General features: G+C 70.0%; 102 protein-coding genes, 1 tRNA gene and 1 pseudogene (2 of these 104 only partly in view). 26 read left to right on the top strand and 78 right to left on the bottom strand.

The annotated features are described in order from the left end of the window. Positions 1 to 1,540 carry the 3' portion of an alpha-1,4-glucan--maltose-1-phosphate maltosyltransferase gene (locus ABEA39_RS01560; RefSeq protein ID WP_425556885.1) on the top strand. Its footprint begins 473 nt before the window's first position, so 1,540 of the gene's 2,013 nt are visible here — the last part of the coding sequence; its start codon lies off the left edge, out of view; it ends in the stop codon at positions 1,538 to 1,540. Continuing rightward, entirely contained in the window at positions 1,537 to 3,720 is a 2,184-nt protein-coding gene (gene glgB / locus ABEA39_RS01555) for a 1,4-alpha-glucan branching protein GlgB (RefSeq protein WP_425556912.1), read from the top strand. The genes ABEA39_RS01560 and glgB overlap by 4 nt, the downstream gene beginning before the upstream one ends. Before the next feature lie 159 nt (positions 3,721 to 3,879). On the opposite strand, the gene ABEA39_RS01550 is transcribed toward glgB, so the two are convergent. Together ABEA39_RS01550 and ABEA39_RS01545 are read right to left on the bottom strand one after the other, a co-directional pair. Further along, positions 3,880 to 4,875, bottom strand: coding sequence for a tetratricopeptide repeat protein (locus ABEA39_RS01550; RefSeq protein WP_345372438.1), 996 nt, complete (start codon positions 4,873 to 4,875; stop codon positions 3,880 to 3,882). Beyond that, positions 4,872 to 6,674, bottom strand: a complete 1,803-nt coding sequence (locus ABEA39_RS01545) for a hypothetical protein (RefSeq protein ID WP_345372436.1) — start codon at positions 6,672 to 6,674, stop codon at positions 4,872 to 4,874. The genes ABEA39_RS01550 and ABEA39_RS01545 overlap by 4 nt, the downstream gene beginning before the upstream one ends. Positions 6,675 to 6,889: 215 nt before the next feature. Here ABEA39_RS01545 and ABEA39_RS01540 point away from each other — a divergent pair, with 215 nt between their 5' ends. Then, positions 6,890 to 8,650, top strand: a complete 1,761-nt coding sequence (locus ABEA39_RS01540; protein ID WP_345372433.1) for a coiled-coil domain-containing protein — start codon at positions 6,890 to 6,892, stop codon at positions 8,648 to 8,650. Beyond that, positions 8,647 to 9,705: an AI-2E family transporter gene (locus ABEA39_RS01535; protein ID WP_345372431.1), complete on the top strand. Its 1,059-nt coding sequence runs from the start codon at positions 8,647 to 8,649 to the stop codon at positions 9,703 to 9,705. Before ABEA39_RS01540 ends, ABEA39_RS01535 begins: the two co-directional genes overlap by 4 nt. Positions 9,706 to 9,787: 82 nt before the next feature. Here ABEA39_RS01535 and ABEA39_RS01530 read toward each other — a convergent pair whose 3' ends face one another. The 10 genes from ABEA39_RS01530 to ABEA39_RS01485 form a co-directional block, all read right to left on the bottom strand. Continuing rightward, positions 9,788 to 10,552, bottom strand: coding sequence for an alpha/beta hydrolase (locus ABEA39_RS01530; protein WP_345372429.1), 765 nt, complete (start codon positions 10,550 to 10,552; stop codon positions 9,788 to 9,790). Further along, on the bottom strand, positions 10,549 to 10,875 hold the full coding sequence (locus ABEA39_RS01525) for a hypothetical protein (protein WP_345372427.1): 327 nt from the start codon (positions 10,873 to 10,875) through the stop codon (positions 10,549 to 10,551). The genes ABEA39_RS01530 and ABEA39_RS01525 overlap by 4 nt, the downstream gene beginning before the upstream one ends. A 35-nt stretch (positions 10,876 to 10,910) precedes the next feature. Then, positions 10,911 to 11,819, bottom strand: a complete 909-nt coding sequence (locus ABEA39_RS01520; protein ID WP_345372425.1) for an aggregation-promoting factor C-terminal-like domain-containing protein — start codon at positions 11,817 to 11,819, stop codon at positions 10,911 to 10,913. 121 nt (positions 11,820 to 11,940) lie between these two features. Beyond that, positions 11,941 to 12,498, bottom strand: coding sequence for a DivIVA domain-containing protein (locus ABEA39_RS01515; protein WP_345372423.1), 558 nt, complete (start codon positions 12,496 to 12,498; stop codon positions 11,941 to 11,943). Positions 12,499 to 12,556: 58 nt separating this feature from the next. Then, positions 12,557 to 13,576, bottom strand: a complete 1,020-nt coding sequence (locus ABEA39_RS01510; RefSeq protein ID WP_345372421.1) for a phosphatidate cytidylyltransferase — start codon at positions 13,574 to 13,576, stop codon at positions 12,557 to 12,559. A gap of 12 nt (positions 13,577 to 13,588) precedes the next feature. After that, entirely contained in the window at positions 13,589 to 14,104 is a 516-nt protein-coding gene (gene frr, locus ABEA39_RS01505) for a ribosome recycling factor (RefSeq protein ID WP_345373898.1), read from the bottom strand. A 113-nt stretch (positions 14,105 to 14,217) separates the two neighbouring features. Beyond that, complete coding sequence (gene pyrH, locus ABEA39_RS01500) at positions 14,218 to 14,937, bottom strand: UMP kinase (RefSeq protein ID WP_345372419.1); 720 nt, start codon at positions 14,935 to 14,937, stop codon at positions 14,218 to 14,220. Positions 14,938 to 15,082: 145 nt separating this feature from the next. Then, the gene (gene tsf / locus ABEA39_RS01495) at positions 15,083 to 15,916 is read right to left on the bottom strand and encodes a translation elongation factor Ts (protein WP_345372416.1); all 834 of its coding nucleotides are present in this window, start codon (positions 15,914 to 15,916) and stop codon (positions 15,083 to 15,085) included. Positions 15,917 to 16,024: 108 nt separating this feature from the next. Then, on the bottom strand, positions 16,025 to 17,014 hold the full coding sequence (gene rpsB, locus ABEA39_RS01490; protein WP_345372413.1) for a 30S ribosomal protein S2: 990 nt from the start codon (positions 17,012 to 17,014) through the stop codon (positions 16,025 to 16,027). A gap of 295 nt (positions 17,015 to 17,309) precedes the next feature. Continuing rightward, a complete protein-coding gene (locus tag ABEA39_RS01485) occupies positions 17,310 to 18,755 on the bottom strand; it encodes a sugar porter family MFS transporter (protein ID WP_345372410.1) in 1,446 nt (481 codons plus the stop codon). A 248-nt stretch (positions 18,756 to 19,003) separates the two neighbouring features. Between ABEA39_RS01485 and ABEA39_RS01480 the strand changes: the two genes are divergently transcribed. Beyond that, positions 19,004 to 19,558, top strand: coding sequence for a peptidoglycan DD-metalloendopeptidase family protein (locus ABEA39_RS01480; protein ID WP_345372408.1), 555 nt, complete (start codon positions 19,004 to 19,006; stop codon positions 19,556 to 19,558). A gap of 58 nt (positions 19,559 to 19,616) precedes the next feature. Here ABEA39_RS01480 and ABEA39_RS01475 read toward each other — a convergent pair whose 3' ends face one another. From ABEA39_RS01475 to ABEA39_RS01430, 10 genes are all read right to left on the bottom strand, one after another. Then, positions 19,617 to 20,534, bottom strand: coding sequence for a tyrosine recombinase XerC (locus tag ABEA39_RS01475; protein WP_425556911.1), 918 nt, complete (start codon positions 20,532 to 20,534; stop codon positions 19,617 to 19,619). A 12-nt stretch (positions 20,535 to 20,546) separates the two neighbouring features. Then, positions 20,547 to 21,470: a metallophosphoesterase gene (locus ABEA39_RS01470; protein ID WP_345372406.1), complete on the bottom strand. Its 924-nt coding sequence runs from the start codon at positions 21,468 to 21,470 to the stop codon at positions 20,547 to 20,549. 20 nt (positions 21,471 to 21,490) lie between these two features. Next, positions 21,491 to 22,735 carry a DNA-processing protein DprA gene (gene dprA / locus ABEA39_RS01465; protein ID WP_345373896.1) on the bottom strand — a complete coding sequence of 415 codons (1,245 nt, stop codon included), beginning with the start codon at positions 22,733 to 22,735 and terminating at the stop codon, positions 21,491 to 21,493. Further along, positions 22,735 to 24,270, bottom strand: a complete 1,536-nt coding sequence (locus ABEA39_RS01460) for a YifB family Mg chelatase-like AAA ATPase (protein ID WP_345372404.1) — start codon at positions 24,268 to 24,270, stop codon at positions 22,735 to 22,737. The genes dprA and ABEA39_RS01460 overlap by 1 nt, the downstream gene beginning before the upstream one ends. Further along, the gene (locus ABEA39_RS01455) at positions 24,267 to 24,722 is read right to left on the bottom strand and encodes a YraN family protein (RefSeq protein ID WP_345372402.1); all 456 of its coding nucleotides are present in this window, start codon (positions 24,720 to 24,722) and stop codon (positions 24,267 to 24,269) included. The genes ABEA39_RS01460 and ABEA39_RS01455 overlap by 4 nt, the downstream gene beginning before the upstream one ends. A gap of 103 nt (positions 24,723 to 24,825) precedes the next feature. Continuing rightward, positions 24,826 to 25,149, bottom strand: coding sequence for a DUF2469 domain-containing protein (locus ABEA39_RS01450; protein WP_345372400.1), 324 nt, complete (start codon positions 25,147 to 25,149; stop codon positions 24,826 to 24,828). 40 nt (positions 25,150 to 25,189) lie between these two features. After that, positions 25,190 to 25,825: a ribonuclease HII gene (locus ABEA39_RS01445; protein ID WP_345373894.1), complete on the bottom strand. Its 636-nt coding sequence runs from the start codon at positions 25,823 to 25,825 to the stop codon at positions 25,190 to 25,192. A gap of 52 nt (positions 25,826 to 25,877) precedes the next feature. Further along, a complete protein-coding gene (gene lepB, locus ABEA39_RS01440; protein ID WP_345372397.1) occupies positions 25,878 to 26,789 on the bottom strand; it encodes a signal peptidase I in 912 nt (303 codons plus the stop codon). A gap of 88 nt (positions 26,790 to 26,877) precedes the next feature. After that, on the bottom strand, positions 26,878 to 27,228 hold the full coding sequence (rplS, locus tag ABEA39_RS01435; protein ID WP_055958791.1) for a 50S ribosomal protein L19: 351 nt from the start codon (positions 27,226 to 27,228) through the stop codon (positions 26,878 to 26,880). Between the two features lie 194 nt (positions 27,229 to 27,422). Beyond that, complete coding sequence (locus tag ABEA39_RS01430; RefSeq protein WP_345372393.1) at positions 27,423 to 27,980, bottom strand: hypothetical protein; 558 nt, start codon at positions 27,978 to 27,980, stop codon at positions 27,423 to 27,425. A 38-nt stretch (positions 27,981 to 28,018) separates the two neighbouring features. Between ABEA39_RS01430 and map the strand changes: the two genes are divergently transcribed. Continuing rightward, entirely contained in the window at positions 28,019 to 28,786 is a 768-nt protein-coding gene (map, locus tag ABEA39_RS01425; RefSeq protein WP_345372390.1) for a type I methionyl aminopeptidase, read from the top strand. Here map and trmD read toward each other — a convergent pair. From trmD to aroA, 9 genes are all read right to left on the bottom strand, one after another. Continuing rightward, positions 28,783 to 29,487, bottom strand: a complete 705-nt coding sequence (gene trmD, locus ABEA39_RS01420; RefSeq protein ID WP_345372386.1) for a tRNA (guanosine(37)-N1)-methyltransferase TrmD — start codon at positions 29,485 to 29,487, stop codon at positions 28,783 to 28,785. The two genes, map and trmD, sit on opposite strands and share 4 nt — an antisense overlap. Before the next feature lie 7 nt (positions 29,488 to 29,494). Continuing rightward, positions 29,495 to 30,190: a ribosome maturation factor RimM gene (gene rimM, locus ABEA39_RS01415; RefSeq protein ID WP_345372382.1), complete on the bottom strand. Its 696-nt coding sequence runs from the start codon at positions 30,188 to 30,190 to the stop codon at positions 29,495 to 29,497. Between the two features lie 2 nt (positions 30,191 to 30,192). Next, entirely contained in the window at positions 30,193 to 30,429 is a 237-nt protein-coding gene (locus ABEA39_RS01410) for an RNA-binding protein (RefSeq protein WP_286344005.1), read from the bottom strand. Positions 30,430 to 30,432: 3 nt separating this feature from the next. Then, the gene (rpsP, locus tag ABEA39_RS01405) at positions 30,433 to 30,864 is read right to left on the bottom strand and encodes a 30S ribosomal protein S16 (RefSeq protein WP_345372377.1); all 432 of its coding nucleotides are present in this window, start codon (positions 30,862 to 30,864) and stop codon (positions 30,433 to 30,435) included. 152 nt (positions 30,865 to 31,016) lie between these two features. Then, positions 31,017 to 31,538 (bottom strand): ArsR/SmtB family transcription factor, encoded by a 522-nt coding sequence (locus ABEA39_RS01400; protein WP_345372374.1) that lies wholly within the window; start codon positions 31,536 to 31,538, stop codon positions 31,017 to 31,019. 530 nt (positions 31,539 to 32,068) lie between these two features. Next, entirely contained in the window at positions 32,069 to 34,213 is a 2,145-nt protein-coding gene (locus ABEA39_RS01395; RefSeq protein WP_345372373.1) for an FAD-dependent oxidoreductase, read from the bottom strand. Between the two features lie 6 nt (positions 34,214 to 34,219). Further along, positions 34,220 to 35,035, bottom strand: a complete 816-nt coding sequence (locus ABEA39_RS01390; protein ID WP_345372371.1) for an SDR family oxidoreductase — start codon at positions 35,033 to 35,035, stop codon at positions 34,220 to 34,222. Between the two features lie 41 nt (positions 35,036 to 35,076). Next, positions 35,077 to 36,291 carry an acyl-CoA dehydrogenase family protein gene (locus tag ABEA39_RS01385; protein ID WP_345372368.1) on the bottom strand — a complete coding sequence of 405 codons (1,215 nt, stop codon included), beginning with the start codon at positions 36,289 to 36,291 and terminating at the stop codon, positions 35,077 to 35,079. A 5-nt stretch (positions 36,292 to 36,296) separates the two neighbouring features. Beyond that, complete coding sequence (aroA, locus tag ABEA39_RS01380; protein WP_345372365.1) at positions 36,297 to 39,428, bottom strand: 3-phosphoshikimate 1-carboxyvinyltransferase; 3,132 nt, start codon at positions 39,426 to 39,428, stop codon at positions 36,297 to 36,299. 211 nt (positions 39,429 to 39,639) lie between these two features. On the opposite strand from aroA, the gene ABEA39_RS01375 reads away from it, so the two are divergent. Further along, a complete protein-coding gene (locus ABEA39_RS01375; protein ID WP_345372362.1) occupies positions 39,640 to 40,779 on the top strand; it encodes a glutamate--cysteine ligase in 1,140 nt (379 codons plus the stop codon). A 46-nt stretch (positions 40,780 to 40,825) separates the two neighbouring features. On the opposite strand, the gene ABEA39_RS01370 is transcribed toward ABEA39_RS01375, so the two are convergent. Genes ABEA39_RS01370 through ftsY form a run of 3 tightly spaced genes read right to left on the bottom strand, consistent with a single transcriptional unit; the run spans position 40,826 to position 44,310 of the window. After that, a complete protein-coding gene (locus ABEA39_RS01370) occupies positions 40,826 to 41,857 on the bottom strand; it encodes an alpha-hydroxy acid oxidase (RefSeq protein ID WP_345372359.1) in 1,032 nt (343 codons plus the stop codon). 5 nt (positions 41,858 to 41,862) lie between these two features. Beyond that, positions 41,863 to 43,428, bottom strand: coding sequence for a signal recognition particle protein (gene ffh, locus ABEA39_RS01365; RefSeq protein WP_345372356.1), 1,566 nt, complete (start codon positions 43,426 to 43,428; stop codon positions 41,863 to 41,865). Positions 43,429 to 43,440: 12 nt separating this feature from the next. Beyond that, entirely contained in the window at positions 43,441 to 44,310 is an 870-nt protein-coding gene (gene ftsY / locus ABEA39_RS01360; RefSeq protein ID WP_345372354.1) for a signal recognition particle-docking protein FtsY, read from the bottom strand. Between the two features lie 242 nt (positions 44,311 to 44,552). On the opposite strand from ftsY, the gene ABEA39_RS01355 reads away from it, so the two are divergent. Both ABEA39_RS01355 and ABEA39_RS01350 read left to right on the top strand, forming a co-directional pair. Further along, positions 44,553 to 45,548: a TerC family protein gene (locus ABEA39_RS01355; protein ID WP_345372351.1), complete on the top strand. Its 996-nt coding sequence runs from the start codon at positions 44,553 to 44,555 to the stop codon at positions 45,546 to 45,548. A 134-nt stretch (positions 45,549 to 45,682) separates the two neighbouring features. Further along, entirely contained in the window at positions 45,683 to 46,261 is a 579-nt protein-coding gene (locus tag ABEA39_RS01350) for a histidine phosphatase family protein (protein ID WP_345372349.1), read from the top strand. Between the two features lie 83 nt (positions 46,262 to 46,344). Here the strand turns inward: ABEA39_RS01350 and ABEA39_RS01345 are convergent, their stop codons facing one another. The 12 genes and pseudogenes from ABEA39_RS01345 to ABEA39_RS01290 all read right to left on the bottom strand — a co-directional run bounded on the left by ABEA39_RS01345 (position 46,345) and on the right by ABEA39_RS01290 (position 62,845). Beyond that, positions 46,345 to 47,358, bottom strand: a complete 1,014-nt coding sequence (locus ABEA39_RS01345) for a PrsW family intramembrane metalloprotease (RefSeq protein WP_345372347.1) — start codon at positions 47,356 to 47,358, stop codon at positions 46,345 to 46,347. A gap of 115 nt (positions 47,359 to 47,473) precedes the next feature. Continuing rightward, positions 47,474 to 51,013: a chromosome segregation protein SMC gene (smc, locus tag ABEA39_RS01340; protein WP_345372344.1), complete on the bottom strand. Its 3,540-nt coding sequence runs from the start codon at positions 51,011 to 51,013 to the stop codon at positions 47,474 to 47,476. A gap of 203 nt (positions 51,014 to 51,216) precedes the next feature. Next, positions 51,217 to 52,221 carry a type IV toxin-antitoxin system AbiEi family antitoxin domain-containing protein gene (locus tag ABEA39_RS01335; RefSeq protein ID WP_345372341.1) on the bottom strand — a complete coding sequence of 335 codons (1,005 nt, stop codon included), beginning with the start codon at positions 52,219 to 52,221 and terminating at the stop codon, positions 51,217 to 51,219. 263 nt (positions 52,222 to 52,484) lie between these two features. Beyond that, on the bottom strand, positions 52,485 to 53,477 hold the full coding sequence (locus tag ABEA39_RS01330; protein WP_345372337.1) for an Fpg/Nei family DNA glycosylase: 993 nt from the start codon (positions 53,475 to 53,477) through the stop codon (positions 52,485 to 52,487). 189 nt (positions 53,478 to 53,666) lie between these two features. Next, positions 53,667 to 54,368, bottom strand: a pseudogene (rnc, locus tag ABEA39_RS01325) (ribonuclease III); the annotation flags it as partial. A 105-nt stretch (positions 54,369 to 54,473) separates the two neighbouring features. Continuing rightward, positions 54,474 to 54,677, bottom strand: a complete 204-nt coding sequence (gene rpmF / locus ABEA39_RS01320; protein WP_345372335.1) for a 50S ribosomal protein L32 — start codon at positions 54,675 to 54,677, stop codon at positions 54,474 to 54,476. Positions 54,678 to 54,791: 114 nt separating this feature from the next. After that, on the bottom strand, positions 54,792 to 55,349 hold the full coding sequence (locus ABEA39_RS01315) for a YceD family protein (protein WP_345372333.1): 558 nt from the start codon (positions 55,347 to 55,349) through the stop codon (positions 54,792 to 54,794). A 17-nt stretch (positions 55,350 to 55,366) separates the two neighbouring features. Beyond that, on the bottom strand, positions 55,367 to 57,661 hold the full coding sequence (locus ABEA39_RS01310; RefSeq protein WP_345372329.1) for a transglutaminase TgpA family protein: 2,295 nt from the start codon (positions 57,659 to 57,661) through the stop codon (positions 55,367 to 55,369). After that, the gene (locus tag ABEA39_RS01305) at positions 57,654 to 58,937 is read right to left on the bottom strand and encodes a DUF58 domain-containing protein (protein ID WP_345372326.1); all 1,284 of its coding nucleotides are present in this window, start codon (positions 58,935 to 58,937) and stop codon (positions 57,654 to 57,656) included. Before ABEA39_RS01305 ends, ABEA39_RS01310 begins: the two co-directional genes overlap by 8 nt. A 2-nt stretch (positions 58,938 to 58,939) precedes the next feature. After that, complete coding sequence (locus ABEA39_RS01300; RefSeq protein WP_345373892.1) at positions 58,940 to 59,899, bottom strand: AAA family ATPase; 960 nt, start codon at positions 59,897 to 59,899, stop codon at positions 58,940 to 58,942. Positions 59,900 to 59,995: 96 nt separating this feature from the next. Beyond that, a complete protein-coding gene (gene coaD, locus ABEA39_RS01295) occupies positions 59,996 to 60,478 on the bottom strand; it encodes a pantetheine-phosphate adenylyltransferase (protein WP_345372323.1) in 483 nt (160 codons plus the stop codon). Between the two features lie 117 nt (positions 60,479 to 60,595). After that, positions 60,596 to 62,845 (bottom strand): ATP-dependent DNA helicase RecG, encoded by a 2,250-nt coding sequence (locus ABEA39_RS01290; protein ID WP_345372320.1) that lies wholly within the window; start codon positions 62,843 to 62,845, stop codon positions 60,596 to 60,598. A gap of 72 nt (positions 62,846 to 62,917) precedes the next feature. Between ABEA39_RS01290 and rsmD the strand changes: the two genes are divergently transcribed. Continuing rightward, positions 62,918 to 63,589 carry a 16S rRNA (guanine(966)-N(2))-methyltransferase RsmD gene (gene rsmD, locus ABEA39_RS01285; protein WP_345372316.1) on the top strand — a complete coding sequence of 224 codons (672 nt, stop codon included), beginning with the start codon at positions 62,918 to 62,920 and terminating at the stop codon, positions 63,587 to 63,589. On the opposite strand, the gene thiL is transcribed toward rsmD, so the two are convergent. Further along, a complete protein-coding gene (gene thiL / locus ABEA39_RS01280; RefSeq protein WP_345372311.1) occupies positions 63,559 to 64,590 on the bottom strand; it encodes a thiamine-phosphate kinase in 1,032 nt (343 codons plus the stop codon). The genes rsmD and thiL overlap by 31 nt on opposite strands. 23 nt (positions 64,591 to 64,613) lie before the next feature. On the opposite strand from thiL, the gene ABEA39_RS01275 reads away from it, so the two are divergent. Continuing rightward, positions 64,614 to 65,123 (top strand): DUF3515 family protein, encoded by a 510-nt coding sequence (locus tag ABEA39_RS01275; protein WP_345372309.1) that lies wholly within the window; start codon positions 64,614 to 64,616, stop codon positions 65,121 to 65,123. 13 nt (positions 65,124 to 65,136) lie between these two features. Here ABEA39_RS01275 and ABEA39_RS01270 read toward each other — a convergent pair whose 3' ends face one another. From ABEA39_RS01270 to leuC, 6 genes are all read right to left on the bottom strand, one after another. Next, positions 65,137 to 66,246, bottom strand: a complete 1,110-nt coding sequence (locus tag ABEA39_RS01270; RefSeq protein ID WP_345373890.1) for a D-alanine--D-alanine ligase family protein — start codon at positions 66,244 to 66,246, stop codon at positions 65,137 to 65,139. An 85-nt stretch (positions 66,247 to 66,331) separates the two neighbouring features. Beyond that, positions 66,332 to 67,348: an NAD(P)H-dependent glycerol-3-phosphate dehydrogenase gene (locus ABEA39_RS01265; protein WP_345373888.1), complete on the bottom strand. Its 1,017-nt coding sequence runs from the start codon at positions 67,346 to 67,348 to the stop codon at positions 66,332 to 66,334. 108 nt (positions 67,349 to 67,456) lie between these two features. Beyond that, a complete protein-coding gene (locus ABEA39_RS01260; protein WP_345372307.1) occupies positions 67,457 to 68,230 on the bottom strand; it encodes a lysophospholipid acyltransferase family protein in 774 nt (257 codons plus the stop codon). An 8-nt stretch (positions 68,231 to 68,238) separates the two neighbouring features. Beyond that, the gene (murA, locus tag ABEA39_RS01255) at positions 68,239 to 69,606 is read right to left on the bottom strand and encodes a UDP-N-acetylglucosamine 1-carboxyvinyltransferase (protein WP_345372305.1); all 1,368 of its coding nucleotides are present in this window, start codon (positions 69,604 to 69,606) and stop codon (positions 68,239 to 68,241) included. Further along, positions 69,606 to 70,217 carry a 3-isopropylmalate dehydratase small subunit gene (leuD, locus tag ABEA39_RS01250; protein ID WP_345372303.1) on the bottom strand — a complete coding sequence of 204 codons (612 nt, stop codon included), beginning with the start codon at positions 70,215 to 70,217 and terminating at the stop codon, positions 69,606 to 69,608. Before leuD ends, murA begins: the two co-directional genes overlap by 1 nt. Continuing rightward, positions 70,217 to 71,704 (bottom strand): 3-isopropylmalate dehydratase large subunit, encoded by a 1,488-nt coding sequence (leuC, locus tag ABEA39_RS01245; protein ID WP_345372298.1) that lies wholly within the window; start codon positions 71,702 to 71,704, stop codon positions 70,217 to 70,219. Before leuC ends, leuD begins: the two co-directional genes overlap by 1 nt. Positions 71,705 to 71,788: 84 nt before the next feature. Between leuC and ABEA39_RS01240 the strand changes: the two genes are divergently transcribed. The 5 genes from ABEA39_RS01240 to ABEA39_RS01220 all read left to right on the top strand — a co-directional run bounded on the left by ABEA39_RS01240 (position 71,789) and on the right by ABEA39_RS01220 (position 79,372). After that, the gene (locus tag ABEA39_RS01240; RefSeq protein WP_345372295.1) at positions 71,789 to 73,258 is read left to right on the top strand and encodes an outer membrane protein assembly factor BamB family protein; all 1,470 of its coding nucleotides are present in this window, start codon (positions 71,789 to 71,791) and stop codon (positions 73,256 to 73,258) included. Next, positions 73,255 to 74,772 carry a hypothetical protein gene (locus ABEA39_RS01235; protein WP_345372292.1) on the top strand — a complete coding sequence of 506 codons (1,518 nt, stop codon included), beginning with the start codon at positions 73,255 to 73,257 and terminating at the stop codon, positions 74,770 to 74,772. Before ABEA39_RS01240 ends, ABEA39_RS01235 begins: the two co-directional genes overlap by 4 nt. Before the next feature lie 52 nt (positions 74,773 to 74,824). Continuing rightward, entirely contained in the window at positions 74,825 to 76,306 is a 1,482-nt protein-coding gene (locus tag ABEA39_RS01230) for an outer membrane protein assembly factor BamB family protein (protein ID WP_345372288.1), read from the top strand. A 73-nt stretch (positions 76,307 to 76,379) separates the two neighbouring features. Then, positions 76,380 to 78,911, top strand: a complete 2,532-nt coding sequence (locus ABEA39_RS01225) for a phosphoketolase family protein (RefSeq protein WP_345372283.1) — start codon at positions 76,380 to 76,382, stop codon at positions 78,909 to 78,911. Beyond that, positions 78,908 to 79,372, top strand: coding sequence for a hypothetical protein (locus tag ABEA39_RS01220; RefSeq protein WP_345372281.1), 465 nt, complete (start codon positions 78,908 to 78,910; stop codon positions 79,370 to 79,372). The genes ABEA39_RS01225 and ABEA39_RS01220 overlap by 4 nt, the downstream gene beginning before the upstream one ends. 421 nt (positions 79,373 to 79,793) lie before the next feature. Here the strand turns inward: ABEA39_RS01220 and ABEA39_RS01215 are convergent. Then, positions 79,794 to 79,866, bottom strand: a tRNA-Glu gene (locus tag ABEA39_RS01215). Positions 79,867 to 80,022: 156 nt separating this feature from the next. On the opposite strand from ABEA39_RS01215, the gene ABEA39_RS01210 reads away from it, so the two are divergent. Beyond that, a complete protein-coding gene (locus ABEA39_RS01210; RefSeq protein WP_345372277.1) occupies positions 80,023 to 80,658 on the top strand; it encodes an MBL fold metallo-hydrolase in 636 nt (211 codons plus the stop codon). A gap of 317 nt (positions 80,659 to 80,975) precedes the next feature. On the opposite strand, the gene ABEA39_RS01205 is transcribed toward ABEA39_RS01210, so the two are convergent. The 12 genes from ABEA39_RS01205 to ABEA39_RS01150 all read right to left on the bottom strand — a co-directional run bounded on the left by ABEA39_RS01205 (position 80,976) and on the right by ABEA39_RS01150 (position 95,220). Next, positions 80,976 to 82,250 (bottom strand): septum formation family protein, encoded by a 1,275-nt coding sequence (locus ABEA39_RS01205; protein ID WP_345372274.1) that lies wholly within the window; start codon positions 82,248 to 82,250, stop codon positions 80,976 to 80,978. 268 nt (positions 82,251 to 82,518) lie between these two features. Further along, the gene (locus tag ABEA39_RS01200) at positions 82,519 to 83,625 is read right to left on the bottom strand and encodes a branched-chain amino acid aminotransferase (protein WP_345372271.1); all 1,107 of its coding nucleotides are present in this window, start codon (positions 83,623 to 83,625) and stop codon (positions 82,519 to 82,521) included. Between the two features lie 29 nt (positions 83,626 to 83,654). Next, entirely contained in the window at positions 83,655 to 84,743 is a 1,089-nt protein-coding gene (locus tag ABEA39_RS01195) for a 3-isopropylmalate dehydrogenase (RefSeq protein ID WP_345372269.1), read from the bottom strand. Positions 84,744 to 84,851: 108 nt separating this feature from the next. After that, entirely contained in the window at positions 84,852 to 86,441 is a 1,590-nt protein-coding gene (gene serA, locus ABEA39_RS01190; RefSeq protein WP_345372266.1) for a phosphoglycerate dehydrogenase, read from the bottom strand. Positions 86,442 to 86,655: 214 nt separating this feature from the next. After that, on the bottom strand, positions 86,656 to 87,111 hold the full coding sequence (locus tag ABEA39_RS01185) for a hypothetical protein (RefSeq protein WP_345372263.1): 456 nt from the start codon (positions 87,109 to 87,111) through the stop codon (positions 86,656 to 86,658). Further along, positions 87,108 to 87,584 carry a hypothetical protein gene (locus tag ABEA39_RS01180; protein WP_345372261.1) on the bottom strand — a complete coding sequence of 159 codons (477 nt, stop codon included), beginning with the start codon at positions 87,582 to 87,584 and terminating at the stop codon, positions 87,108 to 87,110. The genes ABEA39_RS01185 and ABEA39_RS01180 overlap by 4 nt, the downstream gene beginning before the upstream one ends. After that, positions 87,581 to 88,771 carry a mannitol-1-phosphate 5-dehydrogenase gene (locus tag ABEA39_RS01175; RefSeq protein WP_345372258.1) on the bottom strand — a complete coding sequence of 397 codons (1,191 nt, stop codon included), beginning with the start codon at positions 88,769 to 88,771 and terminating at the stop codon, positions 87,581 to 87,583. Before ABEA39_RS01175 ends, ABEA39_RS01180 begins: the two co-directional genes overlap by 4 nt. Positions 88,772 to 88,886: 115 nt before the next feature. After that, positions 88,887 to 89,912: a ketol-acid reductoisomerase gene (gene ilvC / locus ABEA39_RS01170; protein ID WP_345372254.1), complete on the bottom strand. Its 1,026-nt coding sequence runs from the start codon at positions 89,910 to 89,912 to the stop codon at positions 88,887 to 88,889. 51 nt (positions 89,913 to 89,963) lie between these two features. Beyond that, complete coding sequence (gene ilvN / locus ABEA39_RS01165) at positions 89,964 to 90,470, bottom strand: acetolactate synthase small subunit (RefSeq protein WP_123504973.1); 507 nt, start codon at positions 90,468 to 90,470, stop codon at positions 89,964 to 89,966. Beyond that, a complete protein-coding gene (locus ABEA39_RS01160) occupies positions 90,467 to 92,329 on the bottom strand; it encodes an acetolactate synthase large subunit (protein WP_345372246.1) in 1,863 nt (620 codons plus the stop codon). Before ABEA39_RS01160 ends, ilvN begins: the two co-directional genes overlap by 4 nt. A gap of 105 nt (positions 92,330 to 92,434) precedes the next feature. Next, positions 92,435 to 94,147: a dihydroxy-acid dehydratase gene (gene ilvD / locus ABEA39_RS01155; RefSeq protein WP_345372244.1), complete on the bottom strand. Its 1,713-nt coding sequence runs from the start codon at positions 94,145 to 94,147 to the stop codon at positions 92,435 to 92,437. Positions 94,148 to 94,260: 113 nt separating this feature from the next. After that, the gene (locus ABEA39_RS01150; protein ID WP_345372242.1) at positions 94,261 to 95,220 is read right to left on the bottom strand and encodes a hypothetical protein; all 960 of its coding nucleotides are present in this window, start codon (positions 95,218 to 95,220) and stop codon (positions 94,261 to 94,263) included. 47 nt (positions 95,221 to 95,267) lie between these two features. Between ABEA39_RS01150 and ABEA39_RS01145 the strand changes: the two genes are divergently transcribed. Continuing rightward, positions 95,268 to 95,843, top strand: coding sequence for a DinB family protein (locus ABEA39_RS01145; protein ID WP_345372240.1), 576 nt, complete (start codon positions 95,268 to 95,270; stop codon positions 95,841 to 95,843). A gap of 102 nt (positions 95,844 to 95,945) precedes the next feature. Here ABEA39_RS01145 and otsB read toward each other — a convergent pair whose 3' ends face one another. From otsB to ABEA39_RS01130, 3 genes are all read right to left on the bottom strand, one after another. Then, positions 95,946 to 96,734, bottom strand: a complete 789-nt coding sequence (otsB, locus tag ABEA39_RS01140; protein WP_345372238.1) for a trehalose-phosphatase — start codon at positions 96,732 to 96,734, stop codon at positions 95,946 to 95,948. After that, positions 96,731 to 98,311: an alpha,alpha-trehalose-phosphate synthase (UDP-forming) gene (locus ABEA39_RS01135; RefSeq protein ID WP_345372235.1), complete on the bottom strand. Its 1,581-nt coding sequence runs from the start codon at positions 98,309 to 98,311 to the stop codon at positions 96,731 to 96,733. The genes otsB and ABEA39_RS01135 overlap by 4 nt, the downstream gene beginning before the upstream one ends. Before the next feature lie 137 nt (positions 98,312 to 98,448). Then, positions 98,449 to 99,276: a fructosamine kinase family protein gene (locus ABEA39_RS01130; RefSeq protein WP_425556884.1), complete on the bottom strand. Its 828-nt coding sequence runs from the start codon at positions 99,274 to 99,276 to the stop codon at positions 98,449 to 98,451. Between ABEA39_RS01130 and ABEA39_RS01125 the strand changes: the two genes are divergently transcribed. Next, the gene (locus ABEA39_RS01125) at positions 99,275 to 100,243 is read left to right on the top strand and encodes a magnesium transporter CorA family protein (RefSeq protein ID WP_345372229.1); all 969 of its coding nucleotides are present in this window, start codon (positions 99,275 to 99,277) and stop codon (positions 100,241 to 100,243) included. The genes ABEA39_RS01130 and ABEA39_RS01125 overlap by 2 nt on opposite strands. Before the next feature lie 120 nt (positions 100,244 to 100,363). Further along, complete coding sequence (locus tag ABEA39_RS01120) at positions 100,364 to 101,197, top strand: sugar phosphate isomerase/epimerase family protein (RefSeq protein ID WP_345372226.1); 834 nt, start codon at positions 100,364 to 100,366, stop codon at positions 101,195 to 101,197. Positions 101,198 to 101,227: 30 nt separating this feature from the next. Here the strand turns inward: ABEA39_RS01120 and ABEA39_RS01115 are convergent, their stop codons facing one another. Both ABEA39_RS01115 and ABEA39_RS01110 read right to left on the bottom strand, forming a co-directional pair. Further along, a complete protein-coding gene (locus tag ABEA39_RS01115; protein WP_345372224.1) occupies positions 101,228 to 102,382 on the bottom strand; it encodes an SLC13 family permease in 1,155 nt (384 codons plus the stop codon). A gap of 51 nt (positions 102,383 to 102,433) precedes the next feature. Continuing rightward, positions 102,434 to 103,267, bottom strand: coding sequence for a glycoside hydrolase family 16 protein (locus ABEA39_RS01110; protein WP_345372222.1), 834 nt, complete (start codon positions 103,265 to 103,267; stop codon positions 102,434 to 102,436). A 143-nt stretch (positions 103,268 to 103,410) separates the two neighbouring features. Here ABEA39_RS01110 and ABEA39_RS01105 point away from each other — a divergent pair, with 143 nt between their 5' ends. Beyond that, positions 103,411 to 103,602, top strand: a complete 192-nt coding sequence (locus tag ABEA39_RS01105) for a hypothetical protein (RefSeq protein WP_345372220.1) — start codon at positions 103,411 to 103,413, stop codon at positions 103,600 to 103,602. Positions 103,603 to 103,608: 6 nt separating this feature from the next. Here the strand turns inward: ABEA39_RS01105 and ABEA39_RS01100 are convergent, their stop codons facing one another. After that, entirely contained in the window at positions 103,609 to 105,009 is a 1,401-nt protein-coding gene (locus ABEA39_RS01100) for a mechanosensitive ion channel domain-containing protein (protein ID WP_345372218.1), read from the bottom strand. Then, positions 105,006 to 105,242, bottom strand: coding sequence for a hypothetical protein (locus tag ABEA39_RS01095; protein ID WP_345372215.1), 237 nt, complete (start codon positions 105,240 to 105,242; stop codon positions 105,006 to 105,008). Before ABEA39_RS01095 ends, ABEA39_RS01100 begins: the two co-directional genes overlap by 4 nt. 71 nt (positions 105,243 to 105,313) lie before the next feature. Here ABEA39_RS01095 and ABEA39_RS01090 point away from each other — a divergent pair, with 71 nt between their 5' ends. Continuing rightward, positions 105,314 to 106,873 carry an amino acid permease gene (locus ABEA39_RS01090; protein WP_345372211.1) on the top strand — a complete coding sequence of 520 codons (1,560 nt, stop codon included), beginning with the start codon at positions 105,314 to 105,316 and terminating at the stop codon, positions 106,871 to 106,873. On the opposite strand, the gene ABEA39_RS01085 is transcribed toward ABEA39_RS01090, so the two are convergent. Next, positions 106,870 to 107,463 carry a gamma carbonic anhydrase family protein gene (locus tag ABEA39_RS01085; protein ID WP_345372208.1) on the bottom strand — a complete coding sequence of 198 codons (594 nt, stop codon included), beginning with the start codon at positions 107,461 to 107,463 and terminating at the stop codon, positions 106,870 to 106,872. The two genes, ABEA39_RS01090 and ABEA39_RS01085, sit on opposite strands and share 4 nt — an antisense overlap. A gap of 82 nt (positions 107,464 to 107,545) precedes the next feature. Here ABEA39_RS01085 and ABEA39_RS01080 point away from each other — a divergent pair, with 82 nt between their 5' ends. The 3 genes from ABEA39_RS01080 to ABEA39_RS01070 all read left to right on the top strand — a co-directional run bounded on the left by ABEA39_RS01080 (position 107,546) and on the right by ABEA39_RS01070 (position 110,537). Beyond that, positions 107,546 to 108,004, top strand: a complete 459-nt coding sequence (locus tag ABEA39_RS01080) for a DUF6941 family protein (protein ID WP_345372206.1) — start codon at positions 107,546 to 107,548, stop codon at positions 108,002 to 108,004. Continuing rightward, positions 108,001 to 109,773, top strand: coding sequence for an ABC1 kinase family protein (locus ABEA39_RS01075; protein WP_345372204.1), 1,773 nt, complete (start codon positions 108,001 to 108,003; stop codon positions 109,771 to 109,773). The genes ABEA39_RS01080 and ABEA39_RS01075 overlap by 4 nt, the downstream gene beginning before the upstream one ends. 545 nt (positions 109,774 to 110,318) lie before the next feature. Further along, complete coding sequence (locus tag ABEA39_RS01070; protein ID WP_345372200.1) at positions 110,319 to 110,537, top strand: hypothetical protein; 219 nt, start codon at positions 110,319 to 110,321, stop codon at positions 110,535 to 110,537. Between the two features lie 160 nt (positions 110,538 to 110,697). On the opposite strand, the gene ABEA39_RS01065 is transcribed toward ABEA39_RS01070, so the two are convergent. Then, complete coding sequence (locus ABEA39_RS01065; RefSeq protein WP_345372198.1) at positions 110,698 to 111,144, bottom strand: SRPBCC family protein; 447 nt, start codon at positions 111,142 to 111,144, stop codon at positions 110,698 to 110,700. 2 nt (positions 111,145 to 111,146) lie between these two features. Continuing rightward, complete coding sequence (locus ABEA39_RS01060; protein WP_345372196.1) at positions 111,147 to 112,142, bottom strand: SDR family oxidoreductase; 996 nt, start codon at positions 112,140 to 112,142, stop codon at positions 111,147 to 111,149. A 189-nt stretch (positions 112,143 to 112,331) separates the two neighbouring features. Between ABEA39_RS01060 and ABEA39_RS01055 the strand changes: the two genes are divergently transcribed. Next, complete coding sequence (locus ABEA39_RS01055; protein ID WP_345372194.1) at positions 112,332 to 113,507, top strand: alcohol dehydrogenase catalytic domain-containing protein; 1,176 nt, start codon at positions 112,332 to 112,334, stop codon at positions 113,505 to 113,507. Positions 113,508 to 113,700: 193 nt separating this feature from the next. Here ABEA39_RS01055 and ABEA39_RS01050 read toward each other — a convergent pair whose 3' ends face one another. Beyond that, a complete protein-coding gene (locus tag ABEA39_RS01050; RefSeq protein ID WP_345372192.1) occupies positions 113,701 to 114,438 on the bottom strand; it encodes a PIG-L deacetylase family protein in 738 nt (245 codons plus the stop codon). A gap of 144 nt (positions 114,439 to 114,582) precedes the next feature. Next, positions 114,583 to 115,021 carry the 3' portion of an acyl-CoA dehydrogenase family protein gene (locus ABEA39_RS01045; protein ID WP_345372190.1) on the bottom strand. The gene runs 596 nt beyond the window's last position, so only the last 439 of its 1,035 coding nucleotides appear in the window; its start codon lies beyond the right edge, outside the window; its stop codon occupies positions 114,583 to 114,585.

Here is a 115,021-nt window from a genome sequence, read left to right as displayed (position 1 = left end):
CTCCCCCGCGTCCCGCCTCCGGGTCGCGACCGACCCCCGCCTCGCGGCCGCCCTCGCGCGCACCCCGCTGGCGAGCCTCGTCACCCAGAGCCCGCAGCGTCGCATCCGGGTCGAGCGCGCCCGTGCCGCCGTCGGCAGCTGGTACGAGTTCTTCCCCCGGAGCGAAGGCGCGAAGAAGAGCGACGACGGCACCTGGAAGAGCGGCACGTTCCGTACCGCCGCCCGCCGGCTGCCGTCCATCGCCCGCATGGGGTTCGACGTCGTCTACATCCCGCCGGTCCATCCCATCGGCACGACCTTCCGCAAGGGCCCCAACAACACCCTGGTGGCGGGCCCCAACGACCCCGGGTCGCCCTACGCGATCGGCTCCCCCGACGGCGGTCACGACGCCGTGCATCCCGACCTCGGCACCCTCGACGACTTCGAGTGGTTCGTCGGCGCGGCGGCCAATGTCGGCCTCGAGCTGGCCCTCGACCTGGCACTGCAGTGCTCGCCCGACCACCCCTGGGTCACCGAGCACCCCGAGTGGTTCACGACGCTGCCCGACGGCACCATCGCCTACGCCGAGAACCCGCCCAAGAAGTACCAGGACATCTATCCGCTCAACTTCGACAACGACTACGAGGGCATCTCGAAGGAGATCCTGCGGATCGTCCTGTTCTGGATCGAGCGGGGAGTGAAGATCTTCCGGGTCGACAACCCGCACACCAAGCCGGTGCACTTCTGGGAGTGGTTGCTGGCGGAGGTGGCGCAGAAGCACCCCGAGGTCGTGTTCCTGGCCGAGGCCTTCACCAAGCCGGCGATGATGCAGTCGCTCGCGCAGGTCGGGTTCCAGCAGTCGTACACCTACTTCACCTGGCGCAACGAGAAGTGGGAGTTGGAGGAGTACCTCCGCGAGATCTCCACCGAGACGAGCGCGTGGTTCCGCCCCAACTTCTTCGTCAACACGCACGACATCCTCACGCCGTACCTCCAATTCGGCGGGGTGCCGGCCTACAAGGTCCGAGCGGCCATCGCCGCGACGGCCTCGCCCACCTGGGGCGTGTACTCCGGCTACGAGCTCATCGAGAACGTCGCGAGACCCGGTTCCGAAGAGAACATCGACAACGAGAAGTACGAGTTCAAGCTGCGCGACTGGGCCGGCGAGGAGGCGGCCGGGGTGTCCATCGCCCCGTACCTCACCCAGCTCAATCGAATCCGGTCCGCGCATCCCGCGCTCCGCCAGTTGCGCAACCTGACGGTCCACGGCAGCGACGACGACGCGATCCTCGTGTACTCGAAGTACCTCTCGGGCGAATTCACCCGCTCGGGCCGCTCCGACGCGATCATCGTCGTGGCCAACACCGACCCGCACTCGGCCCGCGAGACCACCGTCCGCCTCGACCTCACCGCGCTCGGGCTGACCCCCGGTTCGAGCTTCGTCGTCCGCGACCTGATCACCCAACAGTCCTGGACCTGGAGCGACGACAACTACGTCCGACTCGACGCCTTCGTCGAACCGGCGCACGTGCTCGTCGTCGACTTCAACCGCGCTCCATAGGAGGAGACCCCGTGTCCGCAGAATCCCTCGTCATCCCCACCCTCGATCCGCGAGAGGCCCACCTGGTCGCAGCCGGTGCTCACGCGCACCCCCACCAGGTGCTCGGCCCGCACCACGTCGACGCCGGCGTCGTCGTCCGGGTGCTGCGCCCCCTCGCCTCCTCCGTGACGGTGATCCTCGAGAGCGGCGCCCGCCTGTCGATGGCGCACATCAGCGACGGCGTCTGGGAGGCTCTCGCGATCATCGAGCCCGGTGCGTACCGGGTCGAGGCGACCTACGACGGCGGCTCCCCGTGGACCACCGACGACCCGTACCGCTTCTGGCCGACCATCGGCGACGTCGACCTCTACCTCTTCGGCGAGGGGCGCCATGAAGACCTCTGGAAGGTCTTCGGCACTCACGTCATCGAGCACCAGGGTGTCCGCGGCACGTCGTTCGTGGTCTGGGCGCCGCACGCGCAGGCGGTCCGTATCAAGGGCGACTTCAACGGCTGGTACGCGGTGGCCCACGCGATGCGCCGCATGGACGGCAACGGCGTCTGGGAGCTCTTCGTCCCGGGCTTGACCGGGGGCAATTACAAGTACGAGATCCTGACGCAGGACGGCCGCTGGGTCGAACGCGCCGACCCGATGGCGCGCCAGGCGGAGACTCCCCCGCAGACCGCCTCGGTCATCACCGCCTCCACCCACGAGTGGCAGGACGACGCGTGGCTGGCGAAGCGCGCCGCCTCCGAACCGTCCGCGGGCCCCATGAGCGTCTACGAGCTGCACGTCGGTTCCTGGCGACCCGGGCTCGGCTACCGCGAGCTGGCCGACCACCTGATCGCCTACGTCGGCGACCTCGGGTTCACGCACGTCGAGTTCATGCCCCTCGCCGAGCATCCCTTCGGCGGCTCCTGGGGCTACCAGGTGTCGGGCTACTACGCGCCGACCTCGCGCTTCGGCACGCCCGACGACCTCAAGTACCTCATCGACCGGCTGCACGGCGCCGGCATCGGCGTCATCATGGACTGGGTGCCCGGGCACTTCCCGAAAGACGAGTGGGCGCTGGCGGAGTTCGACGGCCAGGCGGTCTACGAGCACAGCGACCCGAGGCTCGGCGAGCAGCCCGACTGGGGCACCCTCGTCTTCAACTTCGGCGACTCCCAGGTGCGCAACTTCCTCGTCTCGAACGCGCTCTACTGGCTCGAGGAGTTCCACATCGACGGGCTCCGCGTCGATGCGGTCGCCTCGATGCTCTACCTCGACTACAGCCGCAACGAGGGCGAGTGGGTGCCGAACAAGTTCGGCGGCCGTGAGAACCTCGAGGCCATCTCGTTCCTCCAAGAGGCCAACGCGACCGCCTACAAGCGCAACCCCGGCATCATGATGATCGCCGAGGAGAGCACCTCCTGGCCCGGCGTCACTCGGCCGACCAGCGACGGCGGCCTCGGCTTCGGCCTGAAATGGAACATGGGCTGGATGCACGACTCGCTCGAGTACATCGGGCGCGACCCGCTCTACCGCGGGTACCACCACGGCGAGATCACCTTCTCGTTCGTCTACGCGTTCAGCGAGAACTTCATGCTGCCGATCAGCCACGACGAGGTCGTGCACGGCAAGGGGTCGCTCTACGGCAAGATGCCCGGCGACGACTGGCAGAAGCGCGCCAATCTCCGCGCCTACCTCGCCTTCATGTGGGGGCACCCGGGCAAGCAGCTCCTCTTCATGGGGTCGGAGTTCGGGCAGCCCTCCGAGTGGAGCGAATCGCGCGGTCTCGACTGGTGGGTGCTCGACCAGCCCGCCCACGAGGGTCTGCACTCGCTCGTCGGAACCCTCAACCGGGTCTATCGCGACGAACGCGCTCTCTGGGCGCACGACTTCGACACCGAGGGCTTCGAATGGATCGAGGGCGGTGCCGCTCAGCACTCCGTCGTCGCGTTCCTCCGTAAATCGGGCGACGGCGAGAGCGTCGCCGTGCTCGCGAACTTCTCCGGCGAGCCCGTCTCGATGCGCTTCGGGCTTCCCGAGGCCGGCGAGTGGTACGAGATCCTCAACACCGACGCCGGAGAGTACGGCGGCTCGGGTGTGGGCAACTACGGCAGCGTGACGGCCACCGACGAGCCCTGGGCCGGACGCCCCGCCTCGGCCGACGTCCTGCTGCCGCCGCTGGGCGTCATCTGGCTGAAGCTGGCTCGCTGACCGCAGCCGGCCGAAGCCGACACACGAACGGCCCCCACTCGTGGAGTGGGGGCCGTTCGTGTGTTCGCCACTCGATACGAGCGGCGGCTCGATGCGAGCACGGCTCGATGCGAGCAGGGCTCGGTGCGAGCACGGTTCGGTGCGAGTGGGGCTCGGCGCTCAGTACAGCAGCATCGTCAACCTGCGCCGGGCCGCCGTGACCTCGGGTGCATCGACGCCGACGATCTCGAAGTACTCGAGCAGACGGGTCCGTGCGGCGTCCTTTCCGGCCTGGTCGAGCTTCGGGAAGAGGGTCAGGACACGGTCGAACGCGTCGACGACATGTCCGCCACTGACGTCGAGGTCGGCGACCGCCAACTGCGCTTCGAGGTCGTCCGGAGCCGCGGCGCCGGCGCTACGGATGTCGGCGAGCGTGCCGCCCTGGAGCCGGGCGAGGAGCGACACCTGGGCGAGACCGGCGACGGCCAGTTGGTCGTGTGGGTCCTGAGCGATGGCGGTGCGGTATTCGTCCTTCGCCTTCTCGTAGTCGCCCGACTCGATGGCGTCGTAGGCGGCCTGGTGGTGCGGAGGGAGCGGAGCCGGCTCGGGCTCGCCGGGCGCGTCGCCGGCGACGCCCTCAGGGGCGGCCGCGGTGCCGGTGACGCCGTTCTGGGCCGCCAGTTCGAGCACCTGGTCGAGGACGTCCTGCAACTGCGCCTCGGGCAGCGCCCCGGTGAACAGCGAGACCGGCCGGCCCCCGATCACCGCGGCCACCGTCGGGATCGACTGGGCCTGGAAGGCCTGGACGAGCTGCGGGTTGGTGTCGACGTCGACGCGGACCAGGATCAGACGACCGGCGAGACCGAGGACCAGCTTCTCGAGGAGAGGCGACAGGAGACGGCTCTGCTCGCTGCGATCGGTGGCCAGGTCGACGATCACCGGGACGGACGAGCTCAGATCGAGGACGGCCGTGAACGTCGCGTCGGTCGCGTCGAGGACGAGAGACGGAACGTCGACGACGCCACCGGGGACGGCGGACGGCCCGGCGGGCCCACCCGCCGGCGGAGCACCGGCGGAGGCGTGACCCGCACCCGCGGGCGCCGCACCTCGACTCACGAGGGACGAGAGGTCGACCGCGCCTCGAAGACCGGCGGGAAGGGGAGGGACGTTGCTCATGGCACCTCTTTCGCTGAGATCAAACCCTGACTGAAACCGAGCAGCACGATCTTGTCGGTGGAACCGACCGGCGGCACGGAGAAGAGCAGCTGCACGCCGTAGGTGGCGGTGATCCCCTTCGTGGTCTGCGAGAGACCGGACAGCGCCTTGACCTCGCCCTCGGGGTTCACCTGCGCGCCGGCCTTGGTCGGTGTCACGGTCTCGATCTCGTCGAGGGACACCGACACGATGGCACCGGCATCGAACGTGGCCAGGGCGACGCTCGGATCGCTCGACACCTCGCTGGAGTAGGCGATGGACGCCGTGGTCGGGAGGGCCGCCTGCTTCGCGTCTTTGTACGGCTTGCCGATCTTGTCGCGGAGCGTGTCGCCGGTGGCCTGGAACTTCGCGGCCTCGGTGCTGGCGTCGCCGTTCTTCAGGATGTCCGCGTAGGCGGCGGCGAGCTGGTCGGGTTCCATGGTGAGCAGCTTGACGTCGGGAGCGAGACGGGCCGCACCGACCGACGCCGCGGGCAGCTTCGGCACCTGGGCTCCGTCGAGCCCCACGAGGTACTCGACCTTGTAGGGATCGCGGGCCGTGGGCTGGAGGAGGGTCACTCCGACGGCTGCGCTCGTCGTCTGCACGACGGCGAAGACGGTCCGGGGCCAGGAGTTCGTCTGCTGCGGAAGCGTGACGTCGAGCTTGCCGGTCGGGATCGTCAGCGGGCCGGCGGCGGTCGAGTCGGCCTTGCGGATGGCGTAGTTGGCCGAGCGCTCGGCCAAGGCGGAGCCGGTGAACCGCGTGGCGGCGAGGGTCGCGTCGAGATCGGTGTCGGCCTTGGTCTGCACCGCCGTGATACGCGAGAGGATCTCCTTGGCCTGGCCGACCGTGACGGCCGGGGGCTGGAGTGCGGCGGCCTGCGCCGGGGCGGTCGTCGTCGGCGCCGACGGCGTAGCCGCGGACGACGACGAGTCGGAGGAGAACTGCGGCCAGTACTGCGAGCTGCAGCCCGCGAGAGCGATGGACGAGACCAGGATCACCGGCACGACTGCGATCAAACGGCGGCCTCGCCGCCCCCGGCCCTCGACGGCTCCGCCCGACGAACCGCTGCCGAGTGCCGCCTTGCGCCCCTGTCGGACGGAGCGCGGACGCTCGGAGCGGGGCAGCTTGGGCCGCTTGCCCCCGGTGCCGGACGTGCGGCGCGGCCCACGGGTTCGGCGGTGGTGGACGATGGCCCAGACGAAGAGCAGGATGCCGATCACGAAGACGAGGAGACCGCCGGCGACGAGCGGCCCGACCAGCGGCGTCGCGGTCGACAACGGCCAGGTCACGGAGACCTTGGACGGGGCGGCGGTGCTGCCGTCGGAGGCGATGAGCAGAGAGATGTCGGACGGGGCGTCGAGCGGGATCGAGAGGGTCTCGCCCTGGTACTGCTGAAGCCAGAGATCGGATCCGGCGGGATCCGGGGCCTTGGCGGACGAGCCCTTCACAGTCTTGGAGACGAGTTCGTTCGTGGTCGTGTCGAACGAGATCGAGTTGTAGGTGGTGTCGCCCACCCAGCCCTTGACGTCGGCGGTCCGGGCGTAGGCCGCGAAGACTTTCGCGCCCCCGGAGATCGAGATGGTCTCACGCCCGGGGTAGCCCTTGAGCGCTTTGCCGGGGAGGACGGTGAGGGTCGCGCCGCTCTTCGTCACCACGGAGGAGGTCACGGAATCCGGCGGAGCGAAGACGGTTCGCTGACCGAGACCGAGCAGCACCAGGAGTGCCGCCACCACCAATGTGACGACAGCCAGAACGAAGCGCACCTTTTCTCCCTGCATTTAAGACCCTTCACGATAGCCGACCTCACTGTGTGGCGCCTCTCCGGCCCGAGCACCGCCCCATTCCGGCTAAAATGCGGGAGTTCGCCGTGTCCGCGTCCCCTTCCGGGCGTGCAGCGTCGGCGGCCCTCGGGTCCGCCTCGACGGCGACCTGCTCATACGTTCATCGCACCGCGCCCCGCAGTCCAGGGCTCGCCCGACCACAGGGAGAAAACGTGGCCACTGATGAGGCTGAATTCGGAACGGAACTCCGCGGCTACAAGAAGGAAGAGGTCGAGCGGGCCCTCGGCGACCTCCGCCGAGAGCTGATCAAAGCGAACACCGACCGCCAGGAGGAGCGCACCGAAGCGCGCCAGCTCCAGCAGCGGATCGACGAACTCGAGAGCGAGCTCGCCGAGGTCGGCGACCCGTCCTACAAGGGCCTCGGCGCCAAACTCGAGAACACGCTCCGCCTGGCCGAAGAGCAGTCGAACGAGCTCATGGCCAAGACCGAACGCGAGGCGCAGGAGCTCCGCACCACCTCCGCCAGCGAATCGCAGCGCCAGGTGGAGGAGGCGAGCGAGCGAGCGGCCGACATCCTCGACGACGCCAGGGGCCGCGCGGCCGCGCAGATCGAGGAGTCCACCGGCGAGGCCGACCGCCTCGTCGCCCGGGCTCGCGCCGATGCCGAGACGATGCTCTCAGAGGCGGAGCGCGATGCCGCAGCCGTCCGCACGACCGCGTCGACCGAGGCGGCCGAAGCCCTGTCGACCGCTCGCCGCGAAGCCGCGGCGATCCGTGCCGAGGCCGAGCGCGAGGCCGCCGACCTGCGCGCCGTGGTCCAGGCGGAGGTCGCCGAGTCCCGGGAGGGCGCGGCCGACCTCGCCCGCCAGACCGAGGAGGGCCGGGCGCGCTTCATCAGCGACTCCGAGAACCAGCGGGCCCAGCTCGAGCTCGAAGGCACCACGGTCCGCGACGACCTCCGCCGCCTCGACGAGACGACCCGCGCCGACCTTGACCACGAGGTCACCACCCGCCGCGAGGCGCTCGATCGGGAGGTGCTCGGCGCGCAAGCGGAGTTGGCCGACGACGCCGAGAACCAGAGGGCGACTCTCGAGCGCGAGATCACCGCGGCCCGTGCATCCCTCGAGAACGACGCCGCAGCTACCCGTCTCGCGCTCGAGCGCGAGGCCGAGACCACGCGCTCCGACCTCGACCGCGAGGTGGAGGAGGCGCACAACGACATCGAGGGCGCCCGCGCGGCTGCCGCGGAAGAGATCGAGCGGACCACCTCGCAGACGCGCGAGCAGATCGCCCGCGACATCGAGCAGACGCGCGAACGCCTCGCCCGCGAGACCGAGGAGCACACCGCCCGCCTGGCCGCCGAGCGCGAACGGGCCGAGGCCGACCTGGCCGCCGACCTCGAGGAGACACGCGCGCGCCTGGCGCACGACGACGAAGAGCAGCGAGCCCGGCTGCGGAACGAGCGGGAGACCCTCGACGCGGAGATCGTCGCCGAGCGGCAGCGGATCCACGCTGTCCTCGAGCGCGAGCAGGAGGAGGCGCGCACCGCGCTCGAGGTCGAGCTCGCCACGCGTCGGGACGAGTCCGAGCAGGACTTCGTGGCCCGGCACAACGACGCGGTCGCCGAGACGCAGCAGTACCTCGACGAGGCCAACGCCCAGCTCGCCGACGTCACGGCGCGGGCCGACACCAAGCGCCGCGAGGCTCGGAAGGCCGAGGAGTCCGCCTACAGCGACGCTCGCAAGGTCCGTTCCGACGCCGACCGGGTCGCCAACGAGACTCTGACCAACGCGCAGAACCGTGCCGACTTCATCGTCTCCGACGCCGAACGCCGCTCCCGCGAACTCGTCGGCGACGCCGAAGAACGTCTCGCCGACCTGAATCGCGAACGCGACTCCATCGCTCAGTACTTCGAGAACCTCCGCAGCATGGTGCACCAGGTCGATCAGATCGACCAGACCTCGACCGAGTGAAGATCCAGAACGCCTTCCGCCTCGGGCTGGTCGGGGCGCTCGGCGTCCTGACCGCCCTGGTCATCGGCGCGGCGATCGGACGCCTGTCGACGGTCCTCACATACGTCGGAATCGCGCTGTTCCTCGCACTCGGCCTCGATCCCGTCGTTCGGTTCCTCGAGAAGCGACGGATCAAACGCGGCTTCGCCATCACCATCGTCATGGTGGCTGTGCTGCTCGCGTTCGTGGGCGTCGTCTTCGCGATCGTCCCCACGATCGTCACTCAGACGTCCACGCTGGTGGGCCAGCTGGCGTCCTATCTCCAGAGCGTCACGGCCCAGCAGTTCGTCGACAACCTGCAAGACCTGGTTCCGAAGAACGTCTTCAACGTGCAGAACGCCCTCGAATCGGTCGTCTCGTTCCTCACCAACCCCAGCAACCTCGTGACGATCTTCGGCGGCGTCCTGGGCGTGGCAATCGCCATCGGCAACGGTCTCGCGGGCGTGCTCGTCGTGCTCATCCTCACCCTCTACTTCATGGCGTCTCTCGACAGCATGAAACGCGGCCTCTCGCACCTCGTGGCCCGTTCGAGCCGAACCGAGTTCGTGCGCCTCTCCGACGCCATCAGCCAGTCCGTGGGTCGCTACGTCATCGGCCAGGTCGCCCTGGCCCTGCTCAACGGCATCCTGAGCTTCGTCGTGCTCTCGATCATCCACGCCCAACTGCCCGCCTTCTTCGCGTTCCTGGCGTTCATCGGAGCCCTCATCCCCCTCGTCGGCACCGTCAGCGCCGCCGCCGTCATCGTGGTCGCCCAGGTCGCTCTGCAGCCGCTCTCCCCCGCCACCTGGATCGCCCTCGCGGTCTGGTACCTCGTCTACATGCAGGTCGAGGCGTACGTCCTCGCACCTCGCGTGATGCGCCAGGCGGTGAAGGTGCCCGGCGTGATCGTGATCATCGCGGCGCTCGTCGGCGGCACCCTGCTCGGCGTGCTCGGAGCATTGATCGCCGTGCCGGTGGCCGCGGCCGTGCTGCTCATCATCCGCGAGGTCGTGATCCCGCGGCAGGACCGCCGCTGAGACGCACCGGCGTGCCGGCAGGCGCCGCACCCTCGGGTGAAGCGCGGGCGTGCATCCCCCGCTCTCGCCGTCGACGACGCCGCTAGGCGACCGGCCAGGTCTCCGACAGGGGCAGGGCCGCGGGATGCACGACCCGCACGATCTCGGACAGCACCCGCCGGGTCTGGTGCTCGCCGACCCAGAGGTGCTTGCCGCCCGCGACCTCGACGAGTCGGGCTTCGGGCACGACGGCGAACTTCTCACGCGCCTCGGCCGGACGCAGGAAGTCGTCGAACTCGGGGATGAGCGCGACGAGCGTGCGCCCGCTGTCGGCCCACCGGGCGAGCTCGGCCTGCGACGTGCGCGAAAGCGGAGGCGAGAGCAGGATCGCCCCGGCGATCTCGTGCTCGAGCCCGTGCTTGAGGGCGACCTCGGTGCCGAACGACCAGCCGACCAGCCACGGGGTCGGCAGCCCCTGCTGCCGGACGAAGTCGACGGCCGCCGCGAGGTCGAAGCGCTCGCTGACGCCGTCGCCGAACTCACCCTCGGAACGACCGCGAGGCGAGGATGCACCGCGGAAGTTGAAGCGCAGCACCGCGAGATCGGCCTGCGCCGGAAGGCGGGCCGCCGCTTTGCGGATGATGTGCGAGTCCATGAAGCCGCCGGCCGTCGGCAGCGGATGGAGGGTGAGGAGCGTGGCGGCCGGGGGGCGCCCGACGGGCAGGGCGAGCTCGCCGACGAGGGTCAGGTCGTCGGAGGTGTGGAGCTCGATGTCGCGGCGCTCGGCGGAGAGCTCGACGCCGCCTCGCACCTCGACGGTCGCGGGGCCGGAACCGGCCGGGGCGTCGGGCGTGGGGGCGTCGGTCACGAGATTCTCCAGCAGTGGGTGTGCCAGTGTCGCCGGGCCGCGAGATCCGCCTCTTCACCGAAGAGGCCGTCCGCGCGCCAGGCGACGATGTGCGGGGTGCCGGGCTCGACGGTCAGGGAGCAGCCGGGGCACACGTACGGCTTGGTCGAGGAGGTGCCGGCGATCGACTGGACCGTGAAGGACCTGCCGTGGCGGGTCTCGAGGTGCTGACCGCCGTACAGGACCCGCGAAAGGTCGCCAGACTCGTCGTCGTCAGGACGCGCCGGAGCCGGACGAGCCCCGCCCCGCCCGACCGGACGGCGAGGGCGGTTGCTGCGGGGCATGCCTGCCACCCTACCGAAGGTCGGTCAGAGGTGGATCAGTACCAGCCGGTCGACTGCGAGTGGGCCCAGGCGCCACAGGGGGTCTGGTAGCGGCCGGTGATGTACGACAGGCCCCAGGCGATCTGCGTGGCGGGGTTCGTCTGCCAATCGGCACCGAAGGAGGCCATCTTGCTGCCGGGAAGGGCCTGCGGGATGCCGTACGCGCCACTCGACTTGTTCGAGGCGTAGACGTTCCAGCCGGACTCGCGGTTCCACAGGGACACGAGGCAGTTGTACTGGTCGGTGCCCCAGCCGTGCGCGGCGACTGCGGCGGCGCCGGCGGCCTGGGCGGTGCCCGGGCTCGGTGCGGCTGCGGTCGGAGCAGCGGTCGTGGTGGCGGCCTTCGCCGTGGAGGCGGTCTTGGCCGTGGTGGCGGTGGTGGCCGTCGTCGCCGCGACGGGCGCCTTGACGACGACGGGCGGCGTGTAGACGACCGTGTACGCGTCGCGCGATGCCGATGGGGCGGTGGCGCCGTCGGACGAGTAGGACTGACCGGCGGCGACCGTGGCGACACCGGCAGCGGCGCTCGCATCGGCGGCCGGGACCGTCGCGGCGACTGCGCCGGAGAGCGGATTGACCAGCGACGCCGAGAGGAAGGCGAAGGTCGCGGCGAAGCCGACGAGCGGGAGGACGATGCGTCGGCCCGTGTGGCTCGGCTTGCGGAACGACAGCGGGGCGGAGCCTGCGACGGATGCAGCGGCGACCGCCTGGACCGCCTGAACCGAGGTCGGCTGGACCGCCGCGGACTGGACGGCAGCGGCCGGTGCGGTCGCCGACCGCGAGAACGCCTTCGCGGTGTCGGAGTGTCGCCTGGCGTCGACCGTGCGGCGAGGGGAACCCGCGGGCCTTTCGGCCTTGGATGCGGAGCCTCTGCTCGGAACGTTGACTGCTGCGTGCCTACCCATATTCGGACGAGTGTAACGGAAGGATCACGAGGACCCAACCGGACTCACCGAATCGGTACGGGTGAGGCGAATGTGACGAATGGTGCCGATGTGACTGAAGTGACAGGGTCGAGTCGACGTTTCAGCGCACCGCGAGCATGACGTCGACCACGCTGTCGAGGACCAGGTCGACCTGGGCCTCGCGATACCCACCGCGCTTCTGGCGGAACACGCTGGTGCGCACCTCTTCGATGCTCAGCGCCCGCCCATCGGAGAAGTAGCCCTTGAGCCGGCCGACGAGCCGATCGACGTCGCGGGGGTGGTAGCCGACCGACAGGAACGTGACCCGGTCGAATCGATGCCCTTCAGGACGCTCGAGGCGCGCGACGATGGCCTCAGCCTTCGACTTGGCGTCGGAGAACCACGACTCGTCGCCCGACGCCCGGAGGGCTCGATCTCGCTCCCGGATCGCGAACGCGTCTTCGAGCCTCTCGAGGGCACTGTCGACGTGCTGGGGCGAGTAGCCGTGCTTGGTCATCGAGAACGCCATGTGGCGGATGCTCGCCGCGTCGATCGGATCGGCACCGGCGTCGCCCGAGTAGGCACGCCGGGCGTCCTTGAGGAAGTTCTCGACCTCTTGGACGTCGTAGCCGCGCTCGGAACCGGTCACCTTGGGGAAAGTCGCACTCACGCGCCCCATTGTGCCCTAGGACGACCAGGGAACCGGTCAACGCAGAGCGGGGCGGTTCACCGAGGGGTCAGTGGTGCGTGAAGATCAGGTACAGACCGTAGGCGACGACGGCCGAGGGAAGCATGCTGTCGAGCCGGTCGAGGAACCCGCCGTGACCGGGCAGCCAGGTCGAGATGTCCTTGACGCCGAGGTCGCGTTTGATCAGCGACTCGCTCAGGTCGCCGATGGTGGCCGTGATGCTGAAGACCGCACCCAGGATCAGTCCGAACCACCAGGGCTGGTGGATCATGAAGATCGACAGGATGATGCCCGCGATCATGCTCACGCCGACCGAGCCGGCGAAGCCCTCCCAGGTCTTGCCGGGGCTGATCTTCGGCGCGAGCTTGTGCTTGCCGAAGTTGAGACCCGTCGCATAGGCGCCGGTGTCGACGCAGATGACGACGATCAGCGCCGTCAGGGTCCACCACTGGCCACCGGGCTGAGCCGTCAGCAGAGCGAGGAACGAGCCGAGGAAGGTCGTGTAGATCTGCACGAACGCGCCGGACTGCAGGTCTTTGAAGAGCGCTCTGCCGCCCCGGCGCCCCTCGGTCGCCGATGCCGTCGTGGATTCAGCCCCCGTGGGCAGCGCGGCCTCGACGAGGCGCCAGAGCGAGATGACCACGATGCCACCGAGGAGGACGAGCCACTGCCCCTCGGCCTTCCAGAAGTAGGCGGCGGGCACGACGGCCAACCCGGTGGCGATGCTGGGGATGCGCGGCACCCGTCGCCCTGCGGTGCGGAGAGCGTTGGTCAGCTCGAGCACCATGAAGAAGACGAGGATCGCCGCGACGATCATGAAGATCCATTTGAAGAGGATCAGGCTGAGAAGGACGATCGCCCCCATACCCGCGCCGATGCCGATCGCCGCCGGAAGGTTGCGACCCGTTCGGGCCGTGAGCTTCTCGTTGCGTTCTTCGAAGCGGGCACGCTGCGCGCGCAGTTGGTTCTCGAGGTCGTGCCGAGCAGCGGTCGCTCGGTTGTCGAAGTCGCCGCGGGGGTGCTTGGAGGGCGACGAGGGATGCTCGGAACCGGGTTGATCGTCTGTCATGCGCTGTGGGCCTCAGACCTCGAGGAGCTCCGCCTCTTTCTTCTTGAGGGCCTCGTCGATCGCGTCGATGTGGCTCTTGGTGATGGCCTCGAGTTCCTTCTCGGCACGAGCCACCTCGTCGTCGCCGACCTCTTTCTGCGAGTCGAGGTCGTCTTTCGCGCGGCGACGGATGTTGCGGATCGCGACCTTGGCGTCCTCGCCCTTGCCCCGCACGATCTTCACGAACTCCTTGCGGCGGTCCTGCGTGAGCTCGGGGATGGTGACGCGGACGATGGTGCCGTCGTTGGTCGGGCTCGCACCGAGGTTTGGGAAGGTCGCGATGGCCTTCTCGATCTCTTTCAGCGCCGTCTTGTCGTAGGGCGTCACGATGAGCGTGCGCGCCTCGGGTGCCTGGAGCGACGCCAGCTGCGCGAGCGGAGTCGGCGTGCCGTAGTAGTCGACGGGGATCTTCTGGAAGAGAGCCGGGTTGATGCGGCCGGTGCGGACCGTGCCGAAGTCGTCTCTCGCGACGTCGACGGCCTTGCCCATCTTCTCTTTGGTCTCGGTCAATACGTCTGTGATCGCCACAATGCTCCTTAGGTCTTCGTCAGCTTACCCGCGCACGGGCGGGCACCGGCTGACCGTGGTCAGCGCGCTCGGGATCAGTTCGAGACGAGGGTGCCGATGCGCTCGCCCCGGATGGCGCGCGCGACGTTTCCGGCGCCCTCCATGCCGAAGACGTGCATGGGCATGCCGTTGTCCATGCAGAGGCTGAACGCGGTCGAGTCCACGACCTTGAGGCCCTGCACGAGCGCCTCCTGGTACGTGAGCCTGTCGAGCTTCTTCGCCGACGGGTCTTTTCGCGGGTCGGCCGAGTAGACGCCGTCGACACCGTTCTTCGCGACCAGGACCTCGTGGGCACCGATCTCCAGCGCGCGCTGCGCCGAGACGGTGTCGGTGGAGAAGTAGGGCAGGCCGGCGCCGGCACCGAAGATCACGATGCGCCCCTTCTCGAGGTGACGGCTGGCGCGACGGGGGATGTACGGCTCGGCGACCTGGGTCATCGCGATGGCCGACTGCACCCGGGTGGCCGCCCCCGCCTGCTCCAGGAAGTCCTGCAGGGCGAGCGCGTTCATCACCGTGCCGAGCATTCCCATGTAGTCGGCCCGGCCCCGGTCCATACCGCGCTGGCTGAGCTCGGCGCCGCGGAAGAAGTTGCCGCCACCGACGACGATGGCGACCTCGACCTCGGCCGACGCTTCGGCGATCTCTCGGGAGAGGGCGGAGACGACGTCGGGGTTGACTCCGAGCGAGCCGCCTCCGAACGCCTCCCCGGAGAGCTTGAGAAGGACTCGGCGTCGTGTGGTCTTGGGGTTCTTCACGGGGTTCTCCTCGATCGTGGCTCGTGCCAGGTTATCCAGTTGCCGCCTGCCTCGGTGAGATACGTCGTTCCGGCAGGGGCCGTTTCAGGGCAGAAGAAACGGGGCCCGAGACGATTGCTCGTCTCGAACCCCGTTCATCGGCTGGTTACGCGCCGACCTTGACCCGGGCGAAGCCCGAAATGGTCATGCCTGCGTCTTTCAGCACCTTCTCGACGGACTGCTTGGAGTCTTTCGCGTAGGGCTGGTCGAGCAGGGCGATCTCCTTGAAGAAGCCGGTGAGGCGACCCTCGATGATCTTCGGCAGGGCGGCCTCGGGCTTGCCCTCGTTCTTCGCGGTCTCCTCGACGATGGCGCGCTCACGAGCGACCTCGTCGGCCGGGACCTCGTCGCGGCTCAGGAACTTCGGCGCGGCGAACGCGATGTGCTGCGCGATCGAGCGAGCCGTCTCGGCGTCGCCCCCCTCGTAGCCCACGACCACGCCGACCTGCGGGGGCAGGTCTTTGGAGGTCTTGTGGAGGTAGATCGCGAACTCGGTGCCGGGGACCGTGTGAACGGTGCGGAGCTCGATCTTCTCGCCGAGGAGAGCGGCCTCCTGAGCGACGAAGTCGCCCACGTTCTGGGTGCCCTCGACGACGGCGGCGTTGCCGGTCTCGGCGTCGTCGGCACCGGAAGCGGCGACGGCGTCGAGGACGGTCTCGGCCAGGGCGATGAACTTGTCGTTCTTCGCGACGAAGTCGGTCTCGCTGCCGAGCTCGATGATCGTCGCGGTTCCGGCCGTGCCGGGCTTGGCGGTGACGAGGCCGGCGGTGGTCGTGCGACCCTCGCGCTTGGCGACACCCTTGAGGCCCTTGACGCGGAGGATCTCGATCGCCTTCTCGAGGTCGCCGTCGGCCTCGACCAGCGCGTTCTTGCTGTCGAGCATGCCGGCACCGAGGCGGTCACGGAGCGTCTTCACGTCTGCGAGTGAATAGTTGGCCATGGAGGGCCCACCTTTCGTAAGTCTGGTCGTTCTGTGTCGATCCCGTCGGCGGCCGGTCGCCCCAAGAGGGAGCGGCCGGCCGCCGACGGGATCAGCGAGGAAGTGGTGTTACTTGGCGTCCGCAGCAGCGGCGTCGATCGCAGCGGCGTCGGGGTCGACGGCGTTCGCGACCTCGGGGTCGGCGGTCGCGACGGGGTTGGCGACCGGCGCGCCGATCTCCTTGCCCTCGAGCTGCGCGTCGGCGTCGTTCTCTTCGGTCGGCTCGGCCGCGTCGGTGGTCGCACCGACGGAGCGGACGGCCTCGCGGAGCTCGACGGCCTCCTTGTCGTCGGCCTCGGTCGTCTGCGCGAGCAGCTCGGCCTCCCACTCGGCGAGGGGCTCGACCGGGGTCTCGCCCTCTTCCGGCTTCTGGTGACGCTGGATGAGGCCCTCGGCGGCGGCGTCGGCGACGATGCGCGTCAGCAGACCGACGGAGCGGATGGCGTCGTCGTTGCCCGGGATCGGGAACTGGATCTCGTCGGGGTCGCAGTTCGTGTCGAGGATGCCGATGACCGGGATGCCCAGCTTCTTGGCCTCGTCGATCGCGAGGTGCTCCTTCTTCGTGTCGACGATCCAGAGAGCGGACGGCGTCTTCGTGAGGTTGCGGATACCACCGAGCGTCTTGTGGAGCTTGTCGAGCTCGCGCTTCTTGATCAGGAGCTCTTTCTTGGTGAAGCCCTGGGTGGTGTCGTCGAAGTCGATCTCCTCGAGCTCCTTCATGCGAGCGAGGCGCTTCGAGACGGTCTGGAAGTTGGTCAGGAGACCACCGAGCCAGCGCTGGTTCACGTAGGGCTGGCCCACGCGGATGGCCTGCTCGGAGATGGAACCCTGAGCCTGCTTCTTGGTGCCGACGAAGAGGATGGTGCCGCCGTGGGCGACCGTCTCCTTGACGAAGTCGTAGGCCTTGTCGATGTAGCCGAGCGACTGCTGCAGGTCGATGATGTGGATGCCGGAGCGCTCGGCGAGGATGAAACGCTTGACTTTCGGGTTCCAGCGACGGGTCTGGTGTCCGAAGTGGACGCCGCTGTCGAGCAGCTGGCGAATGGTGACGACGGCCATGGCCGTTCTCCTTCTCTCCGCACGCGCCCTCTCCAGGGCACACGCACGGGTTCTCGGTTGGATGGACGACCGGTCGGTCGCCTCTGCCTGGTGCCCGGACGCCTCCCCGCCCCAGAACTCGAGAGCACTGCTCGAAAGCGGTGCGGGAGAGGTGGGGACCGAATGGGGATGCAGCCCGACTGGGCACGCGAAGTCAGCCTGCTGAGCAGACTGCGCCTCAATAGTAGCACCACGAACGCCCCGTCTCCGTGCGGAGAACGGGGCGTTCCGGGTCTGTCGACCCGTGGATCCCACGCTAGGCGGTCGCGGTGGCACCCTCGAGTGCTTCGCTGCCCATCTCTTCGAGCGAGCGCCCCTTGGTCTCCTTGATCTTGAACAGGACGAAGAAGATCGAGATCAGGGCGAAGAAGGCGAAGATGCCGTACGAGAGGGCCAGGCTGACGGCGGCCAGCGCCGGGAAGGCCACGGTGACGACGAAGTTGGCGATCCAGTTGGCCGAGGAGCCGATGCCGAGGGCGGCGGCACGGATGTTCGAGGGGAACATCTCGCCGAGCAGGACCCACATGAGCGGGCCCCACGTCGCGCCGAACGAGATCACGAAGATGTTCGCGGCGACCAGGGCGATGGGCCCCCAAGCGCCGGGGAGCTGCGGATTGCCGCCCACGATGTGCGACTGGCTGAACGAGATGGCCATGAACGCGAGGCTCACGGTCATGCCGACCGAACCCCAGAGGAGCATCGGGCGACGCCCCACCTTGTCGACCAGGGCGATGGCCACGAACGTTACGGCGACGTTCACCACCGAGGTGATGGTGGAGATGAGGAAGGACTGCGACTCCTTGAAGCCGACGGCCTGCCAGAGGGTGGTCGAGTAGTAGAAGATCACGTTGATGCCGACGAACTGCTGGAGGACGGCGAGGATGATGCCCACCCAGACGATCGGCTTCAGGCCGAAGCGGTTGCCGCGGATGCTCGACTTCTTGGTGAGCTCCTCCTCTTTCTTGATCGCGTCTTCGATGTCGTGGAGGTTGGTCTCGACCGTCTCCGTCGGGACGATCTGCTTCAGCACGTCTCGCGCCTCGTCGCGGCGCCCCTCACCAGCGAGGTACCGGGGCGACTCGGGCAGGCGGAGCGCCAGGATGCCGTAGACGACGGAGGGGATGACGCCCACGAGGAACATCCAGCGCCAGGCGGGGAACGGGCCGATCATGCCGGAGGCCGAGCCGCCGATGATCTGGAAGAGCTGGTCGGAACCGAGCGCCGCGAAGATGCCGAGCGTGATCGCGAGCTGCTGGAAGGAGCCGAGGCGGCCGCGGATGCCCTTGGGGGCGACTTCGGAGATGTAGGCCGGCGCGATGACGGAGGCGATGCCGATGCCGAGGCCGCCGACGAGGCGCCAGATGATGAAGTCCCAGGTGGCGAAGGCGAGGCCGGCGAGGATCGAGCTGGCGAAGAAGAGGATCGCCGCGATGAACATGACGCGGATGCGGCCCCAGCGGTCGGCGAAACGGCCGCCCAGGTAGGCGCCGACGGCGCAGCCGATCAGAGCCGATGCGACGACGATGCCCGAGGCGGCGTCGGGGATGTGGAACTCCTTGCCGATGGAGTCGACCGCGCCGTTGATGACGGAGGAGTCGAACCCGAACAGGAAGCCGCCGATGGCCGCCACGACGGCCAGGGCCGTGACCCGTCTGTCGAGCTTCTTGACTTCGGCCGGCGTGGATTTCGTCGCTTCGGACACTTTTCTCTACTTTCCTTCGCGGGAAGCAGCGACTCGTGACCGCCACTTCTCCACAGCTGTGACATGCACGAGTCGTTGTGCACTGGTTCAGGCTACGCGGTCGACGGCACCACCCGATGCGGCACCGTGGGTCCGTGATTCCCGGACTCGATTGTGCTCCTTCTCAGGTTCTCCCGCCCATTTCCGCCCGGCCCCCAACCAAGGCTGTCGTCCTGCGGCATGGGGTCACGTCGATCGCGCTCGCGATCGTGCTCGCAGCGCTGCTCATCGTGCTGGTCGCCGATCCCGCCGGCGGGGTGCCCGCCGCGGGTGCCGGACGAGCACGCGCTCTGCCCGCGTGGTCGTGGCCCGTGCCCGAGCCTCATCGCGTGGTGAGGGGGTTCCAGGCGCCGGTCGAGACGTGGTCGCCCGGCCATCGGGGTATCGACGTGGAAGTCGGGGACGGCGGCGCGGCCGTCGGAGCTGCCGGAGTGGCCGGAGCTTCCGGCGACGAAGACGGCGCGGTGATCACGGCACCGGACGACGGAGTGGTGCATTTCGCCGGCACCGTGGTGGACCGTCCGGTGCTCTCGATCGAGCACGCCGATGGAGTCCTCTCGAGCTTCGAGCCCGTCGTGGCGACCGTCTCCGCCGGCGAGCACGTCAGCCGGGGGCAGGTCGTCGGGCGTGTCGAGGGCGACCATTGCGACCCAGTCGCGTGCGTGCACGTCGGCGCACGGATCGACGGCAAGTACGTGTCGCCGCTCCTGCTGCTGGGGGTGCTGCAGCGGTCGGTGCTCCTGCCGACGCGACCTCTGCCGTAGCCGGGCGCGAGTGGGCGGGCGGGCGACGGAGTCGACGACCGCCCCGAGAACGTGCGGCTCAGGCGCGAGGGTGCGCGGAGCGGTAGCTCTCGCGCAACCGCTCGGTCGAGACGTGCGTGTAGATCTGCGTCGTGCCCAGGCTCGCGTGCCCCAGGAGCTCCTGAACGGCGCGCAGATCGGCCCCTCCGTCGAGCAGATGCGTCGCGGCCGTGTGCCGGAGGGTGTGCGGGCCGGCGGGGCCGGACCCCGGCAGGGGTTCGAGGAGGCGGGCGACGAGGGCGTAGACGGAGCGAGTCCCGAGCCGCTTGCCCGTGCGTCCGAGGAAGAAGGCTCGCGGGTCGGCCGAGGGTCGGGCGGCCAGCGTCGGGCGCCCCTCGGTCAGGTAGCGACCGAGGGCGGCTGCGCCTGGAACACCGAACGGTACGACGCGCTGCTTGGCCCCCTTGCCGAGTACGCGCACGGTCAGACGCTCGAGGTCGACGTCCGGTAGGTCGGCCCCGATCAGCTCTCCCACCCGAAGACCTGATCCGTAGAGCAGCTCGACGACCGCGAGGTCGCGCAACGCCACCGGGTCGCCCGAGACGGCGCCGGCGGCGAGGGAGTCGAGTACTCCGCCGATCTGGGGGCTGGTCAGGACGCGGGGCAGGCGGCTCTCGGCCTTGGGGGCTCGGAGGCGCAGACCGGGGTCGGTGTCGATGCGCCCGGACTCGTGCATCCACCGGGTGAATGCGCGAGCGGAAGCGGAGCGGCGGGCGATCGTCGCGCGAGCGAGGCCCTGTTCGGTGGACGCCCAGAGCCAGTCGCGGAGCGTGTCGAGATCGAGCCCCGACGCGTCGGGTTCGCCGTCGACCCGCTGCCGGACGAACGCGACGAGGTTGTCGAGGTCGCCGTTGTAGGCCCTGATGCTGTGAGCGCTCAGCCCGCGCCCGTGCTCGAGGTGGTCGAGGAACTCCTCGACCGCTCGGGCGACGCCGATGGGCTGCATGGGTCAGTCGTTCGACGGCCGAGGCCGTTTGCGTGAGAAGGCCTCGACGCGCTCCTCGGGCGACATCGCCTCGATGCGCGCCAGGAAGGCCTCGTCGAGGCTGTCGATGGCCTCGAACTCGTCGACGGGAACGCTCGAGTGCGTGATGCCGTCGGGGTAGACGTGGACCAGGGAGAACGTGCGAGCACCGTCGATCTGGCTGATCTCGCGCCGGGGCGCCCCGAGGTCCATGGTGTTGCAGGTCGCTGACGCGACGCTGACGGGGACCCCCGCGAAGGTGCCGTAGGTCGAGTAGTGCAGATGCCCCCCGAGGATGCCTCGCACGTCGGTACCGCGCACGACGTCGGCGAGCTCGGACTGATGCCGGAGTTCGAGGACGTCCATCAGTTCGAGAGGCGTCGGGATCGGCGGGTGGTGGAGCGCGAGGAGGGTACCGTGCGGCGCGGGGACGGAGAGGACCTCGGTGAGCCACTCGAGCTGCTGAGGTGTGACGTCGCCGTGGTGGAAGCCGGGCACGGTGCTGTCGAACGAGATGATTCGAAGCCCGCGGACGTCGTGCACCCGGTCTTGGGGATGCTCCTCCTCGGCGCCCTCGAGTTCGGCGCCGAACAGGTGACGCGAGTACTCGGGACGCTCGTCGTGGTTGCCCATGACCCAGACGAGTTCCGCGCCCAGCTCGGTCGCCACCGGCTCGACGATCGCCCGGAGCCTGTCGTAGGCCTCCGGCTCGCCGAGGTCGGTCAGGTCGCCCGTGATCACGATGGCGTCGGGCCGTCGACCCGATCGGGTCACCTGCGCGAGGGCCTTGACGATCTGCGAGTCGGTGTCGATCGCGCCGCCCCACTTCGCCCGATCGGCGAGGAAGTGCGTGTCGCTGAGGTGCGCGATCGTGAACTCGGGGTCGGGATGTTGTCCGAGAGAAGTCACCCCTGCAGGCTAGCCGCAGTTCACCGCTCGACACGGAACCACCCCGTCTCCCGTTCGACGGCCCGGTCGGCGGCTTCGAGCAGCGACAGGGTGCCCCGGACGACACCGGGCGACAGGCCGCTCGAGATCGCCAGTTCGACGTCGGATTGACCTCGGCGGCTGCTGAGTGCGTCGAGCAGTCGGACCTCGTGGCTCGTGCCGCCCGATCTGTCGATGCCGGGCTGGTCGACATCGAGACCGGGCTCGATCATCTCCAGGACGTCGGCCGCCGAGGTGATGCAGACGGCCTGCCCCTCACGGATCAGCCGATGACAGCCGGCCGAGGCGGGCGAACTGATGGGCCCCGGGACGGCACCCACAGGCCGGTCGAGGGATCGGGCGTGCCCGGCCGTGTTGCTCGCACCCGAGCGGTGACCCGCCTCGACGACCACGGTTCCGGCCGACAGGGCTGCGATGAGCCGGTTGCGTTGAAGGAACCGCCATCGGCTGGGCGCCGTGCCGCACGGCATCTCGGAGACGACGGCGCCGTTCTCGGCGACCCGCTGGAGGAGGTCGTGGTTGCCGCTCGGGTAATAGCGGTCCACTCCCCCGGCCATGACCGCCACCGTCGCGCCGTCGGCCGCCAGGGTGGCTCTGTGCGCCATGCCGTCGATGCCGTAGGCGCCGCCCGAGTGGACCGCGAGGCCCCGGGAGACCAGACCGTCGGCGAGCTCGGCCGCGACGAGTTCGCCGTACGACGAGGCCGCTCGACAGCCGACGAGCGCGACGCCGGGCGATCGCGTGAGAGCGCCCGGGTCGCCCCGGACCCACAGGGCCGCCGGCGCATGGACTCCCAGGTCGTCGAAGCCCGTCGGCCACTCGCGATCGCCGGGAACGACGAGACGGATGCCCAGGACGGACGCCGATCGAAGGGTGGCGCGGATCAGCTGCTCGGACACGCGGGGCTGCCAGCGGGCCCGTGCCGCCGAGAAGTCGAAGCGCGCCGCATCGAACACCCCCTGCTCGCGCAGCCGCTTCGCCACCTCGTCGCCGGTGAGGTCGAGGGCTTCGAGCGCGCCCGAAGGACCCCAGACGAGACGCAGGATGCCCGCAGCCGCGTCTCCCGGTTCGGTCAGCGTCGACCACACCGCCGCCGCGAAGACCTCGTCGGCCGCAGGCGCTCCCGGCGAGCCCTCGCGTTCGGCAGCCGTGCCCGTTCCGCGCACCCCCTCGAGGAGCGCCGCTCGGGACCGCTCGTCGAACGGGCCGAGCGCCTCCGCCCGCATCACAGCGACCTCCGGAGGGAGAGCGCTTCGAAGATGTGCTCGGCCGAGGGACGGTCTTCGCCCGCGAGGTCGGCGACGGACCACGCGACGCGCAGGACACGGTCGTAGCCCCGCATGGTCAAGGAGCCGTTCTCGAGGGCGCGGTCGATCGCACCCGTCTCGGAGGCTCGGAGTCGTCGGTCGCCCGATCGCAGCCAGTGCCCCGACACTTCGGCGTTGAGGCGCCACGGCGTGCCGACGAGACGATGCGCCGTTCGTGCTCGCGCCGCCTCGACCCGCTCCCGGGCTGCGACCGTCGTCAAGGAATCGGAACCGGGCTCGCCCGAGAGTCGGAACTGCGCGGAGCCGATCCGGTTCACTCGGATCTGCATGTCGATCCGATCGACGAGCGGGCCCGAAAGGCGGCCGAGATAGCGACGCCTCATGAACGGCGAACACGAGCAGGGGACGTCGCGAGACCCGTACTGGCCGCAGGGACACGGATTCGCGGCGAGGACCAGCTGGAATCGGGCGGGGAACCGCGCCACCGACTTGGAGCGGTGGATGACGATCTCGCCCGACTCGAGCGGCTGCCGCAGACAGTCGAGAACCGTCGCGGGGAACTCGGCCGCCTCGTCGAGGAACAGCACGCCGCGCGAGGCGCGCGAGATCGCCCCGGGTCGGATGCGGGCGCTCCCGCCGCCGATGAGGGCTGCCGCGCTGGACGAATGGTGCGGCGTCTCGAAGGGCGGCCTCGTCTCGAGTTCGCCGGAGAGCGGAACTCCGCAGAGAGAACGCACGGAGGACACCTCGAGAGCCGAGTCCGCGTCGAGATCGGGCAGGAGACCGGGAAGCCGGGCCGCGAGCATGCTCTTGCCGGCACCCGGCGGGCCCACCATCAGGAGGTGGTGCCCACCGGTCGCCGCGGTCATCAAGGCCGTCACCGCCTCGGTGTTGCCGATCACCTCGGCGAGCTCGGGTTGCACAGTCGGCGTCGACCGGGTCACCGGCCGACGCAGCGGCTCGACCACTTCGGGAGTGAGGTCGGCCCCGTGCCAGATGGCCGCGTCGCGCAGACTCGCGACACCGACCACGCGGACGTCGGGGACGAGCGAGGCCTCGTCGACGTTGTCGAACGGCACCATGACGATGCGGGCCCCCGCCCGAGAGGCCCCGACGACGGCCGGAAGGATTCCGTCGACCGGCCGGACCCGCCCGTCGAGACCGAGTTCGCCGAGATGGACGACGCGCTCTATCGACTCCGACTGCAGCAGGTCGCCCGAGGCGAGGGCGGCCACAGCGATGCCGAGGTCGAACGACGACCCGTGCTTGGGCAGCGAAGCGGGTGACAAGTTGACGGTCAATTTGCGCGGCGGCAACGGGCAGCCCGAGTTGCTCGCTGCGGAACGGACGCGGTCGCGCGCTTCGCCGAGAGACGTGTCGGGAAGCCCGATTATCACGAACCCGGGGAGCCCGTCGCTGATGTCCGCCTCGACTTCGACCATGGCGCCGTCGAGACCGAGCAGCGACACGACACGGGTACGAGCCACGCTCATGCGCCGACCGCCCGAAGGTGCTCGACGAGCGGCGGCAGACCGTCGGGAGCCGTGACGGCGATGGCGTCGAGGCGCACCTGACGGCAGGTGCCGGGATGCTCGAGAGCCCATGCCATCGCGATCCGACGCAGCCGGGCCACCTTCGCCGGTGTGACGGCCTCGAAGGGATGCCCCGCGCCTCCTGACGATCGGGTCTTGACTTCGACGACGACGACGTCGCAGCCGTCGCGAGCGACGATGTCGGCCTCACCCTCGCTGCAGCGCCAGTTCCGGGCCAGGATCGACCAGCCGGACCGCGCGAGGTGGCCGGCGGCGATGTCTTCGCCCCGAACCCCCAACTCGCGGGTCCGGGAGGCGGGTCGGGACGTCGGCCCCGGCCGGGTACGCGCACCCCCTCCCCCGCCGGCTCGGGGTGGTGTTGCTCGTGTCTCCGATTGATCTCTACTCGTCATGACGACCTCCTGCGAAGAGGATCGCGGAGCGGGCATCCCCGGCGAGGGCTCTGATCAGATCTGTGGAAAGACGGCCGGAACCGTGAGCCTGTGGAGAACGGCTCTACTCGTCGAGGGCGAGCTCTTTCGGCAACTCGAGGTCGCGCGTCGTCAGCTCTTCGACGTTGACGTCTTTGAAGGTGAGCACGCGCACGGACTTGACGAAGCGGTCGGAGCGGTAGACGTCCCACACCCAGACGTCGTTCATCGTCAACTCGAAGTAGAAGTCGTGCTCGGTATCGCGGCGGACGAGATCCACCTCGTTCGCGAGGTAGAAGCGCCGTTCGGTCTCGATCACGTAGCGGAACTGCGACACCACGTCGCGATACTCGCGGTACAGCGCGAGCTCGACCTCGCGGTCGTAGTCTTCGAACTCGTCGTCATCCATCGAGGAGCCAGCTTACGCGGTCGGCGGGGGTTCGAGCCCGTCAGTGCAGCCAGGTGAGGCGGTGCAGCGGTGACGGCCCGAGCGCCTCGAGCGCCTCGTAGTGAGCCGCCGACCCGTAGCCTTTGTTGCCGGTCCAGCCGTAGCCGGGGTGGGTCTCGTCGAACGCGATCATCATCCGATCGCGGTGGACCTTCGCGATGACCGAGGCGGCTGCGACGGATCCGCAGTCGCGGTCGGCCTTGACCCGGGTCAGCACACGGGGTGCCGAGGTGAGGGCGGGCGTCAGCCAGTCGTGGCTGCCGTCGAGCACGACGACGGAATCGAGGATGCGCACCCCGGCTTCGTGGAGCTGGACCAGAGCCCGCCGCCCCGCCAGCCCAAGGGCCTTGACGATGCCGAGCCGATCGACCTCGTCGGAGTCGGCCAGGCCGACCGCCGAAGCGTGCGACCAGGAGATCGCATGCGGATACAGCTCTTCACGACGCTTCTCGCTCAGCATCTTGCTGTCGCGCAGGCCCGCGGGGATATCGGCGCAGGGGGCGAGAACGGCACTGACGCCGACGGCTACCGGCCCGGCGATCGCACCACGGCCGACCTCGTCGCAGCCGACGACCCAGGCGGCACCCGCTTCGTGCAACTCGCGTTCGAGCTCGAGCGTCGGATCGACCACGGCCATCATGGGGCCGATCTTCTCATGGCGATCGACGAGGCACGGGGCGAAACCCCGCTCACTGAGTCGACTCGTCGGTGCCCCGGAAGACGGCCGGATAGTCGTCGAGCCAACTCCAGTGCTTGATGGGCCAGGTGATCAGCACCGCCCGGCCGACGACGTCGCTGAGGGGCACGAAGCCGCCGCTGGGGGTCTTCTGCTGGAGACGCGAGTCGGCGGAGTCTCCTCGGTTGTCGCCCTCCACCCAGAGCGACCCGGCGGGCACCGTCACGGAGAAGTGGAGGTCGTCGATCTGGTCGGTCGCGATGGCGGGCTGCTTCGTGTAGGGCTCGTCGAGCGGTACGCCGTTGACGGTCGTCTGACCGAACGAGTTGCAGCAGGCGACCTTGTCGCCCGGCAGCCCGATCACTCGCTTGATCAGGTGGTTGTCGCTGTCTTGGGTGCCCAGCCCGACCTGGGTGAGGAACCACTGCACGCCGTTGACGACGGGATTGCCGGACGACGTCGACACCTGGTCTTCCGCTCCGAGCCAGCCGCCCGGGTCGGAGAAGACGATCACGTCGCCGCGCTTGAGCGGCATGAGCTTCGGCACCAGCTCGTTGACGATGATCCGGTCGTGGATCTGCAGCGTGTTCTCCATCGAGCCGGAGGGGATGAAGAACGAGCGGATCAAGAAGGTCTTGATCAGGAACGAGATGAGCAGAGCCGCGAGGAAGATGATGACGACGTCGCGGAGGAAGCGCCCCGTGCCGCCCTTCCGGGGCTGTTTCGAGCGGCGGTCGCCATCCCCGGCGTCATGGCCCGAGCCGCCGCCGTTGCCCTCGCCACCCGCGCTGCCGTCGCGGCGGCCCGAAGCCGCTTCTGCGTGGCTGGCCATCAGAAGGCCCCGCCGCAGACGCCCCATGAAGGGCCGTCCGGTCTCGTGCGCACCTCGCGCCGTCGACCCGATCATCGAACTGTCATATGTCATTTAACCACCAGAGCTCCCCGCCAAATCATACGTGGCGGGGAGCTCTGTTCGTGAACGAGCGCTGAGAGCAGCGCGTCGGAGTCGGCGACTAGTTGTCGCGCTTCTCCTTGATCTTGGCCTTCTTGCCACGGAGTTCGCGCAGGTAGTAGAGCTTCGCGCGACGGACGTCGCCACGGCTGACCAGCTCGATGTGGTCGATGACCGGCGAGTGGACCGGGAAGGTGCGCTCGACACCCACCTGGAAGCTGACCTTGCGGACGGTGAAGGTCTCGCGGACGCTGTCGCCCTGACGGCCGATGACGACGCCCTGGAAGACCTGGACGCGCGAGCGCGTGCCTTCGATGATGTTGACGTGGACCTTGACGGTGTCGCCGGCGCGGAAGTCGGGGACATCGCTGCGAAGCGACGCGGCATCCAGACTGTCGAGGATGTGGCTCATGAGGATTCGCTCTCTGCAACCGCCACAGGTCGACCGCGGTTTCGTTTTTCAAAAAGGAGGTGACGCCGAGAACGGCGCTCGTGCCGCAGAATGGCCGACTCCCCTGTGGCAGAGTCGTGCGCGGGCACAAACACCCATCTTGCCATACGAGGGGCGCTCGACGCCAGGCCGGCACCAGGCGGGCGCCGAGTCGCTCAGGCCCGTGGCGGAAGGACGATCGTATGCTTCGGGTCGTTGGCCCAAACAGAAGGCATCGCGGGGGATGCACCGCTCACGCCTTCGAGGTCCGCGAACGCCTTCTGCATTCCTGCCCGAGCGCCCCGTATGGCCTCCGCGACACCGAGGGCGAGCAGCACGACCCCCATCACGACCGTGAGCACGATGGCCGCGGCGGACAGAGCCGTGGAGAGCGGAAGCGCATCGCGGCCGACGAGGGCGGTGAAGGCCGACGCCCGAGCGGAGGACACCGAGTCGACCAGGAAGAAGCCGATGCCCAGTTGGCCGAGCCACGACAGGGTCAGGGCGCCGACGTCGAGCCACGAGACGGCGCGGTCGCGTCGGACCGAGGGCCGGAGGAAGAGGATCAGCGACACGACGAGCTGCCCGACGAAGAGCAGCGGCACGAGCAGGATCTGCGCGAGGAACTGGTAGCCGAGCGGAGCTCCGAAGAACGCACGCCCCAGGAAGACCCAGAGCGGCAGGACGAGAACGGCACCCCAGAGGACCCGATAGAAACCCCGCCGCAGCCACATGGATCGGACTCTACGAGGGGACGGTGAAGAATGGCTGCATGATCGACTTGCGCACGCCCGGAGAAATCGAAGCGATGAGACCGGCCGGGGAGTTCGTCGCCTCCGTCCTGAAGGCCACTCGAGCAGCGGCGGTTCCCGGCGCGAATCTCCTCGAGATCGATGCCCTCGCGCACCGCATGATCCGCGCCGCCGGAGCGGAGAGCTGCTACGTCGACTACCACCCCTCCTTCGGAGCCAGCCCCTTCGGCAAGGTGATCTGCACCTCGGTGAACGACGCCGTCCTGCACGGGCTCCCTCACGACTACACCCTGGCCAAAGGCGACCTGTTGAGCCTCGACTTCGCCGCCAAGGTCGACGGCTGGGTCAGCGACAGCGCCGTCAGCCTCGTGGTCGGGGGCGACGAGACACCGGAGGATGCACGGCTCATCGCCACCTGCGAGCAGGCTCTCGAGGCGGGCATCGCCGCCGCGCAGCCGGGCGGTCGGCTCGGAGACGTCTCCGCCGCCATCGGTGACGTCGCACACCGCGCCGGCTACACCGTGAACCTCCAGTTCGGCGGCCACGGAGTCGGCACCGAGATGCACGGCGACCCGCACGTGCCGAACGACGGGCGCCCGGGACGAGGTTTCCCGCTCCGACCCGGCCTGGTGATCGCGATCGAGCCGTGGCTCATGGCCGGCACCGACGAGATCTACACCGACGGGGACGGCTGGACCCTCCGGAGCGCGGACGGCTCTCGGGCCGCGCACGTCGAGCACACCGTGGCGATCACGCCGGACGGCCCGCTGGTGCTGACGGCCCGCTAGGAGAGGCCGTCGGGCAGGAGGTCCGGGCGGACGCGACGGGTCCGCTCGAGCTGCTGCTCGTGCCGCCAGGCCGCGATGGCCCCGTGATTGCCGCCGAGCAGGATCGGCGGGACTTCGAGGTCGCGCCAGACGGACGGCTTGGTGTAACTGGGGTATTCGAGGAGTCCGTCTTCGTGGCTCTCCTCCGTGAGACTCTCGGGATTGCCGACGACGCCCGGCACGAGTCGGCCGATCGCCTCGATCATGGCCATCGCGGCCACCTCGCCGCCGTTGAGCACGTAGTCGCCGAGACTCACCTCGCGGACCTCGACGTTCGGCCGGGTGGCCGCATGGTCGATGACGCGCTGGTCGATGCCCTCGTAGCGACCGCAGGTGAAGACGAGAGCCGGCGCCAGAGCGAGCTCGCGGGCCTCGGCCTGCGTGAACGGACGGCCCGCCGGCGAGGGCACGACCACGACGGTGCCGGGAAGGGGATCCCCCAGGATCCGGTCGAGGGCCTCGCCCCACGGCTCGGGCTTCATGACCATGCCGGCACCGCCGCCGTACGGGGTGTCGTCGACGGTGCGATGCCGGTCGTGGGTGAAGTCGCGGAGGTCGTGCACGGTGACGTCGAGCAGTTTCTGCTGCCGGGCCTTGCCGAGGAGCGAGATGTCGAGCACCCCGAAGAACTCCGGGAAGATCGTGACGATGTCGATGCGCATCGGCCGACTAGTCGGTCGGGGGCGTGGCGGGCGTCGACTTGTCGGCGGACGTCGACTCGTCGGGCGCGGGCGTCAGCTCGTCGGCGGACGCGGGCGTCGGCTCGACGGCGGACGCGGGCTCGTCGGCGGACGCGGGCTCGTCGTCCGGCAGCTCTTCGAAGAGGCCGATCGGCGGGGTCACGGTCACGACGCCGGCCGCGAGGTCGACGGTCGGGACGATTGCGCTGACGAACGGGACGAGGACCTCGCCCGAGTCGGTGGCGACGACGAGGAGGTCTTGTGCCGGCAGGTGCTCGAGTCGCTCGATCGTGCCGACGCGGACGCCGTCGCGCTCGACAGCGAGGCCGACCAACTGGTGATCGAACCAGGCGTCGGGCTCGTCGGAGACTTCGAGCCCCTCGTGCTCGACCCAGAGGATCGCCTTGACGAGGGTCTCGGCCGCGTTGCGGTCGTCGACGCCCTTGAAGAAGCCGACGGGGTGCGAGTTGTACCAGCGCAACTCGGCGAGTTCGAGGGTCTTACCGTGCCAGGGCGACTCGCTCGGAACCTGGAGCGTGAAGACGGCACCGGGCACGAAGCGCTTCTCGGGTGCGTCGGTGAAGAGTTCGAGCTTGAGGGCGCCCTTGAGCCCGTGCGCCTTGGTCAGACGCCCTACGCGGAGCTGAGTCGAACCGTCGGGGGCGGAGGCGTTCTGCGATGCCACGACTAGAAGTCGGTGTCGACGACGTCGACGCGGACCCGCTTGCCGTCGGCGAGAGCCGTGACGAGGGTGCGGAGCGCTTTGGCGGTGCGCCCGGCGCGTCCGATGACGCGACCGAGGTCTTCGGGGTGGACGCGAACCTCGAGCACGTCGCCGCGCGGGGAGGTCTTCGCTACCACCTGCACCTCGTCCGGGTGATCGACGATCCCCCGGACGAGGTGTGTGAGTGCAGGTGCGAGCACTGACTACGCCTCGGTGGACTCGGTGGAGTCGGCTTCGGCGGCGGGAGCCTCGTCGGCGGCCGGGGCCGGAGCAGCAGCGGGCTTCTCCGACTTGGGCTTCAGGACGGGCTTCTTCTTCTCGTCGGCGACGAAGACCTCTTTGTCGGCCTTGGTCTTGACGGTGCTCACGGCGTTCTTGTCACCCTTGAAGGTGCCCCAGTCGCCGGTGAGCTTGAGGATCGCAGCGACCTGCTCGGTCGGCTGAGCGCCGACGCCGAGCCAGTACTGCGCACGCTCGGAGTCGACCTTGATGAAGGACGGCTCTTCGGTGGGGTGGTACTGACCGATCTCTTCGATGACACGACCGTCGCGCTTGGTGCGCGCGTCGGCGACGACGATGCGGTAGTACGGGGCGCGAATCTTACCGAGACGCTTAAGGCGGATCTTGACAGCCACAATTCTCCTGTTGGCATTGCTGAAGGGCGAGTATTTTGCCGTGAGCGTGGGGGCACACTCGGCTCGAAAGCTCTGATGAAGTCTGACGCCGTTCTCGGTTGGAACGACTCGGCCGCCTGATTAGAGGGTCGGGTGGCCGCAGACTCGACCTCTCATTGTTGCAGACTCTGCGCCGGCTGGCCAACCATCCGCTTACCCGTTTCGGGGTCGTAACCGTTTTCGCGCATCATGCGATCGATCGCGTCGTCCGCGTCGGTCGGCCGGCGCCGGGTTCGCGGGGCAGGCCACGGCGCCTCCTCCGGCTCGAACGGCGTGAAGTAGCCGGCGCCGTTCCGTTGGATCCACTTCTGGCGGAGGTCGAGCACTCGACACTCCAGTTTGTCGATGGCTTCGTCGTCGAGCCGGTAGATGCGCGACGACCATTCGCTGCGGGCTCGGACGAAGCCGGCCTCCCGCAGGATTCGGAGGTGCTTGGACACGGCAGGCCACCCGATACCGAAGTGGTGCTGGATCATCTCCGCCAACTCGCCTGCGGTCGCCTCCGACTGGGCGAGGTAGTCGACGACGTACCGGCGGACGGGATGGCCCATCGCGTGGAACGGATCGTGGCTCGATTCCAGCCAGGGCAGGAGGGAGAAGGGGGACGGACCGGACGGATTTCGGGGCGCAGGCATGGCCCCAAGGATGCTCGGACACGAACTCGGGCGCGTAGTTCTCCACAGCCCTGAGACTCACACGACCGCGCGCCGGCGCCTGTCGAGGAGTCGTGTTCCCGTCCGAGCCGCCGATCGCCCCGAGCCGCGCACCGCCCTGCATATGAGACCGCGCTCTCACGCGAGCCGATCCTTCGCGGACGCGTTGTCGGTCGCCGTGAATTCACGACTGCGGACGACCAGCCCCCGTTCTGGTCGTTGTCGGTCGCCATGAATTCACGATCGAGGACGACCACGCCCCGTTCGCGTCGTTGTCGCCCACCGTGAATTCACCACCGACGACAACCAGCCCACGCCCCCGTCGTTGTCCCGAGGCGTGAATTCACCACCGGCGACAACCAGCCACCTCTCGCGTTGTTGTCGGTCGACGTGAATTCACGGCCACGGACAGCAGTGCAAAAGCAAAACGTGGTCCCGGTGGTCGAGACGCGCACGGCACGCGACAGTGAGTCGGGCACGACGGACGGCGGACGCCGGCCGCCACCGGAGGACTAGGGCGAGACGGCGCGAGAGGCCTCGAGGCCCTCGGACGTCGCACGCACTGCGTCGACGGCCCGTGCATCCCACGCTCCGCCGATCACCGTGAAAGGCGTGCCCTGCGCCGAGAGCACCGCCGAGAGCACCTCGACCGATTCCTGACCGGCACAGACGATCACCGTGTCGGCCGGTACCTCGAGCACGTCACCCGACTCGGCGACCACCTCGAGCACGCCGGGCCGGATCCGCCGGTACGACACCTTCTCGACGAAGTTCACGCCGGCATCCCGCAGTCGGCCGACGGCGACCCAGCGCGAGGTGGGGCCGAGACCGCTGCCGAACTTGCCGGAGCGACTGACGATCGACACCTGCGAGCCGCGACGCACCGGATGGGGCCGCGACGCATCACGCCGCTGAGGGCGCGAACTGAGGAACGCGCTGCTGCGGGGCAGATCGTTCGCGGTCACGAACGACATGGCGCGTGCCGACTCATGACCGGATTCGACGAGGTAGCCGGCCGTGTCGACGCCGATGCCTCCCGCGCCGATGAGTGCGACCGTCCCCGCCGGCACGCCCTCGCGCAGCGCACGTTCATAGCTGAGCACGTGGGGCAGATCGATGCCCGGCACGTCGAGTTCCCGCGGGCGGACCCCCGTAGCCACGACGACGTGGTCGTAGTCGACCAGGTCGGCGGCCGAGACGCGGCGACCGGTGACGATCGCGGCGCCGAGCGACGACAGCATCGCCTGCCAGGACTGGACGGGGCCGGCGTAGTCCTCCTTGCCGGGGATCGACGCCGCGAGATCGAACTGCCCGCCCAGGCGCGGCGACGCCTCGAACACGGTGACGTCGTTGCCCCGCCTCGCCAGGTCGAGGGCGGCGGCCAGCCCGGCCGGGCCGGCACCGACGACGGCGACGCGAACGGCGATCCGCGACCGGACGAGCGGGAAGTCGAGCTCGCGACCGGCCCGCGGGTTCACCAGGCAGGACACCTCTTTGCCGAAGATCGACCGGTCGATGCAGGCCTGGTTGCAGCCGATGCAGGTGGTGACCAGATCGAAACGCCCGGCGGTGCTCTTCGCCACGATCTCGGGGTCGGCCAGGAACGGCCGAGCCATCGCCACGGCGTCGATCACACCCCGAGCCAGCACGTCTTCCGCGTCGCGCAGGTCGGTGAACCGATTGCTCGCGATCACGGCGACGGTGGGATGCGCGGACCCCCGCACGACGTCGGCGAGACGGGAGGCCAGCGGCACCCACACCCCGTGCGGCACGGCGCCCTGCACGGTCGGCACCCGCGACTCGTGCCACCCGACGCCGACGCTCAGGCCGTCGATGCCGGCGTCAAGGAGGGCGAGGGCCAGGGCATCCACCTCGTCGGGCGTGGACGAACCGGGCATGAGGTCGTCGCCCGAGATCCGGATGCTCACCGGGAAGCCGGGCGACACGGCCCCGCGCACGGCCTCGACGACGGCCACGGCGAAGCGCTGCCGCCGGAGGGCGTCTCCGCCCCAGGCGTCGTCGCGCAGGTTGGTGATCGGCGAGCAGAACTGGTTGACGAGGTACCCCTCGGACGCCATGATCTCGACGGCGTCGAACCCGATCTCCTCCGCCCGGCGGGCGGCGGCGCCGAAATCGGCGATGGTGCGGAGGATGCCCGGCTCGTCCAAGGCGATCGGCACGGCTCCTCGAGCGCCTCGCCACGGCACAGCAGACGGCGCCACCGACTGCGCGGGCTCCCCGGCGGCGTCGACGAGGCCGTCGGTGAGGGCGTAACGACCGGCGTGGAAGAGCTGGGCGGAGATCGAGCCACCGGCCTCGTGCACCGCGGCCACGGCCACGCCGAAGCGCTCGTCCGATGACGGATCGCCCAGGACGGCGTAGTCCGCGCCGCCCCGACCCTCGTCGTTGACGGCGAGCCCTCCGGTGATGACGAGGTGAGCACCTCCGTCGACCCGTTCGCGGTAGAACTGCGCCAGCGCCAGACCGCCGTCGTCGCGGGTCTCGAGCCCCGTGTGCATGCTGCCGACGACGATGCGGTGGCGCAGGCGGAGACGACCGAGCGCCCACGGTGTCTGCGTGACCGCGAGATCGGACGGCTCCGAGGAGGAGCCGGGATCGGCGGGGGCGGACGGACCGGGGCGCTCGGCGGTGCTCACGAGGCTCTAGAGGACGGCGTCGCGAAGGGGGCTGGTCGTGTCGGCCCAGAACGGCGGGGCGACGACCGTGAGACCGCCGTCGACGGAGAGGACCTGGCCGGTGATGTAGCCGGCCTTCTCGGAGAGCAGGAAGTCGACGGCGTCGGCGACGTCGTCGGCCGTGCCCTTGCGCTGCAGCGGGATCTTCTCGAGCACCGTCTCCATCGGCGCCATGCCCGGCACCGAGTTGTAGAAGAAGTCGAGCGAGTCGGTGTCGATGAGGCCGCCGTTGACGGCGTTGACGGTGATGCCCCGGGGGCCGAACTCGGTCGCCATGAACTTGACGTACGCCTCGTTCGCGGCCTTGGCGGCACCGAGCGACGCGTAGGTCGGGAACGCGCGGAGCGAGCCGTAGCTCGTGATCGCGACGATGCGCCCGCCGTTCGGCATGATCCGCGCGGCGGCCTGGGCTCCCAGCACGAACGAGCGGATGTTCGTGGCGTAGTTGCGGTCGAGGTGGTGCAGCTTGAGCTCGGAGACCGGCTTGAACGCCGACGCCGCAGCGCTGGCGATGAACATGTCGAGCTTGCCGTATTTCTCGGTGACGGTCGCGAACAGCGCCTCGATCGACTCGGGCTGCTCGATGTCGACCTGGGCGGTGATGCCGTCGGCACCGAGCGCACGGACCTCGGCGAGCGTGCCCTCGGCCAGCTCGGCGTTGTTCTTGTAGGTGACGACGACGTCGACGCCGCGGGCCGCGAGCTTGAGGGCGAGGACCTTGCCGATGCCGCGCGAGGCTCCGGTGATCAGGGCGAGGGGACGGACGGGTGTTTCGGAAGCCAAGACGGGCCTTTCGGTAGAAAAGGGTGGGATGCGCGGGGTGACTAGTAGGAGACGGCGCCGGTGACGACGGCCCGGCCGACGACGAGCTTCTGGATCTCGTTGGTGCCCTCTTCGAAGCGCTGTGCCCGAGCGTCGCGGTAGACGCGCTCGATCTTGTTGCGCTTCCAGTAGCCCTGGCCGCCGTGGACCTGGAGGGCCTTGTCGGTGACGCGGGCGAGCATGTCGACGGCGACCATCTTCGAGGCGCTGGACAGCACGCCGGCGTCGGCGCGGCCCTCTTCGTAGGCTTTGGCGGCCTCGATGACGAGGGCGCGGGCGGCGGCGATGTCGGCGTAGTTCTCGGCCAGGTAGAACTGGATCGCCTGGCGGCTCGAGAGCGGCTTGCCGAACGTCTCACGACGGTTGGCGTACTCGACGGCGAGCTGCTGGGCCCGCTCGGCGAGGCCGACAGCGCTCATTGCCACCGAGACACGACTCGGAAGGAGGAATCCGCCGAGCGCGACCTTGAGGCCGTCGCCCTGCTCGCCGAGGAGAGCCGAGGCCGGCACCGGGGTCTCGGTGAACCGGAGGATGGCGTGGTCGGTGCCGCGGATGCCCATGGTGTCGGAGTCGTCGATCACCTCGGCACCCGGCAGGCCGGAGTTCGGCATGAGGAAGGCGACGAAGCCGTCCTTCTCGGTCGAGCCCTCGATGCGGGCGGCGATGAGCCAGTAGTCGCACTTCACGCCGAAGGTGATGAGGTGCTTCTCGCCGTTGAGGTACCAGGTGTCGCCCTCGAGGCGAGCCGTGGTGCGGAGGTCCTGGCCGGTGCCCGCGGTGGCCTCGGTCAGGGTGAACGCGACGAGCTTCGTGCCGGCGATGGAGGGCTTGACGACCTCTTCGAGCTGCTCGGGAGTGGCGAACGGCACCATGGCGCGCCAGGTGCCGTTGATCACATGCACGAGCATGCGGATCGAGGCGTGCGAGCGCGAGACGATCTCCATCAGCTCGAGGTAGCGCGAGAACGGGATCCCGCGCCCGCCCAGCTCCACCGGCGCGGCCAGGCTGAGGTAGCCGCGGTCGCGGAGCTCCGGCAGCAGGCGGTCGGGGACCTGGCCGGTCGCCTCGATCTCGTCGGCGTAGTCCTCGCCCGGGCCTTCGACCCAGGCGGTGATCTCGGCCTTGAGGTCCTGGAAGGCCTCTTCGTCGAACGGGGCCTCGTCGAACGACTCGGAGTCGCGGGCGCCGCTCGTCGTGGGGGTGGCTGTCGTGGTCATCGGTCTCACTTCTCTTTCACGGTCGCGTCGGCGGCGACGAGCTGGGCCGCGGTGTCGCGGAGGACGTTCTTCTGGACCTTGCCGATGGCGTTACGGGGGATCTCGTCGATGAACTCGAGCCGCTCGGGCCAGTAGTACTTCGAGACCCCGGCGTCGCCGAGGTACTTCTGCATGTCGGCGAAGGCGAGGTGGACCCCGTCCTTCGCCGCGACGACGAACGCGCAAGCGCGCTCGCCCAGTCGCGGGTCGGGCATGGCGACGATCGCGGCGTCGGAGACCAGCGGGTGCTGGTAGAGGAGGTTCTCGATCTCGACGACCGGGATCTTCTCGCCACCGCGGTTGATGACGTCCTTGATGCGACCCGTGATGTGCAGGAAGCCCTTCTCGTCGATGCGGGCGAGGTCGCCGGTGCGGTACCAGCCGTCGGAGGTGAACACGTCGTCGGTGAGGTCGGGGCGGTCGAGGTAGCCGCCGAACATGGTCGGCGAGTGCAGCTCGTAGTTGCCCTCGGTGCCGGCCGGGACCTCGACGCCCTCGTCGTCGACGATGCGCAGGCGCATGCCCGGCAGCGGCTTGCCGTCGCTCCCCCAGGCGTCTTCCGGGGCGTCGAACGGGGTCGACAGCGCGCCGAGGCAGGTCTCGGAGGTGCCGAACGCTCCGAGCACGCTGGTCTCGAGCACCGTGGTCGCCTTCTGCGCCAGGGCCCGGGGCACGGCGGCGCCGGTCGCGACGAAGATGCGCAGCGACTCGGGGACGGCGACACCGCCCTCGACCTCGGCCACCAGGTCGGTGAGGAACGGGGTGGCGCACTGGACGAAGGTCGCCTTGGCCGCGTGGAACGCCTGGGTGAGCGACACCTTCGGGTCCCACACCGGCTGGATGACGCTCGCGACGCCGAGACGCCAGGAGAGGAGCATGCCGTACAGGAATCCGGTCTGGTGGGCGAGCGGCGACGGGATGTAGATGCGGTCGCTGTCACCGAGTCCGAGGTGGGCCACCTCCATCGCGGTGGCGAGTCCGAGGGTGCGGTGCGGGTGCTGGACGCCCTTCGGCTCACCGGTGGTGCCCGAGGTGAAGAGGAGCTGGCAGATGTCGTCGGGCTTGGGCGACAGCGCTCGGATGGCCTCGACGTCGGGAGTGACCGCCCCGAGCGCGATGTCGTAGTAGCGCCAGTTCCATTCGGAGGCCTCGACGGCATCGGCCGCGTCCTGCGGGATCGGCGTGATGTCGTTGTGCGCCGAGGCGTCGCCGCGCGCGTTCGAGCGCAGGACGACGACGTGCTCGAGCGACAGGCGGCGCTTCTGGGCGCGGGCCTCGTCGACGACCTCGAGGAGCTCGATGGCGGGACGCCGACGGCGGAACAGGTTGGGAAGGAACACGACTCGGGCACGCGAGCGGGCCAGGGTCATGGTCGTCTCGCGCGGGCCGAAGACGGGCATGATCGGGGTCGCGACGGCGCCGATCTGGACCGTGCCGAGTGTGATCGCCACGAACTCCTTCCAGTTCGGCAGCTGCATCGCCACCGACTCGCCGTGCTGCACGCCGAGCTCGATGAGCAGTTGAGAGACCTTGTCTGCCTCGTCTTGCAGCTCGCGCCAGGTGGTCGTGACGGGCTCGACGCCGCCGACTTCGATGACGGCGGCCTCGTCGGGGTGCTCGTCGGCCATGCGACGGACCTTCTCGCTGAGGACCAGCGGGTCGGCGTCGACGCCCTGCAGCTCGAGGGGCGCCTCCTGGAGCGCGGCCTCCTCGGTCAGGTCGTCGCGCTCGAAGTCGACGTTCTCGGCCGACTCGAGGCTCTTCGGATCGCCCATGTCGAGGTCGAGCCCGATCGAGTTCATCGCCTCGAGGAAGGTCGGATAGCTGATGCGATACGCCCGCGGATAGGTCAGCGTCGAGGCCCCGGAGGCGCGGGTGCCGGCGATGGCGAGAGACATGAGCACTCGGTGGTCGTTGAACGACGACAGCGCGGCGCCGACGAGCGGGCCGGAGGCCCCGGTGACTCGCAGCTCGTCCTGCGTCTGGTCGGCGTTGCCGCCGAGGTTGTTGAGCTGCAGCATCGCGGAGACGCGGTCGCTCTCCTTCAAGCGGATGTGGCCGACGTTGCGGAAGGTCGAGGTGCCTTCGGCGAACGTCGCCATGGTCGACAAAATCGGCAGCAAGTCGGGGATCGGCTGGCAGTCGATGTCGATCGCCTTGAGCTTCGAGCCGTCGCTTTTCACGCGCACGAAGCCGGTGGCCTCGTCGATGGAGAACTCGACCCCCATCTCGGTCGCCAGGTCGAGGAACTCCGACTCGGGGTGATCGGTCTCGCTCGTCTTGAAGGTGCGGAGGCCCTTGAAGAGCACGTCGGACGGGTGGATCGCGGCCGCGGCGATGCCGAACGCCGCCGAGCCGATGTCGGCGGGGATGACGTAGTCGTGCGGAGTCGCGGTCTGGTTGCCGGGGATGCGGAACGTGAGCCAGTCGTCGTCGTGCTCGACCGTGAGGCCCCAGAGGCGCATCATCCGGATCGTGAGGTCGACGTACGGCTGCTCGTTGAGCGTCCCGCCCGTGACGTGGATCACGGTGTCGTTCTCGGCGAACGGCGCGAGGAGGAGGAGACCGCTGATCCACTGGCTCAACGTGCCCGCGATCGAGATCTCGCCTCCGCGGGGGCGGACCGGCTGCACGTGGACGGGCGGGCGGTCCTGATCGGCTTCGAGCTGGACGCCCATCTCCTTCAAGGAGTCGAGGAGCGCCTTGATCGGACGGCGGCGGAAGTACTTCATGCCCGTGAGGGTCATCGGCTGGTCGGCGAGGGAGGCGAGACCGACCATGAAGTAGAGCGTGGTGCCCGACGAGCCCATGTTGAGCAGGCCCTCGGCCCCCTTGGAGCCGTGGTCGACGATGTCGGTCGCCTTGTACGGACCGCCCTCGACGACGTAGGTGTCACCGACCTTGGTGATCTTCGTGCCGAGCGCACGGAGGGTGCCGACGGTCCATTCCACCTGGCGAGTGGTCGACACGCCGGTGATCACGCTGCGACCGGGTGCGAGGGAGGCGAGGACCAGGGCGCGGTGCGCGTGGTACTTCGACACCGGGATGTCGAGCTCGCCTTCGAGCCGGGTGGATGTTCCGCGAACGACCAACTGCATCGGTCTTCTCCTCTACGTAGCGTGCGGGGGCGCTGCCGTGGGTCGGAAGACCCACCGGCGTCGGTCCCGTCGAGCTACGTTAGCCCAACGCTCGCCCCCAGGAGCGTGTGGTACTCCGTGTCGGTCCGCGGCGAGAACAACTCGTGAGGGTCCCTGCAAATTTGCGCGTCCTTCTTCGGAGGTTGCCTCCTTGCCCTGGCAGGATGGGCGGGTGCAGATCGACTTCGCGAGGTCCGACCGCTCCACTCTCGGCGTCGAGTGGGAGCTCGCCCTCGTCGACCGCTCGAGCGGAGAGCTCGCGCCCCATGCCCCGAGCATCCTGCCCGCCTTGAGGCACTTGAACGACGACGGCGATCGGGTGACGCACGAACTGCTGACCAACACCGTCGAGATCGTCACCGGTGTGCACACGAAGGTCGGCGACGCCGTGGCCGACCTCGAACGCTCGATCGACGCCGTCCGGGCCGAGGCCGAGATCCTCGGCGCCGACCTGATGTGCGCGGGCACTCACCCATTCAGCCAGTGGTTCCAGCAGCAGGTCACGCCCGACAGCGAACGCTACGAGACCCTGATCGACCGGACCCGGTGGTGGGGCCGCCAGATGATGATCTGGGGCGTCCACACCCACGTCGGCATCGACGACCGCCGCAAGGTGCTGCCGATCCTCAACGCGCTGCTCACCTACCTGCCGCACTTCCAGACGCTGACGGCGTCGAGCCCGTTCTGGGTCGGCGAGGCCACGGGTTACGCCTCGAACCGGGCGATGATGTTCCAGCAGCTGCCCACGGCCGGCCTGCCGCCTCAGTTCGACTCGTGGGGCGACTACGAGTCGATGGTGCAGGACATGACGCACACCGGCGTGATCGACCACCACTCCGAACTGCGCTGGGACATCCGTCCCTCTCCGAAGTGGGGCACCCTCGAGGTCCGCGTGTTCGACGGCATCTCGAGCGTGGCCGAGGTCGCGACGCTGGTGGCTCTCGTCCAGTGCCTGGTCGACGACTTCTCCGAGCGGCTCGACCGCGGAGAGGAGCTGCCGCGGATGCAGCCCTGGTTCGTCCGCGAGAACAAATGGCGGGCGGCCCGGTACGGCATGGAGGCGATCATCATCCAGAACGCCGCCGGAGACGAGCGGCTCGTGGTCGACGACGTCCGGGACCTCGTCACGCGCCTGGCCCCCGTGGCCGAACGCCTCGGCTGCCTGGCCGAGTTGAACGGGGTCGAGACGATCATCGCCGGCGGCGCCAGCTACCAGCGGCAGCTCGCAGTGGCGGCGCGCAACGATGGGTCGCTCAAAGCGGTCGTGGCGTCGCTCGTGGCCGAGTTGCGCGACGGCGTCACCGTTTCGTAGCAGGGCGCAAGGCGCCGAGACGAGAGCGCGGGATGCCCGGGCCGGCTCAGGCGAGCAGGCTCCGGTCGATCTCGGCGAGGGTCGTGCATCCCGCCATCGTCATGACGGTGACGAGCTCGTCGCGCAGCCGCCGCACGAGCGCCTCCACTCCGGCGGCTCCGTCGACCAGCGCGCGGGCGGCCGGACGCCCGACCAGCACCGCATCCGCCCCCAGTGCGATCGCCCGGAAGACGTCCTCTCCGGACCGGATGCCGCCGTCGACCCACACCGGCACGCGTCCCGCGACCGCTCGGGCGACTCCCGGCAGAGCGGCGCCGGTGGAGACGACCCCGCCGAGCTGGCGCCCACCGTGATTCGAGACGATCACCCCGTCGACTCCCGCGTCGACCAGCATCGCGGCGTCCGCGGGCGAGAGCACGCCCTTCGCGAGAACAGGCAGGCCCGTCGTCTCCCGGATCCGGCGGAAGTCGTCGAGGCTCAGGTCGGCCGCGATCGCCGGCATCACTCCCCCGGCGAAGTTGACGCTCGGCGGCGCGATGTCGCGGATCGGTGCCCGGAACGGGAAGTCGGTCGGCACGGTGGGAGCGTCGACCGTGACGACGAACCCGAGCGCTCCGGCCGCCTTCGACGCCTCGAGATAGGGGACGATGTCGCCCCGATCGGGAGAGACGTAGAGCTGCGACCAGAAGGGAGCCCCGCCCTCGTCGACACCCGGCAGGTCGGCCACGCGAGTGGCACTGTTGGACGACAGGACGATCGGAACCCCGGCCGCCCACGCACCTCGGCTGGTCGCACGCTCGCCGTCAGGGTGCACGAACGTCTGGCTCGCCCACGGCGCGATCGCGATGGGCGCGGAGGAGGTGCGGCCGTCGTGGTGCCACTCGGTGGAGACCTGCGTGACGTCGCGGAGGACTCGCGGCACGATCAGGTGCTCCCGCCAGGCGGCGAAGTTGCGAGCACTCGCGTCGCCCAGAGCACCCTCGATGTAGGCAGCCGCCCGCGGGTCGACCGACTCGGGCCAGGCGAAGCCGTCAGGCCCCGCGGAGTCGCCGTCGACTCCGCCGTGCACCTCGGTCACGGTCTCTAGCGGCCGAGGAACTTCGACAGGCTGGCGAGCTCTTCTTCGGTCGGAGGCGCCTTGGGGCCCTTTTTGCCGCCGAGACCGAAGCCCGTGCCTCCCCCGCTGGGTGCCGCCTCTTTCTCGCCGCTGGCGAGACGCGCGTTCTCGGCCGCCCGCTTGGCCGGGTTGCCGGCCTTCGAGCCCTTCTTCTTGGCGACCTGCTTGCGGCCCCCGCCGAACCCGGCACCGGGGATCGGACCCATGCCGGGGACGTTCGGCACGCCGCCCTTGGCCACCGTCTTCATCATCTTCGCCGCCTGCTCGAAGCGGTTGACGAGCTGGTTGACGTCGGTGACGGTCATGCCCGAACCCTTGGCGATGCGGAGGCGACGCGAGCCGTTGAGCAGCTTCGAGTTGGCCCGCTCGGCCTTGGTCATGGATTGGATGATCGCCTCGGTGCGGACGATCTCTTTCTCGTCGAAGTTGTCGAGCTGTTCGCGCATGCCCTTCGCGCCCGGGAGCATGCTCAGCATGCCCTTGATCGAGCCCATGTTGCGAAGCTGCTGCATCTGCTTCAAGAAGTCGTCGAGGGTGAAGCTGTCGGTCGCGAACTTCTCCGCGATCTCGCGGGCCTGGTCTTCGTCGAAGGCGCCCTGGGCCTGCTCGATGAGGGTGAGGATGTCACCGAGATCGAGGATGCGCGAGGCCATCCGGTCGGGGTGGAAGGGCTCGAAGTCGTCCAGACCCTCACCCGTCGACGCGAACATGATCGGACGGCCCGTGATCTGCGCGACGCTCAGCGCGGCACCACCTCGGGCGTCGCCGTCGAGCTTCGTGAGGACGACGCCGGTGAAGTCGACACCCTCTTGGAAGGCCTTCGCGGTGGCGACGGCGTCTTGACCGATCATGGCGTCGATGACGAAGAGGACCTCGTCGGGCTCGACCGCCTTGCGGATGTTCGCGGCCTGCTTCATGAGGTCGGCGTCGACGCCCAGACGACCGGCGGTGTCGACGATGACGGTGTCGTAGAGCTTGTCTTGAGCGAACTTGACGCCGTTCTTGGCCACCTTGACCGGGTCGCCCTTGCCGTTGCCGGGCTCGGGCGCGAAGACGGGCACACCCGCCTGCTCGCCGACGACCTGGAGCTGCGTGACGGCGTTCGGGCGCTGGAGGTCGGACGCGACCAGCAGGGGCGTGTGCCCCTCCTTCTTCAGCCACTTGGCCAGCTTGCCCGCGAGGGTCGTCTTACCGGCACCCTGGAGGCCGGCGAGCATGATGACCGTCGGAGGACGCTTGGCGTACTCGAGGCGTCGCTGCTGACCGCCGAGGATCTCGATGAGCTCTTCGTTGACGATCTGGACGACCTGCTGGGCGGGGTTCAGCGCCTTGTTGACCTCGTCGCCGAGGGCGCGGTCGCGCACCTTGCCGGTGAACGACTTGACGACCTCCAGCGCGACGTCGGCGTCGAGCAGGGCGCGCCGGATCTCGCGGACGGTGCCGTCGACGTCGGCGGGGCTGAGCTTGCCCTTGCCGCGGAGGTTCTTGAGGGTTTCCGCGAGGCGGTCGGAGAGGGATCCAAAGGTTGCCATGGTGACTCCAGGTTAACCGATCAGATTCTGAACGAAGACGTGCGGGGTGAATCCGGTCAGGTCGCCGATCTTCTCGCCCTGCCCGACGAGCTTGATCGGGATGCCGGTCTGCTCCTGCACCGCGAGGACGAAGCCGCCGCGGGCCGAGCCGTCGAGCTTGGTCAGCACGAGACCGGTGACCCCGGCGTGCTGGATGAACGCCTCGGCCTGGGCGAGCCCGTTCTGACCCGTCGTGGCGTCGAGCACGAGCAGGACCTCGGCGATCTCGGTCTGCTTCTCGACGACGCGCTTGATCTTGCCCAGCTCGTCCATGAGTCCGGCCTTGGTCTGCAGCCGGCCGGCGGTGTCGATGATGACGATCTCGATGCCCTCGCGCATCGCCTTCTCGACGGTCTGGAAGGCCACCGACGCGGGATCCTGCCCCTGCGCCTGCGGCTTGACGATCTGCACGCCGGCCCGGTCGGCCCAGGTCGCGAGCTGCTCGACGGCTGCGGCACGGAAGGTGTCGGCCGCACCGACCACGACGCTGCGGTCGAAGTTGCGGAGGAACTTGGCGAACTTGCCGATCGTGGTCGTCTTGCCGACGCCGTTGACGCCGACCACCAGCACGACGGCCGGACGGTTGCTGAGCTTGAGCGTCGAGTCGAGCTTGGAGAGCCGCTCCTCGAGGATCTCTCGGAGCATCCGCTTCAGGTCGGCGGGATCCGTCGTGTTGTAGCGGTTGACCCGCTCGCGGAGATCCTCGGTGATCTGCTCGGTGACGTCGGGCCCGAAGTCGGCGCCGATCAGCGCCGTCTCGAGGTCGTCCCACGTCGTCTCGTCGATTGTCTTGCGACCGAACATGCCGCGGAGTGCGCCCGAGAGCGACCAAGGAGTTGCCATGTCTGCAACTTTAGTCGGAGGGGTGGCGCACCCGTTTTCGGTCCCGTACGGTGGGGTTCATTGAAGGGGAGTATTCCCAACGCGGCGGTGTCGTCAATACGGTTCATACAGTTGTGAGCCCGTACCGCCGGTCCTGATCATCGAGACATCGTCTCGGTTCAGGGCGTTAGAGACCTTCAGTACATGGCGCTGCCTGGAACCCGTAAGACGGTCAATGCAGCACGTACTGAATGGATTTTCCTATGGACACCTCTCTTCTCGTCTGGGTGCTGACCATCGTCGGCATCCTCGGGCTTCTCGTCTTCGACTTCTACAGTCACGTCAAGACCCCGCACGAGCCGACCATCCGCGAGTCGGCCACGTGGTCGATCGTCTACATCGCCATCGCGATTCTCTTCGGCGTCGGAGTCGGCGTCTTCGCCGGCTGGCAGCCGGGCGGCGAGTACTTCGCCGGCTGGATCACCGAGAAGGCCTTGAGCGTCGACAACCTCTTCGTCTTCCTGATCATCATGACGAGCTTCGCGGTCCCGCGGATCTACCAGCAGAAGGTGCTGCTCGTCGGCATCGCGATCGCCCTCGTCTCCCGCGGCGTCTTCATCGCGGCCGGCGTCGCGATCATCGACAACTTCTCCTGGGTCTTCTACCTCTTCGGCCTCCTCCTCTTCTGGCTCGCCTACAGCCAGGTCAAGGCGGGCGGCGAGTCCGACGGGCACGACGAAGCCGACAGCCGCCTCATCCGTCTGCTGCGCCGCATCGTCCCGACCTCCGACGACTACGACGGCGACCGCCTGACGACCCGCGTCAACGGCAAGCGCCTCTTCACGCCGCTGCTGCTGGTCATGCTCGCCATCGGCTTCACCGACGTGCTCTTCGCTCTCGACTCGATCCCGGCGATCTTCGGCCTGACTCAAGACCCGTACATCGTGTTCACCGCGAACGCGTTCTCGCTGCTGGGTCTGCGTCAGCTGTACTTCCTGATCTCGGGGCTGCTCGAGAAGCTCGTCTACCTCGCTCAGGGGCTCGCGATCATCCTCGCGTTCATCGGTGTGAAGCTCGTGTTCCACGCTCTGCACGTCAACGAAGTACCCTTTATCAATGGCGGTCGGTCCATCGACTGGATCCCCGAGATCCCCATCTGGTTCTCTCTCGGATTCATCGTGCTGACGATCCTCGTCGCCACCGTTCTCAGCCTTCGCAAGACGGCCCGAGACGAGCGACGCGAGGTCTCTGCTGCGTAGCTGATCACATCTGCGCCGCTCGCACCGCTGCTGCCCGACACCGGGCACCTCCACCGACGGAGCGGAAGCCCCTCGGGGCTTCCGTTCCCGGCGCCGCGGGCGCCGACGAAGAGAACAGAAGAAGACCGAAGAGCATGCGCCTCGAACTGATCCGCCACGGCCAGACCGACTGGAACGCCGCCGACAAGCTGCAGGGCTCGTCGGACATCCCCCTCAATGCGACGGGTCGTGAGCAGGCGCATGCGGCGGCCGAGCTCCTCAAGGACTTCGACTGGAGCGCGATCGTGTCGTCGCCCCTCGGTCGGGCTCGCGAGACGGCACGCATCATCGCCTCCCAGCTCGGCATCGAACTGGGCGCCGCCTATCCCGAGCTGATCGAGCGCGACTACGCCTCCCGCGAGGGTACGGTCGCGACGACGAAGATCCCAGACGAGCCCAACGCGGACTTCCCCGACATCGAACCCCGTGCATCCGTCGCTCATCGCGGCCTCGGGGCCCTTCGCGACATCCGCGAGACGCGCCTCCCCCTCGACGGCGAAGACAGCAACATCGTCGTCGTGTGCCACGGCACGATCATCCGCTTCCTGCTCTCGGCCATCCTGGGCCGCGAGGTCGGCCACATCCACAACGCCGCGGCGAGCACCGTCGAGTGGGCCGACGGCGGCTGGCGCGTGCTGTCGATCAACGGGGCGCTGGTCTCCGCCGCCTCGTAGTCGCTTCGCGGCCGTGGCCGCTTCACAGCCGTGACCGGACCAGAGCGGGGGATGCACGGTGTACCGCCCCGAGGCCGCCCGCGTCAGCGCGGAGGCGGCGGCCAGGCCCCGGGCGGCACGGGCAGGCGATGGCGCGGATCGGGCGGCGCCGGCGGCGGAACCTGGTGGGCCGGATGCGGCGGGCCCGCGCGCCACCAGGCGACCGGCGTCTGGAAGTCCCATCGCGCCTTGCGCGCCACGTGGATCCAGATCAGCCCGCTGCCGACGACGATGCCGGGCAGGATGAGCAGTTCGAGGAGCACCAGCGGCTTGATGCCGGTCGCATCGAGCACGCCCGCCGAGCCGTCCCACAGCCCGTGGGCCACGGAGACGCCGAGGTACGCGACGACGACCTTCCAGGTCACGCGGAAGCGGCCGTTGCGCGCGGCGGCGAACAGGCCGGCGGCGAACAGCGCCGTCCAGAGCGGATGCCCGAACGGCGTCAGCAGTGCGCGGACGGGAACGAAGACCAGGGCCGAACCGAGATGCGTCAGATGGATCAGCGCCGGCGGATCCTGGTAGAAGCTCTGCGCGTACGAGAGGTCTTCGAGGGCCGCGAAACCGAGGCCCACCGCTCCCCCGACGAACAAGCCGTTGCGGATGCTCTTGTCTTTCAGGCGCCACGAGACCACGACCACCGCGATGATCTTCGCCAGCTCTTCGGAGATACCGGCGAGCAGCAGGACGACGGTGTTCGTCTGGACCTCGGAGTGGCCGGTCAGCTTGACGAGCAGCGAGTCGGTGGTCGAGCCGACGGTCACCGCGAGCAGGCCGCCGAATCCGAAGGCGATGAGCAGCAGCGGCACGGTGACGGTGTCGCGGGGCCCGATGCGGTACGCCATCGTGTAGAGGAACGATGCTGCGACGGTCACCGCGCCGACCAGCAGACCGATGGTGACGGCGGCGCCGTTGTGCAGAGCGAGCCCGCCGACGAGCATCAGGTAGAGAAAGAAGGCGACGCCGCCGGCGGCGATCCAGAGGCCGCCGCGACGCCCGAGCCACTTCTTCGCGGGCACCTCTGCCGGGACCCAGAGGGGTGGTGGCCAGAATCCGCGCATCCCCCGAGGCTACCGTCCGGGCGACCGACGACGCCCGACCCCGTTCGGGCGGGAGCTCCGGGTGACGCCGCCCCGGGCATCCCCCGCTCTCCCGTTGAAAACGGGGATGCCCGGCTCAGGTGGCCGGAGCGGCTTCGGGAGTCACGACCCGCTGGCCGACCACCGCCGAGACGCCGTCTTGCCGCATGGAGACGCCGTACAGCGCGTCGGCGATCTCCATCGTGCGTTTCTGGTGGGTGATCACGATCAGCTGCGAGGACTCGCGGAGGTCTTGGAAGATGGTGAGCAGGCGCCCGAGGTTGGCGTCGTCGAGGGCGGCCTCGACCTCGTCCATGATGTAGAACGGGCTGGGCCGCGCCTTGAAGATGGCGATGAGCAGGGCGACCGCGGCCAGCGACCGTTCGCCGCCGGAGAGCAGCGACAGGCGCTCGATCTTCTTGCCCGCCGGCTTGACCGTGACTTCGATGCCCGTCTCGAGGAGGTTTTCGGGGTCGGTGAGGTGGATGCTGCCGCTGCCGCCCGGGAAGAGGATCGGGAAGACCCGGTTGAACGCCTCCTTCGTGTCGTCGAAGGCGCTCTTGAAGATGACCTGCATCTTCTCGTCGATCTCCTCGATGATCGTGAGCAAGTCTTTTCGCGTCGACGTGAGGTCGGTGAGCTGGTCGGTCAAGAACTTGTGGCGCTGCTCGAGGGCCGCGAACTCTTCGAGGGCCAGCGGATTGACGCGGCCGAGCTGGGCCAGGGTGCGTTCCGCCGCGGCGAGGCGCTTCTTCTGCTGGTCGCGGTCGAAGGGGACGGGCTCGTCTTCCTCGGTCGGCCCGGGGATCGGCACCTCGGGGCCGTACTCGTCGACGAGGACGCTCTCGACGAGGCCCAACTCGGACCCCGCCCGCTCGAGAAGCCCCGAAAGGTGGAGCTTCTTCTCGTAGATCTCCATCTCGAGGCCGTGCACGTTCTCGGTCAGCGTGTGGAGCCGCTCGCGCATCTCGCGCTCTTCGCGGCGGAGCGAGGCGAGCTCTTCGTTCTGCACCGATCGCTCGGACTCCCGCTGCGCCAGGACGGCCCGCGCCTCGGCCACCGACCGGTCGACGGCGTCGAGCACGGCGGGGAGGGCTTCGAGCACCGACGACGTCGCCGCCATCTCGCGCTGCCGGACGACGGTCTGCCGCGCGTGCTCCTCGGCCGCAGCCTCTTGCTCGTGCAACTGCTTCTGCAACTGGTTCGCCCGGGCGACCTCGGCTCGGACACGCTCTCGGATCGTCTCGAGCTGGATCCGCTTCTCGATCTCGACGCCTCGCGCGTTCTCGACCTCGGCCAGCACGCCGTCGCGGGCGGACACGTCGAGGATCGGTCGCGGCCGGCTGCTGTACTCGTCGTGCGCGGCGACAGCTGCTGCCACGGCGCGCTCCGCCTGGTGGACGTTCTCGGCGGAGGCGGCCAGGGCCCCGGACAACCGCTCGGCCTCGGCTTCAGCGGCCTCGAGCTGGGCGCGGAGCCGACCGGCACGTTGCGTGTGGGCGGCCAGACGGGTCTCGTGCTCACGGGCGGCGGCCGCGGCCTCCTTCGCCTCCGTCTTCGCGGCGGACAGTGTCTGACGCGCCGCCTCGAGGTCGGCCGCGACCGTCTCGATCCGGACGCTGACCGACGTCAGCGACTCGGCTGCGGCGTCGCGGTCGGCCACGAGTTCGAGCCGGGACCGGCCGCCGGCTGAACCGCCGCGCACGACGTAGTCGGTCAGCACCTCTCCGGCGCGTGTGATGACCGTGACCGGCCGTTCGGTGCGGGCGAGCGACTCGGACACCCGGCGGGCGACCCCGAGGTCGTCGGCGAGCACCGTGTCGGCGAGCACCCCGAGGATCCCGGCCGGTGCCGTCGCGACGGACACGGCGGTGACCGCTCCGGTGGGCAGGTCGAACGACTGAGGCGCGGTCTCGCGGGCCGGCGAGGCGACGACGACTCCGACGCGACCGAGGTCTTCCGCCGTGACGTGGGCCACGGCGTCGAATGCGGCCTCACGGGTCTCGGCCAGGACGGCGTCGGCGACGACGCCGAGCGCCGCGGCGATGGCGGCCTCGTAGCCCGGGGCCACCTGCACGTGCTCGGCGACGAGGCCGAGGACACCGGGGCGCGCGGCCTTCACGAGGGCGCTCGAGGCGTCCTTCTGGTCGAGAGCGCTCGACAAAGCGCTCGCCCGGGCGGCCAGGGAGTCGCGCTCGCGCTCGAGCCCGTGCAACTCGTCGCGCAAGGTGTCGACCTGCTGCTGGGAGTCGCCGACCCGGGACTCCGCCGCCTGGACCGCCGCGGGAAGGTCGACCCCGGGCGACTCGTCGCCGTCCGCCGGGATGCGAGGGGCCTCCTTCTCGAGGGCGGCGAACTCCGCCCGGCTGCCGTCGCGCCGTGCCTCGGAGGCCTCCAGCGCGTTCGTCTGCCGCAACTGCTCGCCGCGCACGGCCGCGAGCTTGGAGCGCGCGACCTCGACGCCGCTTGCGAGTCGAGCCACTTCCAGATCGTGTTTCGAGACGAGAGCACTCTGCGCCGCGATCTCGTCGTCGAGGGAGTCGAGGGACGCCCGGGTCGTCGCGACCTCGGCCGCCGCCTGCGCCACGGCCAGCTCCGCGTCGGCCACCCCCTCCTGCAGTCGCTCGGCCTCGTCGCGGGCATCGGCCACCATGCCGGAGCTCACGCTCGAGACGACTCCCGGCGAGTCCGCCTGCTGGGCCAGCAGAGTGAGGCGCTGGTTGGCCAGGCTGGACAGACTCCGCAGACGCTCCTGGACGGACTCGAGCCCGAAAGCGACCCGACGGGCATCGTCGACGGCGTCGCCGACCATCGCCTGCTCGAGGCGCTGCTCGCGGAGCTTGTTCTGATCGAGCTGCTCCTGCAGCACGATGCGCTCGCTCTTGCGCTCCGCCTCGCTGCGGGACTGCGCCGTCAGGACCGTGCGGAGACCCACCACTTCGTCGGCGAGGAGCCTCGCCCGGGCATCCCTCACGATGCTGGCGATGCCCTGCGCCTCGCGCGCGATCTCCGCCTGACGCCCCAGGGGCTTGAGCTGCCGCCGGATCTCGCCCGCCAGATCGCTCAGGCGGGTGAGGTTGGTCTGCATCGCCTCGAGCTTGCGGAGCGTCTTCTCTTTTCGGCGGCGGTGCTTGAGGATGCCCGCGGCCTCTTCGATGAAGCCGCGGCGCTCTTCAGGGGTGGCCCGGAGCACGGCGTCGAGCTGCCCCTGACCGACGATGACATGCATCTCGCGGCCGAGGCCCGAGTCGCTCAGCAGCTCTTGCACGTCGAGCAGACGGCAGTTGTCGCCGTTGATCGCGTACTCGCTGCCCCCGTTGCGGAACAGGGTGCGGCTGATCGTCACCTCGGTGTAGGCGATCGGCAGGGCGCCGTCGGAGTTGTCGATCGTGAGCACGACCTGCGCTCGCCCGAGCGGGCCTCGGGTGGAGGTGCCGGCGAAGATGACGTCCTCCATCTTGCCGCCGCGGAGCGTCTTGACCCCCTGCTCGCCCATGACCCAGGCGAGGGCGTCGACGACGTTGCTCTTACCGGAGCCGTTGGGCCCGACGACACACGTGACGCCGGGCTCGAACGCGAAGGTGGTGGGCTGGGCGAACGACTTGAAGCCCTTGAGGGTGAGGCTCTTCAGGTACACGCCCCGTGCCTCCTCCGCCCCGGCTTCTCGCCGGCCCTGCCGCGGGGCCCTGCGCCCCGCTAGCCCGGCTCTCGGCCGCGCTGCCCCTAGGGTACCGGCGTGTCGGGCCGTTCCGCGGCAGCGCTGGCGCGTGCGCGCCGCTGTCTGCCCGCGGATCAAGAGGAGCCCTGCGTGGCGTACGAAAGCGGCAACCGCCCCGAGGATCATGCTGTTCTCCTTCCCGGCAGGACGAGCGCCTCTCGGGCCGGAAGCCGCGGAAGACCGGCGGCGCTCAGAATGCTCGAGAGCGCCTGAGGATCTCGGGCCTCGCGAGCGCCCCACCGGACCACGCGCCTCACCCACGGCAGGTTCTCGAAGCGCCTTTGACGAGTCTTCTCGTTCCGAACGACCTGGGCGGCAGAGCGACCGCCCATGAAGGCCGGGTCGGTGTACTTGAGGTCGCCGTCCACCTCGCCGAGCAGGCCGTACTCACGCCAGCAGCAGTCGGGCCGCCCGATGGTGCCCGCGTCGTCGGCCAGCGTCTCTTGCAGGGTCGGCGCAGGGAATCGCTGACGAGCAATGGTGATTCGGCTGATGGTCTCGAGCGGCGACTCCGCCAGTGGATCGGCGAAATCGACGGCTGCCCTCGCCGCTCGTGCCCGACGCAGGTGCGGTCGCTGCTCGATCTGCGCTTCGATCTGCACTTTGATCTCCTCGCGGAGTCGCTCGTGCTCGCCGAGGGCGGAATGCAGGGCGAAGTCCATGACCAACACCCCGTCGTCGAACCCGTAGGTGAGTGCGAGATCGGTCGCAGTCCTCGCCGGTGAGGTGACCCGGACCCCGTGCCAGTCGACGAGGTCGCCAGGGTCGATCGTGCCGGGCCGTCGGATGATCCGCGAGGTTCGGCTGCTGGACTCGCGACGCTCGTCGATGGTCTCGACCACCTTGGGCCAGCTCTTCGGAACCGGGAAGCCCCAGACGGCAGCCGCTGACCAATGCGAGGCGGTGAGCGCCCCGTCGAGTCGGCTGAGACTCGCCTGGACGAGTGTCAGGTAGCGCTGCCGAGGGCTGAACGCCTGCCAGGTCTCGGAAGGGACGTAGGCACCTCGAACCACACGGACCAGGAGTCCGCGCTCGGCCAGTCGGCGCAGGCCGCGGTCGTCGCGCCCGGTGGAGACGAAGTCGCCGGGCGCGAAGGGCTGCGGGAGGGGCTCGTGGAGTGGAGGCATGCGCCCAGACTGGCAAGGGGAAGGCCGAGCTCATCGATGCGGAGAGCATCTGTGGACAACTCTCGCCTTGCCGACGGGTGTGGAGAGGAGGTGGCAGGTCGTCGGTGGGGCGAGCACCCTCGCATGCGGCACAAGATCTAGTCCGCGGACTGGATCGCTCGCCGCAAGCGAGGTGCCCGGCGCGGCACCGGGCAGCCGGCGCGGCACCGGGCAGCCGGCGCGGCGGCAGCGGCGCGGGGCAGCGGCGCGGGGCAGCGGGCGCGCTAAGGGCGGAGCCGCTGACAGCGCGGACAGAAGTGACTCGAGCGATTCATGAAGGCCTCCCGCACGATGAGGGTGCCGCACCGGGGGCACGGCTTGCCCTGCTGCCCGTACGCGTTGAGGCTGTGCGAGAAGTAGCCCGACTGCCCGTTCACGTTCACGTACTGCGCGTCGAAACTGGTGCCGCCCTCGGCCAGCGCCTTGTAGAGAACGGCCCGCACCTCGAGCAGCAGCAACCCCGCCCGCCGCCGCGACAGCGTGTGGCACGACTGCTCGAAGTGGATCTTCGCGGCCCAGAGCGACTCGTCGGCGTAGATGTTGCCGATGCCGGAGACGAGGCCCTGGTCGAGAAGGGCGCGCTTCACGCCGGACTTCCGGGCGAGCAACCGCTCGAAGAAGAGGCGCTCGTCGAACGCGGGGTCGAGGGGGTCGCGGGCGATGTGCGCCACCTGGTGCGGGATCCGTGTGGCCCAGGACCGTGCATCCCCCGGGCTCGTTTCCGACCCATGATCTGGCAAAGGCACCGGCAGCGAACTCCCGAGCAGGGCGGCGCCCGAGTAGCCGGCCTCGCGCCCGTCGGGGGTCGCTTCCGTCTCGTCGAGGGCCATGGAGCCGAAGATGCGCTGGTCGACGAACGCCAGGCGGACGTCGCCGAGGGTGGGATGCACGAGGTCGAGCCGGATCCGCAGCAGACGGTCGTCGGGCTGGTCGCGACCGCGCAGCAGCACCTGTCCGCTCATGCCGAGATGCGCCACGAGCGCGGGATGCACGTCCCCCTCGCCCGACGCAGGCGCGTACGGGAACCAGAGGAACTTGCCCCGCCGCACCGCGGAGTGGATCGTGGCGCCGGTGAGGCGGTCGACGAAGTCCTCCTCCGGGCCGGGGTGGCGGCGGAGCGAGCGGGGTTCGAGCACCTCGACGCGCTGGACGACGGCGCCGGTGACGGCGGGGTGGAGGCCGGCGCGGACGACCTCGACCTCGGGGAGTTCGGGCACCTAGCGGGAGCCGCCGACCGCGTCGGCCCGGTCGTCGGCGTCGGCACCGGCAAGCGCGGAGGCGTCGGCCCGCTCGTCGACTTCGGCCCGCTCGTCGACGTCGGACCCGGCAAGCGCCGAGGCGTCCGCCCGGTCACCGGCCCGGCTCAGGATGTCGGCCGCGCCCTTCGCTCCGGCGGTGGCCGAGGCCGGCGCGCTCAGCAAGGTCCACGCCTCGAGGGCGGCGCCCATCTCGGCCGCCTTCTTGCTGCTGCCGACGCCCGACGCGATCTCGTCTTTGCCGAGGCGGACGATGGCGTGGAAGCGCTTGTCGTGGTCAGGGCCGGAGTCGCTGATGACGTAGTTGGGCATGCCGCGGCCGAGGGACGACGAGAGCTCTTGGAGGCTCGTCTTCGGGTCCATCGCGGCACCGAACCGGTCGGGGTTCGCCAGCAGGGGGGCGATCAGCCGCATGACCAGGCCTGTCGCCGCCTGCGGTCCGGCGTCGAGGTAGGTCGCGCCGATGACCGCCTCGACGGTGTCGGCGAGGATGGAGTGCTTCTGGCGCCCGCCGGTCATCTCTTCGCCGCGGCCGAGGAGGACGTACCGGCCGAGGCCGATGTGCTCGGCCACTTCGGCCAGGGCGACCGTCGAGACGAGGCTGGCGCGGCGCTTGGCCAGATCGCCCTCGTCGAGGTCGGGGTTCTCGGTGTAGAGCATGACCGTGACGGCCTGACCGAGGATGGAGTCGCCGAGGAACTCGAGGCGCTCGTTGTTGCGGATGCCGCCGTGCTCGTACGCGTACGAGCGGTGGGTCAGGGCGAGCTCGAGGAGCTCGGGCGTGACGGCGACACCGAGGTACGACACAAGATCAGCCCGGTCAGGTGCGGGACCTGACGCGGGCTGATTCATGTTCGTCATCTTACTGTGCCGAGGGATGCTCGCCGTGTCGGTGAAGACACACGGAGCAACCGGACGACTCGCGACCGAGGCTCACGCCCGCGGTCGCGGAGCAGATCAAATGTCGGCGACCTTGCGGCCCTTGTACTCGAGGTACAGGGCGGTGCCGGCGGAGTCTTCGACGACCTTGGCACGGTGAGGGAGGCTGTAGACGGTCTTGCCACCCTCGATGGTCTTGACGAGCGTCGCCGGAGTGGCCTTCCACTGCGAACGACGAGCGTGCGTGTTGGAGCGCGACTGCTTGCGCTTGGGAACGGCCATGGCTGTCTCTTCTCTGTGTCTCAGACGCGAGGTCTGTGGTGCTGGTCGGATCGTGCTGCATGAGCTGGACGCTCACCCGCACACACGGGGGCTTTCTTCAGCCCTCGCTCCGAACTAGTCGGTGGGCTTGGAGTCCGTGGTCTCGCCGGCGACGCTTTCGCTTGCCAGTTGCGACAGCGCCGACCACCGGGGATCGAGCACTTCACGGGGGTGGTAGTCGACCATGTCTTCCACACGCTCGCCCGTTTCGGGGTCGAGACCTGGGCAGTCAGGCCGGCAAACCGGTTGGAAGGGCAGTGAGAGAACCACTGCATCTCTGACGACCGGCTCGAGATCGATGTGATCTTCTTGAACCTGGTAGTCAAAAGCTTCGTCCACAGCGTACGCGAAAAGCTCGGCGAAATCGACCTCGACACTCTGTTCGATGGCCTTGAGGCAGCGCGAGCACTCGCCCGTGGCCGTCGCCGACACGTGCCCCGACGTCAGCAGACCGTCGTGGAGACTCTCGATGCGGAGGTCGATGTCGACCGGCGAGCCCTCCGCGACGGCAGTGAGGCCTTCGCCGAGTTTCGACGGGGCGGCGATGTCGAGCTGACTCTCGCGCATCTCGCCGGGACGGTGCATCAGGTCGTACACCGGAACGGTATAAGGGGTCTTTTCGAAATGAGGCACGAGCGAAAAGTGTACGCTCACTCCGCCGTTCGCGGGCGCTGCTCCACAAAGAGGCTCCTCGGCGCGAGCGAGGCCCGGACCCGGCGAAGCGGCGACGAGGATGCACGGAGCCCGTCGATCACGGCCCGCGCGGCCTCCTGCACCCCGGCTTCGCCCGTCGCCTGGCCGAAGCGCTCGTTCTCGAGGCTCCCCAGGAGCCGGCGCAGTGCATCCCGCGCTCCGCTCTCCTTCAAGAAGCTGTGGAGGGAGGCCGCCGTCGCACCGGGGGTGGCTCCCGGGTCGACGTCGACACCCAGGTCGCGGGCCGAGTCGACGACCTCGCGCCAGGCGGCGAGGGCCGAGTCGGGCGGGAGCTCAGACAGCCGGCGGCGGCGACGCGCGCGCCTCAGCCACCAGGGTATCGCGAGCAGGAGGAGCAGGACGAGGATGCCGACGGTGGAGAGGGTGACCGGACCGGCCGATGAGGCACTGCCGGTGGACGACGAGGCCGAGTCGTCGGCGCCGGTGCTCGAGGTCGGGGTCGCGGAGGCGGTGGCCGTCGGCTGGGCGGTGGTGCCGGCCGTCGCCGTGGGCACGGGTGTCGCGGTCGGAGCGGGCGTGGCGTCGGTGCCCGTCTGCTGGAGATACGCGGCCGTCGTGCCCTGACCGACGGTCGGCTCGAAAGGCACCCAGCCGAGGCCCTGGAAGTACAGCTCTGGCCAGGTGTGGAGGTCGTTGCTCGTGACGGTCCAGGGGGAATCGGTGCCTGCGGAGGCCTGGGTGCCGGGGAGGAAGCCGACGGCCATGCGGGACGGGATGCCGAGGGTGCGCGCCATCACAGCCATCGCCGAGGCGAAGTGGATGCAGTACCCGCTCTTGCGCTGCAGGAAGGTCTCGACGTCGTCCAGCCCGGTGCCGTCGTAGCCCTGCTGGACGGGCGTGTCTTCTGAATAGGTGAAGTCGCCGCTGCGGAAGTAGTCCTGAAGGGCGACGGCGGCGTCGAACTTGTTGCCGGTGCCCGAGGTGACCCGCTCGGCCAGGCGGGTGATGGAGGCGGGCACGCCCTTCACGCTGAGGTACGCGCTCATGTCCGGGACGGGCTCGGACAGCGACGCGATGATCTGCGACCGGGTCGGGGCGACGGGGTTCGAGACGACGGTGTAGTCGAGGCCCTGGGTGCCCTCGGTGGTGGAGCGGACGGTGACCCCGGAGGCGTCGACGTACTTCCATTTCGAGTCGATACCGGTCACGCGCGCCGCCGGCACCGGGACCGGCAGGTACGGGCTGCGGAGGAGGCTGATCGACACGTCGGTCGTCACGCGCGACCGTTTCGTCGAGTCGGACACGCCCGGAGCCGCCGGGAGGTTCGTGACGGCGTTCTTCGGGTCGACCGTCACGGGGTCGGGGCTCCACGAACGCCCGGAGAAGTTGCGGATGTCGGTGAGCTTGAGGTACTCCCCCGCCGTCGACGTCGTCGTGTAGCTCAGCACCTGCACCGAGGTGCCTCGGCGGAGGTCGTTGCCGAGGTTGATCACGGGGTTCACCCCGGTGGAGATCCCCGTCGCCGAGCCGACGCCCGTGATGGGCGAGACGGCGGAGAGCGGCAGGAGGGCGGTCACGACCCCGGCGACGACCAGGGCGGCGACCCCGGTCACGACGCCGGTGCGCGAGGGGCGGCGCCCGGTCGAGACGATCAGCAGCGCGAGGAAGGCGGCGACGGCGACGATCACCCAGCCCCACGCGGGCTCGATGTCGGGGATCAGGGAGGGGACGACGACGATCACGGCGAGCACGGCGCCGCTGAGCCCGGGCATCCGACCGACACGGGAGACGAGGTCGATCAGGAGGGCCGCGGCCGCGACGGAGACGACCACGACCGCGAGGAGCGCGTCGCTGACGTGGACGGGGGCCTGGTCGCCCACGATGCTCTCGCGGGCCTGGTCCATCAGGAGACGGACCCGCTCCAGCGTGTCGGAGGTGGGGATCACCCCCGCGACGGCGGTGCCGCCGGAGACGACGAACGTGGACGTGAGCGCGGCCACGACGACCCCGACGAACCAGGCCACGAGCGACGGCCAGTGGGCGGCGCGAGCGGCGGCGGCGAAGCCGAGGACGAGGGCGGCGACCCCCGAGGCGACGGCCCACCACCCGATGCCCTGGAAGAGCGGCTGCAGCGAGCCCACGCTCGCGACGAGGGCGACCCACAGGATGGCGGTCTGGAGCCAGCGCGCATTGCCCGGAGCGAAGCGATCGGGCAGGTCGGCGTCGGGCCGCGGCGGTGTCGCCGGGCTCGGTGGGACGGGCCGCGTCGGCGGCGTCACGAGGTCAACCACCGAGCACCCCCGGCAACCCCAGGACCGCGGCCCGATCGGCGGTGGCGGTGGTCTCCACCACGGACCAACCGGACTCGCGAAGGGCCGCCACCACGTCGCGCGGCGAGTCGGGGGCCGTGTCGGGAGCGGTCAGGACGTCGTCGTCGAGGTGCACGACGAGAGCGACGCCGGGCACGCCCGGGCCGCGGAGACCGCCCAGCCGCTCGACTTCGGCGGCGGTGAGGGTCGACACGAGGGCCACGATGGGCTCGCGCGGCGCCGGCTCCGGGCTGCGCTCGTGCGCCGCTCCGCCCAGTGCCACATCGGCCAGGAGCTCGAGGAACAGCGGCGTCGACGACGGGTCGTGCAGCGCGAGGGTGCCGCCGCCGAGGTCGATCACACGCGTCTGCGACCCGGCCAGGCCGAGTTCTACCGCGATCGACGCGGCCATGGACACCGCCCACTCGAAGCCCTCGCTGACCGAGGCACCGGAACCGGACGTGGGATGCGCATCCCGCCAGTTCGACGAATCGAGAGGCAGCACCACCCGAGCGCTCGGCAGGCCGTGCTGCTCCTCTTGACGGACCATCAACTCGCCCTGCCGCGCCGTCGCCCGCCAGTGGACGCGTCGCATGGGGTCGCCGCGGCGGTACTCGCGCGTGATCGGGTCGTCCTGGCCGCCGGCGAGGCTGTGGTCGCGTCGCTGCCGAGCACCTTCGCCGAGCGACCGCGACTCGCGCCCGCCTCCGATGGAGACCACGTCGGGGATGACGACGAGCTCGGTGCGACCGGGCACGAGCACGAGGCGGCGGGCCAGGCCGAAGGACTCGACGACCTCGACCCGGGCGGGACCCACGCGATGGCGGCCTCGCGGCAGGTCGAGGTGGAGGAAGGAGACACCGGCGCGGCCGCTCGCCTCGATGGTGCCCTCGGCCGACTCGTCCTTCGCCATTCGGCGCCAGTCGAGCGTGTCGCGGACGCGGACGGCCACCGGATGCCGGGCCGTCGTGGCCAGGGTGAGGGCTTCGGCGACGTCCCGGCCCGCGACCGCGCGGTCGGGCGAGAAACGTCGGGTCGCGGTCAGAACGGGCGGACGGACCGCCACGGTGACGAGAGCGGCCACCACGAGCACGAGGAGCACGACGCCCGCGAAGACGAGCGGCATCGAGGCGAGAAGGTAGCCGAGCGCGCCCAGGACGAATCCGGCGACGAGCGCGCCGACGCCTCGCGAGGTCGGGCGCGGCCAGAAGGCGAACCCGCCCCGCTCGGTGACCTCGGAGCCGGCGACGTCGGCCACGGTCAGCGCGACGCCTCGTCGAGGGGCACAGGGGTGGCGGCGACGATCGACTGCACGATGTCGGCGGCCGCCGAGACGGCACCGGCACCGGTGCGGCCGGCGAGGACGAGACGGTGCGAGAGCACCGGCCCGCTCAGGGCGTCGACGTCGTCGGGGATCACGTAGCGTCGGCCGTTCAACGCCGCCCACGACTTGGCCGCCCGCATCAGCTGCAGGGTCGCTCTCGGGCTCGCGCCGAGGCGGAGGTCGGGATGCACACGGGTCGCCTGCACGATCGAGACCGCGTACCGCTCGACCACCGCCGCGGCGTAGACCGCCCGGACCGACGTGATCATGCGCCGGAGGTCGAGGAGGGAGACCAGCGGCTCGAGGCTGTCGAGGGGGCTGGCGGTCTCTCGCTGCCGGAGCATCCGCAACTCGCTCTCGGCGTCGGGATAGCCGAGCGAGATGCGCGCCATGAACCGGTCTCGCTGGGCCTCGGGCAGCGAGTAGGTGCCCTCCATCTCGACCGGGTTCTGGGTCGCGACCACGAGGAAGGGATTGGGCAGCGGATGCGAGATGCCGTCGACCGTGACCTGGCGCTCTTCGAGGCTCTCCAGCAGGGCGGACTGCGTCTTGGGCGAGGCCCGGTTGATCTCGTCGCCGATGACGATGTTCGCGAAGACGGGGCCGGGCTTGAACTCGAACTCGCCGCGCTGGCGCTCGAAGATGGAGACGCCGGTGATGTCGGAGGGCAGCAGGTCGGGAGTGAACTGGATGCGGTTGACCTTCGCGTCCACCGCCTTGCCGAGCGCTCGCGCCAGTTGGGTCTTGCCGACGCCGGGGACGTCCTCGATGAGCAGGTGACCCTCGGCCAGGAGGACGGTCAGGGCCGTCGAGATGGCGCCCGCCTTGCCGTCGATGACCGTGGCGACGGCGTCGAGGATACGGCGGGCGTTCTGCTGGACCTCCTCGAGAGGCATGGGCGGCAGGCCGGAGGCACCGGACTCGTGGCTCTCGGCCGCGGAGTGGGTGTCTGTCGTCGTCGTCGTCATGGGCTCTCCTCCCCGGATTCGGAGTCAGGCGTCTCGGAGGTAGGAGGCGACGGCTGCGGGCACATACGGTGACACGTCACCTCCGAGAGAGGATACCTGCCGGACCAGCGAACTCGATACCAGCGCATGCGACGGGTCGGGGAGCATGAAGATCGTCTCGACGCCGACGAGGTCGCGGTTGACGACGGCCATCGGCGTCTCGTAGGCCACGTCGACCTGCGACCGGATGCCCTTGACCAGCACCTTGGCCCCGACCTGCGTGCAGTAGTCGACGAGGAGGCCCTCGCTCCAGCTCGCGACCCGGACGGACTCGGGCAACGAGGCGTCGCGCGCGGAGGCCTCGATGAGGGCGACGCGCTGTTCGAGGGGGATGAACGCCTTCTTGCCGGGATTGTGCACGACGAGGACGTGGACCTCGTCGAAGAGGCCGGAGGCCCGCGCGATCACGTCGAGGTGGCCCAGGGTCACCGGATCGAAGGACCCGGGGACGACGGCGATCGTGCTCATCCGCTCACCCTATCCGGCGAGGGTGGCTCGCGTCTGCCCGTCGGCTGTCGCCCGTTCGGGGCCCCTCGCCCCCGCAGCGGCGGCTGGTGCGTGCAGCGCCCGGCGTTCACGCGAGGTTCAGTTCTTCGACAGCGATGCCCGGCTGCCCTCGTCGAGTCGGCGCGCGAGCGCGGCCCGGAGCGCGGGATGCTCGGCGAGAGTGGGATCGGCCTCGATCACGTCGTGCGCGTGCTCTCGAGCGAGCTGGATGACGTCGCCGTCGTGGGCCACTCGCAGCAGCCGCAGCCCCGATCGGCCTCCCGACTGCGTGCTGCCGAGGACATCGCCCTCGCGGCGCAGATCGAGGTCGATCTGGGCTAGCTCGAAGCCGTCGGTGGTCGAGGCGACGGCGGCGACCCGCTCGCGAGCCACGGTGCCCTCCTCGCTCGTGGTCACGAGCAGGCAGAGCCCGGGGAATCCGCCTCGGCCGACTCGACCCCGGAGCTGATGGAGCTGCGAGACGCCGAACCGGTCGGCGTCGAGCACCACCATCGTCGAGGCGTTGGGAACGTCGACTCCGACCTCGATGACGGTGGTCGCGACGAGCACCTCGATCTCGCCGCGGGCGAAGGCCTGCATGGTCTCGTCTTTCTCGGCGGACGACATGCGTCCGTGGAGGGGTTCGATACGGCGCCCTGCGAGAGCGGGAGTCTGCCGGAGGGAGGCGAGCACGCCGGTCACGCTCGCGAGCGGGCGAGGCGCGTCCGGCGCCCCGTCGGTGCTCGCGGCTCCGTCGACACCGTCGGCCCCACCTGCCTCGTCGGGCGGATCGCCGGCCTCGAGGGTGCTCTCGCCGCCCGGGGCGGCGTCGATGGCGGGGCACACCACGAAGACCTGACGGCCGCGGGCGATCTCTTCGGAAGCGCGCTCCCAGACGCGGCTGATCCACGCCGGGTGGTCGGGCAGGGCGACCACGAACGACTCGATGGGCTGCCGCCCCCGCGGGAGCTCGGCGATGGTGGAGACGTCGAGGTCGCCGAACACCGTCATGGCGACGGTGCGCGGGATGGGCGTGGCCGTGAGGACGAGCACGTGCGGTGGGGTCGCTCCCTTGCGCCGGAGCGCCTCGCGCTGTTCGACGCCGAAGCGGTGCTGCTCGTCGACCACGACGAGGCCGAGGTCGTAGAACTCGACCGCCTCGGAGATGAGGGCGTGGGTACCGACGACGAGGTGGGCCTGCCCGCTGACGATGGCGAGGGTGGCTTTGCGACGCTCGGCCGTCGACATCTGACCGGTCAGCAGCACGGGCCGGAGCCGCGCGCTGAGGTCGGGGCCGAGGGTCGCGACGATCGACCGGAGGTGCTGCGACGCGAGCACCTCGGTGGGTGCCAGCAGCGCCGACTGCCCGCCGCTCTCGGCGACCGCCAGCATGGCCCGGAGCGCGACGAGGGTCTTGCCGGATCCGACCTCGCCCTGGACGAGGCGGTTCATCGGGACGTCGGAGGCCAGATCGCGCGAGATCTCGTCGCCGACCACGCGCTGGTCGCCGGTGAGGTCGAAGGGCAGGGCGGCGTCGAACCGGGCCAGCAGACCGTCGGCCTTCGGGGAGCGCGACACCGCGCTCACCCGCCGGAGCTCGGCCCGTTGCTGGAGCAGAGCGGCCTGCAGCACGAACGCCTCGTCGAACTTGAGCGTCTCGCGGGCCGCCTTCCAGTCGCGGTCCTTCTCGGGGCGGTGCACCTTCTCGAACGCCTCGCGCAACGGCAGGAGCTGCAACTCGGCCCGCACGCCGGGCGGCACCGAGTCGGGCAGCGGCGGCAGCGTGTCGAGCGCCACCTCGACCGACTTCTGGACCTGCCACGAGGCGACGGAGGCGCTGGCCGGGTAGATCGGGATCGGCTGCTTGGCCCACTTCTGCGCCGTCGCGTCGCCCGCCTCGGCGCCTCGTTCGTCGCCGGACTCGAAGAGCTCGTAATCGGGGTGTGCGAGCTGCCGGTTGCCGCGGTAGTCGCCCACCTTGCCGGCGAAGATGCCACGAACACCGGGGACGAGGTCTTTGGCCCGCCAGGCCTGGTTGAAGAACGTGAGGGTGAGGATGCCCGCGCCGTCGCTGATACGGACCTCGAGGATCGAGCCGCGCCTCGCCCGCATGGTGCGCTCGCGCACGTCGAGCACCTCGGCCACGATGGTGACGCTCTCGCCGATGGCCAGCTGGTCGAGCGCGGTCAGCTCGCCCCGCCGGGCGTACCGCCGCGGGTAGTGCGTGAGGAGGTCGCCGACCGTGTGGAAGCCGAAGGCGCGCTGGAGGGCCTGGGCGGTGCGGCCGCCCAGGGCGTTGCTCAGGGTGACGTCGAGCGGGGACGTCTCGGTGACGGAGGTCGTGGCCACGGGTCCACGCTACCCGGCCCCTCCGACACCGCCTGCTGTGGCGGCACGGCCACCACCTGCGAGGATGGGCGGGTGACTCGCATCATCTCCGGTTTCGCCGGCTCCACCACCCTCGCCGTGCCGAAGACGGGCACGCGCCCGACGAGCGATCGGGTTCGCGAGGCCCTCTTCTCCGCTCTCCAGGCGCGCGACGAGATCCGGGGGCGGCGGGTGCTCGACCTCTACGCGGGCACGGGTGCGCTCGGGCTCGAGGCGGCGTCGCGCGGAGCAGCGCGGGTGGTGCTGGTCGAGAAGGCTCCGTCCGCCGCCCGGGTGTGCCGCGAGAACGCGAAGCTCGTGGTGGGCCGGGCGCCCCGCGGTGCAGCGCCGGCCGTCGAGGTGGCGGTGCGAGCAGTTCGCACGTTCGTGGAGCAGTCGGCCCGGGCATCCTACGATCTCGTGATCATCGACCCGCCCTACGATCTCGGCGACTCCGACCTCGCCGGCGACCTGGCTGCGCTGGTCCCCGCTCTCGACGACGACGCGCTCGTGGTCGTGGAGCGCCGGTCCCGCAGCGGCGAGCCGACCTGGCCCGAAGGCCTCGAGCGGGAGACGTCGAAGTCGTACGGCGACACGGTGCTGTGGTGGGCGCGGCGGGTGCGCGCCGACGAGGCCGTCGCGCCCGAAGCCGACCAGCCCGAGGCCGACCAGCTCGCGCCTCAGCACGCCGAGGCTCAGCCCGCGGCGCCCGACCAGGCACGGTAGGGGTCCCAGCCCGACGCGTCGCCGACACCGGCCGCAGCCAGAGCCCGTCCGTCGAGGGTCACCCCGCCGTCGGCCGAGGCCTCCACGACCCGACCGATGGCCCGGAACGACCCGGGCAGCGCCGTGCCCGCAGGGAACGTCGCCAGCAGCGTGTGGTCCTCTCCCCCGGCCAGGGCGTTCCGCACGTCGGCGGGCGAACCGCCGAGGGCTGCGCCGTCGAGGTCGAGAGTCACGTGGGATGCCCGGGCCACCCGCCCGGCGTCCAGCGCCAGTCCGTCGGACAGATCGAGCATGCTCGTCGCACCGGCCTCTGCCGCGAGCACCCCGTCGCCCACCGGCGGACGCGGCGCGAGATGCCAGGCCACGTCGGGGTCGCTCGCCCGGAGTCGGTCGGCGATCCGTGCATCCGGCGCGCCCTCGTCGTCGACCGCCTCGGCGAAGAGCCGTGCGAGTCCGCGGTGGGAGCGCCCGAGGACGCCTGCCGCGGCCACGACGTCTCCGACCGCCGCGCCGTCCCGACGGACCGGCGCGCGGCCCTCCAGGTCGCCGAACGCGGTGATCGCGATGGTCATGGTCGGCGAGACGGACATGTCGCCGCCGACGACTCCGGTGCCGGGGGCGAGCGTGTCGCAGGCCAGCCTGAGGGTGGCTGCGAACTCCTCGAGGAAAGCGACCGTCGTCTCCGCCGGGACCGCCAGCGCGACCACCAGGGCCGTCGGGCGTGCGCCCATCGCGGCGACGTCGGACAGGTTCGACGCCGCGGCGCGCCAGGCGAGGTCGGACGCCCGCGACCAGGCCAGCCGGAAGTCGGGGCCGTGCACCATCAGGTCGGTCGTCACGACGAACCGCCGATCGGGGGCGCTCACGACCGCGGCGTCGTCGCCGGGGCCGAGTAGAGTGCTGTCGCCCGCGGGAAGATGCGGCAGGATCCGCGCCAGGGTCGCGACCTCGCCGAGGCTGCCGACGGTGTCGGGGGTTCGTTCGGCGGGGCTGGCGTCCATGGCTTCACGGTAACGTCAATGCCGTGTCTGTCGTGTCGCGCCGCCTCGTCTCCCTGCTCGTCGTGGCCGCCGCTCTGCCCGTCCTGGCCGGCTGCTCGTCGACGGTCTCGCTGAGCCCGTCGCCCCTGGCGAACACGGTCGGGTGCGCGGACGTCACGGTCCACCTGCCCACAACCCTCGATTCGAAGTTCGCGATCCGCGACACCGACGCCCAGGGCACCGCCGTCTGGGGCTCCCCCGCCGCCGTGGTGCTGCACTGCGGGATCACGACCCCGGCCGTCTCCGACCTCGCCTGCTACACGGTCGAGGGCGTCGACTGGCTCGTCGACCAGCAGAAGTCGACCGCCGTCTACACGACCTACGGCCGGGTTCCCGGCGTGCAGGTCGTGGCGTCGAGCGCCGCTTCGAGCAACGTGCTGTTCGATCTCGGCAGCGCGGTGGGCACGCTCAAGCAGACGAAGAAGTGCGAATCGGCGAGCGACGCCCCGGGCTCCACGCCCTCCGCGACTCCCGCGCCGACGCCGACCCCCTGATCTCGCCTCCGGGCTAGCGTTCGGTCTCGAGCCCGAGCTCGATGAGCTCGTCGAGCAGCTCGGGGTAGCTGAGGCCGCTCGCCAACCAGCACGCCGGGAACATCGAGATCGGCGTGAAACCGGGCATCGTGTTCAGTTCGTTGACCACGAAGCCGTCGGCGGTCAGGAAGACGTCCACGCGGGCCAGCCCGGCTCCGCCGATCGCGTCGAAGGCACGGGCCGCGAGGTCTTGGAACGTGCTGAGCTCGTCGGCCGTGAGGTCGGCCGGGCACACCAGGTCGGCGCCCGCCCCGCCGAGATACTTCGACTCGAAGTCGTAGAACGTGTTCTCGGCCAGCACGATCTCGCCCGCGACCGAGACCCGGGGGGCGGATCCCCCGCGGCCGCCCAGCACCGCGCACTCGAGTTCGCGCCCGACGACCGCGGCTTCGACGAGCACCTTGTTGTCTTCGTGGAATGCGACCGCCATCGCCGCAGCGAGTTCGGCAGGGGCCGAGACCTTCGACACGCCCACGCTCGAGCCCGCGCGGGCCGGCTTGACGAAGAGGGGGTACCCGAGGGAGGCGACGGAGGCCGTGACGGCGGTGGGATCCCCCGCCCACTCGCGTGAGCGGACGGTCACCCAGGGCGCGACCGCGATGCCGGCCTGTTGAAGGACCGTCTTGGAGAAGTGCTTGTCCATGCCGACGGCGGAAGCGAGGATGCCCGCGCCGACGTAGGGCAGGCCCACCAGCTCGAGCAGCCCCTGCACCGACCCGTCTTCGCCGAACGGCCCGTGCAGGATGGGGAACACGACGTCGATGTCGCCCAGCGAGGTCTCCACGCCGAGCTCGTCGACCACGGTCATCTCCCGGGTCGCGGCGGACTCGGGGAACCGCACCCGGGTGCCGTTGTCGACGACCGTGGGCAGCTTGGTCGCGTCGAGGGCGAACAGATCGGCGTCGTCGGGTTGCAGCGTGAACGCGCCGTCGCTCGTGATGCCCACCGGAACGATGTCGTAGCGCGTGCGGTCGAGGGCCTTCAACACGCCGCCGGCCGTGGCGCAGCTGATCGAGTGCTCGCTCGAGCGGCCGCCGAAGAGCAGGACGACTCGCAGGCGGGGAGCGTCGCCGGTCTCGCCGATCAGGGATTCCGAGACGCCGGAGGCGGTGGGGTCAAAGGTCACGACAAGGCCCTTCGGGAGGCGAGACGGCCGTCGGGCCCGGGGCTCATTCGCCCTGGGGCTCGTCCGTCTCGGTGAGGTGCGGCGCGATGTTGCGCGGGTCCAGAGTACCGGCGAGGACCTCGGCGACCTGCGTGACGATGGGCATGTCGACGCCCTGGCGCGCAGCCAGTTCGAGGATCGGCGCGACCGACGCCAGGCCCTCCGCCGTCTGGTTCATCTGCCGGACGACGTCGTCGAAGCGGTAGCCCTGGCCGAGGAGGCGGCCGGCCGTGTTGTTGCGCGAGAGCGGCGACTGGCAGGTCGCGATCAGGTCGCCGAGGCCCGCGAGCCCCGAGAGCGTCTCGGGCTTCGCTCCGAACGACACCGCGAAGCTCGTCATCTCGGCGAGGCCGCGCGTGATGATCGAGGCCTTGGTGTTCTCGCCGTAGCCGACCCCGTCGACGATGCCGATGGCGACCGCGATGAGGTTCTTCAGCACGCCCCCGAACTCGGTGCCGATCACGTCGGTGTTGACGAACGAGCGGAAGTACGGGTTGGTGGCGGTGGCCGCCACGAGGGTCGCGGTCTCGAGGCTCTCGGACGAGATGACGGCTGCGGTCGGCTGCCGCTTGGCGATCTCGAGGGCGAGGTTCGGCCCGGAGGCCACGGCGACCAGGCTGGGGTCGATGCCGAGCGACTCGATCACCACCTCGCTCATCCGGAGCCCGGTGCCCTTCTCGACGCCCTTCATCAGACTGATGACGGGTACGCCCGAGGGGATCAGGTCGCGGATGTCGGAGAGGTTCTGCCGGAGCGTCTGGCTCGGAACGGACACGTAGACCTGCTCGGCATTCTGCAGGACGGACCGCAACGACGACGACGCGGTGAGGCCGATGGGCAGGTTGATGCCCGGGAGGTAGTCGCTGTTGCGGTGCGTCTCGGTGATCTCGCGGGCGATCTCGGGGCGGCGGGCCCAGAGGGCGACCTCCGCGCCTCCTTCAGCGAGGACCTTCGCGAACGTGGTGCCCCAACTGCCGGCGCCGAGGACGGCGACCCGTCGCTCGAGTGCGGAGGCCCTCATGACCGAGATGGCCTCGGTGGTCACGGCGCCTTCGCCGAGGGCGTCCAGGGAGGCGCGGGGTCCGCTGCCTCTACTCATGTGCGCTGCCTCTACTCATGTGCGCTGCCTCTACTCAAAACGTCCGATCTCGGTCTGGTTGTGCTTCACGGGGTCGTAGCGTTCGGCCGGCGGGGTGCCGCCGCGAATGCCCTGCAGGAGTTCGGTGATGCTCGCCATCACGAGCTCGGTCGCCTCCGCGAACTCGTGCGCCTCGAGGTGCCGCCCTCGGTAGGCGGAGAGGTCGACGGGGTCGCCGAACGCGAAGCGCAGGTGCGTCCGCGGGAAGAAGCGGGGCGACTTCGCGCCTCGACCCATGATCTCCTGCACACCCCAGGAGGCGAGGGGGATGAGGGGCACGCCGGTTTCGAGGGCCAGCCGCACGGCGCCGGTCTTGCCGCGCATCGGCCAGAAGTCGGGCTCGCGGGTGAGCGAGCCCTCGGGGTAGATGATGACGCCCTCGCCACGCGCGAGCGCTGCCGATGCCGCCTTGATCGGGTCGGACCCCCGGGTGCGGCCGGTGCGGTCGACCGGGACCTGCCCCGTGCTCCGCATGATCCAGCCCAGCACCGGCACCTTCCAGAGCGACGCCTTGGCGAGCCACCGCGGCACGCGACCCAGGTTGAACAGGGTCACACCCACCGCGATCGGGTCGTAGTTGCTGTAGTGGTTCGGAGTGACGATGAAGGGCCCGACGGCGGGCAGCTTCTCGCTGCCGCGCACGTCGTAGCCGGCCTGGAGCTTCAGGATCGGCATCGCGAGACGCCCGAGCACGCCGAACGTGGCGTTGTGCTCGCGCACCCGCTTGCGGGCGGGCGGAAGCGGGGCGTCAGGCGAGACGGACACGGAGCGGCTCAGCCGGCGAAGTCGAAGTCCGCACCGAGCTTGCGCAGCTTCGCCACGAAGTGCTCGTAGCCCCGCGCGATGATGCCGACGTTGGAGATCTTCGACTCGCCTTCGGCGGTGAGCGCTGCGATCAGGTGGCTGAAGCCGCCGCGCAGGTCGGGGACTCGGATGTCGGCGCCGTGCAGCGGCGTCGGACCGGTGATGACCGCGGCCTGTTCGAACTCGCGACGGGCCACTCGGCGCTCGGCGCCCTTGAGACCGTCTTTGTGGACGACGATCTGCGCCCCCATGTCGTTGAGCGCCTCGGTGAACTGGAAGCGGTTCTCGTAGACGGTCTCGTGGACGATCGAGACGCCGTGCGCCTGCGTGAGCGCCACCACCAGGGGCTGCTGCCAGTCGGTCATGAAGCCGGGGTGCACGTCGGTCTCGATGACGACGGGCTTGAGCTCGCCGCCCGGGTGATAGAAGCGGATGCCGTCTTCATGCACGTCGAACTCGCCGCCGACCTTGCGGAAGACGTTGAGGAAGGTCATGAGGTCTTGCTGCTTGGCGCCCTCGACGAAGATGTCGCCCTTGGTCGCGAGAGCAGCGGCGGCCCAGGAGGCGGCCTCGTTGCGGTCGTTGATCGCCCGGTGCGTGTAGCCGCGCAGCGACTTGACGCCCTCGATGAAGATGACCCGGTTGGGCTCCACGTTGACGATCGCCCCCATCTTCTGGAGGATCGCGATGAGGTCCATGATCTCGGGCTCGATGGCCGCGTTGCGCAGCTCTGTTACGCCCTCGGCGAGGACGGCGGTGAGGAGGACCTGCTCGGTGGCGCCGACGCTCGGGTAGGGCAGCTCGATCTCGGCGCCCTTGAGGCCGTTGGGGGCCGTCAGATGGATGCCGTTGTAGTTCTTGTCGACGACGGCGCCGAAGGCACGGAGGGCGTCGAGGTGGAAGTCGATGGGACGGTCGCCGATGCGGCAGCCACCGAGGTCGGGGATGAAGGCCTCGCCGAGACGGTGCAGGAGCGGGCCGCAGAACAGGATCGGGATGCGGCTCGACCCGGCGTGCGCGTCGATCTCGGCGAAGTGCGCGCTCTCGACGTTGGACGGGTCGAGGATCATCTCGCCGCGGGCGGGGTCGGTGATGCGGACGCCGTGGATCGAGAGGAGGCCGCGGACGACGTTGACGTCGCTGATGTCGGGAACGTCGCGGAGGATGCTCGGGGTGTCGCCGAGGAGGGCTGCGACCATGGCCTTGGTGGCGAGGTTCTTGGCGCCGCGGACCTCGATCCGGCCAATCAGCGGTTTGCCGCCGCGGATGACGATCTCGTCGGATTTGAGGCCGACGCGGGCCCCCGCTGCTGCTGCATCCTGGACAAGAGAGTTCACTACTTCACCGGCAATGTCTTGGGCCGCCAGTTCGCGCGGCGTGATTCGAATTCTGTGATGGCGGCCTCGTCGCGCAGTGTGAGTGCGATGTCGTCGAGACCTTCGAGGAGGCGCCACTTAGTGTAAGCATCGACCTCGAACGAAACGGTGAGGCTCGCGATCGTGGCGGTCTGCTCCTGCAGGTCAACGGTGATCTCCGGCGCGGGATTCCCGGCGGCGACGGCCTCGTCGATGACCGCCCAGATCTTCTCGACCTCGGGCTCGGACACGACGGCGGCCAGAAGGCCCTGCTTGCCCGAGTTGCCGCGGAAGATGTCACCGAACCGCGGGCTGATGACGACCTCGAACCCGAAGTCGCGGAGCGCCCAGACGGCGTGCTCACGGCTGGAACCGGTGCCGAAGTCGGGCCCGGCGACGAGCACCTTCGCCCCCTGGAACGGCGCCTGGTTGAGCACGAAGTCGGGGTCTTGACGCCACGAGTAGAAGAGGGCGTCTTCGAAGCCGGTCTTGGTGACCCGCTTCAGGAAGACGGCGGGGATGATCTGGTCGGTGTCGACGTTCGATCGCTTCAGGGGCGCAGGCGTGCCGGTGACGACGGTGGTCTTGTGCATCAGCGGGCTCCTTCGAGGTCGGCGGGCTTGGTGGCCAGGTCGGTGAAACCGGCGACGGCCGGCGTGTCGATCCCGAGATCCCATGGGCTGGAGAGCGTGCCGCGGATCGCGGTCGCAGCGGCCACGAGAGGCGACACCAGGTGCGTGCGCCCGCCCTTGCCCTGACGGCCCTCGAAGTTGCGGTTCGAGGTGGAGGCGCAGCGCTCGCCCGGTGCCAGTTGGTCGGGGTTCATGCCGAGGCACATCGAGCAGCCGGCGAAGCGCCACTCGCCGCCGAAGTCGGTCACGATCTTGTCGAGGCCCTCGGCCTCGGCCTCGATCCGCACCCGGGCGGAACCGGGCACGACCATGACGCGCACACCGTCGGCCTTCTTCTGCCCCTGGATGATCGAGGTGAACGCGCGGAGGTCTTCGATGCGGCTGTTGGTGCACGAGCCCATGAAGACGGCGTCGACCGCGATCTCCTTCATCGGGGTGCCGGCTTCGAGGTCCATGTACTCGAGCGCGCGGTTCGCCGCGGCCTGGTCGTTGGGGTCGGAGTAGTCGGCCGGGTTCGGCACGGTGTCGCTGAGCGAGACGCCCTGGCCGGGGTTGGTGCCCCAGGTGACGAACGGCTCCAGCTCGTTCGCGTCGAGGAAGACCTCGGCGTCGAACACGGCGTCGTCGTCGGTCGCCAGGGTGTCCCAGTAGGCGACGGCTTCGTTCCAGTCGGCGCCCTCGGGCGCGTGGTCGCGGCCTCGGAGGTAGTCGTAGGTGGTCTGGTCGGGGGCGACCATGCCCGCGCGGGCGCCGGCCTCGATCGACATGTTGCAGATGGTCATGCGGCCCTCCATCGAAAGGGCGCGGATGGCGCTGCCGCGGTATTCGAGCACGTAGCCCTGGCCACCGCCGGTGCCGATCTTGGCGATGACCGCCAGGATGATGTCCTTCGCCGAGACGCCGGGGCGCAGGTCGCCCTCGACCGTGATGGCCATGGTCTTGAAGGGCTTGAGCGGCAGCGTCTGCGTCGCGAGGACGTGCTCGACCTCGCTGGTGCCGATACCGAACGCCATGGCCCCGAACGCGCCGTGGGTCGAGGTGTGCGAGTCGCCGCAGACGACGGTGATGCCCGGCATGGTCAGGCCGAGCTGCGGGCCGACCACGTGCACGATGCCCTGTTCGGCGTCGCCGAGGGAGTGCAGACGCACGCCGAACTCTCGAGCGTTGGTGCGGAGGGTCTCGATCTGGGTGCGGCTGGTGAGGTCGGCGATGGGCCGGTCGATCGCCAGCGTCGGCGTGTTGTGGTCTTCGGTCGCGATCGTGAGGTCGAGGCGACGCACGGGGCGGTCGGCCTGGCGGAGGCCGTCGAACGCCTGCGGGCTCGTGACCTCGTGGACGAGGTGGAGGTCGATGTAAAGGAGGTCGGGGGCCCCGTCGGTGCCCTTGACGACCACATGGTCGTCCCAAACTTTCTCGGCCAAGGTACGGCCACTCACAGAATCGACCACGGGTCGTCCTCCTTCTACGGGTTGATCTGCCGAGTCTACAGACGTGTTTCCGGGTTGTTTCCTCACCCCGCCTAGCATTGCGGCATGACGACGCGGAGCGGACCGAGGGCGCGGCTGCTGCGAGCGCACCCCGCCCTGCGGGTCGCCCTGGCGTACCTCGCCGGAGGGCTGGTCGCGGCACTGGTCGTCCTGGTCGGGGTCGGCTTCCAGCCGTCCTACGGTCGATCCTCGGCCTGGGGCGGCATCGCGTACGACGACCTGCGGCGCGCGCCGGTCGCCCGGGGCTGGACGACCGACCTCGCCGCCGTCCTGGCACCCGGTGTGCCGCCGTCGTGCGTCGACCTCCAGGCGTTCCCGGCGACTCCGGGGCGGGTCCTGGTGAGCTCTCAGTCGCTCGCGGTCTCGGGCGGCTTCACCCTCTCGTCGTGCACGGCGGTGCCGAACAGCCTCTACGCGCACCGCGTGGCCCTGTTCGATCCGACGACCGGGCGGGTCCTCTGGACTCGCGACCTCGGCCTGTCCGGCGCACCGGGGTCGATCGTCGAGGACGTCCTGCCGACCTCCGACCCGTCGCGGCTCGTGGTGCAGATGGTCGACGACGACTCCGGCCGCTTCGTCACCCTCGACGCCGAGACCGGGCGCACGCGGTCCACCGCGACCGTCCCGGGCGTCGCCCTCGGCTCGAACTACCAGAACGAGCGGCTGGTCGTCGTCAATCCCAATCTCGACGAGGGCGCCACCGAGTCGAAGCTGTGGTCGTTCGACGACCTCGAGACCCCGGTCTGGACGGGCACGCTCTCGCAGTCGTCGCCGCCGCAGTTCCTCGGCGACACGATGGTCGCGACGGTCGACGGCCGGTCCGTCGCGGTCGACGGGCGCACGGGTGTCGAGACGCCCTTCGCCTCGGGCCGGGTCGACGTGCGCACGTCGATGTCCGAGGGCGGCGTTCTCTACGGGCGCGAACGGTCGAGCGGCATCCCCTCGACGACCGTGAAGGCGTGGGATGCCCGGGGTCGCACTCTCTGGACCGCTCCGCTCCCGGTCGACGGGGTCGCCGGGGTGAGCCGGACCTGCGTGCTCGTCACGACCCCCGCATCCCCCGATCTCGTCTGCCTCGACCATCGCACCGGACGGGAGCGGTGGCGGCAGGACCTCGGCACGCAGCCCTTCGCGGGGATGCTGCCCGGGGCGACGTCCGACGACGTGGTCAGCGCGCGGCTCTCGACCGGCGACCCGGCCGGCGCCGTGACACGGGTGTTCGACGGCGACACGGGTCGGCAGCGGTTCGTCGTCACAGGCGAGGGGGCGCAGCTCGCGGCCGCCGGACGGACGGTCGGTTACAGCCTCGACACCGCGGCGAACGCGCAGTTCGGCTCGCGTTCGAGACGGATGGCGGCGGTCGATCTCGCCTCCGGGCGGATCCTGTGGACTCTGCACGGGCCGCAGGGGGCCGTCCTCGACTTCTGGGCGGGCCACCTGGTGTCGGTGCGGAACGGCGAGGTCACGGGGATGCACGACGCCGGGAACGCGCATCCCGCGCCGGTTCTCGAATGAGCCGCAGGCTGGTCGCCCTTCCCCCCGTCGGCGGCACCCCCGCCGGCGGCACCCCCGCCGGAAGCACCCCGTCCGCTCGGCGCCGCGTGCGCCGCCGCCGCCGCCGCCTCTCCCCCGGCCGTCGTGTCGTCGCGGCGTTCGCAGCACTCGTGGCGGTCGTCCTGGCCGTGACCGGAGTCGCCGCCTCGCTGACGCCGCCCTACGGCGACGACTCGCCGTGGATGTCGAGCCGCGTCGACGATGTGCGCCAGGCTCCCACGGCGGTCGGCTGGTCGGTGGATCTGGCCCGCGCGATGCTGCCGGGGGTGCCGACCCGCTGCGCCGGGTTCGGCGTCTCGTCGAGTTCGGGATCCCTCGTGCTGCTCGTCGGACAACCGCCGTCCCTCGGTTCGAACGCGGGATGCTCGACCACGACCATCTTCCAGGTGCGCTCGACCGTCGCGCTCCTCGACACCGCCACCGGAGTCGTCCGTTGGTCCACGAACCTCGCCACGGCGTTCGACGCGGCGGGCGGCAGTGCGGCGGTGGGGAGCACGTCGCTCTCGGCGAGCGCGGGGCGGGCCGTGGTCGAGTTCACCCTCGGCAGCCGTTTTCTGCTGACGTCCCTCGATCTCGAGTCCGGCACGGCCGCCGGCCGACTCGACCTGGGCGCGTCGAACGTCGGCGTGACGGCGCTGTTCGAAGGGGGGCTCGCCCTCTTCGGCGGCAGCACCTCGCGGGAGGGGTCGACGGCCTGGACGCTCGTCGACGTGCGGCACGTCGACCGGCCGATCTGGCGCGGGGTCCTGGCCGATCAGAACACCCCCGTCCTCACGCCCGTCGCCGCGTTCGCCGTCCTGTCGGGGAGGAGCGTCCGCATCGACGGCACCTCGGGGCGGGTCGCCTCCTTCGGCGGCGGGGCGGTGCCGCTCGACAGCGCCAGCTCGGCTCCGGACGGCTCGTTCGTCACGACCGAGCTGGTGAACGCCGGCCCGGTCCTCACCGCGTGGAGCGCCGACGGGACGTCGCTCTGGAACCGCGGCGGCGTCGGCAGCTACATCGGGTCGTCCCGCGACTGCACGCTCGTCTCCCTGCTCGGCACGACCGACATGAGCTGCCTGGACTCACGCACCGGTCGCACTCGCTGGACGGCGGACGTGGGCACCGCGACCCGGGCCTCCGGAGTGCCCGGGCAGACCGACGACAGCGTCTACGCCTATCGCAGCCGAGGCGACCGGTCGAGCGTCCTGGTGCTCGACGGAGCGACCGGGGCCGCGCGGTTCACGCTCGACCTGGCTCCTCTGACGTACATCGACGCGAGTGCTCGCACGATGGCCTACCGGGTGACCTACACGGCGAGCGGGACGGCCACCGACGTCGCCGGCTTCGACACGCGCTCGGGGGTCACCCTCTGGGACCGCCCGGCGTTCAGCGGCGGCGACACCGAGCTCTGGGGCGGCCACCTGGTCCACCTCAGCGGCTCCGGGCGGACGGAGCAGCTCACCAACCGGGCCGGACCGGTCCTCGGCGGATAGTCTCGGAGGGCGCCGGCATCCGCCGCCGCCCACCGTCGTGCGAGGAGGCCCGATGGCCGTCTCCCGTCGGCGCCCGCAGGGTCGGCGTCCCCGGTACCGCGGGCGGGTCGCGAGGCTCTGGGCGCGGTTCTCGGCCGGGACGCGCATCCTCGTCTCCTATCTGGCCCTGGCCGCGGTGATCGCCCTCGTCGTGGGCGTGGGAGTCGTCCTGCAGCCCACCTACGGATCGCTGACCCCGTACGGCGGCACCCGCGTGGACGACGTCCGCAGTGGGCCGCGGACGAGTCGGTGGGCGGCCGACCTGGCGGGCACGCTGGCGCCCGGGGCTCCGGCCGAATGCGTGCGCTTCACCGCTGTCGACCTCGGGCGCGACCTGGCCGTGGTCCGGGCCGACACGGGCTACAACTTCGCCGCCGCGACGGATCCCGCCTGCACCTCGGCGCCCACGGCGTTCCGCTCGCGGATCGCGCTGTTCAACACCGCCGTGGGCGTGTTCCGCTGGACCCACGACGTGTCGGGCGACGTGCCGCCGGCGTCGGGCCAGCCCCGGTCGAGGTCGGCCACGGTCGACTCGCTGTCGGTCGTCGACGGCGGGACGCGCATCCTCGTGCACGCGGTCGCCTCCGACCGATCGGTCGCCGAGACGCTGTCGGCCGACACCGGCGACATCGTGCAGACCACCGGCGGTCTGCCCTGGAACGACCAGGACCGCTTCGAGGCGTCCGGGAAGGTCGTCGCGATGGGGCATCTTTCGACGGACTACCTGTCGTACGAGTACGACCTCCGTGACGTGGACGACCTCGGACGCGTGGTCTGGAGCGGCACCGGCAACCCGTCCGCCACCATGATCGCGCTCAGCGATCGGCTGCTGCTCGGCGACGAGAAGACCGAACAGGTGCTGGTGTCGACCGGCGCCGTGTCGGCCTGGGGTCCGTCGGTGGACACGACGCTCGGCTACGCCGTGAACGACGACATCGTCTACGCGGCCAAGGTCACCGGCAGCGGGGTGACGACGAAGCCCGGGCGCGGCTTCGTCGCCGTCGACAAGACCGGGAAGGAGCTCTGGTCGTCGTCGATGACCCTCCGCGGCAGCTACTCGATGACCCGCTCCTGTCTCGCCGTGACCGACTACTCCGACGACCACCTGACCTGCCTCGACTACCGCACCGGAAAGGCGCTCTGGACCGATCAGGTGGGGGCGTTCACGTCGGCAGGCAGCGCATCGGGGCAGCGGAGCGACGACGTGTACGCGGTCTCGGCGACGGACTCGTCGGCCGTCACCGCGATCGACGGGAGGACCGGGGCGATCCGGTTCCGCACGCCCGTGCCGGCCGGAGCGTCCGTGTCGGCGGCGGGTCAGACGGTCGGCTACGCGCTCGCGTACGGCATCTCGGGCTCGCGATCGTCGGTCATCGCCTTCGACCTCTCGAGCGGGAAGCGTCTCTGGACCCACGCGGCCCAGCAGCAGGTGCAGGTCTGGGGCGGTCATCTGATCGACATCGGGGTGGACGGGGCGGCGCGGCGGATCGGGTGAGGGGTACGGATCCTGCGCCCCGGTCGAGGGCACGGGTGCACAGTGGGAGGCTCCCACCAGGAAGGCCTTCCGCGTGACTTCAGCCAGTGCATCCCCCGTCTCGACCGATCTGGAGGTCGTCGACACCTGGTGGCGAGCCGCCAACTATCTGACCGTCGGGCAGATCTACCTGCTCGACAACCCGCTGCTCACCCGGCCGCTCGCGCCGGACCAGATCAAGCCACGCCTTCTGGGGCACTGGGGCACCTCCCCCGCCCTGAACTTCGTCTACGCGCACCTCAACCGGATCATCCGACGCGACGACCGCGACCTGATCTACGTCTGCGGGCCCGGCCACGGCGGCCCCGCCATGGTCGCGAACACCTGGCTCGAGGGCACCTACTCCGACCTCATGCCGGCGATCGAGCGGAACGGCGGTGGGATGCAGAAACTCTTCCGCCAGTTCTCGTTCCCCGGGGGCATTCCGTCGCACGACGCCCCCAACGTGCCCGGATCGATCAACGAGGGCGGCGAACTCGGCTACAGCCTGGCTCACGCCTACGGCGCCGTGCTCGACAACCCCAACCTCGTGGCCGTCTGCGTCGTCGGCGACGGCGAGGCCGAGACAGGGCCGCTGGCGACGAGCTGGCACGCGAACAAGCTGATCGACGCGGTGAACGACGGCGTCGTGCTGCCGATCCTCAACCTCAACGGCTACAAGATCGCCAACCCGACGATCCTCGCGCGCATCGACCAGGACGAGCTGCTGTCGCTCTTCCGCGGCTACGGCTACCAGCCGATCGTCGTCGCGGGCGGCTACGACGGCGAGGACCCGATGGCGGTGCACCAGCGCATGGCCGAGGCGATGGACGAGGCGTTCCGGCTGATCGACGCGGCGAAGATCGCCGCGCGGGCGGCTGCGAGTGCGGCCGCTGCCGGGGCGTCCGGCGGCTCCGGCGGGTTGGGCGGCTTGGGCGGCTCCGGCGGCTCCGGTGCGGACGCTCCCGGCCACGACTCGACCGCCGCCGGGCAGTCGGCCGGGCCGCACGACGCCGCCCGCCCGGCCTGGCCGATGATCATCCTCCGCACCCCCAAGGGCTGGACCGGCCCGAAGGTCGTCGACGGCGAGCCGGTCGAGAACACCTGGCGCGCGCACCAGGTGCCGCTGAACGGGGTGCGCGAGAACCCGGAGCACCTGGCTCAACTGCAGGAGTGGATGGAGTCGTACGGGCCCCGCGAGCTGTTCGGCGACGACGGGGTGCCGACGGGCATCCTCGATTCCCTTCGCCCCGTCGGGGACAAGCGGATGAGCGCCTCGCCCTTCGCCAACGGGGGTCGGCTGCGCTCGCCCCTGGTGCTGTCGGACCATCGGGCGCACGCGGTGTCGCCGTCGGACTCTTCGGGTCTCGCCCGGGGTGCTGCCGTCAGTGCGACGCACGTGCTCGGGCAGTGGCTCGCCGAGGTGGTGCGCGACAACCCGCACACCTGGCGCCTCTTCGGGCCCGACGAGACCGTGTCGAACAAGCTCGACGCCGTGTTCGACGTGACCGACCGCGGCTGGGCCGCGCACCTGCTCGACACCGACCTGAACCTCGCCCGCTCGGGCCGGGTCACGGAAGTGCTGAGCGAGCACCTGCTGCAAGGCCTTCTCGAGGGGTACCTCCTGACCGGCCGACACGGGGTGCTGAACACCTACGAGGCGTTCGTGCACATCGTCGACTCCATGTTCAACCAGCACGCCAAGTGGCTGGAGTCGTCGACCGAGATCGAGTGGCGCGAGCCCATCTCGTCGTTCGTCTACCTGCTCTCGTCGCACGTCTGGCGGCAGGACCACAACGGGTTCTCGCACCAGGACCCCGGGTTCCTCGACGTCGTCGTCAACAAGCAGGCGCATCTCGTGCGGATCTCCCTGGCACCCGATGCGAACACCCTCCTCGTCGTGGCGTCGAAAGCCCTTCGCGACACCGACACGGTGCAGGTCATCGTCGCCGGCAAGCAGGAGCAGCCCGCGTGGCTGACCATGGACGAGGCGGAGGCGCACGTGGATGCCGGCGCAGGCATCTGGCACTGGGCCGGGACGGCGGGCCTCGACGCCGACGGCTCGCCCGCGACGCCGGACGTCGTGCTCGCCTGCGCAGGTGACGTGCCGACGCTCGAGACCCTCGCGGCGGCGGACATCCTGCGGCGCGAGTTCCCGTCGGTCCGCACGCGGGTTGTCAACGTCGTCGACCTGATGAAACTCCAGGACGTCCGCGACCACCCGCACGGCTTCACCGACGACGAGTTCGACGCGCTCTTCACGACCGACAAGCCCGTGATCTTCGACTTCCACGGCTACCCGTCGCTCGTGCACCAGCTCACCTACCACCGGCACGGCCACGACAACCTGCACGTGCGCGGCTTCCAGGAGCGCGGCACCACGACGACCCCCTTCGACATGGCGATGCTGAACGACATCGACCGGTACAAGCTGGTGCTCGACGTGCTGGAGTACGTGCCGGGGCTGGCCGCCTCGAACCCGACCGCCGCCGCTCGGTTCCAGGGGCTGCGCGACGAGGCGCGAGCGTACGCGTACGAGCACGGCGAGGATCACCCGGACGTCACGGGCTGGGAGTTCGGGCGATGAGCGGGGGTTCCGGGGCTGGCTTTTCTCCTGCAGACGGGCCCGACGAGGCGCACACGCGGCCCGCAGGTCTCTCGGACGAGACCGTCGAGGCCCTCGGCAAGCTCTCGGAGGCGCTCGAGGTGGTGGAGCAGGCACGCGGGTTCCTGTACGGCTTCCACCGCCTGACGGGCAAGGCCGACCTGGCGTTGGGCGAGGCCGTCGATCTGTTGCGGGCGGCGGGGCACTCGGCTCTGGCCGACTCGCTCGAGACGTCGATGGTGGGGCGGAACGCGATCCAGGGGCGTTGGACCTTCCAGATCGTCGAGGACTACGACGACAACTACTACACGCCGTTCAAAGACGCCGAAAAGGAGGCCCGCGATCTCTTGGCCGGCGGACGGCGGCACCTCTTCGAGGCGGAGATGAAGGAGGATCGTCGCACCCACGGCGCTCCGCACCACGAGGCGCGCCCCGCGGAGTAGCGCGGCCCCTTGCTGCCGCTGCCGCGTCCGGCAGGGCGGTGTTGTGCGGGTGAATCCCCACGGCAGCACCCGCACCCCCGACTCCGCGGGGACCCCTTGGTCGACCGGGGTGCCGCGCGGTTGCCGGGGTGCACCTCCGCGGGTCCGGGGTGCACCTCCGAGGAACGGGGGTGCGGCTCCGGGTGCCGAGGGTGCACCTTCCGAGCGACTCGCGTGCCCCGCACCAAGCGCCCACTTCAGCGTCAAGCCGCTGCCGCGCTGGCGCCCAGCACCCCCCTCAGCGTCAAACCCGCTGCCGCGACGGGTGTGCAGCGCCACCTTAAGCGTCGAACCCGCTGCCGCGCAGCGCCCTCTTTAGCGTCGTTAAATAAACACAGAAACGCCCCTGTCGGTTTCAGAGGGAAATAGACAGGGGCTCGCGTGACCCCAACCGGATTCGAACCGGTGTTACCGCCGTGAGAGGGCAGCGTACTAGGCCGCTATACGATGGGGCCGCATTTGCAACTCCACGAGTATGCCACATGGTCGGGGGGCTCACAAATCGAGGGATGTTCGTGTCTGGGGAGCGGGAATCTCGCGTTCCGAGAGGGGGCGGATCGGGCATCCCACGGGCCTGATTCGGTGTCGGAGGGGCGGCGTACTGTGGCGCCATGAAGGTCACGAAGTACGAACACGCGGCGCTCGTTGTGGAGGAGTCCGGGCGCCGGTTGGTCGTCGATCCCGGCAGCTTCACGCGCTCGCTCGGCGACATCGCCGACGTTGATGCGATCGTCGTCACGCACGAGCACGCCGATCACTGGACTCCGGAGCAGCTCTCGGCCCTGCTGGCCACGAACCCGGGGGCGAAGGTGTTCGGCAACGCCGGCATCGCAGCCGCGCTGGAGGGGTTCGCGGTCGAGACCGTCGCCGACGGGCAGACGGTCGAGGTCGGGCCGTTCACGCTCACGTTCGCCGGCACCACGCACGCGACGATCCACTCGACCGTGACCGTTCCCGCCAACACCGGCGTGCTGGTCAACGCGAAGCTCTTCTACCCCGGCGACGCGTTCTTCGTGCCGCCGTTCCCCGTCGAGGTGCTCGCGGCACCGGTGGGGGCACCCTGGCTCAAGATCGGCGACGCGATGGACTACGTGCTCGCCGTCAAGGCCGCGCGGTCGTTCCCGGTGCACGAGCAGACGCTGTCCGAGGCCGGCTTCGCGATGCACTCGTCACGCCTCGCGGCCATGGCCGAGTCGTTCGGCGGTTCGGGCGTCGTGCTGCAGGCGGGTGAGTCGCTCGAGGTGTGACGGGCCGGCGGTCGCTGGCCGCGGGCGAACTTTTCGCGCCAAGGCATCGCGTTTTACGTGAGGTAGCGGCGCGCGGCGCGATGCCTTGCGTGAATCGCGGTGCCAAGCGTGGTGCGGTGCGGGCGGGGCGTCGCACACACGGCAAGTCGCCCCGCTTCACGCAAGTCGCCCCGGCACGGCAGGGCGACTTGCGTAAAACGGGGCGACTCACGTGAAACGGGCGACTCGTGAGAAACAGGGCTACTCGGCGCGCAGCACGGACGGCGCGGCATCCCCACGGCGCGACACCCCCAGCGCGCGAGAGCCGCAGCCTGCGACTACTCGCCGGAACCCTTCACGCTCGACGAGCGGTTGTCGTCCAGCGCGACGTAGCAAATCGCGGTGTGCTGCCCCGAGTCCCACTCGTCGTGCGACGGCGCGAACGAGTCGTAGTCGAATTCGGAATCGTCGGCAGAGTCGCCCACGTACGTCTTGAAGTGCGAGAAGCAGGCCGCGTCGGCCGCGTCGTACAGGGTGCGATCCGACACGGACTCGACGGTGTCGGGCAGCGTGATCACCGCGAACGCCTCGCTGTCGTGGCTCGAGGTGCACGATTTCGGCAGGATGTCGTCGGTGAGGTCGTAGGCGTCGGCCAGATCGAAGCAGTCCCCCTCTTTGAGCGAGGTGGCCGGGGTCGTTCCGGTGGCGCCGTCGTCACCGTCGCCGGAGTCGCCGGCGTCGCTTCCGTCCGACCCGTTCAGGGGCTCCCACGACCCGGAGGACGCGCCCTTGCTCGAGAGCGCGCTCACGCCGACGACGAGTCCGAATCCCGCTCCCCCGAGGATCAGGAGCGCAGCGACCACGATCGCCACGATCACCAGGGTCGACTGCACCGGCGACAGCCGTCGGCGAGGCACGGGTGCCGGCGCGTAGCCCGCCGTGAGGTACGGCGCGGCCGTCGCTCCGCCGGGACCGTATGGACTGGGGTTGTACGAAGTCGAGCCGGGCGCACTCGCCGAGGCGGCTCCCCCGAAGGCGGACGCGCCGTACGGGGTGGACCGCTGCTGCGGCCAGGCCCCGGGCTGCTGCGCCCAAGCCGCGGGCTGCTGCGGCCGAGTCTCGGGCTGCTGCGGCGAGGCCGCAGGCGGCTGCGCTCCACCCGAAGGCGACGCGAATGCCACCGGCGCATCCGAGGAGGCCGACGAGCCGACGACGAGCACACGGACGCCCTCCGACAGGTCGCCCGTCGGCAGGGTCGTGGCGGCGTACCGAACGGCGGCGACCAGCGCGTGGGCGACCTCGTCCGCCGAGGCGGTGAGCGGCTGCCCGAGCGGTGCTGTGTACGGCTCGCCTCCGTCGGCCACCGGCGGGACCACGAGCCATCCGGCGGGCGAGCCGAGCAGGTCCAGACGACGGCTCTCGCCGAGAACGACGCGCAGGATGCTCGGGTCGGCCGACCCCGCCCCCGCACCGTCGTTCGCGCCCGGCGCGTCGTTCGCTCCCGAAGTGTCGACGTCGGAGTGGCCCTCGACGACCGCCGTCTCGACCCCGGGTGCCAGCGCGGAGAACGCCTCGCGGACGGTGGCCGGTGTTGCTGTGGTGCTGTCCGTCATGATCGAACGGGTCCTTCCCCCTCGTCGCCGCGTGATCTCTCGAACGGAATCGAGGCGGCCAGAGCGAGAGCTTACCGAGGGGCGGCGGGATGCCACGCTCCCCCGTCCGGGGCGCGTCGGACGATGCTCGCCGGCGGCACGAGCGTCCACTCTCGGCGCCCGGAGTCGAGACCGGACGACGGAGAATGGACGCCCGACACCCTGGCAGCGGCCGCAGCGACAACAACAACAGCCGCAGCCGCAAACGCAGCAGCAGCCACCACCGCGCCTACGCGTCGAGCCGCGTCAGCCAGCCGTGCGGGTCGGCGCGGCGGCCGTACTGGATGTCGGTCAGCTCGGCGCGGAGCGAGAGCGTCAGCGAGTCGGGGCCTGCGACGGGCGACACGATCGAGAAGCCCTCGCCCTTCAGCTCGGCGATCGGCACGACGACCGCGGCGGTGCCGCAGGCGAACACTTCGACGATGTCGCCGGATTCGACGCCGGTCTTCCACTCGTCGAGGCTGACTCGACGGCGCTCGACCTTGTGGCCGCGGTCTGCGGCGAGCTGCAGGATCGAGTCGCGCGTGATGCCCTCGAGGATCGAGTCGGACTCGGGCGTGACGATGGTGCCGTCTTTGTAAACGAGCACCACGTTCATCCCGCCGAGCTCTTCGATGTAGGTCGTGTCGACCGAGTCGAGGAACAGGACCTGCGAGCAGCCGTGAGCGTAGGCCTCTTCTTGCGGCAGGAGCGACGCCGCGTAGTTGCCGCCGGTCTTCGCCGCCCCCGTGCCGCCCTTGCCGGCGCGGGAGAAGTTCTCAGAGAGCCAGATCGACACCGGCGTGACCCCGCCGGTGAAGTAGGCGCCGGCCGGGCTGGCGATCACGTAGTAGCCGACCTTGTGGGCGGCGCGCACCCCGAGGAAGCTCTCGGTCGCGATCATGAACGGACGCAGGTAGAGACTCGTCTCGTCGGAGGTGGGCACCCACCCCTTGTCGACCCGCACGATCTGCTTGAGGGACTCGATGAAGTCCTCGGCCGAGAGCTCGGGCAGGGCGAGGCGGGCGGCCGAGCGCGCGAAGCGACGAGCGTTGGCCTCCGGCCGGAAGGTCCAGACCGAACCGTCTTCGTGGGCGTAGGCCTTGATGCCTTCGAAGATCTCTTGCGCGTAGTGGAAGACCGAGGCGGCGGGGTCGAGGGTGAGCGGACCGTAGGGAAGCACTGCGGCGTCGTGCCAGCCGCCCTCGGTGGTCCATTCGATGGAGACCATGTGGTCGGTGAAGTACTTGCCGAACCCGGGATCCGAGAGCATCGTCTCGCGCTCGGCATCGGCGCGGGCCGCGTCGTTCGGAGTGAGCTCGAAGTGGAGCGGGTAGGTGTCTGCAGCAGTCGTCATTCGCGGGATCCTGTCGGGAGAGGAGGGCCCTAGCGGGCCGAAGAAGGGGTGAGGATGCTCGAGACGCGTCGGGCGATCGCGTCGCCGATCTCGGTGGTCGAGCGCGCACCGTCGACCGTCGTGGTCCGGGCTGCGATGTCGGCCTCGACCGCCTCCGTCACCCGAGCGGCCGCCTCCAGGAGACCGAGGTGGTCGAGGAGGAGTGCCGTCGAGAGGATGGCTGCGGTGGGGTCGGCCTTCTGCTGCCCGGCGATGTCAGGGGCGGAACCGTGGACCGGCTCGAACATGCTCGGGAAGGCTCCGTCGGGGTTGATGTTGCCCGAGGCCGCCAGACCGATGCCGCCGCTGATCGCGCCGGCCAAGTCGGTGAGGATGTCGCCGAAGAGGTTGTCCGTGACGATGACGTCGAATCTACTCGGATTCGCCACCAGATGGATGGTCGCCGCGTCGACGTGCTGATAATCGACAGCGACTGTCGGATAGTCGACGGCCACGGCGTCGACCGTGCGCTGCCAGAGCGAGCCGGAGAACACCAGGACGTTGGTCTTGTGCACGAGGGTCAGCTTGTGGGCGGGACGCTTGGCCGCCAGCTCGAAGGCGTAGCGCACGACGCGCTCGACGCCGTAGGCCGTGTTGACGCTGACCTCGTTGGCGATCTCGTGCGGCGTGCCGGTGCGGAGGGAGCCGCCGTTGCCGACGTAGGGCCCCTCGGTGCCCTCGCGGACCACGACGAAGTCGACCGCGCCGGGGTCGGAAAGCGGCGAGGGAACACCCGGGTAGACCTTGGTCGGCCGGAGGTTGACGTAGTGGTCGAGGGCGAATCGCAGCTTGAGCAGGAGGCCGCGCTCGATGATGCCGCCCCGGAGCTCGGGATCGCGCGGATCGCCGCCCACCGCACCGAGGAGGATCGCGTCGTGCGTCGAGATCGCCGCGAGGTCGGAATCGGTGAGGATGTCGCCGGTCGCCTTGAATCGCGCGGCACCGAGGGAGAACTCGGTGACGTCGAAGTCGACCTCGCCGCCGTCGGTCGCGGCCCGCAGGACCTTGAGCGCCTCGGCCACGACCTCGGGCCCGATGCCGTCGCCGGGTATCGCGGCCAGTTTGACGGTGCGGCTCATGCGGGCTCCTTGCCTTCGTGCGGTGCGGTTCTGATCGTTCCAGCTTAGCGACGGCGAAAGGGCCCCACGGAGTTGTCCACAGGGCCCTTCGCAGTCATTCCAGGACGCCTACAGCGTGACGTCGATCTCGCGCATGATGTCGGCGTCGATGGCGCCGCGCACCTTCTCGAGCAGCCCCTCGGGCGCCGGGCTGTCGATCGTGAGGACGCTCAGCGCCTGGCCGCCGGCCGAGGTCCGGGCGATCTGCATCGAGGCGATGTTGATGCCGGCCTCGCCGAACTCCTTGCCGTAGACCGCGACGATGCCGGGGCGGTCGGTGTAGAGCATGACGATGTGGTGCTTCGCGAGAGGGACCTCGACGTCGTAGCCGTTGATCTCGACGACCTTCTCGACCTGCTTCGTGCCGGTGAGCGTGCCCGAGACCGAGAGCTGGGTGCCATCGGCCGTCGCGCCGCGGATCGTGAGGACGTTGCGGTACTCGTCGCTCGTGGCGTCGGTGATCAGGCGGACGGTGATGCCCATCTGCTCGGCCAGCACCGGCGCGTTGACGTAGCTCACCGTCTCCTGCACGGCGTCGGAGAAGACGCCCTTGAGCGCCGCGAGACGAAGGACGCTGACGTCGTATTCGGTCAGGTCGCCGTGGACCTCGACGTCGATCGTCGTGAGGGGGCTGTCGGCGAGGCCGGCGAAGACCTGGCCGAGCTTCTCCATCAGGGGGATGCCCGGACGCACGTACTCGTCGATGACACCGCCGGCGACGTTCACCGCGTCGGGGACCAGCTCGCCGCCGAGGGCGAGGCGCACCGACTTGGCGACCGAGACGCCCGCCTTCTCCTGGGCCTCGTCGGTCGAGGCGCCGAGGTGCGGCGTGACGACGACGTTGGGCAGCGCGAGGAGGTCGGTGTTCGTGGGGGGCTCCGAGACGAAGACGTCGAGGCCGGCACCGGCGATGACGTCGTTCTTCAGCGCCTCGAACAGGGCGTCCTCGTCGATGAGCCCGCCGCGGGCCACGTTCACGACGAACGCGGTCGGCTTCATGAGTGCGAGCTGGTCGGTCGAGAGCATGCCGGTCGTCTCGGGCGTCTTCGGCATGTGGATCGTGACGAAGTCGGCCTGAGCGAGCAGCTCGTCGAGCGAGAGGAGGGTGACGCCGAGCTGCTGGGCACGGGCCGGGGTGACGTAGGGGTCGTAGGCGACGATGTTCATGCCGAAGGCCTGCAGGCGGGCGGTGATCAGGGCGCCGATGCGGCCGAGGCCGATGATGCCGACGGTCTTCTCGAAGAGCTCGACGCCGGTGAAGGCGGAACGCTTCCACTGCCCCTGGGCGAGGGCGTTGTGAGCGGCCGGGATGTGGCGGGCGAGGCTCAGGATGTGCCCGACGGTGAGCTCGGCGGCGGAGATGATGTTGGAGGTCGGCGCGTTCACCACCATGACGCCGGCCTGCGTCGCCGCCTTGATGTCGACGTTGTCGAGGCCGACTCCGGCGCGGGCCACGACCTTCAGCTGCTTGCCGGCGGCTATGGCCTCGGCGTCGACCTTCGTCGCGGACCGGACGAGGATCGCGTCCGCGTCGGCCAGAGCGGCGAGGAGCGCCGGGCGGTCGGTGCCGTCGACGTTGCGGACGTCGAAGTCGGGGCCGAGGGCGTCGACGGTGGCGGGCGAGAGTTCTTCAGCGATCAGGACGATCGGTTTGGGCACGAGCTGCGCCTTTCGGAGTGGGAGAGCAGGTGATGGGAACCCCCGCGGCGGACGACGCAAGGTCTTCTCACACTATCGGCGGGCATCCCACGCTCTCGGCCCCAGGCGGCCTCTGCAGGCTCGAAGCTGTGAATCAGCAGAATTTGCGCAGGAACGCCGGACCATATTCACCGCCGCTCGACGCGATCACGGCGCCGGCCGAGCAGGAGCCGCCTCAGAGCAGGGACGACACCTTGAACACGTAGGCGGTGAGGCTGACCGTCAAGGCGCAGACGGCCGCGTAGGTCAGAGCGAACGACACGAGGCGCACGCGCAGGCTGCGACCCCGACCGAGGCGGAGGGCGACGAGGTAGCCGACGACGGGCACCAGGAGCACCGCGATGAGAGCCGGCCAGGGCGTGGTCTTGGCGAGTTCGGGCGCACCGCCCTTCGTGACGAAGTCGCGATAGGCGTCGAACTGCGCGGGCACCTGCGTGAGGTTGCCGACGGCGGCGTAGATGCTCCAGGCGAAGATCACGCCGGCCACGAGCAGCAGGACCGCCACGGCGCGAGGGCCCGCGGGATGCTCGACCGCGCCCTCGCCGTCGAAGGAGTCGGGGCCTTCCGCCTCGGGCCCCTGCGTCTCGAGAGGCTCGTCTTCGAGGCCGGGTGTCGCGTCGCTCGTGCTCATGCGCTCGCTCCGATCAGGAAGGGCCACGGGATCAGGACGACCACGCCGACGACGAACCAGACGAAGCGGCGGCTCGGCTTCGCGACCGGGACCAGGTACACGGTCGCGAGGAACCAGATGACGGGGCTCGCGACGGCGAACCAGGTGCCGATCCGCCACATCCAGTCGGCGAGAGGGCTGGCGAACGACGGGGCCACGTTCGAGATCGACTTGAGCCAGGCCACCGCGAAGAGCAGGAAGATGGCGCCGAAGACGCCGTGGACCACGAGCATCGTCGAGCTCATGACACCCTCGGGCAGTTCGTCGTCGTCGCCGTCGTCGTCTTCGAGGCCCTGGTCGGGAACCCAGCCCGTGCGCTCGACGACCGGCCCCTCGACGTAGCTCTTGTCGCTCGACTCGCCCCAGCTGAGGGCCTCGTCGTCGTCGTCGGAGGTGCCGACGCCGGCCTCGTCGCGGCCCGAATCGACGCTCATGCGCTCACCGGCCTCGGGGTCTTGCGGGCGGAAGCCTCCGCCTTGAGGGACGCCAGCTTGTCGGTGAACACGGCGAGGAGGGCCGGGAACAGGGGATGCTCGGGGTAGATGCCCGTGAGGGTCTGCGTGAGCAGCGGGGCGCCGACGCCCGAGCGCAGCAGCGACTGGAGCTCGCGGCTCTCGACGTCGTCGGTCACGTCGAAGTCGAGAGCCGCACGCACGGCGAGGACGAGATGGTCGCTCGGGAGCCCGCGTTCGGCCAGTTGCGCGGCGGGACCGACGAGACGCTCGTGGCGGCTGATCTTGCTGAGCGGATTGCGACCGACTCGACCGGTGGTGTCGGGCAGGTGCGGGTTGGAGATGCGCTCGAGGTTCTTCTCGATGTAGGCCTGCTGCTCGTCGGGATCGAGGCCGTACTTCGCGACGAGGAGTGATTTGGTCTCGGCGAGGACGCCGGCCACCACCGCGTGGACCTCGGGGTCTTCGAGCGACTCGCGGACGCTGTCGAGGTGACGGGTGTAGCCGAGGTAGGCGGCCGTGGCGTGCGCAGTGTTGACCGTGAAGAGCTTGCGCTCGATGAAGGGAGCGAGGTCGTCAACCCAAGTGACGCCGTGGATCTCGGGGAGCGCGAGGCGGCCGTCGAAGGGGCCGCTCTCGACCAGCCATTCGAAGAACGACTCGATGGTGACGTCGAGACCTGGCGACTGCTCGGGGACGATGCGGTCGATCGCGCAATCGGCCCAGATCGCGTTGACGCCGTCGTCGGTCGCCCGCACGATCGAGCCGAGAGTGCCGGAGGCGTTGATCGCGGTCTCGCAGGCGATGACGACGAGAGGATCGCGATCGCCGGCTCGGAGGGCGAGGCCGGCCGCGAGTGCCGGAGCGAGCGACGGGAGGACACGAGGCCCGACGGACGTCGTGACGATGTCGGCGGTGGCGATCTCGGCGACCACCTCGTCGAGCTGACGGCGGTTGTTGAGGGCCCGGTAACCGGAGACCTCGAGGACCCGGGAGTCGCCGCCGATCTCGTGCACGCGATAAGCACCCTGCTCGTGGAGCGCGGACACGACGGCGTCGTCGACGTCGGCGAACACGACCTCGTACCCCGACGCGCTCAAGAACTGCCCGACGAAGCCTCGGCCGATGTTGCCGGCCCCGAAATGGACCGCCTTCTTGCTCAAAGCCATCCCTCGATCATGCCAGACGTGCGTGTGGGGCCCGTGACACGGAAGGGCCTCGCGGGCGAGGCGAGACCCTTCCGTGATGTTGCAGCCAGTGCAGCGATCAGTGCAGTGCGGCGATTCAGCGGGCGGCGCTGCCGTCGACGTAGTCGGCGTCCTGCTGCTTCCAGGCGAAGAGCGCACGGAGGTCGTGGCCCGTGGCCTCGATCGGGTGCTGCTCGGCCTTGGCGCGAAGGGCCTTGAACTCGGGTGCTCCGGCGTCCTGGTCGTCGATGAAGCGCTTGGCGAAGGCACCCGACTGGATGTCCGCCAGGACGGCCTTCATGTTGTCTTTCACGTCGGGCGTGATGACGCGCGGGCCGGAGACGTAGTCGCCGTACTCGGCCGTGTCGGAGACGGACCAGCGCTGCTTGGCGAGGCCGCCCTCCCAGATCAGGTCGACGATCAGCTTGAGCTCGTGGAGCACCTCAAAGTAGGCGATCTCGGGCTGGTAGCCGGCCTCGGTGAGGGTCTCGAAGCCGTACTGGATGAGCTGCGACGTGCCACCGCAGAGGACCGCCTGCTCGCCGAAGAGGTCGGTCTCGGTCTCTTCGGTGAAGGTCGTCTTGATGCCGCCGGCGCGAAGGCCGCCGATGCCCTTGGAGTAGGACCAGGCCAGGTCCCAGGCGGAGCCGGTGCCGTTGACCTCGACGGCCACGGTGACGGGGACGCCACGGCCGGCCTCGAATTCGCGACGGACGGTGTGACCGGGGCCCTTGGGGGCGACGAGGATGACGTCGACGCCCGAGGGGGCCTCGATGTAGCCGAAGCGGATGTTGAAGCCGTGACCGAAGACGAGCGCGTTGCCGGCCTGGAGGTTCGGGGCGATGTCGTCGCGGTAGACGATGCGCTGGACCTGGTCGGGAGCGAGGATGACGATGACGTCGGCCCAGGCGGACGCGTCGGCCGGCGTGTGCACGGTGAAGCCGGCCTCTTCGGCCTTGACACGGCTCTTCGAGTCGGGCTTGAGACCGATGACGACCTCGACGCCGGAGTCGCGGAGGTTCAGCGCGTGGGCGTGGCCCTGCGAGCCGTAGCCGATGACGGCGACCTTCTTGCCCTGGATGATCGACAGGTCGGCGTCTTTGTCGTAAGCGATTTCAGTCACGTGAGTGGTTCTCCTTGTTGGTGGTCGTACGTGGTGCGTGAAGTGGTGGGGTCAGTTCTTGAAGACGCGGTCGGTGATGGACTTGGCCCCGCGGCCGATGGCCAGGAGGCCCGACTGCGAGATCTCCTTGATGCCGTAGGGCTCGAGGACCCGGAGCAGCGCGGTGGTCTTGCCCGTGTCGCCGGTGACCTCGATGACGAGAGCGTCGGTGGACACGTCGACGACGCTCGCCCGGAAGAGGTTGACGGCTTCGAGGACCTGGGAGCGGGACGTGTTGTCGACCCGCACCTTGATCAGCATGTGCTCGCGCTGCACGGACTGCGAGTAGTCGAGTTCGACGATCTTGATCACGTTGATCAGCTTGTTGAGCTGCTTGGTGACCTGCTCGAGCGGGAGCTCTTCGACGTCGACGACGACCGTGATGCGGCTGAGCCCGGGGATCTCGCTCTTGCCGACGGCCAGGCTCTCGATGTTGAAGCCGCGGCGGGCGAAGAGTCCGGCGACGCGGGTCAGCAGACCCGGCTTGTCTTCGACCAGCAGGGACAGGACGTGGCTCATGCGTGCTCTCCGGTCATGTCGCCGTCGCGGGTGGTGTCGGTGGCACTCGTGCCGGGCGCTTCGTCGTCCCACTCCGGAGCGAGCTCGCGGGCGTGCTGGATGAGGGAGTTGCTGACGCCCTGCGGCACCATCGGCCACACCATGGCGTCACGGCTCACGACGAAGTCGATGACGACCGGACGATCGTTCGTCTCGAGGGCGAGCTTGATGGCCGCGTCGATCTCGTCCTCTTTGCGGACGCGGATGCCCAAGGCACCGTAGGCGTCGGCCAGCTTGACGAAGTCGGGCACCATGCGGGTCTCGTGCCCGGTGTTGAGGTCGGTGAACGAGTGGCGACCCTCGTAGAACAGCGTCTGCCACTGGCGCACCATGCCGAGCGACGAGTTGTTGATGATCGCGACCTTGATCGGGATGTCGTTGATGACGCAGGTGGCGAGCTCCTGGTTGGTCATCTGGAAGCAGCCGTCGCCGTCGATCGCCCAGACGACGCGATCGGGCTGGCCGACCTTCGCCCCCATGGCCGCGGGCACGGAGTAGCCCATCGTGCCGGCACCGCCGGAGTTGAGCCAGGAGTGCGGGCGCTCGTATTTGATGAACTGCGCGGCCCACATCTGGTGCTGCCCGACGCCGGACGCGTAGACCGCCTCCGGCCCCGTGAGCTCGCCGATGCGCTGGATCACGTGCTGCGGCGAGAGGAGGCCGTCGTCGGGCTCGCTGTAGCCGAGCGGGAACTCGGCGCGGAGGCCGTCGAGACGCGCCCACCAGTCGGTGAGATCGGGCTTGCCGCCCGCTGTCACGTCGGCGTAGGCCGCGGTCAGGTCGATCACGACCTCGCGGGCGTCGCCCACGATGGGAACGTCGGCGATGCGGATCTTCGAGATCTCGGCGGGATCGATGTCGACGTGCACGACCTTGGCGTCGGGCGCGAACAGCTCGGCCTTGCCGGTCACGCGGTCGTCGAATCGAGCGCCCAGCGCGATGATGAGGTCGCTCTCCTGCAGACCGAGCACCGCCGGAACCGTGCCGTGCATGCCGGGCATGCCGAGGTGCTGGGGGTGGGTGTCGGGGAACGCGCCACGGGCCATCAGCGTCGTGACGACCGGAGCACCGGTGGCCTCGGCGAGAGCGAGAAGCTCTTTCGAGGCCCCGGCGCGGATGACGCCGCCGCCGACGTAGAACACGGGGCGACGCGATTCGGAGAGCAGCTGCGCGGCCGCGGTGATCTGCTTGCCGTGGGCCTTGGTGACCGGCCGGTAGCCGGGCAGCTCGACGCTGTCGGGCCAGACGAACGGGGCGCTGTTCTGCTGAGCGTCTTTGGTGATGTCGACGAGCACGGGGCCCGGACGACCGGTGGAGGCGATCTGGTAGGCCGCGGCCAACGTGGCGGGGATGTCTTCCGGCTTGGTCACGAGGAACGAGTGCTTCGTGATCGGCATCGTGATGCCGACGATGTCGGCCTCCTGGAAGGCGTCGGTGCCCATCAGCGTCGAGAAGACCTGCCCCGTGATGGCGAGCAGCGGGACGCTGTCCATGTAGGCGTCGGCGATGGCCGTGACGAGGTTCGTCGCGCCAGGGCCCGACGTCGCGATCGCGACGCCGACCTTGCCGGATGCGGCCGCATAGCCCTCGGCCGCATGGCCGGCGCCCTGCTCGTGTCGGACCAGGATGTGACGGATGGTGGTGGACGCCATCAGCTCGTCGTAGAACGGGATGATCGCGCCGCCGGGGAGGCCGAAGACGTCGGTGACACCGAGCTTCTCGAGGGAGCGGAGGATCGCCCCGGAACCGGTGAGGATCTCGGGTGCGTTCGACCGCGGACGCGGCGGGGCGCTGGGCAGGGGGGTGGACTCTGGAGGCATCGGTGCCGTCTTCTCCGAATGGTGATGAGTTGTCTGATGAAAGGGCCGCCGTGAGGGGCCCACCCGCCTGTCGGTCGGAGCCGTGATGCTAGGAGGCGGAGCCTCTCAGTAGGTCACGGCACCTTCCGCTGCCGAGCGGACCTGGCGGGCGTACTTTGCCAGGACACCGCGGGTGTACACGGGGGGCAGCGGGGCCCAGCCGTCACGGCGAGCGTCAAGCTCTGCCGGATCGACGAGTAGGTCGATCGAGCGAGCAGCGATATCGACCCGAATCAGATCACCATCGCGCACGAACGCAATCGGACCTGCGTCGACTGCTTCGGGTGCTATGTGGCCGATGCACAGGCCGGTTGTGCCGCCTGAGAATCTGCCGTCCGTCAAGAGTAGTACATCTTTGCCGAGCCCCGCGCCCTTGATGGCCGCCGTGATGGCGAGCATCTCGCGCATGCCGGGGCCGCCCTTGGGGCCCTCGTAGCGGATGATGACGACGTCGCCCTTCTCGATGGTGCCGTCGGTGAGGGCGTCCATCGCCGAGCGCTCGCGTTCGAACACCTTGGCCGGGCCCTCGAAGACGTCGGCGTCGAAGCCGGCCGTCTTGACGACCGCGCCTTCGGGCGCGAACGTGCCGCTGAGCACGGTGAGGCCGCCGGTGGGGTGGATGGGGTTGTCGAGCGTGCGGAGGACCTTGCCGTCGAGAGCCTTGGGCTTGATCTCGGCGAGGTTCTCGGCGACGGTCTTGCCGGTGACGGTCAGGCAGTCGCCGTGCAGCAGGCCCGCGTCGAGCAGCGCCTTCATGACCACGGGGACGCCGCCGTGCCGGTCCACGTCGTTCATGACGTACTCGCCGAAGGGCTTGAGGTCGCCGATGTGCGGCACCTTGTCGCCGATGCGGTTGAAGTCGTCGATCGTGAGGTCGACCTCGGCCTCGTAGGCGATGGCGAGGAGGTGGAGGACGACGTTCGTCGAGCCGCCGAAGGCCATTGCGACGGCGATGGCGTTCTCGAACGCCTTCTTCGTCAGGATCTGACGTGCCGTGATGCCGTGGCGGAGCATGTTGACGACGGCCTCGCCCGAGCGGTGGGCGAAATAGTCGCGGCGGCGGTCGGCGGAGGGCGGCGAAGCCGAGCCGGGGAGGCTCATGCCGAGGGCCTCGGCCACGCTGGCCATCGTGTTGGCGGTGTACATGCCGCCGCAGGCGCCTTCGCCCGGGACGATGGCGCACTCGATGGCGTGGAGGTCTTCGTCGCTGATGGTGCCGGCCTTGGCGGCGCCGACCGCCTCGAACGAGTCGATGATGGTGACGTTCTTCTCGGTGCCGTCGGACAGCTTGACCCAGCCCGGGGCGACGCTGCCGGCGTAGAGGAACACGCTGGCGAGGTCGAGGCGGGCGGCGGCCATGAGCATGCCGGGCAGCGACTTGTCGCAGCCGGCGAGGAGGACCGACCCGTCGAGGCGCTCGGCCATCATGACGGTCTCGACGCTGTCGGCGATGACCTCGCGCGAGACGAGGGAGAAGTGCATGCCCTCGTGGCCCATGGCGATGCCGTCGGAGACCGAGATCGTGCCGAACTGCAGCGGGTAGCCGCCGCCGGAGTGGACGCCTTCCTTGGCGCCCTGCGCGAGGCGGTCGAGCGACAGGTTGCAGGGCGTGATCTCGTTCCAGCTGGAGGCGATGCCGATCTGCGGCTTGCTCCAGTCGGCGTCACCCATTCCGACGGCCCGGAGCATGCCCCGGGAGGTGGTTGCTTCGACGCCATCGGTCACGTCTCTGCTACGAGGCTTGATGTCGACGCCGTTCTCATTGAGGATCTCAGGCATGCCGCTCAGTTTAGGCGCTGCGCCGGGCCGGCCCGGACGCCCCAGCACGACCTGTGGATAAGCGGGAGGAGTCCTTACGCCGTGTTACGAAGCGCTGCCCGGACGGCAAGCCGTCAGGGGGTGGGCGATGTCGACGAGACGGAGGCCCCGGCTGGGCTCGGCGTCATCTCGAGAAGCCCGGCGGTGAGGTTCCAGGTGGTCGACACCGAGCCGTCGCCCGTGGCGATGTCGAGGCGGACTCCGCTGGCGAGCACCTGATCGCGAGCGGTGCACGAGCTCGCGACGCTCGCCCCCTCGCTCATGACGAGGCAGAACGAGTGATCGTCTCCGCGGCCGATCCAGACCTTGGCCTCGCCCTCGGCCTGCCCCCACTCGGCCAGGACGCGCCGCGTGCTGGTGGGGTCGATCCCGGGCACGAGCACCGCCGGCTGGTCGCCCTCGGCCTGCGCGGCCGCGAAGTACCGTGCTCCGACCTGCTCCGCCTCGATGCCGAGCGCTGCAGCGGCCGCGGCGGAGGCGGCGGCCGTCGAGGTAGCGGCGGCAGCGGACGACGACACGACCGCTCCGCTGGCGGTGTCCACCGTCACGGTCTTGCCGCCTTTCGACGGCGAGGCCGGGCTGACGCCCGAGAGGTCCTGGAAGGCGGTGCCGTGCGCGGCCGTCGTCTCCTGATGCGGCACGAGACCGGCGACCGCTGCGCCGACGAGACCCGCCGCGACCACGAGGGCGCCCACGGCGAGCAGCCGCCTCCCCCGGCGGTCGCGGGTCGACGCCGGAGCGGACGGACCCTGCGACGCAGACGGACCCGGAGCGGAGGGACCCTGCGACGAAGACGAACCCGGCGCGGACGGAGCGGGGGAAGGCACGTCCGGTGCCGTCGCCGCCTCGACCTCCGCCGCGCCGAGCGGAGACGAGAGGGGGATGCCCGGGCTCGCCGTCAGACGCCGGAACTCGTCGATCTCGGCGGCGGTGGGAGTGCCGCCGTCGAAGAGGAGGGCTTCGAGTTCGCGGCGCCGTGCATCCGCCGCGGGCCCCGGAGGGTGGTGCCCGCTCGTCTCCCCGACGCCGGTCATGAAGGGAGAGTAACCCCGATGTCGGCCCTGTGGGGCACACTCGCAGCATGGATCTCAAGACGGTTCTCCATGACTACCTCCGCGTGCGGCGAGACGACCTTCTGGCGAAGCTGGACGGCCTCTCCGAATACGACGCGCGTCGACCCCTGACGCCCACCGGCACCAACCTCCTCGGGCTCGTCAAGCACGTCGCCAGCACGCAGCTCGGCTACTTCGGCGAGGTCTTCGATCGGCCCTCGCCGGTGACGCCGGTCTGGCTCGCCGAGGGAGCGGCGGACGACGACGACCTCTGGGCGCCCGAGTCCGAGTCCCGGGCCTCGATCGTGGAGTTCCACCGCTTCTCGGCCGAGCACAGCGATGCCACGATCGACGCCCTCGACCTCGACTCCCCCGGGGTCGTGCCCTGGTGGCCGGTCGACCGGCGCGACGTCACGCTCGGGCGGATCCTCGCTCACATGATCGCCGAGACCGCCCGCCATGCCGGCCACGCCGACATCGTGCGCGAGCTGATCGACGAGTCCATCGGCAACGGCCGCGGGGATCCCAACATCCCGTCACGGAGTGCCGAGGAGTGGGCGGCGTACCGGGCGCGCATCGAGCGGGCGGCTCGCGCGGCCGGCTGAGCGGTCGCCGTCGGCTCGAACACATGTCAGCGGAGTGAACCTGCCGCCTAGGAGGGGTGTTCGTGCCGGGCGAGTGTGTTCGAGCGTCGCGCGCCCGCCGGGCTAGGCCCGTCCGAGGTGGGCGCGGAGCTCGGCGAGGTCTTCGAGCACGTGGGCGACGTCGGCGGGGGCATCCACCCGGAATCGGGCCGCCGTCTCGCCGCGACCGCACTTGAGGCCGAAGTCGGAGTCGCCGAGAGCGCGGAAGCCGTCCTCGTCGGTCACGTCGTCGCCGGCGAAGAACACGGCCGTCGCCCCGGTCAGCTCGCGGAGGCGGTCGAGCGCATCGCCCTTGGACGCCGACTTGACCGAGTACTCGAGCACGTTCTTGCCGAGACGTTCGGTGACGCCGGGCGCCTCCACAGCGATGCGGCGGCGGACCTCGGCCTGGACCGCCGTCGTGGTGGCCTCGTCGGCCAGGCGGGTGTGGAGGGCGAACCCGGCCGGCTTCTCCTCGACGATCACGGAGTCGTAGGGAGCCGAGGCCTCGTGGAGGATCGTCTCGACCGTGCGCCGCAGCGCGAGTTCGTCGTCGGACAGGGAGACCTCGGTGGAACCGCCGACGCGGTACTCGACTCCGTGCGAGCCGACCAGGAGGAAGCTCGCGGGGGCCTCCGAGACCTCCTGCAGACTGGCGAGGGCGCGCCCGGAGACCAGCGCGACCGAGGTGCCCGGCTGGTCGACGAGCCGGAGCAGCGCGGCCTGCGCGTCGGGGAGGGCGCGCGCGGCACCGGGCTGGTCGACCTCGGGTGCGAGGGTGCCGTCGAAGTCGAGGGCGACGAGGAGCGTGGGGGTCGTCGCGATCACTCCGAGAGCGTCGGAGAGAGCGATGGACGGGTCGACGCTCGTCATGCGGCGCCCTCCGTGCCCTCGTTGGCCTCGTCGGCGTCCGACGACGCGGCCGCACGGGTCGAGGCGGGGGATTCCGCCTTCTCCCCCGTCGTCGTGGAAGTCGAGGCGATGGCGCTGATGCTCGAACCCGGGCGCACGTCTTCGAGGGCCTGCAGGAACTTGGCGGACCAGCGGGCCACGTCGTTGTCGAGCACACGCCGGCGTAGGGCGCGCATCCTCGTCACGCGATCGCGTTTCGGCATGGAGATCGCTCGCATGATCGTGTTCTTCAGCCCGCCGATGTCGTGCGGGTTGACCAGCAGGGCGCTGCGGAGCTCGTCGGCGGCCCCGGCGAACTCGGAGAGGATGAGCACCCCGTCGTTGTCGTGCCGCACGGCCACGTACTCTTTCGCGACGAGGTTCATACCGTCGCGGAGAGCCGTGACCAGCATGATGTCGGCGGCCAGGTAGAGGGCCACCATCTCTTCGCGCGGGTAACCGTGGTGGTGGTAGCTGATGGCGGTGTGGCTCATCGTGGCGTAGTCGCCGTTGATGCGGCCGACGGTCAGCTCGATCTCGTCGCGGAGGGCCATGTAGGCCTCGACCCGCTCACGGCTGGGCGAGGCGACCTGGACGAGCGTGGCGTCCTCGACGCTCAGCCGCCCGTCGGAGAGGAGTTCGCCGAACGCCTTCATGCGGTGGCGGATGCCCTTGGTGTAGTCGAGCCGGTCGACGCCGAGGATCACGGTCTTCGGGTTGCCGAGCCCCTCGCGGATCTCGCGGGCACGGGCCTGGATGTCGGGGCGGCGCGACAGCGACTCCCAGTCGGCCGAGTCGATGGAGATCGGGAACTGCTTGGCGAGGACGCGACGGACGGTCTTGCCCCGCCGCGAGCGCGGTGCCGACTCGTCGTCGACGGGCACCTCGATATAGGGGCGCGTCGTGCTGTAGCCGAGGAGGTGTCGCACGGCGCGCGAGAAGTTGGAGGCGTCGTCGGCGCGCTGGAAGCCGATCACGTCGGCCCCGAGGAGGCCCTCGAGGATCGCCTCGCGCCAGGGCAGCTGCGAGAAGATGCCGAGCGGGGGGAACGGGATGTGGTCGAAGAATCCGATGGTGAGGTCGGGGCGGAGTTCGCGGAGCATCTTCGGGACGAGCTGGAGCTGGTAGTCCTGCACCCAGACCACGCCGCCCTCGGCCGCGACGGAGGCGGACTTCTCGGCGAACCGGCGGTTGACGGCCACGTAGGCCTCCCACCAGACGCGGTGGTAGGTGGGCGGCGAGATGACGTCGTGGTAGAGCGGCCAGAGCGTGTCGTTGCTGAAGCCCTCGTAGTAGCGCTGCACCTCTTCGGCGCTCAGCGGGACCGGGACGATCGTGATGCCGTCGTTCTCGAACGGGTCGACGTCGAGGTCGGGCTGGCCGGCCCAGCCGACCCAGGCGCCCTCGTTCGAGCGCATGACGGGCTCGAGGGCGGTGACGAGACCGCCGGGCGAGTGCTCCCACTTGACGTCGCCGTTCTCGTCGATCGTGTGGTCGACGGGAAGGCGGTTGGAGACGACCACGAACGGGTAGGTCTTCGGGTCAGAGGTGTCTGTCATGGCCGGGGTTGCTCCGCTCGTCTCCCCGGGTCAGGTTCGTCCGGGGATCTCAGGCTATCAGCGGGGTACGGCCCGCCGATCAGGGACGGATGTCGTCCAGGATGCTCGGGGCCGGGTCGTTCGGAACGTGCCGCCGGTCAGTCCGGCAGCCGCAGTGTGGCCTCCGCGGCCCGGGCCAGCGCCACCCCGTAGCTGCGACCGTGCCCCGCCGCGTGCACGGCCAGCGGATGCAGCTGGTGCAACGGCACCCGCGCCTCCCACCCCTCTCGAAGCGGCGCGGCCGCGTCGTAGGCGGAGAGTACGTCGTCGAGGAAGGGGCACCCGAAGAGCGCGAGCATGGCGAGGTCGGTCTCGGGGTGCCCGCCGTGCGCGGCCGGGTCGATGAGCACCACGCCGGACGGCGAGAACAGGACGTTCCCGGCCCAGAGATCGCCGTGCAACCGAGCGGGCCGGGCGTCGTCGTCGAACCGGCCGGCCGCGATCTCGTCGCACAGGGAGTCGAGGATCCCCCGCTCTCGGTCGGTCACGGTGCCGGCCACTGCCGCGATGTCGACGAACGGTCGCACGCGTTGCTCCGCGTAGAAGGCGCCCCAGGAGGCTCGGGGCCGCGTCGCCTGGGGACGCCGGCCGATGTAGGTGGGGCCGTTCCACCCCGACGGCGGTGCTCCGAACGCCTCGGCTCCGGCGGCGTGCGTCGCTGCGAGGGCGGCGCCGAACGCCCGGGCGGCCTCGACGGTCGGCCGCGTCTCGGTGATGGCCTCGAGGTCGATGCGGCCCGGGGCCACGGCGTCGACCCGCACGACGCGCACTCCCCCGGTCGGTTCGGCGTCGGCCAGCCACCGGAGCCCGGCGGCCTCTGCCTCGAAGAAACGGTCGGGGGCCTCGGGGTTCGTCTTGACGTGGCTCACCGGTCCATCGTGCCCCTCGGTCTCCGCCGGGGCTCGCCGGGATACGATCCCCCTCATGCCCCGCACACGCGCCTATCGCGACGGAAAGATCGTCGGCGAAGACTTCCCTCTCGACGACATCAGCGACTATCTGGCCAACGGCGACTGCTTCGTCTGGGCCGACTTCGAGTCGCCGACGCGCGAAGACCTGGAGAAGGTCGGCGACGAGCTCGACCTGCACGAGCTCGCCATCGAGGACGCCCTCGTGCCCGGCCAGCGCTCGAAGATCGACCGCTACGACCGGTTCCTGTTCGCCACCGTCTACGACACCACGTTCGACGCCGACTCCGGCGACCTGACGAGCGCCGAGGTGAAGGCGTTCATCACGCACCGGGCGCTCGTCACGATCCACGGCGAGGACTTCGACATCGGCGTCGTCTCGAAGCACTGGGACGACAACAAGGACCTCGTCTCGCACGGCATCCCGTACCTGCTCTGGGGTCTGCTCGACTCGATCGTCGACCGCCAGTACGTCTGCGCCGACGGCCTCGACGGCGAGATCGACGGCCTGGAAGACGGGATGTTCGACCCGAAGCCGCAGACGCTCGACGTGCAGCGCCGCTCGTTCGCGCTCCGCCGCAGCCTCGTGCAGCTGCGACGGGTGGTCACGCCGATGCGCGAGGTGCTGAACACGCTCCTCCGCCGCGACGACATGAACACGACGAAGGGCATGGGGCCTTACTACCAGGACGTCTACGACCACGTGCTGCGCGTCACCGAGCAGACGGACTCGCTCCGCGACCTGGTCTCGACCATCCTCGACACCAACCTCAGCATCCAGGGCAACCGGATGAACCTCGTCATGAAGAAGGTCACGAGCTGGGCCGCGATCATCGCGGTGCCGACGGCCGTGACCGGGTTCTTCGGCCAGAACGTGCCCTTCCCGGGCTACTCGACCTGGCCGGGGTTCGTGGTGTCGTGCATCGTCATCGTGATCGCCTCGGTGGTGCTCTACTTCTCGTTCAAGAAGCGCGACTGGCTCTAGCTCGGGTTCCCGAAGACCACCGGGCCCGCGGGATGCCCGTCCCAACCCGTCAGCGAACCGCGACCCCGCGGCAACGCGGCGTTCACGGCGTGTCCACAGCCGACGTCTAGCGTCGCTGCCATGATCAGCGTCGGCATGAGCACGTCCTGCGTCTACCCCTCCGGTCTCGAACCCGCGTTCCGCCTGGCGGCCGAGATCGACTACGACGGCGTCGAGGTCATGGTGACCAACGACGCCTCCACCCACAGCGCCCGACGGCTGGGCGAGCTGTCCCGGGAGCACGGGCAGCCGATCCTCTCCGTGCATGCGCCGGTCCTGCTGCTCACCCACTTCGTCTGGGGACGGGATCCGCGGGTGAAGCTCGAGCGGACGGCGGAGCTGGCGGTGGCGACCGGCGCACCCACGGTGGTCGCGCATCCCCCGTTCCGCTGGCAGGGCGCGTATGCCGAACGGTTCCTCGACATCGTGGCCGGAGTGAGCGAGCGCTACGGCGTGACGATCGCGGTGGAGAACATGTTCCCGTGGCGGATCGGCGGCCGCACCATGAAGGCGTACGCCCCGGGGTGGGACCCGAGCACGATGGACTGCGCCGCCGCCACGCTCGACTTCTCGCACGCGTCTCTGTCGGGGCGGGACTCGCTCGAGCTGGCGCGGGCACTCGACACCCGGCTGCGCCACGTGCACCTCTGCGACGGGTCGAGGGCCTCCAGCGACGGCGAGAACGCCGGCGGCATCTTCGACGAGCACCTCGTTCCCGGGCGGGGTGCCGAGCCGGTCGCGGCGGTCCTGCGCGAACTGGCCGCCCGCGCCTGGTGCGGCTCGATCGTGGCCGAGGTCAACACCAAGAAGGCGAGCGAGGATGCACGGCTCGCCATGCTGACCGAGACCCTCGACTACGCCCGGGCCGCCTTGGCGAGCGGTGCGGCGATGCGTCCGGCCGAGCGCGCGGCGTAGCTCGGTACGGCCCTTCGTTCCAGCGCCGGGCTACGGGGCGAGCGACAGCAGCAGGATCGACAGCGGCAGCATCACGACGACGAGCCCGAGGCCGGCCAGCGCGTAGCGCCCCCACGGCACGTGCACGTCGAGCGCCTGCAGCCGACCGTGCCAGAGCAGCGTCGCGAGCGACGCCCACGGCGTGACGATGCAGCCGACGTTGACGCCGATGAGGATCGCGATGATCCGCACCGACGATCCGCCGACGGGTTCGAGAGCCAGGTAGGCCGGCAGGTTGTTCACCACGTTGGCGGAGAGCGCGGCGCCGCCGGAGAGGCGCAGCAGGTCGCCGAACGAGGTGCCCGTTCCGACGGCGCTGCCGATCAGCTGGGCGAGGCCGAGGGCCTGCGCGGCGGCCACGACGAGGAAGAGGCCGGCGGCGAAGAGCAGCGTGCCCCACGGCACCAACCCGATGCGCAGGGCCGATCGACGCTTGATCGCGAACGCCACGACGAGGACGGCCGCGCCGATCGCCGCGGGGATCCACACCTCGACACCGGACACGAGCGCCGGCACCAGTAGCACCACGACGATCGCGGAGACCAGGAAGAGGGTCCGATCGGGCGCCGCCTCGACCGACGCCGCGGGGAACCGGGCCGCGAGCTCGTGCCGGTAGCGGATACCCACGGCGACGACGGGCACCAGCGCGCAGACGACGGCCGCCGGCAGCACGAGGGCCGCGTACGTGAGCGGCGCCGGGGAGCCGAGTGCATGCACGGCCAAGAGGTTCGTGAGGTTCGAGACCGGCAGGAACAACGACGCGCAGTTCGCGAGCCAGACGGTCGTCAGGGCGAACGGCAGGGGGGATGCCCCCACCCTCCGGGCCACGAGCACCACGACCGGCGTCAGCAGCACCGCGGTCGTGTCGAGCGAGAGGAAGACCGTGCAGAGCAGCGCCAGCACGACCACCAGGAGCCAGAGCACCCAGACGCGGCCGAGGGAGAACCGAGCGGCGACGCCCGCGAGCCAGGAGAAGAGGCCGGCTTCGGCGGAGAGGTCGGCCACGATCGTGAGGCCGACGACGAAGCCGAGGACCGGAGCGACCCGGTCGAGCAACGCCACGAGAGCATCCGGGGTGAGGATGCCGAGGAATGCGGCGACGATGCCGACGACGGCGAGGAACCCGCCGATCACTGCTGTTTTCACTGTCGGAACAGTAGTGGGTCGGCGGGTCCTGTGCCCGTCATCGGACTCGGGTCAGTATTTGTACTGAACGGCCCAGGCGACCCGCAGGTGACCGGCGGTGGAGGCGGCCACGGTCTTGCCCTCGAGGTTGGTCTCGGCCTGGAGGGTCCAGCGCAGGGGCTGCGTCGGCACTCCACTGGGGTTCGTCGTCTGCCCGACGAGCGTGCCGTCGAAGTACCAGCGAACGTGCCCGGGGCTCCACTCGATCACGTAGTCGTGCCAGCCGGTGCCCATGGTGGGCGCGGCCGAAGTCGGAGGCTTGTCGAACGACATGGAGCCGGTGGAGGAGTTGTAGCTGCCGGCGATTGCAGAAGCCGGGAACACGGGGCCGTTGATCCCCCCGTCGGGCCAGTCGATCTCGCCCTGGTTCCAGTTGTTGGAGGTCGGCCAGAGGTTGAAGGCCACCTTGTAGCCCGGCAGGTTGTCGGCCTGGAGGCGGACCGCGTACCGCCCATAGGTCTGGCCGGTGTAGCCGTTCGGCATGTACGCGGCGACGAGGGGCTGCCCGCTCGCGGTGTGGAGGTAGTAGTCGAGGTTGCCGTTCTGCGCCGAGAGGACCTTGGCCGGGGAGTAGAGCCCCTTGCCGGACGTGTCGCGGAGGTTGGAGTAGCCCGCCTGCGCCGCGCCGTACACGTTCGTGAACGACCCGAGAGCGGCGTTGGTCGTGAAGTCCCGGGAGACGACCGGAGTCCAGGTGTGGCCGTTCGAGGTGACGGACCCGGTGGGGATGGCGGTGGAGGTGGCCGCTTCGGCCGGTGCAGGTGCGGAGGCGCCCGCGGCTGCGGTGACTCCGACGATCGAGAGGGTTGTTGCGAGGACGAGTGTGGCTCTTCTGTGGAGTCGCATTGGACGACCCTAACCGAGATCGAATCGTTACTTGACCCCTGAATGGGGGACGACAGGGTCGTCTGCTGGGGATGACGGCATCGGCTGCGGCGTTCCTCCCCGCGAGGCGAGTACCGTTCAGGAAAACACTTCGAGGAGACCTGTTGCGTAAATTCCTTTTCAACGGCGCCATCATCAGCGCGGCCTTCAGCGGCTTCAGCGCCCTCAAGGCCACCCGGAGCGGCCCCCGCGACTGGCGTCTCGCGCTCCTCTGGCTCAGCTGGGCCGCGTCGACCGCCATCGCGATCGGCAATGTCGTCGACAACGCCCGTGCGGTCGAGGCCGCCGACGAGTAGTCGCTCTCAGCCCCGATCAGGACGCCCCGACGGTTCGCCGTCGGGGCGTCCTGTCGTCGGGCCGGAAGGGTTGCCGACGGAGGGCCCCGCCGGGTTGCCGACGCTCGGCCCTCCCGGCATGCCATCGCCGGCGCGGTCGACGGGCGCAGGCCTCGCCGGCGCCTGCTGGGTCCGCAACGGCTGAGTGGCCTGCTGCGTCGGGATGGGGCGCGTCGCCGTCCGGCCCGGATCCTCGTCCGGGTTCGCCGTCACGATCGGGATGGCCGAGGTGAAGAGCGCCGCTCGCTCGGCGTCCGCGTCGTCGCCGGTGAAGAGGGCCGAAGCCCCGGCGGTCGACGGACCTCGGCGGGTCGTCGAGGCCTTCTCGGGCTCGACCATCTGAACCCGGGTCCGTGGGATGGACTGCGGGCTGTGCTCGTGCAGCCAGACGATCATCTCCTCCCGCACCAGGCAGCGCAGGTCGAAGAGCGCTCCGGCGTCCAGCGCCGACACGAGGATGCGGATGTGCACGTAGCCGCCCACGGCGTCGGTCACCTGGAGCACCTTCACGCGGCCGTCCCAGAGGTCGGCGCCGTCGAGGATGCGATCGAGTTCGGCGCGCATCTCGCCCGCGGTCACCCGCCAGTCGAGGTCGAAGTCGACCGACCCGAGGAGCTCGGAGTTCCGCCGCGTCCAGTTCTCGAACGGCGTCGTGGTGAAGTAGGTCGAGGGCAGCACCATGCGGCGGTCGTCCCAGATGTGCACGACGACGTACGACAGCGTGATCTCCTCGATGCGCCCCCACTGCGTCTCGACGACGACGACGTCGTCCACCCGGAGGGCGTCGCTGAAGGCGAGTTGGATGCCCGCGAAGACGTTGGCCAGAGTGGATTGGGCGGCGAGCGCGGCAACGACCGAGGCGATGCCGGCACTGGCGAGGACACTCGCACCCACGGCCTGCACGCCCGGGAATCCGAGCAGCACCGAGCCTCCCGCGATGATCACGATCACGGCGATCGTGAGCCGGCGGATGATCAGCACCTGCGTGCGGAGCCGCCTCGCGACCCGGTTGTCGGGCTGGTCGAGGCGGTAGCGCGCGAGCCCCAGGTCTTCGAAGAAGATCGCCATCGCGCCGATCAGCCAGGCGACCACGACGATCAGGGCGCAGCGGAACGCCTGGTTCACGATCGACTGGCCGTCGTAGCCGTGCGGAGCCACGTTCGTCATGGCCTGCTCGAAGCCGATCCAGACCAGCAGCACGAGGAGGGTGATGCGGAAGGGCCGCCGCACCCGGAGGATGAGCCTGCCGGCCCACGCCTCGCGTCTCGCGACGGCCCGGAAGACGAGGCCGACGACGGCGGAGACGACGAAGGCGATGACGACCGCCGCCGCCACCGCGATGACCGGCTGCAGCCAGGCCGCCGTCACAGGCTGCGCTTTCGCAGGCGGACGGCCTCGAGGGCGAGTCCGTAGGTCGAATAGCGGCCCACTACTTCGGCACTGGTCACGTGATTGCCCTTCAGAGCGACGAATTCGTCGCCGTCGGTCTGGATGAATCCGAGGACGTGGCCCGGGGTCGAGACCCGGGTGAGAACGTCGGAGAGGATGCTCGTCACGACTTCGGCATTGTGGCGGAGGACTTCTGGTGGATCGAGTGTCACGCCCACCACGGTATTCGGGCCGCCTAAGTGCGGACTGGCGCACGGAGGTGGTTCACAGGTAGCGTTCCCGGATGACGACCCCCACAACGGGGGGCGCGAGCGCCCCCGGCAAGCCAGACGACTCCGAGTACGTCGCCCAGGATTTCAGCCATGAGCAGGACGGCTTCCAGAAAGGCCTGAAGCCGCGCCAGCTCCAGATGATCGCCATCGGCGGCGCCATCGGAACCGGCCTGTTCCTCGGCGCCGGAGGGCGCCTCGCCTCCGCCGGTCCGTCGCTCGCGATCGTCTTCGCGATCTGCGGCGTCTTCGCGTTCTTCATCCTCCGGGCCCTCGGCGAGCTCGTGCTCCACCGCCCCTCGTCCGGTTCGTTCATCTCCTACGCTCGCGAGTTCTTCGGCGAGAAGTTCGCCTACGCCGCCGGGTGGATGTACTTCCTGAACTGGGCGATGACGGCCATCGTCGACACGACCGCCGTCGCGCTCTATCTGAAGTTCTGGAGCGCGTTCACCTCGGCCCCGCAGTGGCTCCTGGCCCTGTGCGCGCTCGCGGTGGTCCTCACCCTCAATTTGCTGGCCGTCAAGGTCTTCGGCGAGATGGAGTTCTGGTTCGCCCTGATCAAGGTGACGGCCCTCGTCGTCTTCCTGGTCATCGGCATCGTGTGGCTGGCGGCCGCGTTCCCGGTGACCCACGACGGCGAGACGGTCCGGACGGGCTTCTCGATCATCAGCTCCCATGGCGGCATCTTCCCGAAGGGCGTCCTGCCGTCGGTCCTCGTCGTCACGGGCGTGGTCTTCGCGTACGCCGCGATCGAGCTCGTCGGCACGGCGTCGGGCGAGACCCAGAACCCCGAGAAGGTCGTGCCCCGCGCGATCAACACGGTGATCATCCGCATCGCCGTCTTCTACGTGGGCTCGCTCGTGCTCCTGTCGCTGCTGCTGCCGTACACCGCGTACAAGGCCGGCACCAGCCCGTTCGTGACGTTCTTCTCGAGCCTCGGCAACCCGCAGGTCGGCGACATCGCCGGCACGATCATGAACTTCGTCGTGCTCACCGCGGCGCTCTCCAGCCTCAACGCCGGCCTCTACTCGACCGGCCGGGTGCTGCATTCGATGGGTATGAATGGCTCGGCTCCGAAGTTCACCACCGTGATGTCGAAGGGCGGGGTCCCCTACGGCGGGATCCTCCTCACGACCGCGATCACCCTGCTCGGCGTGGGCCTCAACGCGATCGTGCCCGACCAGGCCTTCGAGATCGTGCTGAACGTCTCGGCCCTCGGCATCATCACGGCGTGGGGCACGATCATCCTCTGCCAGATGAAGTTCCGGCAGTTCGTCCGCGACGGCAAGGCGAAGGCCCCGACCTTCCGCATGCCCGGGGCGCCCTACACGAGCTGGGTCACGCTGGCCTTCCTCGCCGTCGTGCTGGTGCTGATGGCCATCGACTGGCCGATCGGCAGCCTGACCGTGGCGTCGCTGATCATCATCATCCCGCTGCTGGTCCTCGGCTGGTTCCTGCAGCGCGACCGGATCCTGTCGATCGCGAACATCCGCGAGGGCATCACCGGCCCGTTCCCTGTCACGGGTCGCGACCCGTCCGGCCAGGTCCCGCGAGACGAGAAAGGCGACCGCTAGGGGCGGTCGGACTCCGAGTCCAGGCTGAAGGCCGGGGCGTCCGACACGTTCGGCGCCCCGGCCTCGGACCAGGCCGCGCGATGCTGCTTGCGCAGCTCCGTGTAGTGCTCGGCGTTGCGGCGGATCCCGTCGATCTCGAGGTCGACCAAGGCACGACGGACCTTGCCGGGGATGCCCGCCACGAGCGATCCCGGAGGCACTACCGTGCCCTCCAGCACCACGGTCCCCGCCGCGACCAGGGAGCCCCGGCCGATGACCGCACCGTTCAGCACCGTCGCCGACATGCCGATCAGGCAGTCGTCTTCGACGGTGCAGCCATGCAGGACGGCATTGTGGCCGATGCTCACACGCCTGCCGATCGTCGTCGGCACCCCGGAGTCGGCATGAATCGACACGTTGTCCTGGACGTTGCTGTCCTCGCCGACGACGATCGCGTCGGCGTCGGCACGGACCACGGCGCCGTAGAAGACGCTCGCCCCATCGGCGAGCGTGACCTGCCCGACCAGAGTGGCGCCGGGTGCGACCCAGGAGGTCTCGGAGACGGAGGGGGTGTGGCCCCCGAAGGGAAGGACGACGGCGTCAGGGCTCATGCGGCCATGCTGGCACGGGACGGCCGGGCCGGCGAGGAACTGCTCGGGACGGGCTGTCAGGGGTGCGTCCTAGAGTCGGGTCATGCCTCTCGAAGTCACGGCGTTCCTCGCCGACTCCGCCGACACGGTCAACGGCAAGATCTACGCGCTCGGCATCGGATGGGACCTCCTGGTCGCCCCGGGCTTCCCGTTCGTCTTCCCGAGGGTCGCGCTCGGCATCATGGTCCACGTCGAATGGACCGACACCGAGGTCCAGCACGAACTCCGCGTCCACCTCGAGACCGAAGACGGCGTCGCCGTCCCGCTCGGGCCGACCGGCGGCGGCGACGACGGGCAACAGCCGATGCTCGCCTGGGCCACGCGCTTCCAGGCGCAAAGGCCGCCGCTGCTCATCCCGGGCACGCCGCAGCTCGTCCCGTTCTCCGTCAACGTGAACAACGCCGTCTTCCCGGTGCCCGGCGGCTACTCCTGGGTGATCGAGGTCGACGGCGAGGTCGCGTCGAGACTGCCGCTGCGAGTGGCCGTGCAGGAGCCGGTGTGACCGACACCCGCGAAGACCGAGCGGGGCGGGCATCCCCCGCTCTCGAACCCGGCGAGCCCGCACCGATCGTCACCCCTCCTCGCGGCGGTGTCCGTGCCACGCCTCCGCCCAAGACGTCGCTTCTCGGGCAGGGGCGTCGGTTCGCCGAGCTCGTGCGCATCGGCCGCAAGCACGGGGTCCTGCCGCCCGGCAAGCTCGACCTCGGCACGTCGCCGTCCGGGTCGGAGGCTCGGCGCGTCCAGGCCCGCGGTCTGCGCCTCGCGCTCGAGGAGGCGGGTGGCGCCTTCGTCAAGATGGGGCAGCTGTTCTCCACCCGCGACGACATCCTGCCGCCCGAGTTCGTGGCCGAGCTGTCGCTGCTTCAGCAGCGCGTGAAGCCCGCCCCGTGGGAGTCGGTGCGGGCCATGCTCGAGGACGAGTTCGGCGGCCCTCTCGACGCCGCCTTCGCCTCGTTCGACGAAGAGCCCCTCGCCGCGGCCTCGCTCGGCCAGGTGCACCGCGCCACGCTGCTCACCGGCGAAGACGTGGCTGTCAAGGTGCTGCGTCCGGGCATCGTGCCCGAGGTGCGGCGCGACGTCGGCATTGCCCTCCGGGTCGCCCTGACCGTCGACCGCACGGTGCCGCGGGCGCACGCCATCGGGTTGGCGGAGATCGCCAAGCAGTACGGCGCCGACCTCGTGCGCCAACTCGACTTCCGCCTCGAGGCCCGCAACCTCGCCGCCCTCCGAGCGATCGCGGCGCGCCAGACACCGGGATCCCCCATCGAGGCGCTCCGCCTGCCCGAGCTCTACGAGTCGCTCTCGACCGACCGCGTGATCGTGATGGAGTTCTTGAAGGGGCAGACCCTCAGCACCTGGAACGAGACCCACTCGGGCGAGCACCGCGAGCTGCTGCCGACGATGCGGGCCGTGCTGCGGGCGTTCCTCCAGCAAATGGTGCTCGACGGTTTCTATCACGCCGACCTCCACCCCGGAAACATCATGCTGCTGCCCGACGGCAGTCCGGCCCTGGTCGACTTCGGCTCGGTCGGGCGGCTCGACTCCGAATTGCGCACCACGATCCAAGACCTCCTGATCGCCTATCTGCAGTCCGACAACCAGCGCATCGCCGACGGGCTGCTGTCGCTGGCTCCGCTGGCCGAGGGCGCCGACGAGCGCTCGTTCCGCCGCGACATCAGCCTCTTCATCACCTACGAGCTCGGGCCGGGCGCCCGGGTCAGCGTCGACAGCGTCGACGGCCTGGTGGAGGTCATCGGCAAGTACGGCATGACCATCCCGGCCGAGTTCGTCGCCGCCGCCCGAGCGCTGGCGATCCTCGAGGGCACGCTGCGCACCACGGTGCCGTCGTTCGACCTGCTCGAGGAGTCGCGCACGCTGGCCTCCGAGCAGATCCGCGACCAGCGCTCGATGGCCAACGTGACGAGCATGCTGCAGAGCGAGCTGCTCGGCCTCGTCCCGGGGCTCCGACGACTCCCCCGCCGGGTCGACCGCATCGGGTCGGCGCTCGAGAACGGCACCCTCAACGTCAACATCCGTCTGCTCGCCGACCACCGCGACCGGCGCCTGCTCATGGGGTTGATCCGGCAGGGCCTCCTCGTCTTCGTCGGCGTCGTCGCCGGAGTGTTCTCGCTGGTGCTGCTGACCGCGGCTCCCCCGGTCCGATCGGGTGCCCTGGGGGTCGGGCCCGTCGGCGCCGTGCTCGGCATCGCGGCGCTGGTGCTCTTCGCCGCCGCGGCCGTCGACGCGCTGGTGGGGCGGCGGCGGCGCTAGCTGTTCTGAGCCCGTCCGGTTGGTGACGCTCGGGCTGCGGGAGTGCGGCGCAGGCCCTTGCGTGCGGCAGAGGCCCTCGCGTGCGGCACAGACCCTCGCACGCGGCTCAGACCCTCGCGTGCGGCACAGAACCGCGCCGCGGACTAGCGCCCTCGCCGCTTGCGAGGCGCGGCACGGGTGCGCCGGCGCTGGTGCTCGCTTGCGGCGCAGGCCCTCGCGGGCAGCTCAGGCCCTCGCGTGCGGCAGAGAACCGCGCCGCGGACTGGAGCCCTCGCCGCTTGCGAGGTGCGGCAGGCCCGGTGCGGCAGGCCCCGTGCGGCCGGCCGGACGCAGCGGAGTCGCCGGAGCCGCGGCCCGGGCGGGGGGCGGGGGCTACGACACCCGGACGGGCGCCCCGCGTTGGGGCGCCCCGAGCACTGGGGACTGTGGCGGCCGGCACCGCGTGACTACCGTCGAAGACACACCGCGGCAGACAGCAGCGGTGCCGCAGGAGCAGCCCCCGCAGCAGCGAATCCCGTAACAGCCCCCGACGAAAGAAGGCGACCGTGCTCGACATCATCCTGAGCGTGAGCGTCGTGCTCGCCCTCGCCGCTTTCGCGTACTTCGGCGGCCGCTCCCTCGACCGCATGCTGGCGCGCCGCGCGCTCGGCCGCGGCAAGGAGCAGGGCTGGCTGCCCAGTGTCGCCGACGCCCGAGCGCTGCGCCGCGTCCGCCGCGAGCTCGACCTGGAGCGCCGCGCGGGCATCGAGCGCCTCAGCCGCTAGCGGCGGCTCCCCAGAACTCGGAGCGCGGGCTACCCGAGCCCGCGCCTCCGGCAGCACGAGTCGTTTCGGTCAGGGGGTGTGGTTTCGCGCCGCGGCGCGAAAGCGCACCCCCAGGGCGAAACGACTCCACCCAACCCGGACAGCCCCACCCCCACCAGCACTACGCCGGCGAGCCGGCCCCGCCCTCGGCCAGCCACGCGAGCCGCTGAAGGGCTTCGACGTTGCGGATGTGCAGCACCGGGTTCATCACAAGCCCCGGCACGAGCATCCCCGGCCCTTTGACCGCGTACTCGACCATGCGCACGTACGAGCCTCCGCGACGCTCCTTGATCTCGATCTCGACGCGGGCCTCGCCGATCGGCCACCCCTTCGGCTGGAAGACCACGCGCCGCGGCGGGTCCCACTCGAGCACGGTCGTGACGTCGTCGAGCACGAGCGGCCACGATCCGAACGAGTGGTGGATGTGCGATCCGACGGCGGGCCAGGCGTCGTCGACGCTTCGAATGCGGGATGCCCCGACCACCCAGCTCGGGAACAGCCAGCCGTCGCCCAGCACGGCGAACACGGCCGACGGCGCAGCCTCGATGAACCGGTACGTCGTCGACACTCTCAGGCCTTCCGGGCCCGCACGACCGCCGCGACCCCCGCAGCGAGAGCTCCGATGCCGGCCGCGTACGACTTCTTGCGGTTGCGCGTGTACCAGATCTGCGGACTCCAGCTCTTCGCCTTGTCGTCGAAGATGCCGCGAGCACCCTGGTCGCCCGCGACCGGCTCGTAGAGGTTGGTGGGCAGCATCGGCTCGGTCTTGTCGGGCGCCTGCTGGCCCGAGTAGCCCGTCTTGGCGAGGTACACGTCGAGGAACGGAGCCACGAAGCGGTTGCCCAGAACGGTCATGACGGTCGGCTCGCCGAGCCAGGTGCGGCGGCGCGGCTTCTCGGCCACGTCGGCGACGGCACGGGCGCAGATCTCCGGTTGGAAGATCGTGGGCACGGGCTGCGGGTGGTGCGGCAGCTGGGACTTGACCCAGTTGAACTGGATCGTGTTCATGGCCGGCATGTCGACCGTCGAGATCTTCACGTGGCTCTTGTTGTGGATCAGCTCGGTCGTCACCGACTCGGTGAAGCCCATCACGGCGTGCTTCGCGGCGCAGTACGCGGCCTGCAGCGGGATCCCCCGGTGCGCGAGCGCCGACCCGATCTGGATCACGTGCCCCGAGTCGCGCGGCGTCATGCGCGACAGAGCGGCCCGGGTGCCGTTCACGAACCCGAAGTAGTTGACGCGGGTGGCCCGCTCGAAGTCGTCGGGGTCGGTGGTCAGGAACTCGCCGAACACGCCGACCATTGCGTCGTTCACCCAGAGGTCGATCGGTCCGAGCTCGTTCTCGACGCGGGTCGCGGCCGACTCGACCTGCTCGCGGTCGGAGACGTCGGTCGAGATCGGCAGGGCGCGCCGCCCCAGGGCCTCCACGTCGCGAGCGGTGCCGGCGAGGCCGTCCTCGCCGCGGGCCAGGATGGCGACGTCCCACCCTCGCGTGGCGAGCTCTCGGACGATGGCGCGGCCGAGGCCGGCGGTGCCTCCGGTGACGACGGCGATTCCCTGCGGCATGGATCTCCTCGATGGTTCGTACCCCGAGACAGCCGAAACGGGGGATGCACCGCGGCAGCCGCCACGGAGAGTGAGACGGTAGTCGCGCCCGCTGGACCCCGGCCCGGGCATCCCCCGCTCGGCGTCTCGCTGTACCCCGTCTCGACGCCGCAGCCCCGTCGTGCAGAGGCGCCGGCGTAGACGGGACTGATGAAGGCACTCACCTACCAGTCCGTCACCCACGTCTCCGTCGAAGAAGTCCCGGATCCGGTCATCGTCGACCCGACCGACGCTCTCATCCGCGTGTCGTCCGCCGCTATCTGCGGCAGCGACCTCCACCTGTACGACGTCTTCGGACCCTACCTCGACAAGGGCGACGTGCTCGGACACGAGACGATGGGCGTCGTCACGGCCGTCGGCTCGGCCGTCACGCGCATCGAGGTGGGCGACCGGGTCGTCGTACCGTTCGTCATCGCCTGCGGCGACTGCTTCATGTGCGACCGCGGCCTCTACTCGCAGTGCGAGACGACGCAGGTCACCGAGTACGACTCCGGCGCCACGCTCTACGGCTACACGAAGCTCTACGGCCAGGTGCCCGGCGGCCAGGCCGAGCAGCTCGCCATCAAGCGCGCCGACTTCAACCTGATCAAGGTGGGCGACGATCTGCCCGACGAGCGGTACCTGTTCCTGAGCGACATCCTGCCGACCGCCTGGCAGGGCGTCGAGTACGCCGAGGTGCCCGAGGGCGGCACCCTGGTCGTGCTCGGCCTCGGCCCCGTCGGCCAGTTCGCGGCGCGCATCGGCGTGCATCGCGGTTACCGCACGATCGCCGTCGATCCCGTGCCGGAGCGTCGGGCGATGGCCGATCGCCACGGCGTCGAGACCCTCGACCTGACCGACGACGTCGCCGACGTGATCAAGAAGATGACGGACGGCCGCGGCCCCGACTCGGTCGTCGACGCCGTCGGCATGGAGGCCCACGACCACGGGCCGGTCGGGCTGTTCCAGAAGGCGGCGGCGCGTCTGCCCGATGCGATCGCGCAGCCGCTGATGCAGAAGGCGGGCATCGACAGCCTCGGCGCCATGCACCTCGCGTTCGACGTCGTTCGTCGCGGCGGCACCGTCTCGCTGAGCGGAGTCTACGGCGGCACGGCCGACCCGACGCCCTTCCTCAACCTGTTCGACAAGCAGATCGCGATCCGCATGGGGCAGTGCAACGTGCAGAAGTGGATCGACACCCTCATGCCGCTCGTCGAGGACCCGGCCGACCCGCTCGGCACCGAGGACCTCGTCACGCACCCGGTGCCGCTCGATCGTGCGCCGGAGATGTACGAGACGTTCAAGAACAAGGCCGACGGCTGCATCAAGGTGGTGCTGAAGCCGTAGCTGCGGTTCGGGGGTGCGTCTTGCACGCTGGCCGCGCGGAGCCGCACCCCGGCCCCGCGGACGCGCACCCCGACCCCGCGGAGCCGCACCCCGGCCGCCGCACCGCACCCTTGTCGACCGAGGGTCCCCCGCGGAAAACGGGGTGCGGGCCGGACGCGGCAGGCACCTGCACAGGCGCAGAACCGCACCCCGATCAACCCACCACGAAGACCTCCGCCGCCCGATCGAAGTTCGCCAGGAACCGCTCGTGCAGCACGGGCGGCTCGGCACCGCCGCCGGACTCCCCCGAGCGCGCCGACACCTGCGACTCGAACGCCCCCAGCGCCCGCCCTTTTGCGCCGCGGGCATATGCCACCAGCGGCATACCTCTCAGCCTGTCCCACGGCACGTCCGGGTGGGCCGGCGACCCCCAGTGCCACATCCACACCGGGTACTCCCACAGCACCAACCCGAGCCCCTCGGCCAGCGCCGCCGCGATCTCGCCGACGATGCGGTGGTCGCGGTGCCCGTCGCCGCGCCACGGCGCGAGAACCAGGGCCGTGGGATGCCCGGAGAGCACCTCGTCGACCGCCCGAGTCACCTCGGGCACGGCCTCGCGGACGCCTCCGTCGGGGAAGCCGAGCAGTCGCGGCGGGCCTGCCCCGAGCATCCCGGCCGCCTCGCGCATCTCGGCCGCACGGATCGCCGCCAGATCGTCGCGCCCCGCCTCGGACGCGGCGCCGTCGGTGACGACGACGATGGTGACCGGGATCCCCTGGGAGCGAGCAAGAGCGATCGTGCCGCCGGCGCCGAGCGTCTCGTCGTCCGGGTGGGCCGAGAGCACGACGAGGTCGGTGACCCCGGCGAGGTCGAGGCGCGGTAGTGCGTGCAGACGGGGGTCGGAGAGCCAGGTCGCATTCGCGGTGCCGGGGTCGCGCGCGTCGAAGCTCACCACGGGGCGGTGACCGCTGCGACCCGACGCGGATCGGCCGACATCGCGCGCCGCGGACCAGGCGCCATGGCCGAACCGCGTCGCTTCACGGAGCCCCACCCGAGCACGAACACCGCCCGCATCACGAACACCACCCGAGCACCGTCACCACTCGACCCCGCCGCCGAGCACGGCCCGCCCGAGGGAGGCATCGTCGCGCTCGGCGTGGTGCTGCCGCACGTACAGCTCGAGGTCGGCCACCCGCTTGGCGTGGGCGGGATCCTGCACGAGCGGTGCCGGCCCGAGGGCGTGCGCCGCGGCGCGAAGCACGTCCTCGACGCAGCGAGCCACAGTGGCTCGGACCCGCTTGGCGAGCAGCGTGCCGGCCGATCCGGCGGCGCCCCCGTCGTCGATGGCGGCGGCGGCCGAGATCAGCGCAGTGCGGGCCTCGTGCAGCGCGACGTCGACGCGGCCCACGTGGAGTTGGGTCAACACGTCGTCGGCCGGCCGCGTCCGGGCAGCGGTGGCGAGGGTGCGAGCGACTCCGACGGCTCCCCCGAACCAGCAGGCGGCCACGCTGATGCCGCCCCAGGCGAATCCGGGA

The organism is Frondihabitans cladoniiphilus, from assembly GCF_039544345.1.
Taxonomy (GTDB): Bacteria; Actinomycetota; Actinomycetes; order Actinomycetales; family Microbacteriaceae; genus Frondihabitans; species Frondihabitans cladoniiphilus.
This window is presented reverse-complemented; position numbering and strand designations above follow the sequence as displayed.

Excerpts from the sequence above, each read along its gene's own strand:
- ABEA39_RS01550 (WP_345372438.1), bottom strand. The coding sequence starts at position 4,875 with ATGAGCAACGTCCCTCCCCTTCCCGCCGGTCTTCGAGGCGCGGTCGAC.
- ABEA39_RS01545 (WP_345372436.1), bottom strand. The coding sequence starts at position 6,674 with ATGCAGGGAGAAAAGGTGCGCTTCGTTCTGGCTGTCGTCACATTGGTG.
- ABEA39_RS01525 (WP_345372427.1), bottom strand. The coding sequence starts at position 10,875 with ATGCCCCGCAGCAACCGCCCTCGCCGTCCGGTCGGGCGGGGCGGGGCT.
- ABEA39_RS01520 (WP_345372425.1), bottom strand. The coding sequence starts at position 11,819 with ATGGGTAGGCACGCAGCAGTCAACGTTCCGAGCAGAGGCTCCGCATCC.
- ABEA39_RS01515 (WP_345372423.1), bottom strand. The coding sequence starts at position 12,498 with ATGGGGCGCGTGAGTGCGACTTTCCCCAAGGTGACCGGTTCCGAGCGC.
- ABEA39_RS01510 (WP_345372421.1), bottom strand. The coding sequence starts at position 13,576 with ATGACAGACGATCAACCCGGTTCCGAGCATCCCTCGTCGCCCTCCAAG.
- frr (WP_345373898.1), bottom strand. The coding sequence starts at position 14,104 with ATGGGCAAGGCCGTCGACGTCGCGAGAGACGACTTCGGCACGGTCCGC.
- tsf (WP_345372416.1), bottom strand. The coding sequence starts at position 15,916 with ATGGCCAACTATTCACTCGCAGACGTGAAGACGCTCCGTGACCGCCTC.
- rpsB (WP_345372413.1), bottom strand. The coding sequence starts at position 17,014 with ATGGCCGTCGTCACCATTCGCCAGCTGCTCGACAGCGGCGTCCACTTC.
- dprA (WP_345373896.1), bottom strand. The coding sequence starts at position 22,735 with ATGCGGGCGGAGGCGCTCGGCCCGTTCGACGAGCGGTCCCGAGCGGCG.
- ABEA39_RS01460 (WP_345372404.1), bottom strand. The coding sequence starts at position 24,270 with ATGAGCGTGGCTCGTACCCGTGTCGTGTCGCTGCTCGGTCTCGACGGC.
- ABEA39_RS01455 (WP_345372402.1), bottom strand. The coding sequence starts at position 24,722 with ATGACGAGTAGAGATCAATCGGAGACACGAGCAACACCACCCCGAGCC.
- ABEA39_RS01450 (WP_345372400.1), bottom strand. The coding sequence starts at position 25,149 with ATGGATGACGACGAGTTCGAAGACTACGACCGCGAGGTCGAGCTCGCG.
- ABEA39_RS01445 (WP_345373894.1), bottom strand. The coding sequence starts at position 25,825 with ATGGCCGTGGTCGATCCGACGCTCGAGCTCGAACGCGAGTTGCACGAA.
- lepB (WP_345372397.1), bottom strand. The coding sequence starts at position 26,789 with ATGACATATGACAGTTCGATGATCGGGTCGACGGCGCGAGGTGCGCAC.
- rplS (WP_055958791.1), bottom strand. The coding sequence starts at position 27,228 with ATGAGCCACATCCTCGACAGTCTGGATGCCGCGTCGCTTCGCAGCGAT.
- ABEA39_RS01430 (WP_345372393.1), bottom strand. The coding sequence starts at position 27,980 with ATGTGGCTGCGGCGGGGTTTCTATCGGGTCCTCTGGGGTGCCGTTCTC.
- map (WP_345372390.1), top strand. The coding sequence starts at position 28,019 with ATGATCGACTTGCGCACGCCCGGAGAAATCGAAGCGATGAGACCGGCC.
- trmD (WP_345372386.1), bottom strand. The coding sequence starts at position 29,487 with ATGCGCATCGACATCGTCACGATCTTCCCGGAGTTCTTCGGGGTGCTC.
- ABEA39_RS01400 (WP_345372374.1), bottom strand. The coding sequence starts at position 31,538 with ATGCCTGCGCCCCGAAATCCGTCCGGTCCGTCCCCCTTCTCCCTCCTG.
- ABEA39_RS01385 (WP_345372368.1), bottom strand. The coding sequence starts at position 36,291 with ATGACCACGACAGCCACCCCCACGACGAGCGGCGCCCGCGACTCCGAG.
- aroA (WP_345372365.1), bottom strand. The coding sequence starts at position 39,428 with ATGCAGTTGGTCGTTCGCGGAACATCCACCCGGCTCGAAGGCGAGCTC.
- ffh (WP_345372356.1), bottom strand. The coding sequence starts at position 43,428 with ATGGCAACCTTTGGATCCCTCTCCGACCGCCTCGCGGAAACCCTCAAG.
- ftsY (WP_345372354.1), bottom strand. The coding sequence starts at position 44,310 with ATGGCAACTCCTTGGTCGCTCTCGGGCGCACTCCGCGGCATGTTCGGT.
- ABEA39_RS01355 (WP_345372351.1), top strand. The coding sequence starts at position 44,553 with ATGGACACCTCTCTTCTCGTCTGGGTGCTGACCATCGTCGGCATCCTC.
- ABEA39_RS01350 (WP_345372349.1), top strand. The coding sequence starts at position 45,683 with ATGCGCCTCGAACTGATCCGCCACGGCCAGACCGACTGGAACGCCGCC.
- ABEA39_RS01345 (WP_345372347.1), bottom strand. The coding sequence starts at position 47,358 with ATGCGCGGATTCTGGCCACCACCCCTCTGGGTCCCGGCAGAGGTGCCC.
- ABEA39_RS01335 (WP_345372341.1), bottom strand. The coding sequence starts at position 52,221 with ATGCCTCCACTCCACGAGCCCCTCCCGCAGCCCTTCGCGCCCGGCGAC.
- rpmF (WP_345372335.1), bottom strand. The coding sequence starts at position 54,677 with ATGGCCGTTCCCAAGCGCAAGCAGTCGCGCTCCAACACGCACGCTCGT.
- ABEA39_RS01300 (WP_345373892.1), bottom strand. The coding sequence starts at position 59,899 with ATGCCTCTCGAGGAGGTCCAGCAGAACGCCCGCCGTATCCTCGACGCC.
- coaD (WP_345372323.1), bottom strand. The coding sequence starts at position 60,478 with ATGAGCACGATCGCCGTCGTCCCCGGGTCCTTCGATCCGGTGACCCTG.
- thiL (WP_345372311.1), bottom strand. The coding sequence starts at position 64,590 with ATGGACGCCAGCCCCGCCGAACGAACCCCCGACACCGTCGGCAGCCTC.
- ABEA39_RS01265 (WP_345373888.1), bottom strand. The coding sequence starts at position 67,348 with ATGAGGGCCTCCGCACTCGAGCGACGGGTCGCCGTCCTCGGCGCCGGC.
- leuD (WP_345372303.1), bottom strand. The coding sequence starts at position 70,217 with ATGCACAAGACCACCGTCGTCACCGGCACGCCTGCGCCCCTGAAGCGA.
- ABEA39_RS01240 (WP_345372295.1), top strand. The coding sequence starts at position 71,789 with ATGACGACGCGGAGCGGACCGAGGGCGCGGCTGCTGCGAGCGCACCCC.
- ABEA39_RS01235 (WP_345372292.1), top strand. The coding sequence starts at position 73,255 with ATGAGCCGCAGGCTGGTCGCCCTTCCCCCCGTCGGCGGCACCCCCGCC.
- ABEA39_RS01230 (WP_345372288.1), top strand. The coding sequence starts at position 74,825 with ATGGCCGTCTCCCGTCGGCGCCCGCAGGGTCGGCGTCCCCGGTACCGC.
- ABEA39_RS01220 (WP_345372281.1), top strand. The coding sequence starts at position 78,908 with ATGAGCGGGGGTTCCGGGGCTGGCTTTTCTCCTGCAGACGGGCCCGAC.
- ABEA39_RS01210 (WP_345372277.1), top strand. The coding sequence starts at position 80,023 with ATGAAGGTCACGAAGTACGAACACGCGGCGCTCGTTGTGGAGGAGTCC.
- ABEA39_RS01205 (WP_345372274.1), bottom strand. The coding sequence starts at position 82,250 with ATGACGGACAGCACCACAGCAACACCGGCCACCGTCCGCGAGGCGTTC.
- ABEA39_RS01200 (WP_345372271.1), bottom strand. The coding sequence starts at position 83,625 with ATGACGACTGCTGCAGACACCTACCCGCTCCACTTCGAGCTCACTCCG.
- ABEA39_RS01195 (WP_345372269.1), bottom strand. The coding sequence starts at position 84,743 with ATGAGCCGCACCGTCAAACTGGCCGCGATACCCGGCGACGGCATCGGG.
- ABEA39_RS01185 (WP_345372263.1), bottom strand. The coding sequence starts at position 87,111 with ATGAGCACGAGCGACGCGACACCCGGCCTCGAAGACGAGCCTCTCGAG.
- ABEA39_RS01180 (WP_345372261.1), bottom strand. The coding sequence starts at position 87,584 with ATGAGCGTCGATTCGGGCCGCGACGAGGCCGGCGTCGGCACCTCCGAC.
- ABEA39_RS01175 (WP_345372258.1), bottom strand. The coding sequence starts at position 88,771 with ATGGCTTTGAGCAAGAAGGCGGTCCATTTCGGGGCCGGCAACATCGGC.
- ilvN (WP_123504973.1), bottom strand. The coding sequence starts at position 90,470 with ATGAGCCACGTCCTGTCCCTGCTGGTCGAAGACAAGCCGGGTCTGCTG.
- ABEA39_RS01160 (WP_345372246.1), bottom strand. The coding sequence starts at position 92,329 with ATGCCTCCAGAGTCCACCCCCCTGCCCAGCGCCCCGCCGCGTCCGCGG.
- ilvD (WP_345372244.1), bottom strand. The coding sequence starts at position 94,147 with ATGCCTGAGATCCTCAATGAGAACGGCGTCGACATCAAGCCTCGTAGC.
- ABEA39_RS01150 (WP_345372242.1), bottom strand. The coding sequence starts at position 95,220 with ATGACCGGCGTCGGGGAGACGAGCGGGCACCACCCTCCGGGGCCCGCG.
- ABEA39_RS01145 (WP_345372240.1), top strand. The coding sequence starts at position 95,268 with ATGGATCTCAAGACGGTTCTCCATGACTACCTCCGCGTGCGGCGAGAC.
- otsB (WP_345372238.1), bottom strand. The coding sequence starts at position 96,734 with ATGACGAGCGTCGACCCGTCCATCGCTCTCTCCGACGCTCTCGGAGTG.
- ABEA39_RS01135 (WP_345372235.1), bottom strand. The coding sequence starts at position 98,311 with ATGACAGACACCTCTGACCCGAAGACCTACCCGTTCGTGGTCGTCTCC.
- ABEA39_RS01125 (WP_345372229.1), top strand. The coding sequence starts at position 99,275 with ATGCCCCGCACACGCGCCTATCGCGACGGAAAGATCGTCGGCGAAGAC.
- ABEA39_RS01130 (WP_425556884.1), bottom strand. The coding sequence starts at position 99,276 with ATGAGGGGGATCGTATCCCGGCGAGCCCCGGCGGAGACCGAGGGGCAC.
- ABEA39_RS01120 (WP_345372226.1), top strand. The coding sequence starts at position 100,364 with ATGATCAGCGTCGGCATGAGCACGTCCTGCGTCTACCCCTCCGGTCTC.
- ABEA39_RS01110 (WP_345372222.1), bottom strand. The coding sequence starts at position 103,267 with ATGCGACTCCACAGAAGAGCCACACTCGTCCTCGCAACAACCCTCTCG.
- ABEA39_RS01090 (WP_345372211.1), top strand. The coding sequence starts at position 105,314 with ATGACGACCCCCACAACGGGGGGCGCGAGCGCCCCCGGCAAGCCAGAC.
- ABEA39_RS01085 (WP_345372208.1), bottom strand. The coding sequence starts at position 107,463 with ATGAGCCCTGACGCCGTCGTCCTTCCCTTCGGGGGCCACACCCCCTCC.
- ABEA39_RS01080 (WP_345372206.1), top strand. The coding sequence starts at position 107,546 with ATGCCTCTCGAAGTCACGGCGTTCCTCGCCGACTCCGCCGACACGGTC.
- ABEA39_RS01060 (WP_345372196.1), bottom strand. The coding sequence starts at position 112,142 with ATGCCGCAGGGAATCGCCGTCGTCACCGGAGGCACCGCCGGCCTCGGC.
- ABEA39_RS01055 (WP_345372194.1), top strand. The coding sequence starts at position 112,332 with ATGAAGGCACTCACCTACCAGTCCGTCACCCACGTCTCCGTCGAAGAA.